This window comes from Paenibacillus sp. PK3_47 (assembly GCF_023520895.1).
Taxonomy (GTDB): Bacteria; Bacillota; Bacilli; order Paenibacillales; family Paenibacillaceae; genus Paenibacillus_AQ.
Genome location: NZ_CP026029.1, coordinates 173,015 through 288,357 on the forward strand (window position 1 = coordinate 173,015; position 115,343 = coordinate 288,357).

At 47.1% G+C, this 115,343-nt stretch carries 96 protein-coding genes and 1 pseudogene (2 of these 97 running past the window's edge); 19 read left to right on the top strand and 78 right to left on the bottom strand.

All coding sequences use genetic code 11. The features are described 5' to 3' along the window. The 4 genes from C2I18_RS00875 to C2I18_RS00890 form a co-directional block, all read right to left on the bottom strand. A protein-coding gene (locus C2I18_RS00875; RefSeq protein WP_342760325.1) for an RNA polymerase sigma factor crosses the window boundary here: on the bottom strand, positions 1–84 show its beginning. The gene continues 468 nt to the left of window position 1, outside the view; 84 of the gene's 552 nt are visible here — the first part of the coding sequence; it begins with the start codon at positions 82–84; its stop codon lies beyond the left edge, outside the window. Between the two features lie 158 nt (positions 85–242). Next, on the bottom strand, positions 243–911 hold the full coding sequence (locus C2I18_RS00880; RefSeq protein ID WP_342760326.1) for a phosphotransferase: 669 nt from the start codon (positions 909–911) through the stop codon (positions 243–245). Between the two features lie 749 nt (positions 912–1,660). Beyond that, a complete protein-coding gene (locus C2I18_RS00885; RefSeq protein WP_249899415.1) occupies positions 1,661–2,122 on the bottom strand; it encodes a hypothetical protein in 462 nt (153 codons plus the stop codon). Positions 2,123–2,138: 16 nt separating this feature from the next. After that, positions 2,139–3,038, bottom strand: a complete 900-nt coding sequence (locus C2I18_RS00890; RefSeq protein ID WP_249899416.1) for a LysR family transcriptional regulator — start codon at positions 3,036–3,038, stop codon at positions 2,139–2,141. Between the two features lie 82 nt (positions 3,039–3,120). Between C2I18_RS00890 and C2I18_RS00895 the strand changes: the two genes are divergently transcribed. After that, entirely contained in the window at positions 3,121–4,026 is a 906-nt protein-coding gene (locus C2I18_RS00895; protein WP_249899417.1) for a PhzF family phenazine biosynthesis protein, read from the top strand. A gap of 67 nt (positions 4,027–4,093) precedes the next feature. Here C2I18_RS00895 and C2I18_RS00900 read toward each other — a convergent pair whose 3' ends face one another. The 7 genes from C2I18_RS00900 to C2I18_RS00930 form a co-directional block, all read right to left on the bottom strand. Further along, positions 4,094–5,095, bottom strand: a complete 1,002-nt coding sequence (locus C2I18_RS00900) for an anti sigma factor C-terminal domain-containing protein (protein ID WP_249899418.1) — start codon at positions 5,093–5,095, stop codon at positions 4,094–4,096. Then, positions 5,092–5,583 (bottom strand): RNA polymerase sigma factor, encoded by a 492-nt coding sequence (locus tag C2I18_RS00905; protein ID WP_249899419.1) that lies wholly within the window; start codon positions 5,581–5,583, stop codon positions 5,092–5,094. Before C2I18_RS00905 ends, C2I18_RS00900 begins: the two co-directional genes overlap by 4 nt. Before the next feature lie 133 nt (positions 5,584–5,716). Further along, positions 5,717–6,730, bottom strand: a complete 1,014-nt coding sequence (locus C2I18_RS00910; protein WP_249902309.1) for an alpha/beta hydrolase family protein — start codon at positions 6,728–6,730, stop codon at positions 5,717–5,719. 5 nt (positions 6,731–6,735) lie between these two features. Continuing rightward, positions 6,736–7,368, bottom strand: coding sequence for a GNAT family N-acetyltransferase (locus tag C2I18_RS00915; protein WP_249899420.1), 633 nt, complete (start codon positions 7,366–7,368; stop codon positions 6,736–6,738). Further along, positions 7,338–8,171, bottom strand: a complete 834-nt coding sequence (locus tag C2I18_RS00920) for a MerR family transcriptional regulator (RefSeq protein WP_249899421.1) — start codon at positions 8,169–8,171, stop codon at positions 7,338–7,340. The genes C2I18_RS00915 and C2I18_RS00920 overlap by 31 nt, the downstream gene beginning before the upstream one ends. A 121-nt stretch (positions 8,172–8,292) precedes the next feature. Further along, positions 8,293–10,233 carry an FtsX-like permease family protein gene (locus tag C2I18_RS00925; RefSeq protein ID WP_249899422.1) on the bottom strand — a complete coding sequence of 647 codons (1,941 nt, stop codon included), beginning with the start codon at positions 10,231–10,233 and terminating at the stop codon, positions 8,293–8,295. Next, on the bottom strand, positions 10,230–10,985 hold the full coding sequence (locus tag C2I18_RS00930; protein ID WP_249899423.1) for an ABC transporter ATP-binding protein: 756 nt from the start codon (positions 10,983–10,985) through the stop codon (positions 10,230–10,232). Before C2I18_RS00930 ends, C2I18_RS00925 begins: the two co-directional genes overlap by 4 nt. Positions 10,986–11,168: 183 nt before the next feature. Here C2I18_RS00930 and C2I18_RS00935 point away from each other — a divergent pair, with 183 nt between their 5' ends. Further along, positions 11,169–12,107, top strand: coding sequence for an amidohydrolase family protein (locus C2I18_RS00935; RefSeq protein WP_249899424.1), 939 nt, complete (start codon positions 11,169–11,171; stop codon positions 12,105–12,107). Between the two features lie 31 nt (positions 12,108–12,138). On the opposite strand, the gene C2I18_RS00940 is transcribed toward C2I18_RS00935, so the two are convergent. The 5 genes from C2I18_RS00940 to C2I18_RS00960 form a co-directional block, all read right to left on the bottom strand. Next, positions 12,139–13,143: a sensor histidine kinase gene (locus C2I18_RS00940; protein WP_249899425.1), complete on the bottom strand. Its 1,005-nt coding sequence runs from the start codon at positions 13,141–13,143 to the stop codon at positions 12,139–12,141. Beyond that, positions 13,140–13,829 carry a response regulator transcription factor gene (locus C2I18_RS00945; RefSeq protein WP_249899426.1) on the bottom strand — a complete coding sequence of 230 codons (690 nt, stop codon included), beginning with the start codon at positions 13,827–13,829 and terminating at the stop codon, positions 13,140–13,142. Before C2I18_RS00945 ends, C2I18_RS00940 begins: the two co-directional genes overlap by 4 nt. 211 nt (positions 13,830–14,040) lie before the next feature. Continuing rightward, positions 14,041–15,006 (bottom strand): phospholipase D-like domain-containing protein, encoded by a 966-nt coding sequence (locus tag C2I18_RS00950; protein ID WP_249899427.1) that lies wholly within the window; start codon positions 15,004–15,006, stop codon positions 14,041–14,043. Beyond that, positions 14,982–15,641: a phospholipase D-like domain-containing protein gene (locus tag C2I18_RS00955; RefSeq protein ID WP_249899428.1), complete on the bottom strand. Its 660-nt coding sequence runs from the start codon at positions 15,639–15,641 to the stop codon at positions 14,982–14,984. Before C2I18_RS00955 ends, C2I18_RS00950 begins: the two co-directional genes overlap by 25 nt. 108 nt (positions 15,642–15,749) lie before the next feature. Beyond that, a complete protein-coding gene (locus C2I18_RS00960; protein WP_249899429.1) occupies positions 15,750–16,337 on the bottom strand; it encodes a hypothetical protein in 588 nt (195 codons plus the stop codon). Positions 16,338–16,414: 77 nt separating this feature from the next. On the opposite strand from C2I18_RS00960, the gene C2I18_RS00965 reads away from it, so the two are divergent. Further along, the gene (locus C2I18_RS00965; RefSeq protein ID WP_249899430.1) at positions 16,415–17,266 is read left to right on the top strand and encodes an AraC family ligand binding domain-containing protein; all 852 of its coding nucleotides are present in this window, start codon (positions 16,415–16,417) and stop codon (positions 17,264–17,266) included. Next, positions 17,263–18,147, top strand: coding sequence for a DMT family transporter (locus C2I18_RS00970; RefSeq protein ID WP_249899431.1), 885 nt, complete (start codon positions 17,263–17,265; stop codon positions 18,145–18,147). Before C2I18_RS00965 ends, C2I18_RS00970 begins: the two co-directional genes overlap by 4 nt. On the opposite strand, the gene C2I18_RS00975 is transcribed toward C2I18_RS00970, so the two are convergent. From C2I18_RS00975 to C2I18_RS00995, 5 genes are all read right to left on the bottom strand, one after another. After that, positions 18,144–19,067, bottom strand: coding sequence for an alpha/beta hydrolase fold domain-containing protein (locus C2I18_RS00975; RefSeq protein WP_249899432.1), 924 nt, complete (start codon positions 19,065–19,067; stop codon positions 18,144–18,146). The genes C2I18_RS00970 and C2I18_RS00975 overlap by 4 nt on opposite strands. A 168-nt stretch (positions 19,068–19,235) precedes the next feature. Then, on the bottom strand, positions 19,236–19,793 hold the full coding sequence (locus C2I18_RS00980) for a hypothetical protein (protein WP_249899433.1): 558 nt from the start codon (positions 19,791–19,793) through the stop codon (positions 19,236–19,238). A gap of 5 nt (positions 19,794–19,798) precedes the next feature. Next, the gene (locus tag C2I18_RS00985) at positions 19,799–20,431 is read right to left on the bottom strand and encodes a polymorphic toxin-type HINT domain-containing protein (protein ID WP_249899434.1); all 633 of its coding nucleotides are present in this window, start codon (positions 20,429–20,431) and stop codon (positions 19,799–19,801) included. Between the two features lie 107 nt (positions 20,432–20,538). Then, a complete protein-coding gene (locus C2I18_RS00990) occupies positions 20,539–21,777 on the bottom strand; it encodes an IS110 family RNA-guided transposase (protein WP_249899435.1) in 1,239 nt (412 codons plus the stop codon). Between the two features lie 122 nt (positions 21,778–21,899). Further along, the gene (locus tag C2I18_RS00995; protein ID WP_249899436.1) at positions 21,900–22,676 is read right to left on the bottom strand and encodes a recombinase family protein; all 777 of its coding nucleotides are present in this window, start codon (positions 22,674–22,676) and stop codon (positions 21,900–21,902) included. 172 nt (positions 22,677–22,848) lie between these two features. Here C2I18_RS00995 and C2I18_RS01000 point away from each other — a divergent pair, with 172 nt between their 5' ends. Then, positions 22,849–23,049 (top strand): helix-turn-helix domain-containing protein, encoded by a 201-nt coding sequence (locus C2I18_RS01000; protein WP_249899437.1) that lies wholly within the window; start codon positions 22,849–22,851, stop codon positions 23,047–23,049. A gap of 371 nt (positions 23,050–23,420) precedes the next feature. Here C2I18_RS01000 and C2I18_RS01005 read toward each other — a convergent pair whose 3' ends face one another. From C2I18_RS01005 to C2I18_RS01090, 19 genes are all read right to left on the bottom strand, one after another. Then, positions 23,421–24,044, bottom strand: a complete 624-nt coding sequence (locus tag C2I18_RS01005; protein WP_249899438.1) for a helix-turn-helix domain-containing protein — start codon at positions 24,042–24,044, stop codon at positions 23,421–23,423. A gap of 551 nt (positions 24,045–24,595) precedes the next feature. Then, entirely contained in the window at positions 24,596–24,940 is a 345-nt protein-coding gene (locus C2I18_RS01010) for a DUF3969 family protein (protein ID WP_249899439.1), read from the bottom strand. 15 nt (positions 24,941–24,955) lie between these two features. Continuing rightward, positions 24,956–30,880 carry a polymorphic toxin-type HINT domain-containing protein gene (locus C2I18_RS01015; protein WP_249899440.1) on the bottom strand — a complete coding sequence of 1,975 codons (5,925 nt, stop codon included), beginning with the start codon at positions 30,878–30,880 and terminating at the stop codon, positions 24,956–24,958. 114 nt (positions 30,881–30,994) lie between these two features. Next, positions 30,995–32,959, bottom strand: a complete 1,965-nt coding sequence (locus C2I18_RS01020; protein ID WP_249899441.1) for a PA14 domain-containing protein — start codon at positions 32,957–32,959, stop codon at positions 30,995–30,997. A 29-nt stretch (positions 32,960–32,988) separates the two neighbouring features. Continuing rightward, entirely contained in the window at positions 32,989–34,521 is a 1,533-nt protein-coding gene (locus C2I18_RS01025; RefSeq protein WP_249899442.1) for a hypothetical protein, read from the bottom strand. Between the two features lie 35 nt (positions 34,522–34,556). Further along, positions 34,557–34,787 (bottom strand): GBS Bsp-like repeat-containing protein, encoded by a 231-nt coding sequence (locus tag C2I18_RS29765; RefSeq protein ID WP_481857863.1) that lies wholly within the window; start codon positions 34,785–34,787, stop codon positions 34,557–34,559. After that, complete coding sequence (locus tag C2I18_RS01030) at positions 34,750–35,439, bottom strand: GBS Bsp-like repeat-containing protein (protein WP_249899443.1); 690 nt, start codon at positions 35,437–35,439, stop codon at positions 34,750–34,752. The genes C2I18_RS29765 and C2I18_RS01030 overlap by 38 nt, the downstream gene beginning before the upstream one ends. A 98-nt stretch (positions 35,440–35,537) precedes the next feature. Then, positions 35,538–35,789 (bottom strand): GBS Bsp-like repeat-containing protein, encoded by a 252-nt coding sequence (locus C2I18_RS01035; RefSeq protein ID WP_249899444.1) that lies wholly within the window; start codon positions 35,787–35,789, stop codon positions 35,538–35,540. Between the two features lie 623 nt (positions 35,790–36,412). After that, the gene (locus C2I18_RS01040; protein ID WP_249899445.1) at positions 36,413–36,952 is read right to left on the bottom strand and encodes a hypothetical protein; all 540 of its coding nucleotides are present in this window, start codon (positions 36,950–36,952) and stop codon (positions 36,413–36,415) included. Between the two features lie 597 nt (positions 36,953–37,549). Then, positions 37,550–38,020 carry a contact-dependent growth inhibition system immunity protein gene (locus tag C2I18_RS01045; RefSeq protein WP_249899446.1) on the bottom strand — a complete coding sequence of 157 codons (471 nt, stop codon included), beginning with the start codon at positions 38,018–38,020 and terminating at the stop codon, positions 37,550–37,552. A 12-nt stretch (positions 38,021–38,032) separates the two neighbouring features. Beyond that, positions 38,033–42,298: an RHS repeat-associated core domain-containing protein gene (locus tag C2I18_RS01050; RefSeq protein ID WP_249899447.1), complete on the bottom strand. Its 4,266-nt coding sequence runs from the start codon at positions 42,296–42,298 to the stop codon at positions 38,033–38,035. Positions 42,299–42,403: 105 nt separating this feature from the next. Then, positions 42,404–43,504 carry a hypothetical protein gene (locus C2I18_RS01055; protein ID WP_249899448.1) on the bottom strand — a complete coding sequence of 367 codons (1,101 nt, stop codon included), beginning with the start codon at positions 43,502–43,504 and terminating at the stop codon, positions 42,404–42,406. Positions 43,505–43,615: 111 nt separating this feature from the next. Then, complete coding sequence (locus C2I18_RS01060; protein WP_249899449.1) at positions 43,616–45,028, bottom strand: GBS Bsp-like repeat-containing protein; 1,413 nt, start codon at positions 45,026–45,028, stop codon at positions 43,616–43,618. A gap of 120 nt (positions 45,029–45,148) precedes the next feature. Further along, a complete protein-coding gene (locus C2I18_RS01065; protein WP_249899450.1) occupies positions 45,149–46,207 on the bottom strand; it encodes an RICIN domain-containing protein in 1,059 nt (352 codons plus the stop codon). Between the two features lie 13 nt (positions 46,208–46,220). Continuing rightward, positions 46,221–46,808: an RHS repeat domain-containing protein gene (locus tag C2I18_RS01070; protein ID WP_249899451.1), complete on the bottom strand. Its 588-nt coding sequence runs from the start codon at positions 46,806–46,808 to the stop codon at positions 46,221–46,223. 37 nt (positions 46,809–46,845) lie between these two features. Continuing rightward, positions 46,846–48,060: a hypothetical protein gene (locus tag C2I18_RS01075; RefSeq protein ID WP_249899452.1), complete on the bottom strand. Its 1,215-nt coding sequence runs from the start codon at positions 48,058–48,060 to the stop codon at positions 46,846–46,848. Between the two features lie 60 nt (positions 48,061–48,120). After that, positions 48,121–49,554 (bottom strand): discoidin domain-containing protein, encoded by a 1,434-nt coding sequence (locus C2I18_RS01080; protein WP_249899453.1) that lies wholly within the window; start codon positions 49,552–49,554, stop codon positions 48,121–48,123. A gap of 55 nt (positions 49,555–49,609) precedes the next feature. Further along, positions 49,610–51,802 (bottom strand): carbohydrate binding domain-containing protein, encoded by a 2,193-nt coding sequence (locus C2I18_RS01085; RefSeq protein WP_249899454.1) that lies wholly within the window; start codon positions 51,800–51,802, stop codon positions 49,610–49,612. A 308-nt stretch (positions 51,803–52,110) separates the two neighbouring features. Further along, positions 52,111–53,859: a hypothetical protein gene (locus C2I18_RS01090; RefSeq protein WP_249899455.1), complete on the bottom strand. Its 1,749-nt coding sequence runs from the start codon at positions 53,857–53,859 to the stop codon at positions 52,111–52,113. A 554-nt stretch (positions 53,860–54,413) separates the two neighbouring features. Between C2I18_RS01090 and C2I18_RS01095 the strand changes: the two genes are divergently transcribed. Then, the gene (locus tag C2I18_RS01095; RefSeq protein ID WP_249899456.1) at positions 54,414–54,554 is read left to right on the top strand and encodes a hypothetical protein; all 141 of its coding nucleotides are present in this window, start codon (positions 54,414–54,416) and stop codon (positions 54,552–54,554) included. A gap of 213 nt (positions 54,555–54,767) precedes the next feature. Here C2I18_RS01095 and C2I18_RS01100 read toward each other — a convergent pair whose 3' ends face one another. Then, complete coding sequence (locus C2I18_RS01100) at positions 54,768–55,328, bottom strand: hypothetical protein (RefSeq protein ID WP_249899457.1); 561 nt, start codon at positions 55,326–55,328, stop codon at positions 54,768–54,770. A gap of 644 nt (positions 55,329–55,972) precedes the next feature. Continuing rightward, a complete protein-coding gene (locus tag C2I18_RS01105; RefSeq protein ID WP_249899458.1) occupies positions 55,973–56,443 on the bottom strand; it encodes a DinB family protein in 471 nt (156 codons plus the stop codon). Positions 56,444–56,679: 236 nt separating this feature from the next. Between C2I18_RS01105 and C2I18_RS01110 the strand changes: the two genes are divergently transcribed. From C2I18_RS01110 to C2I18_RS01120, 3 genes are read left to right on the top strand one after another with little or no spacing between them, the layout of a single operon-like run. Next, on the top strand, positions 56,680–57,795 hold the full coding sequence (locus C2I18_RS01110; protein ID WP_249899459.1) for an ArsR/SmtB family transcription factor: 1,116 nt from the start codon (positions 56,680–56,682) through the stop codon (positions 57,793–57,795). Positions 57,796–57,840: 45 nt separating this feature from the next. After that, entirely contained in the window at positions 57,841–59,667 is a 1,827-nt protein-coding gene (locus C2I18_RS01115) for an ABC transporter ATP-binding protein (protein ID WP_249899460.1), read from the top strand. After that, positions 59,664–61,490, top strand: coding sequence for an ABC transporter ATP-binding protein (locus C2I18_RS01120; RefSeq protein ID WP_249899461.1), 1,827 nt, complete (start codon positions 59,664–59,666; stop codon positions 61,488–61,490). The genes C2I18_RS01115 and C2I18_RS01120 overlap by 4 nt, the downstream gene beginning before the upstream one ends. A 957-nt stretch (positions 61,491–62,447) precedes the next feature. Here C2I18_RS01120 and C2I18_RS01125 read toward each other — a convergent pair. From C2I18_RS01125 to C2I18_RS01170, 10 genes are all read right to left on the bottom strand, one after another. Next, complete coding sequence (locus tag C2I18_RS01125) at positions 62,448–63,320, bottom strand: DMT family transporter (protein ID WP_249899462.1); 873 nt, start codon at positions 63,318–63,320, stop codon at positions 62,448–62,450. A 166-nt stretch (positions 63,321–63,486) separates the two neighbouring features. Further along, the gene (locus tag C2I18_RS01130) at positions 63,487–63,966 is read right to left on the bottom strand and encodes a hypothetical protein (RefSeq protein ID WP_249899463.1); all 480 of its coding nucleotides are present in this window, start codon (positions 63,964–63,966) and stop codon (positions 63,487–63,489) included. 162 nt (positions 63,967–64,128) lie between these two features. Beyond that, on the bottom strand, positions 64,129–65,007 hold the full coding sequence (locus C2I18_RS01135) for an AraC family transcriptional regulator (RefSeq protein WP_249899465.1): 879 nt from the start codon (positions 65,005–65,007) through the stop codon (positions 64,129–64,131). Between the two features lie 93 nt (positions 65,008–65,100). Further along, positions 65,101–65,556, bottom strand: a complete 456-nt coding sequence (locus C2I18_RS01140) for a DMT family transporter (RefSeq protein ID WP_249899466.1) — start codon at positions 65,554–65,556, stop codon at positions 65,101–65,103. A 10-nt stretch (positions 65,557–65,566) separates the two neighbouring features. Beyond that, on the bottom strand, positions 65,567–65,995 hold the full coding sequence (locus tag C2I18_RS01145; protein ID WP_249902310.1) for a DMT family transporter: 429 nt from the start codon (positions 65,993–65,995) through the stop codon (positions 65,567–65,569). A gap of 86 nt (positions 65,996–66,081) precedes the next feature. Next, positions 66,082–66,396, bottom strand: a complete 315-nt coding sequence (locus C2I18_RS01150; RefSeq protein WP_249899467.1) for an ArsR/SmtB family transcription factor — start codon at positions 66,394–66,396, stop codon at positions 66,082–66,084. Between the two features lie 50 nt (positions 66,397–66,446). Then, positions 66,447–67,286 (bottom strand): hypothetical protein, encoded by an 840-nt coding sequence (locus tag C2I18_RS01155; protein WP_249899469.1) that lies wholly within the window; start codon positions 67,284–67,286, stop codon positions 66,447–66,449. Positions 67,287–67,328: 42 nt separating this feature from the next. Beyond that, on the bottom strand, positions 67,329–67,868 hold the full coding sequence (locus C2I18_RS01160; protein ID WP_249899470.1) for a GNAT family N-acetyltransferase: 540 nt from the start codon (positions 67,866–67,868) through the stop codon (positions 67,329–67,331). Positions 67,869–68,058: 190 nt separating this feature from the next. Then, entirely contained in the window at positions 68,059–68,613 is a 555-nt protein-coding gene (locus C2I18_RS01165; RefSeq protein ID WP_249899471.1) for a polymer-forming cytoskeletal protein, read from the bottom strand. An 864-nt stretch (positions 68,614–69,477) separates the two neighbouring features. Beyond that, positions 69,478–69,840, bottom strand: coding sequence for a hypothetical protein (locus C2I18_RS01170; RefSeq protein WP_249899472.1), 363 nt, complete (start codon positions 69,838–69,840; stop codon positions 69,478–69,480). A gap of 274 nt (positions 69,841–70,114) precedes the next feature. On the opposite strand from C2I18_RS01170, the gene C2I18_RS01175 reads away from it, so the two are divergent. Beyond that, positions 70,115–71,065 (top strand): serine hydrolase domain-containing protein, encoded by a 951-nt coding sequence (locus tag C2I18_RS01175; RefSeq protein WP_249899473.1) that lies wholly within the window; start codon positions 70,115–70,117, stop codon positions 71,063–71,065. Positions 71,066–71,388: 323 nt separating this feature from the next. On the opposite strand, the gene C2I18_RS01180 is transcribed toward C2I18_RS01175, so the two are convergent. From C2I18_RS01180 to C2I18_RS01195, 4 genes are read right to left on the bottom strand one after another with little or no spacing between them, the layout of a single operon-like run. After that, complete coding sequence (locus C2I18_RS01180) at positions 71,389–72,408, bottom strand: zinc-binding alcohol dehydrogenase family protein (protein WP_249899474.1); 1,020 nt, start codon at positions 72,406–72,408, stop codon at positions 71,389–71,391. Further along, positions 72,405–73,373 carry an aldo/keto reductase gene (locus C2I18_RS01185; protein WP_249899475.1) on the bottom strand — a complete coding sequence of 323 codons (969 nt, stop codon included), beginning with the start codon at positions 73,371–73,373 and terminating at the stop codon, positions 72,405–72,407. The genes C2I18_RS01180 and C2I18_RS01185 overlap by 4 nt, the downstream gene beginning before the upstream one ends. A 19-nt stretch (positions 73,374–73,392) precedes the next feature. Beyond that, positions 73,393–74,895, bottom strand: a complete 1,503-nt coding sequence (locus C2I18_RS01190) for a tagaturonate reductase (protein ID WP_249899476.1) — start codon at positions 74,893–74,895, stop codon at positions 73,393–73,395. Continuing rightward, a complete protein-coding gene (locus C2I18_RS01195; protein WP_249902311.1) occupies positions 74,892–75,722 on the bottom strand; it encodes an amidohydrolase family protein in 831 nt (276 codons plus the stop codon). Before C2I18_RS01195 ends, C2I18_RS01190 begins: the two co-directional genes overlap by 4 nt. A gap of 114 nt (positions 75,723–75,836) precedes the next feature. Between C2I18_RS01195 and C2I18_RS01200 the strand changes: the two genes are divergently transcribed. Next, a complete protein-coding gene (locus tag C2I18_RS01200) occupies positions 75,837–76,712 on the top strand; it encodes an AraC family transcriptional regulator (RefSeq protein WP_249899477.1) in 876 nt (291 codons plus the stop codon). A gap of 4 nt (positions 76,713–76,716) precedes the next feature. On the opposite strand, the gene C2I18_RS01205 is transcribed toward C2I18_RS01200, so the two are convergent. From C2I18_RS01205 to C2I18_RS01215, 3 genes are all read right to left on the bottom strand, one after another. Then, on the bottom strand, positions 76,717–79,089 hold the full coding sequence (locus C2I18_RS01205) for a glycoside hydrolase family 95 protein (RefSeq protein WP_249902312.1): 2,373 nt from the start codon (positions 79,087–79,089) through the stop codon (positions 76,717–76,719). Between the two features lie 255 nt (positions 79,090–79,344). Continuing rightward, positions 79,345–79,734, bottom strand: a complete 390-nt coding sequence (locus C2I18_RS01210; RefSeq protein ID WP_249899478.1) for a hypothetical protein — start codon at positions 79,732–79,734, stop codon at positions 79,345–79,347. 59 nt (positions 79,735–79,793) lie between these two features. Next, positions 79,794–80,915 carry a copper amine oxidase N-terminal domain-containing protein gene (locus C2I18_RS01215; RefSeq protein ID WP_249899479.1) on the bottom strand — a complete coding sequence of 374 codons (1,122 nt, stop codon included), beginning with the start codon at positions 80,913–80,915 and terminating at the stop codon, positions 79,794–79,796. Positions 80,916–81,157: 242 nt separating this feature from the next. Between C2I18_RS01215 and C2I18_RS01220 the strand changes: the two genes are divergently transcribed. Beyond that, the gene (locus C2I18_RS01220) at positions 81,158–81,532 is read left to right on the top strand and encodes a hypothetical protein (protein ID WP_249899480.1); all 375 of its coding nucleotides are present in this window, start codon (positions 81,158–81,160) and stop codon (positions 81,530–81,532) included. Positions 81,533–81,612: 80 nt separating this feature from the next. Here C2I18_RS01220 and C2I18_RS01225 read toward each other — a convergent pair whose 3' ends face one another. From C2I18_RS01225 to C2I18_RS01270, 10 genes are all read right to left on the bottom strand, one after another. Continuing rightward, a complete protein-coding gene (locus tag C2I18_RS01225) occupies positions 81,613–83,598 on the bottom strand; it encodes a chemotaxis protein CheA (protein ID WP_249899481.1) in 1,986 nt (661 codons plus the stop codon). A gap of 18 nt (positions 83,599–83,616) precedes the next feature. Further along, entirely contained in the window at positions 83,617–84,051 is a 435-nt protein-coding gene (locus C2I18_RS01230; protein WP_249899482.1) for a chemotaxis protein CheW, read from the bottom strand. Positions 84,052–84,066: 15 nt separating this feature from the next. Continuing rightward, complete coding sequence (locus tag C2I18_RS01235) at positions 84,067–85,692, bottom strand: methyl-accepting chemotaxis protein (RefSeq protein WP_249899483.1); 1,626 nt, start codon at positions 85,690–85,692, stop codon at positions 84,067–84,069. Positions 85,693–86,022: 330 nt separating this feature from the next. After that, on the bottom strand, positions 86,023–86,181 hold the full coding sequence (locus tag C2I18_RS01240) for a hypothetical protein (RefSeq protein WP_249899484.1): 159 nt from the start codon (positions 86,179–86,181) through the stop codon (positions 86,023–86,025). Positions 86,182–86,223: 42 nt separating this feature from the next. Next, entirely contained in the window at positions 86,224–87,096 is an 873-nt protein-coding gene (locus C2I18_RS01245; RefSeq protein WP_249899485.1) for a tetratricopeptide repeat protein, read from the bottom strand. A 28-nt stretch (positions 87,097–87,124) separates the two neighbouring features. Then, a complete protein-coding gene (locus tag C2I18_RS01250; RefSeq protein ID WP_249899486.1) occupies positions 87,125–88,084 on the bottom strand; it encodes an ATP-binding protein in 960 nt (319 codons plus the stop codon). 1,492 nt (positions 88,085–89,576) lie between these two features. Next, positions 89,577–90,386 (bottom strand): alpha/beta hydrolase, encoded by an 810-nt coding sequence (locus tag C2I18_RS01255; RefSeq protein ID WP_249899487.1) that lies wholly within the window; start codon positions 90,384–90,386, stop codon positions 89,577–89,579. Continuing rightward, positions 90,383–91,444: an ABC transporter substrate-binding protein gene (locus C2I18_RS01260; protein WP_249899488.1), complete on the bottom strand. Its 1,062-nt coding sequence runs from the start codon at positions 91,442–91,444 to the stop codon at positions 90,383–90,385. Before C2I18_RS01260 ends, C2I18_RS01255 begins: the two co-directional genes overlap by 4 nt. Before the next feature lie 61 nt (positions 91,445–91,505). Beyond that, the gene (locus C2I18_RS01265; RefSeq protein ID WP_249899489.1) at positions 91,506–92,693 is read right to left on the bottom strand and encodes a helix-turn-helix domain-containing protein; all 1,188 of its coding nucleotides are present in this window, start codon (positions 92,691–92,693) and stop codon (positions 91,506–91,508) included. Positions 92,694–93,265: 572 nt separating this feature from the next. Further along, positions 93,266–94,063: a GNAT family N-acetyltransferase gene (locus C2I18_RS01270; protein WP_249899490.1), complete on the bottom strand. Its 798-nt coding sequence runs from the start codon at positions 94,061–94,063 to the stop codon at positions 93,266–93,268. Between the two features lie 138 nt (positions 94,064–94,201). Here C2I18_RS01270 and C2I18_RS01275 point away from each other — a divergent pair, with 138 nt between their 5' ends. Next, complete coding sequence (locus C2I18_RS01275) at positions 94,202–95,239, top strand: asparaginase (RefSeq protein ID WP_249899491.1); 1,038 nt, start codon at positions 94,202–94,204, stop codon at positions 95,237–95,239. Between the two features lie 71 nt (positions 95,240–95,310). On the opposite strand, the pseudogene C2I18_RS01280 reads toward C2I18_RS01275, so the two are convergent. The 4 genes and pseudogenes from C2I18_RS01280 to C2I18_RS01295 form a co-directional block, all read right to left on the bottom strand. Continuing rightward, positions 95,311–96,084, bottom strand: a pseudogene (locus C2I18_RS01280) (amino acid permease). Positions 96,085–96,099: 15 nt separating this feature from the next. After that, positions 96,100–101,529, bottom strand: coding sequence for a diguanylate cyclase (locus C2I18_RS01285; RefSeq protein WP_249899492.1), 5,430 nt, complete (start codon positions 101,527–101,529; stop codon positions 96,100–96,102). A gap of 13 nt (positions 101,530–101,542) precedes the next feature. Then, entirely contained in the window at positions 101,543–102,712 is a 1,170-nt protein-coding gene (locus C2I18_RS01290; protein WP_249899493.1) for a small-conductance mechanosensitive channel, read from the bottom strand. A gap of 209 nt (positions 102,713–102,921) precedes the next feature. Beyond that, on the bottom strand, positions 102,922–103,404 hold the full coding sequence (locus C2I18_RS01295; RefSeq protein ID WP_249899494.1) for a heme-degrading domain-containing protein: 483 nt from the start codon (positions 103,402–103,404) through the stop codon (positions 102,922–102,924). A gap of 121 nt (positions 103,405–103,525) precedes the next feature. Between C2I18_RS01295 and C2I18_RS01300 the strand changes: the two genes are divergently transcribed. The 3 genes from C2I18_RS01300 (at position 103,526) to C2I18_RS01310 (ending at position 105,594) form a co-directional block, all read left to right on the top strand. Next, positions 103,526–104,437 carry a sugar phosphate isomerase/epimerase gene (locus tag C2I18_RS01300; RefSeq protein ID WP_249899495.1) on the top strand — a complete coding sequence of 304 codons (912 nt, stop codon included), beginning with the start codon at positions 103,526–103,528 and terminating at the stop codon, positions 104,435–104,437. 114 nt (positions 104,438–104,551) lie between these two features. Continuing rightward, complete coding sequence (locus tag C2I18_RS01305; RefSeq protein ID WP_249899496.1) at positions 104,552–104,980, top strand: VOC family protein; 429 nt, start codon at positions 104,552–104,554, stop codon at positions 104,978–104,980. A gap of 209 nt (positions 104,981–105,189) precedes the next feature. Then, positions 105,190–105,594, top strand: coding sequence for a CBS domain-containing protein (locus C2I18_RS01310; RefSeq protein WP_249899497.1), 405 nt, complete (start codon positions 105,190–105,192; stop codon positions 105,592–105,594). A 79-nt stretch (positions 105,595–105,673) separates the two neighbouring features. Here C2I18_RS01310 and map read toward each other — a convergent pair whose 3' ends face one another. Next, positions 105,674–106,420, bottom strand: coding sequence for a type I methionyl aminopeptidase (gene map, locus C2I18_RS01315; protein ID WP_249899498.1), 747 nt, complete (start codon positions 106,418–106,420; stop codon positions 105,674–105,676). 189 nt (positions 106,421–106,609) lie between these two features. Here map and C2I18_RS01320 point away from each other — a divergent pair, with 189 nt between their 5' ends. Beyond that, positions 106,610–107,668 carry a glycosyltransferase family protein gene (locus tag C2I18_RS01320; protein ID WP_249899499.1) on the top strand — a complete coding sequence of 353 codons (1,059 nt, stop codon included), beginning with the start codon at positions 106,610–106,612 and terminating at the stop codon, positions 107,666–107,668. A 60-nt stretch (positions 107,669–107,728) separates the two neighbouring features. Next, on the top strand, positions 107,729–108,778 hold the full coding sequence (locus tag C2I18_RS01325; RefSeq protein WP_249899500.1) for a glycosyltransferase WbsX family protein: 1,050 nt from the start codon (positions 107,729–107,731) through the stop codon (positions 108,776–108,778). A 13-nt stretch (positions 108,779–108,791) separates the two neighbouring features. Here C2I18_RS01325 and C2I18_RS01330 read toward each other — a convergent pair whose 3' ends face one another. From C2I18_RS01330 to C2I18_RS01345, 4 genes are all read right to left on the bottom strand, one after another. Next, positions 108,792–109,199 carry a hypothetical protein gene (locus tag C2I18_RS01330; protein ID WP_249902313.1) on the bottom strand — a complete coding sequence of 136 codons (408 nt, stop codon included), beginning with the start codon at positions 109,197–109,199 and terminating at the stop codon, positions 108,792–108,794. Positions 109,200–109,342: 143 nt separating this feature from the next. Beyond that, positions 109,343–111,067 (bottom strand): assimilatory sulfite reductase (NADPH) hemoprotein subunit, encoded by a 1,725-nt coding sequence (gene cysI / locus C2I18_RS01335; RefSeq protein ID WP_249899501.1) that lies wholly within the window; start codon positions 111,065–111,067, stop codon positions 109,343–109,345. 36 nt (positions 111,068–111,103) lie between these two features. Beyond that, the gene (locus tag C2I18_RS01340; RefSeq protein ID WP_249902314.1) at positions 111,104–112,951 is read right to left on the bottom strand and encodes an assimilatory sulfite reductase (NADPH) flavoprotein subunit; all 1,848 of its coding nucleotides are present in this window, start codon (positions 112,949–112,951) and stop codon (positions 111,104–111,106) included. A 233-nt stretch (positions 112,952–113,184) separates the two neighbouring features. Then, positions 113,185–114,672 carry an MDR family MFS transporter gene (locus C2I18_RS01345; RefSeq protein ID WP_249899502.1) on the bottom strand — a complete coding sequence of 496 codons (1,488 nt, stop codon included), beginning with the start codon at positions 114,670–114,672 and terminating at the stop codon, positions 113,185–113,187. Positions 114,673–114,805: 133 nt separating this feature from the next. Here C2I18_RS01345 and C2I18_RS01350 point away from each other — a divergent pair, with 133 nt between their 5' ends. Further along, positions 114,806–115,343, top strand: partial view of a PadR family transcriptional regulator gene (locus C2I18_RS01350; protein WP_249899503.1) — the 5' portion only. Its footprint extends 41 nt past the window's final position; only the first 538 of its 579 coding nucleotides appear in the window; its start codon is at positions 114,806–114,808; the stop codon falls past the right edge of the window.

Consider the following 115,343-nt stretch of genomic DNA (forward strand, 5'->3'; position numbering starts at 1 on the left):
CTTCTCGGACATAATCAGCTGAAGCAGCGCTTCTTTGTTTCCTTTTTTCGCTTGTTTCACCAGCCGGGCATCCGTCAACACCATCACCTCTCTCCCCTCTAAGAGTCACGGGTACCGCTAAAAGTTCATTGTCTCGGAAATTAGTTTCTTGTGCAATGCCGGAGAATAGGCGTTCATAAAAAAAGCCTGCCATCGGCAGACTGAGTTAAAACGGAAGAAATGTATTTATGAACTGCATTTATTCACTGGATAAACTGCAATACACGCTGACAGTGATATTCCGCTAAGCCCTTTGCAAATTGCTGATCCGGAAAGCCGCGGTGAAGCAGCTTCAAACCGGCCGAGATTAAAGAAATATGCTGGTGCAGCCGGTAAAATTGCATTCTGTCCGGATCAAGCGCTTCACTCTTGAGGTACCGGTAGTATTCCCCGAACCGGAGATCGAGAAAACAGTGCTCGTACTCCATATCGAAGAACATTGCACCCTCAATATCAATTAAATAGGGCTCCAGCTTCTCATTAAACAGGATATGGTCCGGACCCAGCTCGCCGTGGATGAATCTGTACTGTCTTCTAGGCTTTATTTTCTCTGCAAATTTGTATAAGGTATTCAGCAATTTCGGCCGGTTAGCCCGGATTTCATCGATATATTGCACGCTATAGGCCAGCTGTACTTCAGCATTCTTCACATGTAACAGATGGCATTCCGGTGACTGGATTAATGGAGCATTTAGTTTCCCGTAAGCTTCCCGCACATCACCATGCATTTTGGCCAATAGTTCCCCAATCCGTTCCAGTAAAAGAGCTTTACCGGGATCATCCTCGCTTTGCAAGTACTCTTCCGCGTTTTGTCCAGGCACACATTCAACGAATGCATAATCAAATGAATAATGGTCTCTCTTCGAATTCAATTCGTAGAGTGCCGGTGTCCGAATTCCTTGCCCAGTAAGGTATCTGTTATTCGCCTGAAACAAATCACTTCCGTAGGACCGCTCCTCATTCCTCTGCCCTGCCAGCTCTTCCTGAAAATAGCTTTTAGAGGGATCTCAAACATACAGCACGCAAGAAAAGCCATTGCTGCAGTCCACCTTATAGACTACTTTTTGTGCACCGCCATGCAGGTTAGATACATTTACTACACTATAGCCGGAACCAAAAATACTCCTGATATTCTCCTGTAAATCTGCGGGAGTAAGGTGGCTAGTCATTGACATTTGAGCAGCACTCCATTGTCTATATATTCGCCGGCCGGCAATCCAACTGTATAAAAAATCCAGCCAAAAGTATAGACTATTCTTTTACGCTCTGCTATGATGTTGAATAAGGTCTTGATAAAAATACGTATACATAATCCTTCGGAACCCGCTTCCGGAGGATTTTTTTATCCGTTAAGGTATATCCCCAACACTTTGTCTGCGAGTGATAAAACACGCTAAATGGAATTTCTCCACCTAATTCTGCGGATAGCTCCTTAAAGACGATGCTAGTGGGAATAACTCCTGCTAATTATCCTAATTTCGCTGTCCGGGTAGCGTATCGCCTGAAGTAAGCGGCATCATTCCAACTAATTGCTGTTTTTGATCAGAATTAATAAAATTAGCGGGAGTAAATCCAATTAATCACTCTGATCACAAGTTCATAGTTAACCTCACGAACCTTACTAATCCCAATAGTTAAATATAACCTCACCAATCGTAGCAGGCTTCCAGTAACGGAGCATTCTCTGCTCATAATCCCGTAACGAAACGGTATCCGCTGAAGTCAGGGGTGTATCAAGTAACATTTGCGGCAGTATTTTATAGGAAAAAAAAGTATGATCTGCTGTCCCCAAATTTATATCTATAAACTCGATTCCGGCGTAGTCCGCCACAGCTGCAAATGCCACGAATGGGTACACCGAATGGAGCAATACACTAAACGGGCCGCCTAAGCTGCTGCTGACTTGATAGGTATAAAAGCTTTTTCTTACCAACGAAAGCTCTTTATGAACAATTTCCGCTCCTAACGTGCTAACCAGAGGGTAAACCCATGCCTCGAACGGCTTGATATCCTGCTGTCCAAAATCATCGCGGGAGGCACTAAAACCGGTTATGCCCGGCTTCATAATCTCGTTAATATTCATAAGAATTTCTCCATAATTAGTTTAAAAAATCTACAGCCTCCAGAGCAAAAGCCGCAGCTGCGGGTGTAATCTTTTCCCGGGAACGGACAGCCAGCGCCACCTCACGGCTAAGAGGCTCAGTAAGCTGCCTTACGGTAACTTTTGCCGGAGAAGCCGGCAGGATCATGGAAGGAACGATAGTCACGCCCATCCCTGCCTCGACCATTGAGATGACCGTGGAGTTCTCCGCCACCTGATAACGTGCATCCAGGTTAAGCCCCTTCTGCTGAAAAGCATCCAGTACCGTCTTCTCACAGCCCGAACTTAAGAGGATAAACGGTTCATTTTCAAGCTGCTCTATAGAAATTATTTCCTGCTGTCCTAGTGCATGATCTGGAGGAAGGACAATTACGTAGGGGTCTTTTACCATCTGCAAAATATCCAAATCCGGGCCTGAATGAACCAGAAACCCGAGATCGACCGCGCCATCCCTGATCCAGGCTTCAACTTCCGCATAATTCCCTTCAAACAAAACCAGCTCAATGCCCGGAAAGCGGGCACGAAACGTCTGGAACAGCTCAGGAATCCTGCTCGCCGCGAAGCTCGGAAAAGCCCCGACCCGTACCGTACCGCTCTGCAGGCTTTTTCCTGATGCCGCCACCTGGCTGATCAGCCCGGTCTGGCGGATAATTTCACGGGCATGAAGCAGAATTTGCTCTCCTGCCTCCGTTAATGTCACCCCGGTGCGGCTGCGCGTAAAGAGAAGGACACCCAGCTCTTTCTCCAAATCCGCAATCGTATGGCTGACGCCGGATTGGCTCGACAGCAGCTTTTCCCCTGCTTTTGTGAAGCTGCCTGTCTCGGCAACAGCAAGCAAAATCTCCAATTGCAGCAGCGTCATCTCTCTTGCTCCCTTCCGGCATGAACTTTTGTTCATGAATGGTATGGTAAAACATCATTTTACTTGCGGCACGGACTCTTATACGATGAGATCAATAATATTAAGGAGGCACATTATATTGAAACAGATCTCTGTATATCACGTGGATGCTTTTACTGAGCGTCCGTTCGCGGGAAACCCCGCCGGTGTCATTCCGGATGCCGGCAGTTTAACTGTAACCCAAATGCAGCAAGTCGCCAATGAGCTAAATCTGCCGGAGTCCGCTTTCCTGCTGCCTCCTGTTGACCCGCAAGCAGATTACCGGATCCGCTACTTCACACCGCAGGAGGAGATCAATTTCTGCGGACACGCGACAGTCGGTTCCTCCTGGCTGCTTGCGGCTAAGTACGGCTGGACTGAAAAAGCCAAACCAATCGTCTTTGAAACCAACGTCGGGCTGATTCCGGTCACAATCGGCAGCAGCGGCGACAGCTTCGGCGGAGTAACCATGACGCAGGTTTCGCCGAAGGTCTCGGAGATCCATGTTGAACATGCGGAAATTGCTGAACTGCTGGGCATTCCCGCCGGTCAGCTGGATACCCGGTTCCCCGTGAAGCTGGCGAGTACCGGCAACTGGCATTTGATTGTTCCGGTGAAGACGCACGCAGCTATTGATGCCGCCCGGCCAGATCTGGCGCAGCTTGCTGCTCACAACAAGAAGCATGGCATCAGCACCACCCATCTCTTTACTTTTGACGGAAAGCCGGGCTTTGACCTCTACACCCGGGATTTTGCCCCTGCCATAGGTATAGCGGAAGATCCGGTAACAGGAGCAGCAAACGGGGCGCTGGCCGGTTATCTTATTTTAGAAAATATACTAGGCAGACAAGAGACGCATAACCTTATTATTGGTCAGGGAGATGCCATCGGCCGTCCGGGAACGCTGTATGTAACGATTGAGCCAACAGATTCGGATGCAGTGATTAAAGTTGGAGGATTTGCCCATGTGACGCTGGAAGGGGTTCTGCGGTTAGGTGACAGTTAAATTCTGAAGAGGTTCCAAAGAAGAGCGGTCCGCTCTTCTTTGGCTTTTTTTTCAAACAGTATGTGATCTAATATTTATCCACAACCGCTCCGAGCACGGCTGCATTTACATAGGACTTCCCGCTCAGGCTCTGCAGCTCCTTTGCCGTCCCGGTTACAACGACGCCCAACAGCTGTACGTCACTGGCCTCCGGTGCTGCTTTATCTTGTTTCAAATAATTTGAGATCCGCTCAAATTCTCTGTAATGCTTGCCTTTCATCTGAAGCCCGTATTCCAATGTCTGCAAAAAATCCTCCGGTTTCGGTGCAAACAACTCTTCCCATCTCCAGCCGTAACCGTATACCCGCCGAGCTGATTCCGGTAACGCATATTTCTCCGTGCTGCTGTCATTCGTAATAAATTCAAGCTTCTTTTTGTTGTCATACGTATCTACCCAATACCACCGCTGGGACAGCCCTTCCGGAAGCATGGCTTCAACCTCAGCCTGGGTATAGCTTTTATCAAACGAAACTGCCATCTCCACGAGCTTGCCGGGTTCCATTTGTCCCAGCAGGGGCAGGTCATTCAGCACTTTCCCGTTATAATTCACCCCGGGTACGTAGAACAGCATTTCCCGCTGTCCGCTTTGACTGTTATACGTCCGGTAGTATTCATAATTTTGGCTTTTCATTATTGGATCGGGAACATGGATACTGGAATAACCGCTGCCCAGCAGAGCGAACCGGCTGCTCATACTAAAACCCAGCTGCTTGGTATCCCATACGACAGGGACTCCTTCCACAACCTTGTAAGTTTCAATCTCGACCTTGCCGGACAGAAATCCCAGATCAAGCTCTGTTCTTAATTCATAAAGGTTAGGACTGCTGAGCTCCATCATCATTTTCTCCTCATCCAGTCCCCGCATGGCGAGCCAGCTTGTCAGATGAGCATTCCCCAGTATCCCGCCAAACCATACGATAACCGCTGCAGCGAGAGAAATAAGGGTATTACGGATCAGTGTTTTCCGTTTGGCCTTCTTTATGACTTTTGAAAGATTCATATCATCCTTTTCTTCCCATGGAGCTGTCATTCCTCTTCACCTCTATATTTTTTTTGAAATTGCTTGCGGGCGCGGAACAATGCCGATTTGACCGTATCTGTCGTAATGCCAAGTAGCCCGGAAATCTCCTGGTAGGACAAGTCCAGCTCATATTTCATTATGATCAGCTGTTTGTGAAGGGGAAGCATCCTATTAAGAACGCGCTCAATATCTTCCCGCTTCTCTTTTAACAGCAAATGATCCTCCGGCAGTTCCGTATCCGGCACTTCTATATCATCAATCGGAATGACGAACCGCTTATTGCGGCGGCACAGATCATAGTAGCGGTTAATCGCGACTTTATATAACCATGCACTGAATTTGTTCTCATCAATGGAATCGATATACAAAAGTGCCTTATATACCGTATCCTGTACGATATCCTCAGCGTCGGCTGCAGATGCCCCGAGACGGATCAAGTATTTCCGGATTTCCAGCATTTTGGGTTGAAGTATCTGATGTAGCTGCCCGGGCTTCATCCTGCACCTCCTTTCGTATGTATAACGGTGAAGTTCCTTGAATGTTAGCTGCCCCGGATAAATTTCCGCAAAAAAATCCCCTTACCGCTAACAGTATACAGATACTGTGTGGTGTAAGGGGGCCCATTAAATATTAATGACTCAAAAAGTTTACGATCTCCTCCATATATCCTTTTACCGTTATATCCCTTGGAGCGAACAGGCTGATCAGCAGCGCACGCACCGGTGATTCCGCCGTAGCTGTGGCGAGCATGGAATGCTCTGTGTCCGGGAAAATTTTAACCCGCAGCAGTTCCGGGGGACGTACTCCTTCACGGTATACCTTCTCTGTCTCATTGACATCCACATTCACATCATGATCGCCGAGCAGCAGAAGTACCGGGGAATTGAAGTTCTTCAGGTCACCCGCTGCGTCTGAGGCAAAATTTTTACTGACAAAAAGCCAGCGGTCCTTATCCATAACCTTACCGCTACCGCCTGCAGCCTGTACATATTCCTCATAAGAGGCCCCTGCTTTCAGCAGGTCCTTGATCCCATCCTCGTAAGCTGCTTGCTTCGCGATCTCTTCCTGTGTATGGCCGTCCTGCTCCATCTGCTTCCGTGTATGATATTCTCCCTGGGATAACCAGTTAATAGCGGGAGACACGAGAATACTGAACGCCAGCGGCTCCACACCAGCCAGCTTCGGGATCACCCATCCGGCTTGGCTGGCTCCCCATACCCCTATGTTGTCTCTGTCGATCATCGGCTGTTTTCCCGCCCATGCCAAGGCCTGCCGCGCCTCCGTCACCCGGTCGTCCATGCTCTGGTGGAGCCAGTTCCCCTCCGAGCCGCCGATTCCGCGTTTGTTGAGGGACAGAGAGGCGTAACCAGCAGACGCAAGCTTCTCCCACAAAGGCTTATATCCGTCATTATGAGTAGAGTCAACGGGTCCGTCCCCATGTATGAACAGCACCAGTCCCAGTTTTCCGCTATAGCTGTCCGGCAGCGCCAATGTGCCTGCCAGTTTGCCTTGCGGCGACTCGATGACGACGGGGCGGAGGCTCATGTCAAAATCATTTTGCCACAGGATGTATCCTCCGGCCCCGCCAAGAAGCAGCACAATGCTGAGAATCACCAGTCCCCACTTCTTGAACTTCTTTTTCATCTGCTTCATTTTCCTTTCATGTAAATCATGTATCTCCACTCCTGCTCACCGAAAAGAACACTCATCAGGACGCTGCGCTTCGCCTCCGATGTCCGGAAGCCAAACCGTTCATACAGCCGCCGCGCCCCGTCGTTACTGCCTGAGACATGCAAGCTTAAATACCGGATGTCCGGCTTCTTTGCCGCTTCACATCGCGCCCACTCCAGCATGTAACCGCCGACTCCTCTTCCCCGGTACCGGGAATCGACCGATATGTCCGCAATATAGCCCTCATGCTTTGCAGGCATGTGACTGAGCAGAAGCAGCCGTACCGCTATCTCCAGCCTTGTCCCCAGCCCGATGCCGTGCAGCTCCTGCCAGACTTTTAATAATCGCTGCGTTTCCTGTTCAGCGGCGGGGGACAGCTGCCACTGCACAGCCATGCTGCCTGCGATGCTCCCGTTTATCGTAACGACAACCCGCTCAATGTTACCGGCTTCTGAATCCAATCGAAGAAGCTTGTGCATTATGGAAGCAGCTTGGCTTTCGTCCATCCGGGGCCCAGGCATCAGCTTGCCTGCGAAACCTTGGGTCAGCAGCCTGCTGACTGGAACCTCATAAGCCGGCTTCATCGCTTCGATAACCATTGGGTCTCCCACTGCTCAACCTCCTCTGCTGTCCGGTGTTGTACGTGAGTCATGCCGCTGATTGGAGCGGACAGCTCATAATGCAGGAGCTCGCGGGTAAACAGGGACAGGTAAGACTTTTCCGCCAAAACAAGCGGCCCACCGAGCGGAATAGAATGTTCATCTGCATATGACAGAAACCGCTCTAAATGCCGGTCAAGCTCTTCTTCGTTCCCAATAGTAAACCGGCATGTTAAATACTCACCCTGCGGCAGCACCAAATCCGGAAGTGTATCGCCAGACTGGACGCAGATCTGCAAGCTTCCCGTGTCTGTATACACATAGTGCAGATCACTTTCATGAAGGCGGGCCAGTGTACTGTCCTGTTGAACCAGCATGCGTGCACTCAGCGCTGTATCGGGACCGGTTTCAATCCAGCAGCTAAGCGGAAGGGCTTCTCTGTTGGTGACCATGTACTCGTTCGTTCTCCGTCCAAAATTGTCGTATTCTTCAAGCACCTTCGTCATAAAACCGCTGAGCTGCTGCAGCCGCTCAATCTCCTGCTCCACAGTGGACACCGATTGCTGCAGCAGGTGCTGCATCCCTTCTTCCGTCCCCTTCTCCATCCACTCGCGGATGGCTTGGACAGACAACCCCAGCTTGCGCAGCAGCAGAATGTGGGAGAGCTGGTAGACTTCATCGATGCCGTACATGCGGTAGCCGTTGTCATCCGCATAAGCCGGAGGCAGCACACCCTTTTCCTCAAAATACCGGATCTGGTGCGTGGACACCTGCATGAGCGCGGCCAGCTCGCTGATGGTAATTTCTTGTTTCACTTTGTCTCACTCCTTACAGCTTAAGATACACCTTAGGTCAGACCTAATGTCAACTCTCTATTCAAAGATCAAAAAAAGAACCTCTTATCGAGATTCTTTTAATAACATCTGTAATCCATCCCTACAACGACTCCCGGATCACCCTCTTATAATACAGCACAGACAGGAAGCCGAAGATCGAGTACAGCACGGTATACAGCAGCATGACGATGATCATCGGGGTCAGCATCTCCGTACCGAAGAAGAACCAGCCCGATTTGACGGCAAAATAGCTGTGGCACAAGCCGACGACCAGCGGAATGCCGAAGTTGAACAGCTGCTTGAACTGGATGCCGCGCAGCAGGTCACCTTGCGTGAAGCCCAGCTTCCGCAAAATTGTGTACCCTGCTTTCTCCTCTTCCCCTTCATCCATCTGCTTAAAGTACAGAATACAGCCGGAGGTAATGAGGAAGGTCAATCCCAGGAACCCGACGATGAACATAATCAATCCCATGTTGTTGCGCTGGTTCAATTCATATTGATACTGGGAAAAGCTTGGCGATCTCGGTTCATTATCGTTGTAAATTTGATTGGCTTCTTGTATTTGTGAACGGTCAGCCAGGTCGATGCCGTAATACGCGGCCAATTTTTCGCTCTTTTGCAGGGCCGGATCAATCAGCTGGAGGAATTCCTGGAATACAGTATCATCTACGACAAAAATTCCTGCGCCCCCGCTGTAATAATAGGGCAATACGGATTCATCTGAAACACCTGTAAGCTGCAGTTTAGTTACGCCTTCCGTAGTCTTGAAACCTAGTTCACCGGTCTCCTTCAGAGACACAAAGTTTTTTAGTGCACTGCTGTAGCCTATGATCCGGGTTTCGCCCGGTTTGAGATCCATGCCTTCTACATCTCTCTCACTGATCACCGAGGTGGACAGCAATTGGTCCTCAGGATCCTTGAAGATTGCAGTGTCCATAATTTGCGCTGCATCCACTTCCATCTTTACAGGCTGAATTTTAATCTCCTTATAGCGGATTCCCTTGGCATCCAGCGCCTGGACAAACTTCTCTTTGGCTTCCAGCTCGGCATACCCGAAGTCATTCGGGGAGCTTTCTTTAGCCGTCGCTTCTGCCGAATAATAGGAGATATAGCTCAGGGACAGCAGGCCGATCGCCAGCGCCGACACTGTAGTAATAATCGTCAGCAGCAGCGCGTTCGATTTCATCCGGAACATGATTGACGAAAGGGACAGCACCTCATTGATCGACAGATATCCCTTTTTACTCTTGCGGACCGCATTGAACACAAAGCTGACAGAGCCTTTATAAAAAAGATACGTCCCCACAATAACCAGACCCAGAATAAGCACCATCGCAATCATCAGCTCATTCATCGCCGTAAATTTGCCGCTGAACAGCTGGGTAGAAGTGTAATAACCTGCCCCGACAAACCCTAGCCCCAGAAGACCGAGAATGATTTCCCAGACGGACATTTTTTTGATCCGCTCCTGGGCAGTTGAATTCACTTTGAATAAGGAAAGAATGCTTTGGCCTTTTATAAAAGTGTAGTTCATCAGCATGATCAGCACATAGATCGCGGCAAACACCACAACCGTACGCACCAGGGCATCCGTGGAGAAGCGCAGCTTGGCCATTTCCTCGACCTGCAGGATTTTGAACAGGATCATCAGAATGAGACGCGATACCGCGAACCCGGCGCCGATGCCTAGAGCCATGGACCCGAAATACAGGATCAGATTCTCCGCGCTCAGCAGCCTGAAAATTTTGCCCTTGGTCAGCCCGATCAGCTGGAACAATCCAATCTCCCGGCTGCGCCGCTTGATGAAGATCGTGTTGGCATACAGCAGGAAGATAGCCACAATCGCTACCAGCAGAATAGAAGATGTACCTATGGCCGCTCCGCCTTTGACAGAACCCGCAACCTCATCCATCGCCGGGTCAAACTGCAGGGTCACAAAGGAGAAATACAGTGCCACACTGAAGATCAGTGCAAATACATACAGATAGTAGTTTTTAATGTTCTTTTTGAGATTGCGCAGAATGATGTAATTCAGGCTCATTGCTGAACACCGCCCAATACGCCCTGGGTTTTGATGATGTCATTAAAGAACGACTGGCGCGATTCGTCACCTTTGTTCAGCTGGGTATAAATTTGTCCGTCACGGATGAACACTACCCGGCTGCAGTAGCTGGCTGCCACAGGATCGTGGGTAACCATAACAATGGTCGCCTGACGCTTGCTGTTCATGTCAGACAGTTTGTTCAGCAGATCAGATGCGGACTTGGAATCCAGCGCCCCTGTAGGCTCATCGGCAAAAATAATACTCGGATCATGCACAAACGCCCGCGCCGCCGAGGTCCGCTGCTTCTGACCGCCCGATATTTCCGCCGGGTACTTATCCTTCAGCTCATGGATACCCAGCTCCTTCGATACCTGATCGAACTTCTGGTGGGCATCTTTCTTGGAAATGCCGGTGATGGACAGCGGCAGCAGCACATTCTCTTTGACAGTCAGCGTGTCGAGCAGATTGTATTCCTGAAAAATAAAGCCCAAGTGATGCTTGCGGAATTCAGCCAGCTGCTTCTCCTTCATCCCGGTAAATTCTTTGCCTTCAATTTCAATCGTGCCCTGGCTGACCCGGTCGATGGAGGACAGCACATTCAAGAGCGTTGTTTTGCCTGATCCCGACGCGCCCATGATGCCGACGAACTCGCCTTTGTTCACCTGCAGGTCAATCCCCTTCAGAACCTCCTGCTTATTGAATTTGTTGCCATATGTCTTGTAAATTTTATTTGCCTGTAAAATCACCATGTATACCCCACTCCTTTTCTATAGCTCTATCTTAAGCGGGATTGCACTTGTTTTCCTGCGATTCACCGAACAATATGAAGGGGCATGTGACATTATCGTCACATGCCTGTTATTCCCGGTGATATATTTAACAGGGGAGCCATTCCTCAGAATTCTTTGTCACTGTTTAAAAAGGAGGCTGTCATGACACATCCCTTTGTCACCGCACTCACCAACCACTCGCTTTCGGAATTGCAGATGATACCCAAAAGTGATCTTCACAATCATGCGGGACGCGGAGGAAACCGCAGATATATCGAAGCCTGGGCCAACACCCCCATCCGGCCGCCTGCTGCCAAATTCGCCTCCTTGGCGGAAATGCAGGAGTGGTTCACCAGCCATGTAAAATGCCACTGCCCGGGGTTCGGAGGATACCTGAAACGCATAGAGGCTTCCTTTGTTCAGGCTGCTTGCGATCGTATTGAGCTGCTGTCCATGAGCTTTGGACCGGACGAAATCGGCCTGCTGGGCGGCATGGAGGCTTTTATACATACGATGGATACTCTACGCCGGCAATATTCCCCGCAGACCCGGTTCCTGCCGGAATTATCTTTACTTAGCAGTACTAATGTTGATCTTATAAGTGACCAGCTGGAAGAGATTTTCTCGTACCGCTGGTTCCATTCCATCGATATCAGCGGTCAGGAGCTGGCTCAGCCGATCCGCAATTTCCAGGCTATTTACCGTCAAGCGAAGACTGCCGGGCTTGTGCTGAAGGCTCATTCCGGTGAATTCGGCACCGCCGATGAGGTGATGGAAGCGGTAGAAACGCTGGAGCTGCAGGAGATTCATCACGGTATTGCCGCAGCACAGTCGCCTCAGATTATGAAATGGCTCGCATCCCACAGCATCCGGTTAAATGTCTGTCCTACCAGCAATGTGATGCTGGGCCGGGTTAACGGTTATTCCAGTCATCCCATCAGGACACTGTATGATTACGGAGTGCCGGTAACGGTCAACACGGATGATCTCCTGATTTTTGACCAGAGTGTCTCTGAGGAATATCTGAATTTGTACACTGCCGGACTTTTGTCAGCAGCCGAGCTTGATGTTATACGGGAAGCAGGACTGGCAGCATATTAACAAACCCGATAATCCCTTATAATATCCGGCATTATGTGCCTGAAATACTCACAAAATCATTCTCTTTCGGAAAAACGAGAATAAATTTCGCACCAGCTCCCGGAGCCGAGTCCACCTCAATCCGGATCAACAGCGGCTCTGCCACCTGCTTGGTCAAATATAGTCCCATGCCGGTAGCGGCCCCTTCCTGGCGCCCGAGGACAGACGTGAACCCTTTATCAAAAATCCGCGGCAAATCCTTGGGCTCAATGCCCTTTCCCTGGTCTTCAATAACGAGCACAGCATGTCCGTCCGCTTCATGGCTCATCACCGTGATATCCGATGCCTCACTGTATTTCACGGCATTCGTGAGCAGCTGGCGGAGCATAAACCCGAGCCACTTGCCGTCAGTCAGCACTTCCTCTACCTCCAGCGATACGTCAAACCCGATGCCTTTGGAAATACACCAGGATTTAAGTGCCCGGATCTCCCGGTTCAGAACCGGCTCCAGCGCGGTGTTCTCGATGAACAGGTCATTGCGCATGAACGGAATCCGTTTCTGGTGCAGCTGCTGGTCCAGCAGATGATGAATCCGCAGCCACTCGAACATCAACTGGCTTTGCAGCGTTTCATCCGGGAGCCGTTCGATCATCAGCTGCATGGCGGTGAGCGGTGTTTTGACCTCATGGATCCAGGCCAGCAGATCATCCTTCTCCTGCTCCAGCAGATGGTAATTCACCGAAGATTCCTTCCGGTAACGTTCCGTCTGTGAAGTTACAGCCTCCTGTACAATGTTCTCAAATGGACTGCCCGCCTCCCTGAACATTTCCAGATCATACACCTCATCCCAGGATTCTATTGTCCTGTAGAACCGGGTCTCTCTTTGGTATCTCAAAAAAACAAACAGTGTGCAGACCAGCACGTTCAGCAGCACGATGTACAGAATCGGCAGAAACGGAATGGAGGCATCTACGTACGCCACGAACAGAATAACCAGCTGAATCCCGGCCAGCAGGAGCAGCCAGCTGCCTCTTTCCTGTATGTATTTCTTGATCATAGTACTGCCTCTTCGGTCGCCATATAACCCTGTCCCACGCGGGTTTCGATATAGGTGTCCAGCCCCAGCGGTTCCAGCTTTTTGCGCAGCCGGTTCACGTTTACCGTCAGTGTATTGTCGCTCACAAAATGCTCATTGTCCCATAAGCTTTTTATAATATCCTCCCGGTCTACGATCTGATCCTTGCGCTCGACCAGAATTTTCAGGATATACATCTCATTTTTGGTCAGCAGTGCAGAGCCATGGCTGTTCGTTACCGTATTCTTGACGTATTCAATCGTTGCGCCGCGCCACGTCTTCAGCTCTGTCCGCTCACTGCTGTAATTGTACACCCGGCGGAGCGTGGCCTGGATTTTGGCGATTAACACTTCAAAATGGAACGGCTTCTGCATGAAGTCATCCGCCCCCAGCTGCATCGACATGACCATATCGCTCGGATGATCACGGGAAGAGAGAAAAATAATCGGCACATTGGAGTGCGCCCGGATCATCCGGCACCAGTGGAACCCGTCGAACAGCGGCAGCTGAATGTCGATGATCACCAGCTCCGGCTTCACTGACGTAAACTCCTGCAGCACTTTGGAGAAATCGGTAACCCCGTGGACATCGTAGGACCATTGGGATAACCGTTCCTTGATCTCATTAAATAAAGTAACATCGTCTTCAACCAGCATAATTTTGAACAAAAGAGGGCCCCCCGTTAGATTGAGCTATGTAATACGGACATTGTAATTCCAGGGATATAACTTTATAGCTAAACCGTCAAAATTCAGTAAACAAAAAAAGCACCAGAAACAGGCCTCACGGACTGATCCTGGTGTTTCCAAGAATCCCTTATGATAGGTTTATTATACTTTGACGTTTATAATGTTTTCAAGTATGTGCACAAAAATCCCCTCAGCTGAAGTACTGCGTCGCCTTGTTCACATACGTGCTGGGATGAAGCCAAGGGTGCTTGAAGAACTCTTTTTCATCCGTAATTTTGCGTGATACGCTGAGGTCGTAATCGATCATGGACTTAACTTTTTCGGCAAAAGCTTTCCCCTTCACCAGCAGACCCAGCTCAAAATCATGGCACGCGCTTCGTTCATTAATATTGTAAGAGCCGTGGAACACCGCGTGCGATCTGTGGTCATAGGTGATTTTCCAGTGGGAGAACCGTTCCGTAAAGCTGTAATCATAAAAAGAAACCCCGTTTCTGAACGGCGTGTACATATTGCTTCGTACGGAAGCGCGGTTCGTAGGGTGGTCATTGACCTCCAGCGGGTTGCATATCGTCAGATGGCCTGAGCACTCCGGTCCCAGCTCACACAGCCGGTCCCAGAAGGCCTGATCGATCAGGTACGGATTCACAATCACCGTCTCATCAGCCGCATAGGTAATCAGATCAAGATAATACTGCTGGATGAGATTCACCGGATTGCCCGGAAAGCTGGCGAACAGCGTACACTCTTCCTCCCCGAATTTATAATCCACCTCCGGACGGTAAAAAGAGTTCTCCACATCAAACAAATCGCCGCCAAGCAGAACCCATCTGGTATGAAAAACAGCATTCAGCGGCTGGGCTGCTTCACCACGGATCCGGAAGCACCCGTCATGCCACTGCTCCTCCAAGTTAGGAATGCCGAGCGGCCGGCCGTCCACCTGTTCCGTTACTGATGCCCTGATCGTGCCTGCGAACGTATACTGGTCACCAAAATTAATACTGCCAATCACCGCGGTGGTCCCGTCAATAATAATAAACTTCCGGTGATCAATAATATTCAGTCCGGTGAGCTCCATCTCCTCCTGCACCTTATCCTGAACCATCAGGATATACTCCGGCACCCCTTGCTGCTTCAGCTCCTCACGCCTTGCCCCCATTCCCCGGGCGGACAACAGGAATTGAAGGTATTCAGCACCTTAGCTCCAGCCTGCTCCAGACGTTCGGCAATCTTCGAGAAATTCCCTACTTCGAGGTTAAGCCCATAGCCCACAGCCGTTGTAACCTTGTCAACCATCATCCGCACCTCAACTCCACGCTCCAATGCATGAAGCAGTTCATCTGCGATCATGTTCCCGGACTTGTCATTAAAAAACAGCATCACCGACAAATGGATATACCGCTCCGCCTGCCTGATCTCACCTAAAATCATTTCCAGGCACTGCGGTCCGTTCACATAAGGATCTACCCGGTTATGGCGTGTCGTCTGCGGAGCCAGCGCCCTCAGCTTGCTTGAATCCATAGCGTTAACGGCAAAAGCAAGCTGTTCCAGCTGCCCCGCACGAAGCCCTGGAATTCCTGCCAGCTGTTCCGCCTCTGTAAGCACGCCGCCAAGACTCTGCCGGTATGCACGGCCTGTATCACCTTCAAGGACATCTTTTAAATAAACCTCGGCTTCTTCCGCCCCTTCGATAACCTTATGAAGCGAGCCGCCGGATAAAGTATAGTTCACAAAATCAAGGATATTCTGCTGTAATCTCCCGTCCCATTCAGACCTTGGCAGCGTCTTGTTCATATGTAATGACCTCCTACAGTTCGGGTTAGCATGCAAAAACACCTGCCGCATAGGCGGTAAGCTTACATACCCGGGGAGATCGTTTTTTAAACGGCCCTGTGGTGTTCTTTAAAACATTTCATTGATGCTATGAAGCTCGATCCGGTCGCTTTCTGCTCTGTAGTCAATATACTCATGTTCTTCTTCAATGATTAGCTGCTTTTTATAGAAAAATCCAAGCAACCTCTCTGCTTCGGCTTTTAAGGGAGTCATGTACCTGAGGTATTCCGCGTATTCCAGCTTGAGCCGCTCCTTAAATTCATCAGAGGTTGTTATAGACCTAAGCGCGATGTATCTGAGAAACGAATAGCCGTTACAATACTCCTCGTAAAGTACCGCCAGATTCTGCAGTTGCCTGGACGCATCTTCTTCATTTAACAGTTCATATAGCAGCATGACAATCCGTTCTTGCTCAAACTTTCCTGCATGGACCAATCTGCGAATCTGTTGTTCTGTCTCATGAAAGGCATATTTGCCCTTGTAATCTCTTGAAATGAGTTCGAGGTACTCTTGTGTGCCAAAAATCTCTTCCAGCTCATCGTGCTCATACAGCCATTGCTCAAACTCCGGCAGAGCGTACTTGCCTCTTAGTACATAGTATAAATAGCGTTCTGCTGTGGTGGGATTGATGGGATCACCTTCTTTTCCAAAATACAAGCCGCAATATCATCCAAGAACTTCTCCATAATCCATATTATAATATCACTACATCACAGAAAAAGAAGGTGCAGACATTGACGCAAGAAGTGCGGACAGTCGTTTATGATACGGATCTGAATCTGGAGGCTTACCGGTTTGAGGGCATCATGCAGAAATTCCCCAACCATTTTCATGAATATTATGTCATCGGGTTTATAGAGGAAGGCAAAAGACATCTGGTATGCAGCAACGAAGAATATATTTTGAACAGCGGCGATGTGATTATTTTTAACCCGCTTGACCCCCATGCCTGCCAGCAGGTTGACGGGAGGACGCTTGATTATCGCTGTCTTAACATCAATCCCGAGGTTATGCACAAATATGTGCTGGAAATCACGGGTAAAGACTATTTGCCCCGGTTCACACCTGCCGTTCTCTATCAAAGCGATCTGGCGTCGCCCCTCCACGAGCTGCACGGGATGATCCTGGAAGGCCATACGGATTTTCAAAAAGAAGAATTGCTGCTCTTTCTGCTGGAACAATTGCTGAGAGATCATGCAGATACCGGCCCGCTGGCCCCTTCCCGGGAGCTGTCTACAGAAATTAAAACCATCTGCCAATACATAGAGTCAAACTATACGCAGAACATTACTCTGAACCAGTTAACGGAACTGACAAGCCTGAGCAAATACCACCTGCTGCGTTTATTTACCCGGCAAAAAGGAATTTCCCCCTACTGCTATCTGGAGACGATCCGGATCAGCCATGCCAAACGTCTGCTGGAACAGGGAGTTCTTCCTGTGGAGGTGGCTTTTCAGACCGGGTTCAGCGACCAGAGCCATTTCACGAATTTTTTCAAAAAACTCATCGGCTTAACGCCCAAGCAGTATATGCGCATTTTTACCCAACCTTCAGTGGAGCATATAGCGGAGAATACCGCAGGATGAGCGGGCACCAAAGGACGAACGGACATCTGCTGGCGTTCATAACCATCCTGATCTGGGGAACAACCTTTATCTCTACGAAAATACTGTTAACGGACTTCGGGCCGATCGACATTCTGTTCTACCGCTTTATTCTGGGTTATGCCGTATTGGCCGTTATCGCTTGGCGACCCATACGGACCGCGTCGTTCCGTGAAGAACTCTTATTTATGGCGGCAGGACTTTGCGGGGTGACCATCTATTTTCTGGTTGAAAACATTGCGTTAATCTACACAACGGCGTCCAATGCAGGCGTAATCGTGTCGGTTGCCCCTTTTTTCACGGCAGTGTTCGCGCACTTCCTGCTGCAAGGAGAAGCTCTGCATTCCCGGTTTATTACCGGCTTTGCCATTGCATTGACCGGCATTGTCCTTATCGGACTGAACGGCAGCCTGGTCCTGGATCTGAACCCTGCAGGAGATCTGCTTGCTTTTATCGCCCCGGTTGTCTGGGCCTTATATTCTGTCCTGATGCGCAAAATCAGCGGGCTGCACCATTCGTCTGTCGCGGCTACCCGCCGGGTGTTTTTTTACGGACTGCTGTTCATGCTGCCTGTTCTCTTCCTGTCGGATTTCCGCCCGGGATTACATAGATTCGCTGATGTTCCTAGTTTGCTGAACCTGCTCTATTTAGGCCTTGGTGCATCGGCACTGTGCTTTGTTACCTGGAACCGGGCGGTAGGCATCCTGGGGGCAGTAACCACCAGCCTTTACATCTACATCGTGCCTGTTATTACTGTGGCAGCTTCAGCCCTGCTTTTAGGAGAAAAGCTGACCTGGCTAACTATTCTTGGCACCCTGCTCACTCTGTTCGGCTCCTTTATTTCAGAACGTAAGACTCCCTAATTGTTGATAATCGTCACTATTTTCTGCCGGGCGTCCTTGGCTTCAGGGATGGGCAGGATCACAAATACATGGTTCATTTTGGGATAGACAAAAGTATCAATTTCAACGCCTTGGGCTGACAGCTTGTCATCGAGCCTTACCGCGTCAGGATACAGCCCTTCATGGGTTCCAACAAAATGGGCCATTCTCGGGAAGCCTGTAAAATCACTGTGAATCGGACTGATGATGGGATCATCTACTGTTTTATCGTCCGCCCAGAGCTCTGTAATGACTTCGACTCCTTCGGCTGCGAGCATGGGGTCTTTTTTTTCATACTCCGGCATTTCCGGATTGTCCAGCGCCATATCAACACACGCAGAAAAGAGTATGATATCTTTCGGCTGCGGCAGCACGTTCATTTTCAAAAGATGGGCCAGTCCCAGCGCTATATTTCCGCCCGAAGAATCCCCCATGATGGTCAATTGCGACGGACGTTCCACGCTCTCCAGTATTTCTTTATACAGGTCCAGGAGCTTCGGATACGTATCTTTATAGCTGTAATGAGGAACTTTGGGATAGATCGGTGCAATGATTTTGGCATTCAGCGTCTGAGCCAGCCTGTCCATGAACCTCCAATGCGGCGTTAAAGGCTGAAAAGTCCAGGCACCCCCGTGGATGTATAGAATCACCTTCTGTGCCCGGGACTGCTGGTCATTTAAAGTGAATACCTGCATGCCTTCAAAGCTTCGTTCCTGTACCTCGCTGGAGAGCGGAGCCTTCTTAATCGTATAGCGCTTTATATTCACAGCACCCTCAGCCTTGACCAGCTTTGCCGTATTTTCTACACTGGAGAATCCCTTTTTGATGCTGCTTAAACGGATAACCTTTTCAAAAATAAAACTTGGAATAGAGCGTTTTTGGTTATAGATGTGGATAGCCATTGTGTGATCACCTCTATGTATATATAAACCAATGGGGGGGTGGATATCGGGGGGAGGTGGGGAAATAGAAGCTTAAGTGCAGCCAGGTTTATTGGACAGTGGGTGGAGTAAGAAAAGACCCTGAGAAAGTAGCCCTCAAGGTCAGAAGAAAATTACTAATTAGTGTGATTACTGAATTCTCAGCTCATCAAACAGTGCCTTACCACAATGCATAGGTTTTACCCAAGTGCTTATTGGCAAGTTATACATCGTATAAAATCTTGCTCGTTTTTCTTCAAATCCTTTCTTGCTCTTAGCTAATACCAAATTATTTGTCAAATCAACAATTGCCTTTAATCTCATATCAATAATTTGCATATTTAGTTTAATAGCGATATTTTCGCATATTTGTAATGCTTTTTGGAAAGTATCTAATGGATTGGTGACAGCGAATCGAACTGATATTTCTTCAACACCCCCACTTTCTTCCACTAACCCTGCATTAATTTCTATCTCAATTATGCAAGAGTTATCGGTGTAAAAATAATAACATTTTGAATTGCTACCTTGTGACATATCTTTTGGAGTATAAGGCTTAACAAGTGGCAAAGAAGAAATGACATTGCTAACCTCTCTGAACTTTAATTTGTTCGTACCGTTGACTTCCAAAAGATCTTCGTCAAACTCAATTTCATTGCCTTTTGGAACTAAAAGAAGATTAAAGCATTCCATTCCCAAATCATTCACCTTCCCTAGTTTCCATAGTAATAACCCTCCAAAAGTTGCTCCTTTGTAATTCCACGTGCTTTTAACTCCTGTTCTGTTAAAGTTCTTGTTGGAATGTTTTCTATCCCTGCTTGTTTGGCAGCACGCACCCTATGATGGCCGTCCACGATGAGTTTTTTACCATTTACCTCAAATATTTCAACCGCACCACCAGTCCATCCATTTTTCTTCATGTCTTCAGTTAATTTTTTTAGTTGGGATTTAGTGATTGCATCCCCTGTACCTTCTAAATCCCAAACTCTTGTTAGATTACATTCCGTATTATGCACCCAAATGCCCAAATCCGTTACATAATACGTATGAAAATCAGCGACGGTAAAGTTATAAACCGTAATTGGCTTTTCTAATTTAACAAACTCAACCTTATCAATCGTCAGATTGCTTCCGTCAGCCTTTTGAAGTTTATCGCCCACCCGAAGTTCATCTGCAAAGACCCACCCTTTGCCTTCGACCCAGAATGGATGGTTATCTGTCGTCTCGACGACTTGCTCTCCAACGTGCAATTTAATAATATCATCACGTTGGTTGCGATATAAAGCCGTTACTTCTTTGTAAGCCAACTCTCCATTTGAATCATACTCCGACTTTGCGAGAACCATATCTCCGACTTCGATGTCTTCGATATTCTTCTCCCCTTCGTTAGTTATAAACTTAATTCAGGGAATAAAGAAGGTGGCAACTGTTTTCAGCTACCACCATTGTATCATTAGCTTGCCGCCCGTTCAGGTAGAGCGGTAAGACGGTATTCGGTTTTGTTCTTTATCATGCTGTAAAGGATGTTTACTAACTTTCTCATGATACAGATGATTGCTTGCTTCTTCTTTTTACCTTCGTTGAGCCGCTTTTCATAGTAAGCATGGAATAAAGGATTGAGCGGCTTCTTAGACGTTCTAGCGGTCTGAACTTGTCTGACTGCTAATCCCCATAGAATCTTGTTTAACGCTCGATTCCCTTGCCTTTGGTTACGGTCTTTGCCCCTGCCGCCGCTACTCATTTGGCTTGGCGTAAGCCCTGCATACTTGGCTAGCTTGTCAGCATTAGTAAATCGGGTAATGTCTCCGACTTCCGCCACGATTGCCGAAGCAGTTACGTCATCAATGCCCGTAAACGTGTTCAGCTTGAAGTCTAGCTTCTGCATGATGTCTCGGATGTGATTCTCTACATCGCTCATTTCACGATGAACGTCACGAATTTGGTTCACATGACTTCGGACTAGGAAATCCCGATGCTCCTGACCGTTCCGTTTCGTATTCCCGTCTGCTTGAACATTTTCGAGAATGTGGGCTGCTTTCTTGGTCGAGCAGACGTTATTACTGTTCTTCCGAAGGAATAGCGTTAAGTCTTCTAGCATCACTCCCTCAAGTAAATACGGGGAAGGATACTCATGCCAAAAGGCCAGAGCCGTTCTCCCGTCCACTTCGGAGAAGAACTTGCTGTAACTTGGATAGTTATAGCTTAACTGCGTATGAAGCTGATTCTTGAGCATAACGAGGGTATCTCGCAAACCGTACCGCCGCATGACTAGCTGTTTCAGAATCCAGTAATCGTCTTGTGGGTGGGCGTTCGGCAACCTGTCTAGTTCATCCAGTAACAGCTTGGCGATGTTCTCCGCATCCCAACTATCATGCTTCTCCGTCATGGCATAGCTTTTACGTTTCCAGTTCGACAAAGCGGCATTTACTTCTTTGACTATGAAATGATTCTCCACAAGGTAAACGGCTAATGACCTTCCATAGCCGCCCACATCCTCAAGTCCGAATACAACTGTCATGCCTTCCTGCACATGCTTCTTGACCTTACTTACCACCGCCGGAAAAGCGGAGGGCTTGTTCTCAAATTCAATAACCTCTAGCTTCTCATTCCAACAATTGATGACAACAGCGGTATGTGTCCGCTTATGTAAATCAACGCCAACATAAATAAACTGTTCCTTGCGATGTCTCATGGTGAGTATCCCCCTTGGCCGCTTATAGCGATTAGGGAAAAAGAATAGCCGCATCGTCTGTTTAGTATTCTCCCGAAGGGATACATTGAAGGGTAAGCGTGTCCATTCTTCCTCTTTAATCGCTATAAGATGGCTTGATGTAATCCTGTTGCGGTAATTCCGCCATAATGATACTGACCTTCGTAAAGTGCTTTACGGTCAAGTATCCGTTTGACCTGTACTTTCGTGAACTGCTTGCCTTGTTGTGTCGTAAAGCCTTCTTGATTCAGTTGAAATGCGATTTCAGATAAAGACCAATTCGGGTTCTGTTCCCGTATGTCAAAGAGCAGCTTTACTGCTTGGGCTTGCTTGTCATTCACTTCAATTGCTTTCAGTCCTTTACGGGCTTTGTAGCCAAATGCCGCCCGTCCTCCTGCATAGCCGCCCTGTTGGGCTTTCTTGTTACGTCCTCTGCCTAGCTTGAGGGCGATTTCTAACCGCTGATACTGGTCAAGCAATTCCATAAGTCCATTGATAAGGAAATCACTTGGGTCTTTCTTGTGGATGGAATAAGTCGGTTGCTCAATGCTTTTCACATCCACGCCGTACTTCTTGAACTCCCGATGCACCAACACTTTCACGATGTCAGACCGCCATAAACGGCTTGTATTAAGGACAACAACAGCATCATAGGTTCGGGTGGCTAGGGCTACTAACATGCTCTGAAAGCCAATTCTGTCCACCTCAAGAGCATCCTCATCCACCTTCGCTCCACTGATACCTTCATCCGTAAAGATGTCCTGCAAGTTCCATCCCTGCTCCTTACAATAGGAGCGGATTTCGTCTTGTTGGTACGATAAACTGTAACCGTCTTTGGCTTGTCCGCTTGTTGAAACTCTGATGTAACCGATGACATTCATGCTGTTTCCTCCCCCTCCGTTACGATAATTGAGATTATTGTAACGCTTAACCGAATCAATGATTTTATTATATACCGCTTAACCGAAACACACAATGACTTTCTACATATGCGGTGATATAATTGCTTCATAAATTCAGTACGGTTAAGCGTTACTCGTTAGGAGGATAAGCATGGCAGTTCGAGTGATGTTGCGCCAGTTGTTAGAACAGAAAGGAATATCTCAACGGGAACTGGCACGATTAACAGGATTACGAGCAAGCACAATCAACCATCTTTGTTCTGACAATGTTGACAGGGTTTACTTAGAGACATTGGAACTCGTTTGTAAAACACTCAACGTCAGAATTGAAGAACTGATAGAGATTGATTGAGCAAGCATACCGCCCGCGGCGACAGTAGAATCTCTCCATTCATGTAAAGAGTTATTCGCCATCTTACCAATCCTCTCTAAGAACCAAGAATCCCCCGAAATCGCAGACCGCCAACGGCGTGTCTGCTGTTTCTTTTTCAAGTGATTCTTAGCTTGATTCTTCTTTATTGAGTATTGTTAATGATTATTATTAGTGAGACTCTCTGACGGTTGGTAACAGACTTTATGTCTGCCTTTCAGACTCTCAGTCTTGCATAACCGACTCTGAGCCCAAACCATGGACACATTGTCTACATCCCCTGTTTTCTATCCATCAACAGACTGTATGACGGTTGTCATGACAGAGAGTCTGATGAGAGAACAGACTCGTCATTATTGTCCGTTCTCATCGGGCGGAAATCGCTTGCCAAACTCGATTCTCAGGAATTGAGCATAGCTGTCCAGTATTTCCTTTTCGGCAAACTTCTCAAATGGCAGTCGTCGTACATTGAGTTTTTGAAGTTGAGCGATAAACGCCTTGTACTCCTCGCTCTTGATGACTTCCTGAACCCACAAAGTCAGTTCCCTTTCATTAACCTGCTTTCGAACACTGCCAATAAACTCATGCGTTTTCTCGCTTAGCAGCACTAACGGATGGCAGTGAAGATAGTTCGGCAAGTAGTAGGTATTGTTCTTCCCCTGACTGACGAGAATCAGCTTCTTATCAGCCAACTCCTTAATGTGGCGTTCTATCGTCTTGGAACTACTCCCGACATTTCGGGCAATCATCTCATGGGTTGGGTAACACTGCGCCTTGTCGCTCATATAAGCGATAAGGTCAACCAGTATCAACTTCTCGTACTGGCTTAAGCCGTAACAACGATGGATTTTATGTGGTACTTTGGTAAATCCCTTGTGAAGAGACGTGAACTCGCTCTCTTGACTTACCTTGTCCATGTACTCGTTAGCGGCTTGGCGGTTTTGAATCAAAACGAAATCATTCGTCCTTGTTGTCATGTAAATCCCTACCTTCTTCGTATTTGATTACACTGCCGCACGGCGGCTATTAAGTCAGGAAGGCGGCTAGCCTGAAACGCATCCTTACCTGTATATGTCAACTGCTCGTCAGCAGATTTCTTTTTACGATGTAAGTATCGCTCTAAAGGTCAGTTCAGTTGCAAACAGAATCAAATTACTTTATGTTTACCGCCCTCACTATTAATTGTCGTGTTATCCTTCCTAGAAGATGCGACACTTGACCTTTCACCCTCCCTATCGAGACAAGATATTGTACAGTTGCGGCTCAAATTAGAAAAACCGCAAGAAAACGAAGATAACAAAAAACAGGTCAATCATGGTGGTATCTGACCATAATGACCTGTTTGACGTATCGCCAAAGCGTTACATAGGTTATAAATTTCAAGCATTTATGTGCGTACAGACATATTAGAGGAATATTATACGGGGATGATGAGGGTTAAGTTCTTTCGGGACTTGCCGCCCGATTCATTCGGCACTGGGTGGGGGTAAAAGAAAGACCTTGAGGATTGCCCCCCAAGGTCTTTGAATCATTCGTCAAATTTGTTGAGCCAATACATCGACTTTTCTGTACCAGGTAAGGATTTAAGTAAATCTAATGTTTCTTTCTTTTTCAGTTTAAGTGCATTTTGTAGCTTTTCGGGAGCTATATCTCGTATATCTTCCAACATACAGCATTCTTCAAACAATTCGATTATTTCCTTGTTCGCATTATTTTGTTCCAGAAGTTGAGCTACAAAAGGACGGTAAAGATACGCATATGCATCTTCAAATGTTAATGCCCCTTCAAGCAAGGAATCAAGCATGCCAAGATTTAATATACATAAAAACCTTTGAATTTCGTCTAAATGCTTCAATTCAATTTGTAAATTCAACGTACCACCCCTTTATTATGGCATTTGACTTGATGAGTTGCTCCACCCATTTTTCACCTTGACATTAAACACTTGACCAGATTGGCTTTGGAAGTAGTGGATTGAGATTTTTTTACCGTTTGCATCCACACCATCCTTGTAAATCTTGTTCCAAGTACCGGACTCAATAGCTCGTAGTTCCTCAAGAAGTTCTGTATTGTTGACCTTGTTCTTCACAGTTCCGTTTTTAGCCGCTGAAAAACCTTGTGGGTAAAGCGGAGCATCTTTAATTGATTTGAATACATTTTGCAACGCACAGTTATGAACCCAAATACCAAGGTTAGAAACAAAGTAAGAATGGAATTCAGCTACCTCAAAGTTATAGACCGTTGCTTCTCGTGGCTCTTTTTCAATCTTATCTATTGCCAGTTTAGTACCGTCACTCGAAACAAGCAAGTCGCCAACTTTCAAGTCTTTAACAAACGTCCATCCCTTATCATCCAACCAAAACGGATGCTCACCCGTAACCTCGATGATTTCATCACCGATATGGACATAGTAGATTTCGTCAGCCTGCTTTTGGAACAGACCAACGACCTCTTTATATGCTACCTCCCCAGTTTCGTCAGACTTGGCGAGTACCTTATCCCCTACCTCTATTTCCTCGATAGGTTTCTCCCCTTCGTCTGTTTGAACCTTTGTTCCGGCGGTGAAACAATTACACGATTTTTTAGCCGCCTTTAATGCGTCTCCAGCTAGCTCAAATTCTTTTTCAATTAATTTCCCTTCTTTGTTGAGCAGCTGTAACGTTATCTTTCCGCCTTTTATGATCTTTCCTACTGGAACCAAACCTGCTAAAGATAGACTTTTGGCTAATGCCGAAGAATCTTTGTCTCGGAGCGTATTTACGTCATCTAAAATCAAGAAATTAGCGAGACTACCTACCGGCCCACCCCACCCTTTCCAAGGATCTGTTGCAGAATATCTATTTCCGGCAAAGCCACCCCATCCAGGTCCCATCTCGTGACGATGACCTGTTGGATCAGAGTATATTAGAGGATTATTCACAACATACGTATACAAGTTCTGACTCAGCGGATTATCAATCTGCCCTTCATACGTATCCTCATTTAAAAACCGCCCCATACTTGGGTCATAGTATCGTGCCCGCAGATAATAAAGCCCCGTTTCGGCATCATATACTTCACCGGTGTACTTGAAGGAATTCGAGGTTCCCTCCACCTGGCTGGTGATGTTCCCCCATTCATCATACGTGTAGTTATTAACGACTGCTCCACTCGTATTTACAATCTGTACCACGTCTCCGTGGCCATTGTAGAGGTAGTAGTAGTCCTTGGCCGCCTTCTTGTCTTTCTTGACAAGTATCCGGTCCCCACGCACAAAGTTCGCTTGCTCCACGAACACACCATTGACAATTTTCTCTTCGGAGATCACTTGGCCCTGGAAGTTATAATTCACTTGGGTCTGCGTATTGCCGTTCGTCTTCATAAACCGCATGCCGTCTGCATAGTACTTGAAGCTCGTTGCCGAACCGCCTTTGGTCATGCTGGTCAGGGTGTTCTGCAAGTCATACGTATAACTCGTATCCATCGAATCAAAATTCAAGCTGCTTGTATCGGATACGGTCTGCCGGTTGCCACGCATATCGTAGGTATATTTCGTTTGACTGCCATCCGGACGGGTGATGGTTTCCAGCCGATTTAATTTATCATATAGATAATGGGTTGTCTGTGCTGCGGATTCATTGCGCGACTCACTAACCGAGGTCCGGTTACCGTTGTTGTCATAGCCGTAACTGAAACTGGAGAGAGCCACACCGCCCTTCGTATTCGTCAGCGTCTCTGTCCAGCCTAACGCCTTATTATACGTATATTTGCTGACAAGCTTACTTCCGTCTGTCAGGGTCGGATATTCGATTGTGTCTACCAGGTTATTAGCATAATAGCTATACTGCGCATTGACGGACGGATCACCGTTAAGCGTAGAGCTTCCATTCGTCTGCACTTTTCCCAATCGTTCCTTGTTGTATTGGTACTTCGTGTAGAAGTTCATGTACGTATCATTGATCTCCGTCATACGACCCAGAGTGTCCAGCTTATTCCCAATGACCGCGGAGTGATTTCCTGCTTGTAAGGTTGTAGATCGCACTTGACCCAAATTATCCAGCGTTTGCGTTTGGGTAGCGGTAATTACTCCATTCTTAAGTGCCTGGATCGTCTTTTTCTGCGGGTCGCCTGCAGACAGTATCATCTTTATTTCTTCAGTTTGCACTACATCGTTGATATTCCCGCTAATGGTACTGTGTTTCAGTTGACCACTTTCGTCATACGCATATCCGAATGTGCTGCCGTTGCGGTCTGTTTTGGCTTCCAGTTGGCCCAGACTGTTGTACGTATAACCTTCGTTCTGTGAGGCCCCATCCTGCTTCACACTAAGCAGACCTAATTCATTATATGTTTTCGTATTCAGCGTTTGCGGTGTTCCATTCTTGGCTTGGATGGTTACTGTGGACAGTTGGCTGGTACCGTTGTACGTATATTTAGTCGTTTGATTCAAGGCATCCTTCAAAGTAATCAATCGGCCAAGAGCATCATACGTATAAGAAGTTGTAACACCGTCTTCATTCAAGTTCTTATTCGGATCGGTATAGCCGGTGACGTTACCCAAAATGTCGTACCGGTAGGTCTCACTGATCCTTTGTTGGTTTGTAGGCCAATCTTTAAAGGTTGAAGCTGAGCTTAGGTTGCCCCATTCATCAAAGTACTGCTCGGAATAATTCAGAGTTTCGCCAGTGACCTTATCAAGGATAAAGTTGGTGCTGATACGCATTTTGGTATTATAATCACTGACCACAAGATCACCGTTGGCAGTGGTAGCTCGGTTTTGTCTCCCCCAGGCATCATACCCTACTGTAATCTCATTACCCTCTGTATCCTTCTCAAAAATCGGTCGTCCCTGGTCATCGTAATGATAGTGGGCGAAGACCCATTTTCCTGCATTATCGTTCCAGTGCTCTTCCATGAGAGCAAGTCCCAATCCGTTATAGTACACAGCTGAATTAGTTGACACAGATTTGTTCGTGGCCAAGTGAGTCACGGTTTTAATGGTATTCACTTTTAAACTAAATGTTCCCGCATTTATCGAGTCAAAGTTGTCCGACGATTGGTTATAATAATTGTAATCGATAACTTCCCTGAAGGTCTCACCGTTGCTATTGGTTCGAATAGGATAAGTTTCTTTTTTCGGACGACCAGCCGCATCATATTCATACTCTATAGTTTGATTATTGCCGTCTCTTTGGCTCTTTAAATTACCCGTACCTATATCATAACTCATATAGGTCTTTACAATTTTCTGATCCGTTTTGCCGATATTAAAATACTGTTGTTGTTCAGTGGGATAAGCATAACGGCTTTCCGGTCCGTATATGGTTATACTTTTAGCTACTAGTTGACCCTTAGACGTCTTTTCAGCTGTTACTTGGGAGATTCCACCCGACGTATTGCGGCTGTCATAACTGTATGTGGTTTGCTCTCCCAATGCATTTGTTAACGTAGCCGGCCGTCCCTTGTCCGTATAGGTGTATCGTTCACTCAAAGGAGCGGGATCAGATTCATTCTGATACCAGGATTTAGTTTCCAGGAATCGATACTTAGGTTCATAAAGATAAGTTGTGGTATATCGCTGCTTGATTGACGGATTATTGAACTTGTCACTACTTAACGGCTGCGTTTGGCTTTGTACTAGTCCCCATTCATTAAGCTCAGTTTCCGTATACCGACGATCAGCTGTAGCATCATTATCTTGAGCGGCATATTCCAAGATTGTCGACCGTATGGGTGTTTGAGTAAACAACCCATGAAATGCTGTGTTTTCAGTCACGTTTCGTTCTCCGCCAGCTTCACGGGTCTCTGTACGCAGAACTCTACCATCTTTATCAAACGTGTTTGTTGTTTGAAATCCGTTACTGGGGGTATTACTTACTATTTTGGAAGTTGTACTGAAACGGAAGTTATTAGGTAAATGACCTGGATATTCGTTAACTGTATTTCCAGTATAATTTCCATCATATGAATAATCTGTTTGATAGTACGCTTTACTCCCTGTATAGTCTCCTCTTGATTTCACACGATACTCCAAGATAGTATCATATTCTCCTATTTTCCTTGAAACACCATCCATCTCATATTTTGTCGTAGAGTGTGGATATCGAACTTCTTTTAGAAGTGCACTGAAATTGTACCCATAATAAGCGTAAGTATTCATCTCATATCGGTAGTTAAAATAGGTTTTCTCTTCATTTTGATCCGTGAAGGAGGAAAGCACGGGTATAGCCCGACTAAGAGGTTCAACTAAAGAACCGTTAGGAACCTTAGCAATAACTCTATCTTTTGTTAAAACTACCTTCTGCACTTCATTGAGTCCATCAAACACTTTGATTTCAATATTATCCCCGTCAAAGTCTGCTGAGAGGAGGGTGTCTTCATAACTTAACTTGACCACTCGTCCAAGGGTATCCGTGATTGAAGACAGATTTCCACCATAATAGTTAAATGTGATGGTATTCCCGAATCGATCAACAATACCAAGGAGAATACCACCAGTTGAATAATACTCACGCGTTAAGTCAGAGTATTCAATGTATCCCGCGGATCTGGTTTCACCATTACTGAACTGGCCATTGTTCCATGGTTCGCCAACAAATCTTTTATCCTTACCTTTATAATTAATTAAATTAGTATAATTGGAAAGTTCATCTGTTCTCCCAATTTTATAAGCATTCCCTTGACCATCATGATAATACATTTCATATGCTTCACCGAAATTTTGTATATAGGGAAACTGGAACGACCATCCGTTTCCAAGCGTTGGAACAGAATAGTTGTAGCTATGATCCATCATTCCAAAATTTGGATTCCAATGATAACTATGTGTAAAAGGAACGCTTCGATTAGAATTATACATAAGACCTATATCAAGATCTAAACCATCAATACCTGGCAAATGAATAAGATTTTTTTTATAATTCAAGCTCCCCGACACCGGATCAACTACTTCACTACTTTTATTACGGTCATTATACTGGGGTTTATGAATCTGATTAATCTGAGCTTGAACAACTAATTCATCTATGACACCAGAAACTGTTGCATCAAAAGCAGTAATTGAATTAGGTGCTAAAACTTTTTGCAGCACTTCCTCTGATTCGTAGACGGCAGAGGTCACGAAAGAGTGAGCATCTAAAATAGGAACACTTGTAATTTCATCATATACTTCCTTTACAACAGATGAGGTAGAAAAATTGATTTCAGATTCCAGTTCCATCGTTGTTTGGACATCTTCCCAACTTAGTTGCTTTTCTTGCTTCAACTTCAGAATTTCAAGCGCTGTCCATTTCGTTTCCCCCATAGCCAGGAAATTCAGCCAGTATACATCTATTTTGGATGCACCTGACTCAACAAGAATTTGAATATCAGCTTCACTCAAATCGGCAACATCTTGATGAGCTATCCGAGATAAGGCTTGATTAGAATTTTGTTTATTAGATCTGGTTTGTATAAGATTTTTTTTCTGAAGAATTTTAGCGCGTAATGTCTGCAGAATCTGTTGGCTCGTGTCATCATAAACTTCATTCGATACAGTTACCACTTCATCCGTAAAAGGCTGTACAGAGCGTAATGAATTCAGTTCTCCGTCTGGTTCAGGAGTTGAGGAAGGCATAGGAATTATTGAATCGGAAAAAAGTGTGTCGGGTGATTGTGGCGTCGGAGACGGCGAAGAACTTGGTACACTTTTAGTGCTTGGAACAGTTTTAGCCGAGCGTTCCTGACTGTTTTCCTGAGCGGCAGTGGCTTGATTCATAGGTGGAATACCGGATAGGAGCAAGACGATCGTTAAAAAGATCAATAAAAGCTGCTTTGTCTTTTTGATAGATTTCAAAATAAACTCTCCTGTCTTATTAAAAATATGTATTATAATTACACTGAATCGTGGTTTGGCGCATATAAAAAAGTTTAAATTGCTCTACATAGCCACATGATAATACTAGATTTCTTACTCAGTTACATTGACTAAATTCCCGTTCTTATCATAATGATAACGAATAATATTTGACTCTGATTCCTTCACATAGTCCAAGCGCCCATTTATATCATAATGATACTCTAATGGAATATACGATCTATATGGCATATACAGCTGAGACTGAGGGATCACCTCCTTTACCTGCGCTGCACTTGACCATGATATTCGGCAAGATGCAGCACCTCCACTTTCAAAATATTCAACCTGTATATCATAGTTTTGTCCTTCATTAAGATAGATAGGAATACTAGTTAATTCACTAGCCTGAGGAACCCATTTATCTATTAGCAGTTGCCCATTTACCCACAAACGCAAGCCATCATCTGAATCTGCATAAAAGGTATAGCTCCCACTATATTTCGGCCTAAGAGTTCCCATCCACCTTGCAGAGAACGAATCGGCTTCTATTGGGACATCCGGTGACCCAATTCCCCAGTTAAAATTAATATTTGCGTCCGTACGTGAAAGCTTTAGCTCGGTTAAATCTTCATTGTTAAAATATTCCGCCTTAAGTCCAGTCCCCTGCAGTCCGGTAGCTGATGAATAAAGCTGGCTTTGAGGTACGAATTCTTTTTTTTGAGTTTTGCTTTCCCACCAAAGGCCAATAGCTGCTCCTCCTACATTTTCAAAATAATCAATTTGAATATCGTATTGATTACCAGCAATAAGTTGAATTGTCCTACTAGGATACTGACCCGCTTGATTTACCCAACGGTTAAGGATTAGTTTGCCATCGATCCAAAGGCGTACCCCATCATCTGCAGTTAAATAAAAGGTATATTTCTCGTTATACTTTGGTTTTATTTTCCCTGTCCACCTGACAGAAAATGTATCTGATTCTATAGAACTATGCGGAGAAGTATCCCCCCAATTAAAGTTCACATTTTTATCTGTTCTAGTTAAGACTAGACCATCTAAATCCAGATTGTTATAATACTCCGCCTTCAAACCAACACCATCGACCTCAACTGGTATGTATAACTGACTTTTAGGAACTACCTGCTTTGCCTGACTTGCACTCGACCAAGCCAAGATAGCTGTAGCACCACCACTGTTTTCAAAATATTCAATGCGGATATCATAGTTATGTCCGGCATTTAGTGTAATTGTCTGACTTGTTAATTCGCTTGCCTGTGTTAACCATTTATCCAAAATCAAACGGCCATCGATCCATAGCCTCACCCCATCGTCTGCATTCAGAAAAAATGTATAACTTTCACTGTATTTTGGTTTTATTGTCCCCGTCCATCTCACCGAGAACGTATCCCCTTGCATTGAAGAATGGGGAGCACTTGCACCCCAGTTAAAGTTCACCTCTGAATCAGTTCGAGTCAGTTTGAGCTTGCTAAGGTCTGAGTTGTCGTAATATTCGCCTTTCAGACCAACTCCTGCTGTTTCGGCAGGAGGGTTCAATTGACTTTGAGGAACAACTTGTTTTGTTTGACTAGCGCTCGACCACTGCAAGATTGCAGTAGCTCCGCCATCATTTTCGAAATATTCTATCCGAATATCATGATTCTTCCCACTTGTTAATAATATTGGGAGACTCTTTAATTCACTTGCCTGCGGTTCCCATACATCTATTAATAAACGGCCATCAACCCACAATCTTACACCGTCATCAGCAACGATATAAAACGTAAAGAGCTCACTATATCTAGGTTTAATGGTTCCAGTCCATCTTACTGAAAATCCATCTGCTTCTAATACAGGGTTAGGTGAACCCACTCCCCAGTTAAAATTAATATCTGCATCTTTTCGGACTAATTTAAGTCCAGTAAAATCTGCATTGTCATAATACTCACCCTTTAGGCCATTAACATCTGCCGCTAAAGCTAAATGATTCTTTGTAAACAGAATCATTTTTATTTCTAAACCATTAAATACAGGAACAAGAATTATCAAAAATAACAGAATTCTTTTTATTAATCTCAAGTTCTATTCTCCTTTATAATTCGATTCTGCTACGGCACATTTATAAATTTGATATTATCCACATAAGCTGTTCCTGTTGCCCCCGAGTCGCATACAATTCTCAATACTACACTTGAAGTTTGTGATTTAGTGGTAAATTCTATTTCGCTATCACCCCATTGTTTTTTGGTTACATTAAATAATGTGCCTCCATCGTAAATTAATTCGCCTTTCGCATTAAATTCAAGCCAATCCACGTATAGCACACCAGTATTTAATGAATTGTACAGCGAAGCGCTTAACTTATACTTTGTATTTGGAGTAACAATAATTTGCCCATAATCTGCTGTAGCTGTAACAGGTTTATTTGAAAAGAATTTCATACTCGTTAACCCATCTTTCGCAAATCCTCTGTATAATGATATTTCTGGAGAAGATGCATACCATATCAGGTCATTTTCTTCAAAATCTGTCTCTAATAAAGGAAGCTTTTCACCTTTACTGAATTGTATTGCATCAAAATATACTGTGCCGGTAGCACCTTCATCTGCAACTGCCCGAATAACAATTTTGGTAGTTGTAGGCTTTGTAGTAAATTCCACAGCACTATGTTGCCATGTTTTATTTTTGCCCGTTGCATATACGAATCCTCCATCAAACACCAGCTCACCCGCATTATTGTATTCCAACCAGTCAACGTATGTATTACCTGTACTTAAGGAGTTATTTATCCATCCGCTTAGTACATACTTGGTGTTAGGTGTTACAATGTAGTCACCACACTCCGCCGTAGCCGTAAGCGGATAATTGGAATAAAAGCGTAAACTTTGCTTACCATCTTTAGCACCATCAGTGGAGTATGTAAAAACACTGCTAGGTAAATCGGTGTACCATGAATTTTGATACAACTCAAAAGAATTAAAAGATATGGGAAGGGTATTCCCTTTCTCGAATTTAATATCATCGAAATAAGCTTCACCTGCTGCTCCACCATCAAGCACAACCCTTAAGATAATTTTGGCAGTCTGTGGCTTTGTAATAAATTCTTCCCGATCATATTGCCATTTGTTCTTATTTACAGTAACAATTGTCCCCCCATCGTAGATGAGTTGATGGGACGAGTTATATTCCAACCAATCAATGCTCGCATTACCACTTGTTAGTTTGTTATTGATCCAGCCGCTTAATGTGTACAATGTGTTAGGTGCAACGTCTATCATTATAGATTCAACTGTCGCCACTGTGGGCTGTGGTGAATGAAAATAGAGACTTTGTGCCCCTTCTTTAAAGATATTATTAGACAAAGAAAAGAACGAATTTTGAATCTTAAAATTTGTTGATTCTGTGCGTGCATCAAATGAAGACTCCAGAATTAAAAAGTCTTTCGAGGTGCTATATTTCCCTAGAATATTACCGTTGTTATCGTAAGTGAAGATTCTCTGATACTGTATATTTTCTTTGATATATGTCTCCGATTTTAATCTTGAATTTTGATCATAATTATAATTAGAAGCTATCAATAATTTAGGAAAAGTAGTCAAAATGATAACTGCAAATACCATTGACGCTATCCGTTTCTTCATCAGAACTCTCCTATAAAGTTTTAGTAAAAATAATCTTAGTTCCTTACATCTACCGAGAGTATACCGATAATACGGCTATTACCGTAAGCGTCGTAGGAATAGACATGGGTAGAATATGCACCTAATTCATTATTGTGCTTGTAATAAGGGATGCGAATTCTCCAGCTTGTACTGCTTAAACGCTCTTCCTCAATCCATGGTTCTTCAATATCATCATGACCATTTTTTTCAGTCCAGGTTGGAAAACGCACTGGAAGGAATCCCATTTACGGTAATATCATAAAAACCACTGCCAAGGTATGCCACATTTGAATACGTATACTTAATTGTATCTACCACATTAAACTCCCACGCTCCACTGTACTTCCCATCTGCGTACACATGGGTTATGTATCTGCCAAGTTCAGAATTATGCTTTGAGTAAACAACGGTTCCCTTCCAGACACCATCGGCTACCTTCCCCCCTTCAATCCATTCAAGAGCATCCTGATCTTTATTTGCAGTCCATGTTGGAAATTGAACTTTTTGCGCTTGAGGGTCTAGACCATATATGTATACATCATAGGAAACTCCCGAAATATCAGTCTCATTGGATCCTCCTGTCCCACCTCGAACTATAACTGTAAGACCATTCATGGCACTTGAATTGTTATACTTATCATAAAAGTAAATATCAGTGAAGTAATTTCCGGTTTCAAAGTTATGCTTGCTAAATGGTATACGAATTCTCCATGTTGTATCATTTAACTTCTCACCCATAATCCAGGGATTTTCCAAGTCATCTTGCCCCTTGTATTCGGTCCATGTAGGAAATCTGACCTCTCTCACTGTTTTGGCTACTCCGCCTACACTAATCTCATAAAACCCATTAGCTAATGATGCCGACTGAGGAGAAGTAACTTTTGTAGTAGTCTGCACTTGTGCGGTTAACATTTCAGTAATTTACCATCACCATAAATATGTGTATTATATATTCCAGTAATCTCTCCGTGTCTGGACAGCACTACCGTAGCTTTTCAGACACCAGGTGCAACCTTTTCACCGTTTATCCACTCAATATCGTCTTGTCCGTTTAATTCTGTCCAAGTAGGAAAACTTACTTGCTCTAAGCATTCTGAAACTCCCTTTAAATAGATATCATAAGAGGACGCAGAAGTGCTAACGGTGTAGGATTCCGTTGAATATTCCATACTTTTCTTCAATATGTTTCCATTACTATCGTAGCTGTATGACATCATGGAATTATTCGGAAGAATCTCTGTTTCCAATCTGCCTTTATTATAAATATATCTTTTGCTTCTGTTTCACTTCGCCTCGATCCACCAGGATATAGTTGGACATTGTTGCGTCAGCAGCCTTTGCATCTTGAGCCTGTACGTTTAATAATAAGCAGAGTAGAGAACAAATAAAAAGTCTACTCAGCTCCTTTATTCTGGCCATGACATCTACGCTCCATCTCTTAACTTTTTCAATATAATATGTATTTCTCAGCTTTCTGCGTGTGACCGCTCCTTCCTTAAATCTCAACAAATCAAAGCATACGAAAAAGCCCATACTGCTGTTCCATAATGGGCATTCGTAAGACAGACCAACGAACTAATTTACATTTCCTTCTTATGTATCCCCATTTTCAATCATATGATAACAATACAAATTTGGAAATGGTGGGAAACTGTCGAATTATAGGAAGTTATGTATAATGCCATCGAAATCAATGCAAAATACATGAAAATATCGAAAAATGCAGCATGCAGGTTCCCTTAGGATGATTGACCACATTCAATTTACAACAAAAAGAATGATAAAAGACGACTGAAATCACATCTGCGATTCAGTCGTCTTTTGCTAAACTCCTAGAAACTAATACTGTGCAAATGATCACAATCGCAGCTTAAAAATGATCAATCGTAACCGAACTTAGCTGAGGTGACCATTTATTTTCCTTAGTCCCACTCCATTTAATCTTAACAAAATTAGCATCAGACAGATCATGTAATGAGACGGTATATTTAATCCAATTCGCTGTCTTTCCAAGCATAATAACTCTAGGGTTCTTCCTCTTCCATTGAATACCATCGGCTGAGATATAGTACTCTAACTTCCCACCTTCGCTATCATCCGCGTAAATAACAGAATGGAAATTCCTTATGTCATCCTGTTTCCAAATGATTTCTTCATCAGTGAAATTCTTTCTCATAATCCTAGCTTTATCATTATCAAAATAAGCAAGATTCCTATTATCCATAACCAAATTACTGGTATGCGACAAGGATTTGCTCCAATCGCTTAAATTATCTGTTAATGACTTCATACCGGTTTGATAATTGATAGTGACTTTACTAACTTGGGGAGTCCAGAAATATCCCTCCGAACCAGTCCACTTTATTTTCACAAAATTCGTGTCATAAAGATGATCTAAGGCATAGGACAATTAGAGGCCAATCCCTGTATAGTTCGCCTTCTATAATTTTCGGTATACGCATCCTCCAGTTCACACCATCAAACGACGTATAAATTTTAAAATGTGGCATATGTTCAGGGAAGAAGAATGTCTTAACTTTAAAACTAACTATTCCTTCTTTCTTCCGTACTAATTCCTCTGAAGTAAGTGATGTTCGCATGACGCGTGATAAATCATTATTAAACGTTAAAGGGTTACTATTGTCAAAATATAAATTATTACTTCAAGAGAAGACTTTGCTAAAGTCATTCAATTCGTCCGTAAAAGTCGAGACATTCTTTTCATAATGCATAGTTACACTGCTTATTTGAGGCGACCATATTTCTCCCTGTATGTTATTCCAACGTACCTTCACATAATTTCCCCCACTCATTGATGTAAGGATATTTGTGTATTTAGACCAGCCTCTAGAAGCTTGAGCCGAATTAATTAATGGCTTAGCCTTATCCCAAGCTCATGTTTTCTTCAGCCAGATATTTACGACATTAAGATAATGTACAACAAGAAAGACCACATGGAGTATTCAACTCACATATGGTCAAATGATAAAGAAAAATTATAAAATTATTAATTGACCTTTTGTAATGTATTTTTTATTTTTAGCAATAATTGATAATATTCTTCTCTTTCTTGATCGGAGTACACCTCTCTATCTTCCGGCAAGTTCAATTCATTATTTTTAATTAATCTTATGAACTCATCAATAAATGAACTAATTGTACTTGTAACGATAGAATTTTCTTCCCATTCATTCTCGTTAACTTGAGCAATTGCTTCCATAATTTCTCCATCCCCTAAATAACCAGCAAGGGGGTTTAATCTTAACCTATTCAATGCTTCTGGAATAACGTATTTAAGATGCATCGTTTGTCTAATCAACTTCGCTATGTCTCCATGATTTAAGTTTTTTATTTTTTTCTTCTGGATACTGTTGTACCACACTGAAAGTGGCACATCTTCGTCAACCTCAACTTCCTCAGTAAAACCCTCTAATTTTGATATTTCACCAATTGTAAGTTCATTTATGTTTTCATTCATAATATCATCCTCCTATGGTTTAACCGAATTTCTGATCTTCTTTACTTCATTTAGAAATTTTTGTCCTTTATTAATGGCATCCTGAACTGCTTTTTTTGTAACTTCTGAAGTATTCTCGATAAACGGCTTGCTTTTTTGAGCATTTTTAAGTTTATCTATCATTTTTTCAATTTTGGCTTCTGATTGCTCAACTTCCTTAATATGATTCCAAGGTTTACCTGTTTTAGGGTTCAACTTCACATTACCATTTTTATCGTATAAGAAACCATCCTTTAACTCTTTTTCATATGCTTCAAGATGCTTTTTGTTATTTACCGCCTTTAAGTTTTTTTCAATATTGTCGATTTGATCTTTTTGTGTTTTTGATAATTCGTTATTAATAATTTCTTTATCACTAAGCGGCTTATCACTTGTAGCCCATCGATATAGCTTATAGATACCATATCCTGTAGCTGCAACTCCCGTAACTACTAATGCCACTTCCCCAACTCCTGGAACTAAATAAATACCAGCAGCCATTGCAGCATGTCCCGTAGGATCACTATAAATCAACGGATTATTGTGCACATACGTATACAAATTCAAGCTCAGTGGATTATCAATCTGCCCTTCATACGTATCCTCATTTAAAAACCGCCCCATACTCGGGTCATAGTATCGTGCCCGCAGATAGTAAAGGCCCGTTTCAGCATCATATACTTCACCCGTGTACTTGAAGGAGTTCGAGGTTCCCTCCACCTGGCTGGTGATGTTCCCCCATTCATCGTACGTGTAGTTATTAACAACTGCTCCACTCGTATTCACAATCTGCACCACGTCTCCGTGGCCATTGTATAGGTAGTAATAGTCCTTGGAAGCCTTCTTGTCTTTCTTGACAAGTACCCGGTCCCCACGCACAAAGTTTGCTTGTTCTACGAACACACCGTTCACAATTTTCTCTTCGGAAATCACTTGGCCCTGGAAGTTATAATTCACTTGGGTTTGCGTATTGCCGTTCGTCTTCATGAACCGCATGCCGTCTGCATAGTACTTGAAGCTCGTTGCTGAACCACCCTTGGTCACGCTGGTCAGGGTGTTCTGCAAATCATACGTATAGCTCGTATCCATCGAATCAAAATTCAAACTGCTTGTATCGGATACGGTTTGCCGGTTACCACGCACATCGTAGGTATACTTAGTCTGACTGCCATCCGGACGGGTGATGGTTTCCAATCGATTCAATCCATCATATAGATAATGAGTTGTCTGTGCTGCGGATCCATTGCGCGACTCACTAACCGAGGTCCGGTTACCATTGTTGTCATAGCCGTAACTGTAACTGGAGAGAGCCACACCGCCTTTTGTATTCGTCAGCGTCTCCGTCCAGCCTAGCGCCTTATTATACGTATATTTGCTGATTAGCTTACTTCCGTCTGTTAGCGTCGGATATTCAATGGTGTTTACCAGGTTATTCGCAGTATAGCTATACAGTGCATTGACGGACGGATCACCATTCAGTATCGAGCTTCCATCCGTCTGCACCTTTTCCAGTCGTTCCTTTTTATATTGATACTGTGTAAAGAAGCCCATGTAGGTATCGCTAATTTCTGTTATACGCCCAAGAGAATCCAATTCATTTCCAATCCGCGCGTGGTGACTGCCTGACACCGAATACGTTTCACGCACTTGACCCAGTTCATTCAGGGTTTGCGTTTGAGTAGCCGTCAACACACCATTCGTCAGCGTTTGGATCGTCTGTTTCGACGGGTCCATGTCACCAAAAATCATTCTCGTTTCCTGTGACTGCGCCACATTATTGACTACGCCTTGGATTGTACTGGTTTTCAGCTGACCCATTTCGTCATACGTATACGCTAACGAGCTTCCGTTACGGTCAGTTTTTCTTTCCAATTGGCCCAAGTTATTGTACGTATAGCTCTCACTTTGTGAGGCAGCATCCTGTTTCACGCTGAGCAGACCCAATTCGTTATAAGTTTTGGTGTTCAGTGTCTGTGGTGTGCCGCCTTTGGCCTGAATCGTAATCTGGCTTAGTTGTCCGTTACCATCATAAAGGTAGTTTGTCGTTTGGTTCAAGGCATCCTTTACTGCGTTCAAACGTCCTAAGGCATCATAAGCATAAGAAGTCGTAATCCCGTTTTCATTTACATTACCGTTCGGGTCGGTATAACCCGTCACCTGTCCTATAATATTGTACCGGTAGGACTCTGTGATTCGCTGCTGATTCGCCGGCCAATCTTTATAGGTGGACGCTGATAGCTTATTCCCCCAGGGGTCAAAACTTTCCTGAACATAGTTCAGTGCCTCACCCGTATTCTTGTCTTGGAGATAGCTGGTGCTGGTCCGCGATTTGAGATCATAGTCACTAATGATTATATCGTTATTGGCAGTGGTCCCCCGGTTTTGCCGGCCCCAAGCATCGTAGCTGGCGGTGATCTCATTTCCCAGTGCATCTTTCTGATAGATCGGTCGGCCCAGATCATCATAATGATATTGGGTAAATTCCCATTTCCCGCTATTCGGATCATAGTGCTCTTCCAGCAGCGCAAGTCCCAGACCGTTATAGAGCACATTGGCATAGGTCTTGGTTGTTTTATTGTTAGCGAGATTGGTAAGCGTACGGATGGAATCCACTTTTAAAACATAAGTCCCCGCGTTAACTGCATCGAAATTTGAAGACGTTTGATGATAGTAATGGTAGTCGACAACCTCACTGTAACGTTCACCATTAGCATTCGTCTTTTCTGGATAGGTTTCTTTTTCCAAACGGCCAAACGCATCATATTTATAGCTAACCGTATGGTTGTCTCCAATAGTTTTACTCAACAATTGACCATTTCCTTTATCATAGGCCATCGTTACTTTAACATTTTTTTCAGTATCTTTACCGATATTGAAATATTGCTTTTCTTCTGTAGGATATGCATATCCATTTTCACTACCATAGCGGATAACCGATTTAGCTACAAGACCATTGTTTGCCCGGGTTTCGGCAGTAATCCGTTCAATTTTTCCAAGTCCATCAATGTAACCATAGGTATAGGAGGTCAGCTCGTTTTTGGCATTAATTACTGTAGCCGGACGCCCCTGTTCGGTATAGGTATAGTGTTCAGTGAGCGGGACAGGATCATTTTCATTTTGGTACCAGGATTTGGATTGCAAAAACTGAAATTCAGGTTCATAAGTGTATGTTGTGGTGAAATGTTGCCGCAAACTCAAGTTATTGAATTGTTCTAGGGGCATTGGTTTTGTTTGTGAAGCCACCCTCCCCCAGTCATCATAACTCGTCTCTGTAATCTGTTGATTTGCCGTAGCTTCGCTATCTCCTGCCGCATACTCGTAAGAAATTGTTCGGGTTGGAGAATAAATGAATACCGGGTGAAATTCAGAGTACTTGTTTACGATTCGTTCTCCGTTAGCAGCCAGTACATCAGTGGATAATAATCGCCCCTTACCGTCAAACGAATTGATTATTTGTTTCCCGTTATCCTTCGTGGTACTTTTTATAGTAATAGTAGAGCTATACCGGTTACTTTCGGGTATTACTCCTGGGTAATCCTCAAGTCTGGTACCGGTGTAATTACCAATATACGAATACGTTGCTTGATTATAAAAGGTACTGGCTGTCTGATCACTTCGCGCAGATACTTGGTATTCTTCCATGGTCTCGTAATAACCAATATGTCGAGTCACTAGGTTGAACTGATAGTTCGTTGTAGAATGCGGATACCTTATCTGTTTGATCAATCCAAACAAGTTATAATCTTGTTCTCCATAGTAGGCAGAGTGTGGATTGTATTTTCCAAATCGGAAGTCATATTCCAGAAAAATAGATTCATCCTGAGCTGACGTCTCTCCGTGATGCGTTATAGATGATAGAAAAGGAGAATATGTTTTAAGTTCATTGACTGTAGTTTTAACCCGATCTTTCTTCAAAGTAACCTTTTCGAGCAGCCGTTCGCCGTCGAATGCCTGAATATAGACATTTTCGCCATTAAAATTGGTTGACCCAGTCAGATTGTCTTCTTCATATGAAACCCTTATTTCTCTTCCTAATGAGTCGGTAATAGACTCGATTTGAGAATAATAACTTGAAGATTTATATTTATAGGTAATAGTATTACCAAAACGGTCTACAATTCCTATCAATTTATTGTCATTAAAATATTCTCTTTTGCCATCTGAATACTCCAGATAATATCGGGATTTTTCATCCCCATTAATAAAAATCCCGTCTGGATCGAATCGAAAACGTTTATCCTTACCTTTATAGTTTAACAAGTTTGTATAAGTAAGCAAATCGTCTCCCTGACTTGCAATCTGATATGCACTACCTTTACCATCGTGATAAAATAAAGTGTCTCCATATCTGCTTACATAGGGCAGTTAAAAGGACCAACCCATCCCTAAAGGTGAGGGCTCTCTCACCTGAGTGCTGTATCCCCAATAATCATCATATATCCGTTTGAAAGCATATGGGGATGATGAGTTATACATTAACCCTAATTCCAGATCCAATCCGTCTCGCCCAGGCAAGTGAATCAAATTCTTTTTCCATGTTAGATTTCCTGAAACTGGGTCTACCGTCTCATTAGTGCTACTGCGATCCTCGAATTGAGGTTTATTCGTCTGATTAATTTGTGCCATTTTTACGCCTTCAATAACACCGGAGACCGTCATATCAAAAGCTGTCATCATTGAATCAGCTTTAGCAAGGTTTTCTTGCTGGATGGCAGGCTCTCCGTATACGTCAAATGCCACAGTAGAATATTGTTTCATAGCTAATGGAGCTTCTATTTGATAAACAGAATCTGCCACTCGTTGACTGACATTCAGATTCAGATGATCCCGTTCCAATTCTCGCTGAATGTCTTCCCAAGCTACTCCGCCCTGCTGATACCATTTTAATAGTTCTAACGGAGTCTTCTCAGGAGCATCCTGAATCAACAGATTAATCCAGTAAATATCAGTTTGTGAAGCTCCTGTCTGTGCTAATTGTTTAATTTCTTCAGTGCTCAAATCCGGAGATATGGATTCAATCTTAGCATCCGCTTTTGGTCCTTGTTCTGCTTGCCGGGACAATTCAGCGTTCAATCGCCCCTGCTTCTCCAACGTCAGTGTTTTCAGGATAAGGATAAGTGGAGGTTGTTCCTGTTCTTCTCCGACTCCATACACAACATCATCAACCGTAGCTTTCACCTCGAGAGGAAAAGCTTCTGTTTTTGAAGCGATCTGGGATGTGCGCTTTGAAGAAAGCGGTCCAGGAGTTGGGGTAGGCGTAGGTGAAATGACAGAATCTAAATAGAGCTTGTCCAATAACCCGGGCATCGGAGACGGGCTAGGACTCGGATGATTTTTTGAGATTGTTTTGGCATTATCAGCAGATTGAGCGACTGCCACTCCACCCAAGCTCTGAAAACTAGATAAAAACAAAACGATCGTTAAAAGGATCGATAAAAGCTGCTTTGCCTTCTTATTAGATTTCAATATAAACTCTCCTGTCATTTTAAATATATGCATTTTAATAATTGGACTAACATTGACTGATTTCTAATATAACCAGCTCCTGTGCATAGGTTTACTCCTTTGGTTTCATTTCTACTGATTAGTTACATTCACTGTAACGCCTCCTACCGCTCGAATATTTCCATAACCATCGTGAGCATACAAATGAGTTATATATGTACCAGTCTCATTACCATGGTGGGCAAAAGGAATTCTTATTCTCCATTTGTTATTGATCTCCCGTTCACCTTGGTACCAGTAGATATCATCTTGACCATTACTATTGGTCCATGTAGGGAATTCCAGCCGAGTCACATTTCCCGGCACTCCTTCAATAGTAACTTCATAATATTTGTCACTTATCTTCGCTGTATTCGGTGCTTTTAAATTCTGTGAATTTGTCACATTAAACTCCCATGCTCCAAGAAACTTTCCACTCGAATAGACATGTGTAATATATCTGCCTGTTTCTGAATTATGTTTGGAGTATACGACCGTGCCTTTCCATACTCCATTTCCAACTTTTACACCTTCAATCCACTCGATGTCATCTTGGTTTTGATTAGCTGTCCATGTCGGAAATTGTACACTTTGTATTAACGGATCGACACCGTATATAAAAACGTCATACGATACTCCAGACAGATCTGTTTCCTTTGATCCTCCTGTTCCTCCTATTACATTGACAACTTTTCCTCCCAGCGCTGCCTTGTTACCATATCGATCAAACAAATACATGTGAGTGATATAATTTCCGGTTTCATAGTTATGGTTGCTGAACGGAACTTTGATTCTCCAAGAACCATCTGCAAGTTTCTCGCCTGTAATCCAGGGATTCACCAAGTCGTCCTGTCCTTTATTCTCAGTCCATGTCGGGAAGCGCACCTCTTTGATACTGTCTGCAATCCCGCTAACTTGAATATTATAAAAACCACTAGCCAGCGAGGTCTCTGAAGGCGCAGTAACCGTCACTTCATCGGTCCGAACTTCAGCTGCTGTTGACCCAACCATTGTTCCATCAGCATAAATATGTGTAATATATGTACCTAATTCTCCACCATGTTTGTTGAAGACAACGGTTCCTTTCCATACACCGTTAGCAAGTTTCTCTCCCACGCTCCACTCGATATCATCTTGTCCATTTCGATCTGTCCATGTTGGAAAATGTACTTGCTGGACATTTTGTTGCACTCCGTTTATGTATATATCATAGGAGACTGAGGTAATCCCGAAAATATAAGGTTCCGATGAAGATCCTTTGCTACGCTTCAACATATTCCCATTAGTGTCATAAGCGTATTGGATAATAGAATTATCTGGTAAAATTTCTGAATCCAGACGTCCCTGTTCATAGATGTAAATACGTTGCCGCTGTGATCCTTCGGTATTGATTACGATATAGTTAGAATTTGTTGATTGTGCAGTCACTATGGAAGCGAAGCTTCCCACACTGAGAATAAATATGAGGCAAAGATTTATCACAAGATATACTAACTTTTTAGTCACTTTTTGCATTCTCCAATCTGCAATATTTATTCGCAATATTAGATATCCTCTATGCAATCCCCCCCTCTTTGTTAGGGACATATGCAACAATCACAGCTGGTATTTAAATGTTTTTCATCTTCACCATATTCTCACTAATGTCCAACTTTGAGCACTGGTTCCGTTGTCTGTATGGATCTGCAATGGAGTACCTTCTGTACTGTTTCCTCCAGGAATATCTAACAATTTATTACTATTTACATTAACTAGGCTAGTTGTGCCATCTGCATGGTTTCTGAATATCCATTGTTGAGAGGTTGTCCCATTATCGGTCCAAATTTGAACAACTGATCCGTCTAATGTCTTACCACCAGATACTTCTAGAGCCTTGTTACTGTTTTTATTAATCAACTTATACTTATCACCACCCAAATCATATACCTGCCATATCTGTGAGTCCGTACCGTTGTCCTTCCAAATTTGTACAGGCGTTCCGTCTAAAGTTTTTCCTCCTGTAACATCTACGGCTTTACCGTTACCAGCATTTAATATTTTATATTCTTCTCCGTTTGTGATCGCCTTGACAAGTTTCCATTGTTGGGCTGTTGTCCCGTTCCTTGCCCAGATTTGCACAGGCGTTCCATTCTTAGTCTCTCCATTTGAGACATCAAGAACTTTATTGCTTAAAATATTTAAAAACTCATAAGAACTGTCCTTCTGTTCAACAACTCGCCATGCCTGTGAGTCTGTACCATTATCGTTGTATATTTGAACTTTGGTACCATCCGTAGAAGAGCCCCCGGATACATCTAATGCCTTTCCACTATTTACATTAATTAATTTGAAATAGTCATTTCCTGCTTTACACAGCAACCACCGTTGTGCATCTGTGCCATTATCAGTTTCAATCTGTACTCTTGTTCCATTAATAGTGTCTCCAGCATATACATCAAGAACCTTTTGGCTATTCACATTAACGATTTTATACTGTGAAGGCTTACAGTTTAAACTTTTATTACCAATCCTATTACCATTACTATCATATTGAAAATTTATATATTTACCTTCTGAAATATTCACAAGACTCAGTGCCCCTGTCTTAGTATAGATATACTTGATAGCGCTGGCTGTAGGGGTATTCACTAAAACTATAATGAACAAAATAGATAAAATTGTTACATGCTTTTTAATGCTTAACATCCCCTTCTCCCCTCTAACCTTCAATAGTTTTAGTCAAATTCCCGTTAAGATCATATGAATAGCGGACAACTCGATTATCTGGATACCTTACTAGCACCAACCTTCCATTACTATCGTATTGATAAGTGGTTAATTGCTGAATTATGATATCATCCACTGAGAGGGCACCTCCATTTCGGATTCCCCACAATAAATAATAATTCTCCTGATTCCCTGTTGTAAAAGTCACTGTCTTCTTTCCTTTTGTTCCTGTGGCATCATTCCATGTCGTCCAGCCTAATACTTCAACATTATCCATCCCTCGAACAAAGAAATAAAAGTGCCGATTTAAATCTTCTGGCATCATCTCAATAGCCTTATAAGAAAAACTAACTGAATAGGTTGTATTACTAAAGAACTTCACTTTACTAGTATCTGTAACTGCTAAATTTGACCATTCCATCTTTTTTGCTGATTTTATATAAGCAGAGTACTCTCCACTTACTACTTTAGTTGGTTCATTAGAAATTATTCCAGAGTCAGGTATCAATCCCGTCCCGCTAAAAGAGCCCTTTTCAAAGGATTCACTAACTTTCTTAATAAGGATATCATCCAGAGACAAGGCGCCCCCTTTATGAATCCCCCAGATCAAGTAATAATTATCTTATTACCGTATCTTCTTGATTGTCGGTACTTCTAGCTAAGAAATAAAAGTACGGACCGCTATTCAAATAATCCATGGCTAAAGATTTGTATGAAAAGGTGATACTGTAAGTCGTGTTTTTTTCGAAACTATATGTATCAGGGTCACTATAGGCGAATTCTTTCCAGTCTTCATTTAATTGTGAAGAGAGATAAGCAGAATACTGTCCGCTAATCACCTTTTCCGGTTCTTTAGTTAGAACACCAGAGCCTGCTTTAAAATATGTATCTGTAAAAGAACCTTTTTCAAAGGATTCACTGATCTTAACAATTTCAATATCATCAATAGACAGGGCTCCCCCGTTACTAATGCCCCATATTAAGTAATAATTCGGCTTGTTACCGGTTGTAAAAGTGATTATTTTATTTCCTGTACTGCCGCTATCATCATTCCAAGTCGTCCAGCCCTTATCTTCTACATCATCTTGGCTTCTTGCCAGAAAATAAAAATATCGATTACTTCCAGAGACCATATTAATTGATTTATATTTAAAGGTGACCTGGTATGTAGTATTTCTTTCAAACTTCATTTTGTTAGGGTCAGTATAGGAGAACCCTTTCCACGTTTCGTAAGGTAAGGAGCTTAGAAAAGCAGAATATTGTCCGCTTATTATTTTTGCAGACTCATTGGTAATACTGCCCGAGATCGCCTGAAAGTTTGTTGAAGTAAAGGAACCTCCTTCAAAAGATTCAGTATCAGATGAAGTATCTTTGGCGATCACTATATCATCTAGAGACAGGCTCCCTCCCGCATGAATACCCCAGATTAAGTAATAGTTTTCTTTATTTCCAGTAGTAAATGTCATCGTTCGAATACCTGTGCTCCCACTTACGTCGTTCCAGGTAGTATACCCTTTATCCTCCTTACCGTCCGTACTGCGAGCAAGAAAATAAAAAAATCGGTTAGGGTCCTGCGGCTGCATATCGATGGACTTATAAGAAAAAGTTACCGTGTAAGTTGTATTTTTCTCAAATCTAACTTTTTCAGGATTTGTATTGTTAAATTCTTTCCATACTTCTGATGACTGAGAGTTTAATAATGCTGAATACTTCCCGTTTACAACTTTTAGCGGATCATCGGTAATGATCCCATTAACCGGGATATAATTAGTCCCCGCATAACTCCCTTTTTCAAAGTTTTCTTTTGCCCCAAAAATGAGATCTGCAGCCATTGCTTTACTCTGACTTAATACAATGGCAGTGAAAACAAAAACGAAGAATAGCTTATTTAGTTATTTAATAATTTGGAACTCACTGAGCTGAAAATAATAACCTCCATTGTCATCTGTACCGAGCTTACTAGCATAAACTCGTATATAACGGGCGGTTACAGGTTCTTCAAAGATAAATCTCTTAATTAAACCGTTATTTACATAACCTGTATAGGATTGCCCTTGCACATCCTTCCAAAAAATAGCATCAGTACTGCTTTGTATTTTAAAATCAACAGGAAATCCGAGACTACTTCTTGGTGTCAATTGAATACCATTAATTTTTTGAATAGTTCCTGAATCAACTGCTACCCATTCCGTACTTGTTGATGGATAGCGCGCTACACTTGACCAGGTTGTTGAAACATTTTGATCCACTAATCTAGATGCTGGCCATCCACTGGTTGTCGAAGAAGTAGCTACAGTAGATAATTGAGTCTTAACATCAGCAAGTTGAAAATAATAACCACCATTATCGTCTGTACCAAGTTTGGTAACATAGACACGTATATACTGAGCAATTACAGGAGATTCAAAAGTAAAGGTTTGAATAGAACCGTTGTTAACATACCCCGTGTAAGCCTGTCCTTGCACATCCGTCCAAGATTTAGCATCAGCACTGCTCTGTATTTTAAAATCAACAGGAAAACCCAGTTTAGCTCTTGGAGTTAATTGAATCCCACCAATCATTTGGATATCTCCTGAATCTACTATTATCCATTCTGTACTTGTCGATGGATAGCGTGCTATACTTGACCAACTTGTAGAAGCATTTTGATCAACTAATCTAGATGCTGGCCAATCACTTAGTGCAGAAGAAGTGGCAACAGTAGAGAATTGAACGTTAATATCAGCTAGTTGAAAGTAATAGCCTCCATTATCGTCTCTTCCCAACTTCGTGGCATAAATTCTTATGTATTTTGCAACTACCGAAGACCCAAATTCAAAAGTACGGATCGAACCATCATTAATATAATTGCTATAAGAATGGCCTGGAATATCGGTCCATGTTTCCGCATCTTCACTAGATTGTATTTTAAAATTAACCGGGAAAGACAGCTTACTCCGTGGGGTTACTTGAACTCCACTTACTATCCTACTTTTACCAAGATCAACAGCTACCCATTCCACATCGCTTTCATTCCCTCTATTCTTACTAGACCATACTGTATGAGCATTATTATCACTCAGTTTATATGGTTCCCACCCCTCTATACTGGATGATGTGAAAATAGGATTACCTGAAACAGGAAACTTGCGTTTAAGATTTCCATTTTTGTCATATAAATAATATATAACACTATTTTTTGAGCTCACAGTATAATCCAATCTATTGTTGCTTGGATCATAATGGTAAACCATACTAGTAGTATTACTAAAAGTTTCAGCATATATAGAGGTCGGTCCCAAAATAATAAACAATAATATGAAACAAACAATTTTATAATCCCTCATTCATATCCTCCTTTAAAAAATGCATGACTCTCCTATATCCCCCGTCCTAAACGATCTAGTTGTAACTGAAAGAGACTGAGTCTAGAAAAAACATTCCCGCCCCGTCTTCACCGGTCGATCTTATAAGAAAATATACAGTAGCAGATACAGCACTCGGCGGTATAGTACCTTGATTGGTGAGTAACTTAAATCCATTAGTAACTTCATTTAACTCTTTTATACTATTTGCTATATAAGAGCCATTAGCCGAATAAAAATCAATGTACATTTGTACTTTTGCTTGATAGAGCATACTGGCATTAATATTTCCAGCGATAGTATATGTTTTGTTTGGGAGAACGCGAAGAGATTGTGAAACTCCCACATACTCATTATTAGGAATCCATTGAGCAGCTACCTTCTGTGACTTCTTTCCATTCAAGACTTGCTGATTGTTTAATGCAGACTTAATATTAATTTTTTTAATCTGATTCCCATTTAAATCGTACTTGAATAAAGTGTTAAAAGGCTGTCCATTATGCATGAACTTCATACTGGTCAATCGTCCAGCTTGGGAATATTGACTCACTGTGTTGTACGTGACAGGAATATCTTCAACTAGTTGAATCTCACTCTCCGATCCCTGCTGCTGAATGACAGTCCAATTTTTGGGCTCTTCTGTCCCAATATTACTTACTTCAAAATCCGAATTACTGAGCAGGTTAGAGTTATAGCTAAAAATCATATCATCAATATAAATTACTGCAGCCCCATTGTTATTTGTTGCTCGAATAAGCGCATATAGACGAACGGTTTCAGCGTTGCGGGGAACCGTACCAGTGTTTGAAACCGTCGTATATCCGCCGTATGTTGTACTTGGTAATTCAACAATATTGGCACCCAGATAGGAGCCCTGTGACATAAAATCAGCGTATAGTTGAACCTTGGCATTACTTAAATTATCTATTTTAATCCTTCCGCTTATTGTGTATTTTTGGTTAGGTATAACTTTCAAAATTTGACTGACTCCCACTGCAGCATCTGCAGAAATATTGGATGCTTCTATTTTTTGCACATGATTTTTCTTTTCATCTCTAAATAATTGAGTTTTATAAGACCCATTACCGAAGCTTGGAATCCAGCCTTTAGCTAAGACTGAGGATCCTTGAGACTCGAAATTCCCGTTATTTATGTTATTCGCTTCTTCACTATATTTAAAATCAAGTGAGTCAACGAATACAGTTCCAGATCCATTGTTGCTTGTACTTCGAATTAAAACATAAACTACTGCATATGTTGTATCATTTGGAATAAGACCCGTACTCGAAAGAGTAATATATTCTCCGTTAGTTACAGTATGGTGTTCAATGATACTTGCCCCCGAATAACCGGTCGGAGTCATAAAATCGATATATAACTGAGCTTTCGCATTAATTAAAGAGTTAATTGATATTGCACCGTTCACTTGAAAGTGCTCTCCTGGTTCTACTTTTATTTTTTGAAGGATTCCTACGTATTGGTTATTTGGTAAAGATGACCCGGTAATCTTTTGGGCTCTATTTCCGCTCATTGTCGGTGAAGTAATCGAATCAAAAACAGGATTATAAGAAGTTGTATAATCCCAGTCATCTGATTTTGATAGAGGAGTGGTGGAAGTTTCAAAATCAGCATTGGCAATTAAATTTGTATCATTTGTATAGATGAATCTCACACTATCAGCAATAAAAGATCCTGATCCATTTGTTGAGGTTGAACGAATTAAACAGTGAATAGCTACCGATGTTGCATCATTAGGCACCTGTGCATTTCCGCCCAAGGTTATGTATTGCCCGGTTGAATGACTGGGTAATTCGAAGATAGTAGAGCTTAGATAAGCGTCCTCTTTATAAAAGTCGGCATATAACTGAACTTTGGCATTCGAAATACTCTCAATATAAAATCTTCCGCTTAATGAAAATGGTTCTCCAGGTGTTACAGTAAAATTTTGTTTGACCGCAGCTATTTGTCCTTCAGGTAGGTTACTAACAGTAATTTTTTGTGCTCGCAGACCTTCCGAAACAGGAGTCTGTATAACCTCAAATATCCCTGATCCCTGTCGCTCCCAATCAACAGCTACTTTCTCATTGCCCGCTTGATTTTCAAATCCGGGATTTGAGATCAAATTATTAGAGTTTGAGCTTGCCTGGATTTCATTTGGATACATGATAATTACTAATATACAGAGGGAAAATAATTGAACACCAAATCCAATGAATTTATTACGGTACATGCTCATTTCTCCTTCATTTGAAGTTCTGTTCACTTAAAATGGTGCCTGTGTGCCTTACTGAAATCAGAAAATCAAAACACACAAAAAGCCCATACATGCTTTAACATGATGGGCATTCGTAAGACTGACTACAGAACTAATTTATATTTCCTTCTTATGTATCCCCATTCACAATCATATGCTAACAATTCAAGTTTGAAAATGGTGGGAAATTGTCGAATTATAGGAAGTTTTGTATAACTCCGTCGAAATCAATGCAAAATATATAAAACTCTTGAAAAGCGCATAGTTGGATTGTAGAAAACTTGCTACCAATTATTATTTATTATTCTCACATCGTCTATATCCAAGTAAGCTCCGGGTGCTTCTCCTCCAACAGCAAAACGTATGATAATATCAGTTGTGTTCGGTAAGGTTACAAAATCCATATAATGATTATGCCACTGCCATTCTCCTTTACTTACCGAGGAATGATTTTCGTTAATATTATTGCCATGGCTGTCAATTTGGATCACGCTCATCTCGGCATGTCCACTTTGGTTTAACGTATAACGCATCGCTGCACTTAAAGAATATCTCACATTAGCAGCCACAGGTATGAGAGACGAATGGGCAAATTGATATGAGTTTGCATCCCCAGTCCCGCTAAATAACCTAAATATAGTTATGCCATCTGTATATCCGAGAGTGTCTGTAAGTTCTCTTTGTGCACTTGGATGAATACTAGTTCCATTCCTCCATGCCGTGGTCCAAAGGTCCGGTAGATTATCAATACTATTCTTCGTTTCAAAGCTGGCATTATCATTAACCTCTGCGGCACCGGCTAATTCCATATTCACTTCATCTAAATCCAGATAAGCCGATTCTTCACCGCCAACAGCAAATCTTATTGCAATTTGAATTGTATTAGGTTGAGTGGTAAACACCTTTGAATTTGTATTCCATGTCCAACCGCCATCCTTGTAAGTATTATGTATCTCATTAGTTGTTGTTCCATTTGCAGAAAACTCCAAAATGCTAAGATTGGTACTGCCTTTGGTCAAGTTATAGCGCATACTCGCTGAAAGCCTATAAGTGGCACCACCGGTAACCGGAACTTTATCAGACAAGACATACATATATGAAGATACATCGCCTACTCCACTATATAAACGATACTGATAGTTCCCTTTAACCCCTGGAGCATTGGAATCTCTTCTTGCATATGATCCTGAACTTGCTCCGTTTCTCCAGGCCGTCTCCCAAAGATCTGGCATACCATTGCTGTTCTGATCCTTCTCAAATCCACCGTTTCCGTTAAAGGAGATATTAGCACGTGTAGTTGAATTAGCTTGGAGCACATTCACGAAATTAACTTTATCCAGATCCAGTACTGCATTCTCTTCACCGCCCACTGCAAACCGTATTCGAATAGAGGTCGCTTTATCCAACGTAGTAAAGGTAATTGAATTCTTATTCCAATTGCCATCCCCAGATCTGAAGGTACGAGCCGATTCTAAAATCGCATTGTTACTGGCGTCTACTTGAATGACTGTTATCTCTGTAGCTCCTGTCAGAAGCAAGTATCTCATATAAGCTTGGATACGATAAGTAGCCTTACCACTTACCGGTATTGCATCTGATAAGACATACTGATAAGAACTTGGATCCTTTTTACCATTGGTCAAACGGTAAAACTTTAATCCATCAACCGAATAATCCGTTGATGTCGCATTCATTATGGCGGCACTTGGTGAGGAACTAGAACCGTTTCTCCACGCGGTCTCCCAAACATCCGGCAGGTTATTACCATTATCATCTTTTTCAAAACTATAGTTATCATTGACCGGGAAGGTACTTACTGCAAAGTTACGCCAAGCTTCCATGGTCGTTTTTCGACTTTTCAAATTACCGTTATTATCATAGGCATACGTAGTTCTAATTGCAGTGTCATGTTCAGTCTTAGTACTGAGGACTATTCGACCATTTGTATCGTATGTGTAAGTAAGCCATTCTGCAAAAACCTGATAAGGAAGCATAGTAAAAATCACTGCGGAAATCAATAATAATCTGAACAACCTATAATATCTTCTCATAATCACATGCACCTTTCATTTTCGAAAATAAACATAATTTGGAGTCAGAAGAAATACTTAATTCCTAAATGATCTTCCCTCTGCATATCCAAGTAGGAAAAAATTGAATTTAGATAACAGTCGGATTCATCATGCTACAGAAATACATCCGTTTTCCCACATCGTTGTAGTGCTGTTGCATTGGCTCAAAGCTAAGATCTCATATGGGTCACTCATGGATTATCAGATATAAATTCAATTGAGGTTTATATGGCTACTGAAATATCGTCTACATATACTATACCTTGCGCATTATTGCCAGTCCCATGCAAATGAAGATGAATTCGTGCAGAAACTGCATTAACTGGAGATGTGAGATTTCCCGAGAATGTTATCGATTCATTGGAAATATAAGAACCATTTTGTGCATAAAAGTCAATATACAACTGAATTTGGATCGGTATAACATGTTAACATTGACATAGCTTTCGATACTAAATGGTTTATTGGGTATAACAAGGATATTCTGAGAAATTCCTATGTAATTATTGTTAGGTATGTCCGTACTGAAATTATTTGATATCGGTAAAGATACTGAAAAAAATGTTCAAGTAACGATGGCCTATGATAGAGGAAATGGTCAATATTTCTCATCCTTGCAAATACAAAACATTCGCTGTCGTGGTGCAAAGGGATGACATTTAATTGAACTTTTACGACCACAATGAAGCTTCGGGTTATCGCCTATGCCAAATGCACGATGAAAAAGAGCTGCCGGAGCCTCTCTTTAACACTTGGTTATGAAAACAATCTTCAAAGAATAAGCAAAATTATAATGAGTGTAGCGAACGAACGACACCATTTGATTTCATTACCTAATCAGATTCCACTATAATAAGTATTGACTGTCTTTACTGCTTCAATATTTTAATATCATCTATTGAAATAGCCCCACCGTAATGCATCCCAAAGTTTAGAAAATAATCGCTATACGTTCCTGTTACAAACTCTACTTGTTTACTTCCTCTACTTCCAATCGCCTCATTCCATGTAGTCCAACCAACATCATTGTTTCCATCACCTGATAGTGTCCTTACAAAAAAGTCAAAATACCCTTTACTTGCAGGTGCATCTATTATTTTGTAATTGAAAGTCACGCTATAAGATGTATTTGGTTCTAGGTTGATTTTATTTGTATCCGAAATCATAAATACTGTCCAATCCACACTTTTTGCCCCAACTCCATATGCCGAATATGCCCCATTTACGACTTTGCTTGACTCTTTAGTTATGGATAATTCACCTATTAATGGAACATAACTGGTTGCCGTAATGTCTCCTTTTTCAAATCCTTCAAACTCTCTATGTATTTTCTTCACCAGATTTCCATTCCTATCATAATAGAAATCCACATATGAATTATCTTTAGAATAAATATAGTCTATTCGATTCTGGTCATAACTATATTTCAACTCCTGACTCTTGGTACTTTCTGCAAAAGCTAAATTCTCATTTGAGTCACAATTAGTAAAAAAAAATAACAAAATAACAATTGACCCCAGAAAAAAATCTTCCTAAGCTCCATGATCCTCACCCATCTCTCCTTTGTATTCAATATAATTTATTTGTCTTTATTGATTCAATCTAGTTGGACGTTTGCATAAACCAGCAACATAAATATACGGCAATAAGAACTGAACTGAGTGATGCAAAAAACCTATGTCCTACAAGAAATAAAACCAAGAAAAAGAATTGACTCATAACAGATTAACAACGCAATATAACATTATGGATCTGCTTTCACAAGCATATGCTATTAATTCGAATTTGAAAATGGATGTAATTTGTCGTAATTAAGGGATTTTTGTATAATCATACTGGCATTTGTCATTGAGAAAATTATTAAAATCCTCTACTATAAAATTATTACAGGCGTTAAAACAGGTTATAATAAAAGGAGCTATTAAGCAAAACACAAGCAATGCAAAATCTTCTTTCTCCATACTCTGCATAGTTGTGTCATGAAAGTATCGCTCTTTTTTTGTTATTTAGCAAATTCCTGCAACACATCTTACTTAATCATCTGATCCATTATTTCCAATCAACGACTACTTTTTCATATGTAACTCCCCCGCAGCTTCCGGATGAACACAATCTGCCCGATATGATACGCATTATGTGTCGTTACATTCCCCACGGCCTCCCACCACCGGCTGCCTTCAAGCCTTGGAATGCTATTCTGCAGTTTCTCTTCCGTAAGCACATCCTGCCACGTTAACAACACCTCCAGCAGCAGCTGCTGCAGTTCATGGAACGGCTTCGCCGAAGCTGCCCGGAACGTGCTGTCATTACTCTCCACCTTGGGAACAGCATCTATACTGCCCTGCAAAAACCGTGTCTGCCAAGTCTTATTCCAGTAGAGCAGATGATTCACAATCTCAGCGATGGAGTTACTCTCCCCATCCGCCTTCCAATTCGCTTCTTCCTCACTCAAGCCCTGCACAGCTTCAGTAAAGGGAACATACCAGCTGGCATCATTCGCATTTGCTAACAGTTGGTTAGCCAAAACATCTTTTGTGTGGAACAATGTTATACCACTCCATCCTATATTTTTTCCTAAATAAACCCTCTCATTAAAGCTTAGGTTATCACATTTCCGGAACAAATAAGCCGGATACTATAATTACATCCGATTTTTACCGCCACACAATATCCCCTTTACAAATTTTAACTTATGGTTTATTTTAACATTAAGTCATCATTAAACATTACACATTTCCCCTTAACTTTTAATATTCGCAAAACTACACACGGGAGGCTTCCATGGCACCACACTTAAACGATACCCTGCGAAAAAACATTACTTTTGCCTACAATGAAGCTCTGGAATTTGTCGTGTCCCTCGGCATGATTGCCTGTGAAGGGCAGCTGCTGGCGGTAGCGGAGGATTACAAGCTGGAGATGGACCCTATGGCTCTGGCCTACCATGAAGAAGCACGCACACGCCTGTCGCCGCATGCCTACCGTGAGCTTCAGTTCTTTTTTGGCTATAACTTTTTCCACAAAGCGCTGGATTTCGCCTTTTATGAATCGGTCTGTTCTTATGCTGAACCGCTGAGCGTGGAGATGTGGCTGGCCCGGCTGGAGGAAAGTCCTGCAGAAAAGACCGTGTCCGAAATGGTGTACGGGGTGTATCACGATCATCTGGATGAGCTGCTGCAGGGGCATGACTGGGAGGTTGCCAAACATGATATCCCGCTCCTCGCCGGGCTTGTAAGAAATACCGAGCCTCTGCAGGAGGTCGCTGCCGCGCAAGAGCCGCTGCTGGAATGCCTGAATTACCCGGAAGAATGCAAGCTGCGGTATATGCAGTTTCTGCGGCAGTTCCACAAGGATATATTCTCCCACTGGAGCGACGCGCTGCGTAACGAATCTGAGCAAGGCAGAGTCTACTATGAGCCGCTGTTCCAGGACAACCCGGAACGGTTCATCCGTGAGATCAACACCAATGATCCTGCCCAGTATGATATCCCCACCACTTTTCACATCAGCTTCATGTCACAGGTCGGCAATTACTTTCTTCATCTGTACAAAGATACCGGGGAGCTCGGCTGGGTTGTGTTTGGGATACATAATGAGCAGGCTTTTGGGCCTCCGGCTGCCCGGGAGAAGGTAGAACTGTTTTTGAAAGCCTTTTCCGATAAAAGAAGACTGGACTTTCTCCTCCTGCTCAAAAAACGTCCGCATTACGGACAGGAGATTGCAGCCGCACTTGGCATTACCCCGGCAGCAGTTAATTACCATGCCAACTTCCTGTTCTTCCTGGGCCTGATTGAGCTCAAACGGGAGGATCACCGGCTGTATTACCATCTTCACACAGACAAACTGGAGGAGCTGCTCTCCCTGACGTCCAAAGTGATGCTGGATGAGGGATATTAGCCCGGAGCATAATCCAACGTTATTTTAAATTAGGGAGGATCTCATGTGAAAAGATCAGCACAGCAGGAAGACGCGGCAACAGCCAGCGTTATTCCGTCTTCCGGCACGTTCATGCGTTTACTGAAGCTTGGCAAGCCTTATATCGACTGGTATGTGATGCTCTGTCTGCTCGCTGCAGTCATTTCACTGACTACGGTAGGTATGGCGGAATGTCTGCGGCGGATCATTAATGCGGCAACCAATCAGGATATGACCGGCCTTGCAGCGGCAGCTGTACTTGCCATAACGATCGCAGTGGCCGATGTAGCGGCCAGCTTTGTGAAGAACTATTTAACGGGTGTTCTGGAGTACAAATCGACTTCGAGATTGCAGATTGCACTGCTGGATAAGCTGCTGCATTCGCAGATTAAAGAGCTGGACCGCTATCACTCCGCCGATCTGATCAGCCGGATCAATGACTCCGCGCCTGCCGCCCAGCAGGGCATCAACAACAAAACAATCGAGCTCTTCAGCAATGTGATGCAAATATTGTTCCTGCTCACCTATCTCCTGTCGCTTCAATATGTCTTAACCATCGGTACGATTCTAATCTGCGCCCTCGTCCCTCTCGTCATGATTCCCTTCACTGCCCGCATGCGCGCGCTCCATCAGCAAAGACAGGAGGTTGAAACCGCCCAGCAGATGTTTATTCAGGATACGGTGCAGGGAGCCGAGGTCGTCCGCGCTTTCTCGCTGGCCCCTCAGCTGAACCGGAAATTCACTGAACGGGTGAACCAATTCTTCAAAATCCATCTTCCGGTCTCCCGGCTTGAAGCCGTGGGCTATAATCTGCCGTTCGCTGTCGTGCTCGGAGGATTGCTGTATCTGCTCTCCTACGGCGGGTATCTCGTTATTGATGGCCGGCTGGATGTGGGAGCTGTAGCAGCCTTTCTGATCTGTTTTGAACAGTTAACGAATCCGGTCTCGAAGCTGGCTAATCTTTGGACAGAACTCCAGTCCTCCCTGGCCCAGGGGAACCGGCTGTTCGAAATGCTCGACCTGAAGACGGAAGATGAAAGACAGGCTGGGGACACCCAGGACCTGAGACATGTTGAGCAGAGCGGGCTATCAGTGTTGACTATTACTTTTAACAACGTAAGTTTTAACTACAATAGGGATCCTGTCTTACAAAATATCTGCCTCACTATCGCCCCCGGCAAAGTCACGGCACTCGCCGGCCCCAGCGGCAGCGGCAAAAGCACGCTCCTGCATCTCCTGCTTGGAGAATATGAACCGGCGGAAGGCAGCATTGAATGCGGCGGCGTTCCGTTAAGCAGCATCCCTCCCCGGCTGTGGCGGGGCAGCTTGGCTTATGTATCCCAGGAGCCCTATCTCTTCTCGGGAACGCTATATGAGAATATCGCCTGGGGCAGATCCGGGGCCACCCATGAAGAAGTGATCAAGGCAGCACAAAAAGCCGGTATCCACGAATTCATCATGAGCACACCGCTGCAGTATGAGACCGCTATCGGTGAACGGGGCCTTACCTTGTCCGGAGGAGAGCGGCAGCGGTTGTCCATCGCCAGAGCTTTTATCCGGGAACCAAGGCTCCTGCTGCTGGACGAACCAACGGCCGCACTCGACAGCCACAACGAGCAGATTGTGCAGCATGCGCTGCAGGAGCTGATGCGCGACCGCACAACGATGGTCATTGCCCACAGATTATCGACGATCCGGGAGGCGGATCAGATATATTTTATGGAAGCGGGAACGGTTATGGAAGAAGGCACACATGAGAAACTCATGGCCATGGAGGGCAAATATTACACAATGGTTGAAGCCTCTGCCAAAAGTGAAGTTATACCAGCAGCAGCCGGGGAGGTAAGTCTATGAACGCCAAAAGTCAAAGCCGTCTGACACTGCTGGCTGCCCTGCGCCGGCTAATGACTTATTCCCGGGGTTACCGGTTCATGTTCATTGCGGCCATCCTTCTACTCTCTGCCAGGCTGGTGTTGGATGTCGGTTTTGCAGCGGTTCAGCAGATGTTCATCGATACCATTAACAGCGCCAATATGGCATCACTTACACGTTTGACGGTTATTTGTGCTACTGCCTGTACGCTGATTATCCTCTGTCTCATGCTGCAGCATTATTTCCGCTTTGTGGTGCAGAGCAGGATATCCTGGGATCTGCGCGCGGCAATGTTTGACAAGACTCACCGCATGCCCTTCCGCCAGCTGCAGTCCATGCATTCCGGAGATTTGACCTCACGCAACAACAAGGATGCGGGCGCAGCCTCCGGCATGATTAACAGCATTGTATATGATTTGAATTACAATCTGATTCTGTGTTTCGTTTCATTTCTCTATCTGGCCAAAATGGATGTCTGGATCGCACTGCTCGCCCTTGGCTCAGGTCCTCTCGTGTTTCTCTCCGGCCGGTTCTTTGACCGCAGATTGCGTAAATTATCTTCTGAAATCTATGCCAAAGAGTCGGAGCTCCGGGGCCTTCTCCAGGAGACGCTTCAGGGCCTGAAGATTGTGCGGGCCTTCTCTCTGGAAGAGACACTTCTCCGGAAATACACGGTGGAACGCGGGAAGCTTAATGTCATGCAGCACCGTAGAACACTCTTGAATACGCTGCTGTGGCACACCTCTGCGCTTGTGAACAATCTGGTAATGGTATCTTGTGCCGCTCTGATTGCCTTGTCTGCGCTAAAAGGCGGCACAACCGCCGGAGAAGTGCTTGCTTTTATCATTCTGATGGGGCGTGTCCAGTGGCCCTTTGTGCATATGTCCCAGACTTGGGGCGGGGTCCAGGAGGCGCTGGGGGCAGCAGACCGTGTATTTGAGGTATTGGATGGTCCTGCCGAGGGCTCGTATCCGACCCCGGTCATACCGCTCCATGCTTCTGACAGCTCAGACGAATCTGCCGCACTAACGGTACAGGACCTTCATTACAGCTATTCTTCTGCACAAAATAACGGCAGCCCGCTGTTCACCGGCGTGAACCTCCGGGTCCGTCATGGCGAAACTGTCGCTGTGGTCGGTCCAAGCGGCTCCGGCAAAACAACACTTGCCCGCTTATGCTGCGGATTATATCCGCCTGATGACGGCAGTATTGCCATTTACGGTAACCATGTTCAGAACAATCTCGAAAAAGCCCGGAGGCTGATCACCTATGTCCCCCAGAATCCCTATCTGTTCTCAGGAACAGTCAGAGACAATATTGCCTTCAGCGCAAGTGAAGCAAGCGACGAAGAAATTCAGGAAGCTGCCCGTCTGGCCGGCGCCGATGAATTTATTGCGCGAATGCCGGACGGTTATGACACGGTCATAGGTGAACATGGTTCAACCTTATCCGGCGGGCAGCGGCAGCGGATCGCGATTGCCCGGGCTTTTCTAAGGAATGCACCACTCCTGCTGCTGGATGAAGCCACGTCTGCACTCGATAATGAATCGGAGCGGATGATCCAGCAGTCGCTTGATTTGCTGATGCAGAACCGGACCACGCTGGTCATCGCCCACCGGTTGTCCACGGTGCGTGAAGCTTCCAGAATTATTGTGCTGGATCAGGGAAGGATTGTGGAGGAAGGCACTCATGAGGAATTATTGGCGCAGAAAGGGCTTTACTCTGAACTGTATCATATACAATTCAAGGCATCTGATGCGGAAAGCGGTGAACGGAAAGAGTGCTCGGCTACACAGCCTGCTTGACCTACCATTAACAGCTGATAAGTAGCCCATTGTATGCGAAAAACCAAGTATATTGGCCCACTGAGAAGAGAAGTGAACCCCTTGTATGCGAAAAACCGAGTACAAGGGGCCACTGCGATGGGAACCGAGTTCAATGTACTCGAAAAACCGAGTACATTGGGCCACCGAGAAGGGAAACAAGCCCTTGTACACGAAAAACCGAGTACATTAAGCCACTGCGACGGGAACCGAGCCTATTGTACACGAAAAAACGAGTACATTGGGCTACTGCGATGGGAAACGAACCTATTGTACACGAAAAAACGAGTACATTGGGCTACTGCGATGGGAAACGAACCTATTGTACGCGAAAAAACGTGTACATTGGGTTACTGCGACGGGAGCCGAGCCCATTGTACGCGAAAAACCGAGTACATTGGGCCACTTCAATGAGAACCGAGCCTATTGTACGCGAAAAAGCGAGTACATTGGGCCACTGCGATGAGAACCGAGCCCAGTGTACACGAAAAACCGAGTACATTGGGCCGCTGCGATGAGAACCGAGCCCATTGTACACGAAAAACCGAGTACATAGGGCCACTTCGACGGGAACCGAGCCCATTGTACACGAAAAACCGAGTACATTGGGCCGCTGCGACGGGAACCGAGCCCATTGTACGCGAAAAACCGAGTACATTGGGCCACTTCGATGGGAATCGAGCCCATTGTACGCGAAAAACTGAGTACATTGGGCCACTTCGATGGGAACCGAGCCCATTGTACACGAAAAACCGAGTACATCGGGCCACTTCGATGGGAAACAAGCGCATTGCTAACTAACGGGGTTTAGGGACCCTCCCCCATTTCCTCCACAGGCAAAACGGGTGTGTTTAGTTCGCGCGTTTACGCACTATATCTCGCTAATACCCAATCAAAAAGCTGACCGGCACCGAAATGCCAGCCAGCTTGTTCTGCCCATTATTCTTCGCGGATCACTAACAATACGCCTGCAAAAATCAATATTGTACCTCCCCAGAACGGCAAGCCAATGCTTTCACCAAGCAGCACCCAACCCAAGAAAGTTCCTACGACCGGCTGGAAGAAGAAAAACAATCCCCCGCTCGTAGCATTAAGCATCTGCAGACCGCGGTTCCAGAGCAGAAATCCGCAGGCTGTCGAGATCACTCCGAGGTATAGTAGACCGCCCCAGATGGAAGGATGCATCATCGCTTCAAAGTCCAGCGCCGGCAGCCGATTCCAGGCAAACGGCGTTAACAGGATAACAGCGACAAGAACCGCATAAGTTGTGACAACGATCTGCGAGTAATGACCAGGAACTCGCTTGACGAGGATAGACATCAGTGACCAGGTCAAGGCGGCCACCAGCAGCGAGATGCCGCCAAGCTGAAAATCTTCACCGAAATGGGCCTTGCCTACGATGATATAGACACCTGCAGTGGCCAGCAGAATCGAGAAGGCTTTTTTCTTCGTGATCTTCTCTTTCAGAATCAGGCGGGCGAACAGCACCATAAAAGCCGGTGTCGTTGAAGTAATGACCGCCCCCATCGCGGCTGAAGAGAGCATGGTGCCGACTTCCTGGGTGACAATAGAGATGGTATTGCCAATAAGTCCGATTAATAAAATAAGCAGCAGATCACGTTTGGCAATCCGCCAAGACTGCCTGGTGACCAGGCCGATAATAAGCAGCGCGGCAAGCGCAATGATATAGCGTATCCACACTAATTCAAGCGGCGGAACAGTGTCCACTACGACTTTTACAACGACATACATCCCGCCCCAGATACTGGCTGCGAGCGATAGATACAAAGAACCGATGAATTTGCTTTTCATGAGTTTCCCTCCGTTTTTTTAGACAGATGCTGTCCTTAACGGAGAAGTAGTTATTCTCCTGTTAAGGTAGAGTAACTACAGGCACATCATTTTCATGCCGTGGTGAATACATCATTCTGTTCATCTCCCTTACGTGACAAGTTCTTTATCATACAACAATTTTGTCCTAAAGCCATCTTGCAAACCGTTTATGAACCACCTGGATCTCTCTATCATTAGCCCACTGCGTCAGCTCTTTGATCCCCTGATCCTCTTGTTCCGCAAAGCTGAAGCAGTATTTGTAAGGCACTAATAGAGATCCGCGCGGTTTAATCCCGATAACAGGCCTGAAATAACTCTTGATATAGATCCCTTTGATCTCGGCGGCCTCAATCCTCTGATTCTTGAATGTAATAACTTCCGGCAATATATGTATCTCAAAACGTCTCCTAAACGTGCACACTCTATATAACATGACGCCTATAATGACTATACTTATTGCAATAGGAATACTGCTCACATAAATGTCTCTGGTCCGCTCACTGTTCAGAATAAACCACCGGAAATACAAGATCCAGCCGCTGGACAGCAGCATAAGATAGATCTGTGATACCAGTTCCGCAGGCGGCCTCCCCTTATATCCGGCAATTACACAACTCTCATTCATGCAACCCCTCGTTCCCACATTTTATCTATTTTGTATTAACTATTCACGCTTTCCTGTATGTTTTCCTCTTTTTTAACAAGTCCCCTTCTCCTAGGCACAAAAAAAGAGATGCCCTAAGGCACCTCTTCACTGCAAGTTTGATCATCCGCTCCCGCGTCTCCATTACTCCGCTTTTTTCATAACCGGCATCCAAATTTCGCTCCGGTAGTCCGGCAAGCTGGTATCCTTGCTCTCGTTCCACAGGATCTCCGGGCCTTCGGCCAGCTCATAATTGGAGGAGGGGAACCACTCGGAGTATATACGTCCCCATACATTCTGCAGCGTCTCCGGAAAAGGGCCAACGGCTTCAAATACAGCCCAGGTTCCCGCAGGAACCTCCAGCGCAGACAGATGCTCCGGGCATTCCAGCGTGGTGGCGACACCGATATAATGGTCCAGTCCGCCCTTCTCCTCCATCCGTTCTTCGGAAAAATTCACGGATGCGCTAAGCATTCCTTTGGGCTCGGTATTGGACAGCTGCTTAAGCTCAGTAATGGTTTCCATGTTCAGACTCTGCCACATTTCCGCAATCTCCGGGTTCACACCGCTGAACTGGATCGCTACCCTTTTGTGAAGGCCAATGATGCGAAAAGCTTCTTTTTCCTCAATCCGGTAATTCATTTCATTTCCTCCCCTTATCGTCAGCTGAAAAGTCATGCGGGGGAAGGCTTTCAATGACTGGCCCTTGTTCCGGGCTTCTGAAGGTGCAATCCCATGGAAGAGCTGAAAAGCCCTGGTGAACGCATCGGCTGAGCCGTATCCGTATTTAACAGCAATATCGATGATCCTCAGCGGACTGCTCTGGAGCTCAAATGCGGCGAGTGTCAGCCTTCTGCGGCGGATATACTCGGACAGCGGAATCCCGGCAAGAAAGGAGAACATCCGCTTAAAATGATACTCCGAGCACAGCGCCCTTTTGGCCGCTTCCTGATAATCGATATCCTCAGTCAGATGATTCTCGATGTAGGTTAATGCACCGTTCATATGTTCCAGCAGGTTCATGCCGTCAGCTCCTTTCCCCACCCTCAGAATAACCCCACCGCCGGATGCGGGTCCGACTTTTCATGCACCGGATTGACGGATACGGGTTCCCGTTTAAGCCGCAGCAGGCTGCGTGTTCCCTTTATAGATAAAATAGAGCGCAAGAATCATAAACAATACCGCCACTGTGCGTTTGAGATCGATCTCAATGACAAGGCTGTTGAACCAGCCAAAGTGGTCAATCACCATCCCGATGATCAGCTGGCCGATAATCCCGCTAATATTGGCGGCAATAACCCCGATTCGCGGCACAGCCATAACCGTAAGCAGCAAATACATCGTACCTAAGAAAGCAGCACTTAACTGCCATTTTGGCGCTTCGAATATAGCCAGCAGATTTCCTTGACCAAAGAAAAGAATTACAATAGCCAGAAACATCGTTCCGGTCACAAATGTTAACAGTGTTGTTTCGATTGTACCCGTTTTTTGACTGAGTGTCCCGTTAATAGAGGACTGTGCGCTCAGCGTTATACCGCCAAACAGGGTGAACAGAATCATAAGTATAGCCATGTTAAGCCTCCTAGTTAATTAATACAAGTGCAGCTACCATTGACAGCAGGGCAAGAATTTTATATTTGTTAATCTTGATTTTTCTGCTGCCCAGCCAACCGTAATGTTCAATAATCATGCTCATCACCATCTGTCCGATAATTACAGCCGCCATGGTGATTCCCACCCCGACAAACGGGACACTGATCACAATGGATGTTAAATAGACAACCCCGAGAATACCGCCCAGCAGTGTCCACTTAGGTGCCTCCATTACGTGTGACAGCTTTCCTTTTCCGAAAAAGATCCATAATAAACCCATGATAATAGACCCTGCCAGGAAATTATAAAAGCTGGTCTCCAGTTCACCTATCGATTTCCCCAGCTCTCCGTAGATAGCTCCTTCGAAGCTAAGGGCCGCCCCTGCCAGCAGTGCCAGTACATATGAGATGTAACGCAGCATAAAGTATGTCTCCCCTTATATCCTTGTATTTATATATCTAGAAACTTCGATATTGTATTCAAAAAAAACAGAAACATTCTGACTCATATTTCTGTTTTTAGATACTCCGCCAGCTGACGGATCACTTCTTCGTTCCGCCTGTAGTAGGTCCATTGTCCATGGCGCTCCGATTCGAGCAATCCGGCCTTCTGCATCATGTTCAGGTAGTGTGATACCGTAGACTGGGAGACCGCTGCTTTCTCTTGGATATCCCCGACACATACCCCGCCTTTATAGCTGACCTCCTTGGGCAGATGTGCCCCCTGTTTGGGAAAATGCTTTTCCGGTTCCCTTAACCACCGCAAAATATTAAGCCTGGTTTCATTCGACAGCGCCTTAAATACATCGATTGGTTTCATGAACGTATTGTATATCGAATATTTTCGATATGTCAACCTCCGGGTTCCAGTTACATTCCCGCCGCCGCTTTGATCCGGCTTCGTTCGGACATGATCAGCTCTTTCAGAGTTTCTGTTCCAAAGGCTCCTGCCGTGAATGCATTACCGTTAGGATAGTATACCATTCGTAAGGACGTGCCATCCTGGAGATGCACCCGCAGGAATACTCCGGATTCAGACTGGATTTTTTTATATACACCTTCAAAGCCGACATTCTGCAGGGGCAAAAGCTCCCCGATGAACTGCGCTGAAGCTTCTGCGCTGAAATCGCCGATATGGCTTCCGTCCTGGCCGCTGTCCAGACTTACTTTGAGCACTTTCCCTTCGATGTCCAGCAGATCCCCCATCGTGGCAGCCTTGGCATTCTCATTTACTTCATAGATCTTGCTGCCGGCAGCAACACGGAATTCCTGCCTGTACCCCTTAACAGCATACACTGGCGTCCCAACCGGAAGAAAAGCCGCGTCACCATTTCTCGTTACATGGTCCGTACAGGCATTATTTTCGAGCATATAAGAGATCTCCCCGACCTGTTCCCCCAGCAGATCAGCAGACACCGGGAGCGTCCCTTCGAAATTCTGATAGTATTTGATATCATTAATCATCAGAAAATCCACCCACTCTATAATTGCATTACAGGGTTCGGGGGTGGCTGCCGGCACATCTTCCCGGGTAATCCCCGAAACAGGCTCCGCTGCGGTGGTTGCGGGTACATCTTCCATTGCTGTTACTGCTGGCTGTAGCGGCACTTCCTGCCGGGTTTGATTCTGCTTCTCATTTGCGCATCCGGCAGTAAGCAGCGCCAGCATTAGCAGGCACGCGGCCTTTGCCAGCCATCTCATGAATTTCATGGACATTCACCTCATCCTATAGACGCACGTTTGGATGGGATGTTACAGCTTGGGTTTGCTTTTTACCAGAAAAAGGTTCAAATCATCGTCCACAGGAATCTCTCTCCCAGGTTCAACCGCCCGGTAATTATACATGACGCCTTTTCCGTCAGGGACAAAGCCCCTTTTGATGTACAATCGCTGAGCTGTCCCGTAATCTGCATAGAGCCCAAAGCCGATACCGATAGTTTCAGATACTGCAAACGCCTTTTCTTCCAGCGCCGCGAATAACAAGCCTCCAATTCCCCGTCTTCTAAGCGGGGGGATGATGTCAAAGTTCTGAATTTCCGGTATGCCGGATTCAGCAAAATAGGGATACTCCGGCCTTAACACAACATGTCCCCAGCCTGCGAATTCACCCTCGTATAATGCCAGAAGGGTAACTCTTTCTTCTTTTAGGTTCTGTTCATAGCAATCATGAATATATTCCAGCGGTTTGCTAACATCATGTCCGTATAACCCTTTGTGGATGAACGCAATGTCTGCTTCTGTCATTTTCCTGATCTGTATGGAGTAACTCATTATTTGTTTCCTCCTGATCACTCAACATAATTAACTTTGGTGACACTCTGCCCCTTACTTTCCCTTAGTTTATTCAGATTCTCCACATTGTATCATATCCCCGGCTGTATTCCTCCAGCAAAAAACCTGCAGGTTATTCCCTTGCGGGAACCGCCTGCAGGCTGTAATCACTGTTATAAACAGCAGATTGTATGATAGCATCTTGTATATATTATTGAACTTCAGTTGCTCCGGTTACTTTACCTTCAATAACAGCCGATGCTTGCACATCCGCATTTGCAAAGTACAGATTTCCGTCAATGGTTGCATTCTCAGTCAGGTTGAAGCCGTTAGCCTCGACATATACATCACCTTTAATAGTACCGCCTTGAACTCTGAAGTTTTCGCTTTGTACAGTTACTTTAGGTGCTGTCAGTGTATAAGAAGCTGTAACATTGTGATCCGCATCCTGTGCGTACAGGGCAAGCTTGCGGTAGACATCATTCTCTGCAGCGCCTTTATCATGGAATTCACCTGCAACGACAACATCCTGGTCTACGGTCAGATCATTAAGAATGGCAACGATCCATGTTCCTTCAGCACTCACTGCTTTTGTAAACGCGGCAGCCTCATTAACGATTGAAGCGGCCGAAGTGGCATCTGTCTGTTCAGCAGCCGGAGCAGTTGTTGCAGCCGCCTGGTTAGCCGCTTCCTCATTGTTGTTACCGCAACCTGCGAGCAATGCTGCCGATACACCTGCTACTACCAATGCTTTAAATAGTTTCATTTTAAATCCCCCTATTTCTTATTTATAATCACATTATATATTAAAATTTGATCATAATCACGTGATAAATTTCACAATATTGTGTCTTTTTTCACAAAGTTTCTGTAATTCTATTGAAAACGCGTAAAACCCCATTTACCTACTACCTAGGTAAACGGGGTTTTACGTATTCAATCCTGTGTTCAACTTAATCATTTCCTCCAGCAACAATCAATCCATATCCTTGACATGGTGTTTGTTATTCATTTTTCAGCCTTACCCGTGCGCTCCTGTACGGAGTATTAATCCATGTCCCGCATATGGGATGAGTTCCCGCGTACTCGATATCACGAAAAACGTTTTCACGGACGCTTTTCCTGCTGTGATAATCGTTTGCTAGTACGCTTCGCTAACCTTTTTCATTGGAATCACGTTCTTTCTGTGCAAGTTAGGACTTGCTCGAATGTTGTTTTTCCTTTGTTTCAGGTCTGCTTCAGTTTGGGTTCCCGCATACCCACGGTCTGTGAAAAGATGTTGTCACTTACATCTTCTCCCGCTACAGCCGATTCCGGCATGCTTCGCTAACATAGTACATCGGGGGCCTCTCCTTTCCTTCATTCATTTCTAAATTTAGGAATGAGTCGATCACCTTCGGCAACCAGTTGCTTGTATTGGGTTCCTTTGGTGATGTCTACATTATAGCAAAGGATTATTAAATATTAAAATTCCATAATATTGTATATTCCGCCCATATTCCTGATATTTTACGGGTTCATGAAATCATCCGAACGAGCCTTTAAATTGCTCAGGATTTTGGACTTTTTTACAATATTCCTCATTAAGCGCTTTCAAATCTCACATTATGGTGTCATTGTTATCGCATTGTTAATCCTTGATCAGCACTATGTATTCGAACAGCAGGATAAAACATGCGGTAAATATACCGCACGCCGTTATGACCGGCAGCAGGGGCGGATAGGTCTCTCTCTGAAGATGTGAGCACATCGCTACTATCCACAGCACAGCAAAGGACAAAGGAACCGTCCCCGATATACTCCCTCTTGCTGTACGCCTGCCACGGTAGATAAAGACAGCAATTTCCACCAGTGAATAAGTAATAAATACAGTGAGCTCCAGTATGGTAATCGTATCTGCCATGTCCTGTGACATCAGGTGCATCAACGCATACTGCAGTGCCAAAACCATCAATACCGAGTTGTTAAACGAAAGTCTTTTTAAAAATAGCACAAGCTCCACTCCCTTGATTTGGGTGTTCGGGCTGCTGCCTGTATGTCCATAGTCTCCGGCGAGTCAGGCCGAATATAAATGTTTACGCTTTCATTATAGAGATAAAATTTTTGTTTTACTGTGGAGAACCTATGACATTTTACATGAAGGGTCAGGTTTATCCTTAAAATTTCTGCCATTTGTCCAAGATCAGTCTATTGCTGTATGCTGGAGGGTAAGAATGAAATCTAATCGCTGACAATCATTATATTCTGCTTCTGAGAGGTTAATGCTTATGAATCTTACATCTTTAACAGCAAGTCTCGCACCGCTTCATCTGCGAAGCTGTCTGATCAGCCGGCAGGGCCGGCTGGTCTATGAACACTACAGAAATGAACATACGCCGGATGAACTGGCCAAAATCAATTCGTGCACCAAAAGCGTCCTGTCCTCCCTCATCTGTATCGCCATGGATCAGGGTGTGCTTCCCGGACCGGACACCTGTATCACTGAATTTTTTCCGCAGCTGCGTAATGATCCGGATCCCCGTAAGTCTGAAATTACGCTGCACCATCTGCTGACGCTGACAGCAGGCTTTAACTGGACAGAGTTCGGCGGGCAGAAGTCTTTTCCCCGGATGACCCGGACGGAGAACTGGATACAGTTTGTGCTGGAACAGCCTTTGTCCGAGCCTCCCGGAACACGTATGGAATACAACTCCGGCGCCTCCCAGCTTCTGTCTGCTATTCTGGTCCAGGCCTCCGGGATACGTACTGCAAGGTTCGCTGAGCAATATTTGTTCGGACCGCTTGGCATTCAGGAATATGAGTGGGAAGCTGATCCCAGGGGAATTCATACAGGCGGGTTCGGGCTCAAGCTGCGTCCGGCTGACCTGATGAAGCTGGGACAGCTATATTTGCAGCAGGGGGAATGGAACGGACATCAGCTGATCTCCCGGGAATTAGTCAAAGCTTCAACGGAAACCGCCATTCAGGTGGAAGCGCCCCGCCGCGGCGGATATGCCTGGCACTGGTGGACTGACACTTTCCAGGAGTCTGGAGATAAATCGCCTGCTCCGGTTCTGGAGTATTTTAATGCACGGGGCTATGGCGGGCAATTTGTATATGTGCTGCCTGCACTGGAGACGGTTGTGGTCCTCACCCAGGACAAGTTTGGCAAAAGCAAACCTTCTACGGATGTCTTCCGGGAGCATATTGCACCTGTGCTGGCAGGACAAGTGCGGTAGCCTCACCTGCAGCCGGGCTTTAAATGTATTTCATACAGCTAAAACGGTCTATTGAGGAGCCGAAAAAGATATAGCTGCATTCTCTACATCTAAAAAACGCTATTCTGCTTTAAATCAGGCTTTATGCCAATTTTAGCTGCACAGAGTACACTTAAACCTCCAATTCCTGTTTTTTCCGGCTTTTTAATTGCAGTAAATACACTTAATCGTCAGGTACCTCCCAGTTATGACTACCTTGACAGACAAACAGCCCCGTCCTTGCAGTTAAGGGACGAGGCTGTTTAGTTATGCGCCAGTTTACGTATCCCGGCCATGCTTGATTGTCAGTCAATCTCAACCACTGCCTTGATCACCTTGGACTCCGGCTTCAGCCAGCTGTCGAACTGACTGATCATATCCCCGAAGGCTGCACGGTGCGTAATATAGCGTTCGATATCGATATAGCCTGCAGAGATCGCCTGCAGCACAAAGTCAAAATCTTCACGGGTAGCGTTGCGGCTGCCCATCAGTGTCATCTCGCGGCTGTGAAATTGCGGATCATGAAACGTGATGTCACTTTTCACCAGTCCGACGTAGACCAGCGTACCTCCATGACCGACCAGATCGAACGCGCCTGTCATCGAGGCCGCATTGCCGGTGGCATCGATGACGATACCTGCGGATTCGCCCCCGGTAATAACAGCCAGCTGCTCTTTAGGCTGCTGCAGTGCATGTAAGGTATGCTCCACCCGGGCCCAGGTGCGGCAGAAGGTCAGCCGTTCCTCATTGACATCCATCGCGATTACCTTTGCACCGGCATATCTGGCCAGCGCCATCACACCGAGTCCGATCGGACCGGCTCCAATCACCAGCACTGTACCGCCTGCAGTAAGCCCGGAGCGCCGGATGGCATGCGCACCGATGGCCAGCGGCTCCAGCATTGCAGACTGGTCCAGTGTCAGTCCGTCAGTTTTGATCAAATGACCCACGGGAACAGATACGGTTTCCCGCATCCCCCCGTCGATGTGAACGCCGAACACCTTCATGTTCCTGCAGCAGTTCGTCTTCCCGCTGATGCAGGCTGAACACTGTCCGCAGTGCATATACGGCACAATGCTGACCTGATCTCCCTGACGGAGTCCGGCCTCATTGTCCCCAACCGCTTCAATGACACCGGCCAGCTCGTGACCGAGCACGCGCGGATAGCTGAAGAATGGCTGATTGCCTTGATAGGCATGCAGGTCTGTGCCGCAAATGCCGATCCGGCGGATTCGTACAAGCGCCGCTCCGGCCTCAAGTACAGGCTCCTCTAAATCCTCACGCCAGGCCAGCTTCCCGGCTTCCTCGCAGACAATGGCTCTCATCCGTTCAGGCCGCTCCCTTCGCGCTGTATCTGACGCTCATTGTACTCCGGACGTCCGCTTACCCAGGATTGGTTATGAACCGGCTCCAGAATCTCCAGCACCTCCCGGAGCAGCTCCCCGTCCAGGGGCTCACTGGTCCAGGCGGCATTTTTGGCAATGTTATCAGGATTCGCTGTGCTGACCAGCGTTGTTGGAATCCCTTCATGCGCTGTGGAATACTGTACGGCCAGCTTGGCAATATCGCTCCCTCTGGAGGCACAGTGCTCGGCCGCCTGTCTGCACGCCGCCTTCAGTCTGCTGCCCGCAGGATGCCAGTCCGCCGTTTCGCGGGTGCTGAGCAGGCCCATGGATAAAGGCGAGGCGTTCACGAGGCCGGTTCCTTGTTGCTGCAGCAGAGGCAGTAAATCCAGCAATGAAGTATCATTAAGCGAATAATGGCAGTAGGAGAGAATGGCATCGACTTTAATTTGCGGCAGCAGGGTTTCGAACAGCTGCAGAGGCAGGCCGCTGATTCCGCTGAAGCGGATTTTGCCCTGTTCCTGTAGCGCATGCATTGCCGGAACTGCATCTTCCACGATAATGGCTGCCGGTACGAATTCAATATCATGTAAAAATAAGATATCAAGATAGTCCGTATGCAGCCGGTTCAGGCTTTCTTCCACACTGCTGATGATGCGTTTGGCAGAGAAATCGAAGGTATTCTCCCCGTAGCGGCCGGCTTTGGATGACAGCAGAAACTTGTCGCGCGGCAGCTGCTTCACAGCTTGGCCCAGCACGGTCTCCGCTTTGGTCAGACCATAATAAGGGGAGACGTCGATGTAGTTAATGCCTGCGTCGACGGCTGCATGTACAGTCCGGATGCTCTCCTGGTCATCCGTTTCACGGAACACAGAGCCGAGGGAAGAGGCCCCGAAGCTTAGTACAGATACATCAAGTCCTGTGCTGCCTAATTTGCGGTATTTCATTTTCAAAACCACCCCGTTCTTAAATAGTGTAGTGCTGCGTCTCCCGCTCCCAGCGGTTTAGCCAGACGGTCACCCCTCCCGCAAGCCCGTTCCAGCCAGCGAGTGATTCCCCCCACAGCATCTCTTCCGCCAACAGCTTGCTGACGATCTGTTCTGCGGATTCCCCGGCGGCGGTTCCCGCTGTCCATATCCCGGCAACGATGCCCAATAACTCCGGATTATCCTTTACTGTATAACTCTCCCCCGAGAGCTTGTTCCCGGTAAAAGAACCGTTATCCGCCTGCTTAATGCGGTAATAGCGCAGCAGTCCCGCCAAAGCGAGAACCATCAGCTCCGGCGCCGGCTTGCCCTGCCCGCAGTAATAGGCCAGGGTAGGCAGCAGCCGGACACGGAATTTGCTCAGGGAATTCATTGCAATATCTTCAAGCCGGTGGCGGATATACGGATTCATGAATCTTTCGAACACATCATCAGCATAAGCGGATAATTCATCCTCTGAATAAGGCAGCGCAGGCAGAATCTCATCCACTACGGCCTGACGGACCTGCGTTCCAAGCGCCGGATGTTCCAGCAGCTCCCGGACATGGCTGATCCCGTGTATAATTCCGAGCGGTGCCATCCACGTATGTGCTCCATTGAGAATTCTTACTTTGCGTTCCTGGAACGGCTTCAAATGATCTGTAAAGTGCACATTCAGGCCGGCCTTGCGGAAAGGCAGGAGCTCTTCCAGCTCAGGCCCTCCTTCAATCGCCCACAGATGATAAGGCTCTGCCGTACAGAGCATGTTGTCCCTGACTCCCCATTCCTCAAACCAGGCCTCTGCTTCTTCCTGATCCGGATAACCTGTCACGATCCGGTCTACCAGGCTATTTAAAAACCGGTTATGCCCCTTCACCCAATCCCTGAATTCCAGCGGCAAGTCCCAGTCTTCGGCGTACTTCAGCACATTCTCCCGCAGTACATCGCCGTTGCGCTCCAGCAGCTCACAGGGAAGGAAGACCAGACCGCTGTCAGCAGTTCCTCCGAAAGCCTGGTAGCGCAAAAACAGCAGATATGCTATTTTCCCCGGATAAGAGAGAATTGGACCGTCTCCAAGCGCCTCCGGCTGGTAAGCCAGACCGGCCTCCGTAGTATTGGACACCACTACAGCCAGCTCCGGACTGACAGCAAGCGCAGTTAACCACTCCCACTCAGCATATGGATCAAAAATCCCGGAGAATACCGAAATGATTTCTTTTGTGCTGACAGGTACCCCCTTTTCCATTCCGCGGATTATTAGTGTATACAGACCGTCCTGTGCTGCCAGCTGTCTTATATGTCCGCTTCCCGAGGGCCGGGGCTGTACCACAGCAATACTTCCTGCAAAAAGCCCCTGCTTGCGGCATTCACTGATCATCCAGTCAAAGAAACCGCGCAGAAAATTGCCTTCCCCGATTTGCAGCACCGTGACCGGCGCTTTCTGTAATTCCTCATAGCGGCGTTTGGCATCATCATTCAAAAAAGAGCTGTTCAGCAGATTCATAGTTTGTAGAACTCCTTTGCGTTGCCGCCAAATAATTGTCCGCGCTCCTGTTCGCCCCAAGTACCGGGAAGTGAATCCCGGAGGATTTCGGTCACTTCATTATATTCAGCTGCAAGCAGGCATACCGGCCAGTCGCTGCCGAACATCACTCTTTCAGGCCCGAATGCATCCATTGCCGCCCGGATATAGGGGATGAACTCTTCTTTGTTCCACCCGGTGTGATCCGCTTCTGTAACCATTCCGGATATTTTGCAATAGATTCCGGGATATTGCGCGAACTTCTTCAGATATGTTTTCCATGGCTCAAGACCTTTGTCCTTAATGGGGGGCTTGCCCAAGTGATCGATAACACCCCGAAGATTCGGAACTCTCCGCACCAGCTCCAGCACGGTCTCCATTTGTCCGGCCACGAGCAGCAAATCTACAGGCACATCTTCAGCCGCATATCCGCGGAGTGCCTCAACAAACGCCGGCTCCAGAATGACAGAGGCATCCGGCATATCCTGAATCATAATCCGGAACCCCTTGAACTTGGGACTGCGCCGGAACTCGTCATAGTACTTCCGGTGTTCCGGGCCGGACAGATCCAGCCACCCCACAACGCCAAGAACAGATGATGATTGTTCGGCAAGGGAAAGAATGAAACGGGTCTCCTCGATTGTCGGAGCGGCCTGCACAAGGATGCTTCCATCCAGCCCCTGCCTGTTCAGCAGCGGCTCAAGATCCGGCGGCAAATAATCACGGTATAATACCGGCAGCTCCGGTGTGATCCAGCCATAGTCTTTGCGGTCCATTTTCCAGTAATGCTGATGAGCGTCAATACGCATCCGGCTGCACACCCCTTGCGATTCATAGTAAATAATCATGAAAACTTGCTTTTTTATAACTTTTTTTGATATCTTGAGCCTATAATCCAATTCACTTTAAAAGGAACGATACCAGTGAAGCCCATCCGCAAACCCTTTTTCGGCGATCCCCTGTTCCCCTTTGAACTCGGTTACAAAAATGTAAAAAAACAGATTAATGAGCTCCCTGACCATCTGCATGACCAGTATGAGCTTGTGTACATACATCAGGGAAAAGGCGTTTTTTTTATCGATAATACATGGTATGAGAAAAAACAGGGCGATCTTTTTATTATTCCGGGCAATACCATCCATCACTCCCTGCCCCATAACGAGGACCCCATTGTGTCTTCAGCGTTGTTCTTTGCCCCTACCCTGCTCGCTATGGAGCGAATCGACGATTCCTACCACAGCCTGCTGTGCTTTGATTTTGCCCGTAAAAAAAGAATGTACCGGATCGAGCAGCCTGCAGCTCTTGTATCTGTTACCGAAACGGCGCTGGGACAAATCCACCAGGAGCTGGCTGACCGCAAGCCGGGTTACCATGAGGCAGTCAAGCTGATTACCTGCCAGCTGCTGCTGCAGATTAACCGGTATATCCAGTCGGTAAGCGGGCATCGTCCGGCGGGAGAACCCCGTGTCGGACCCTCCTGGATAAAGGAGGTACTGCACGATATCGATGAGCATCCTGAACGGGAAGCCTCCCTCGCCCGGCTTGCAGAAAGGGCAAATGTGTCGGCGCCGCATTTCTCACGTGTGTTCAAACAGCTGACCACCATGAATGTCACCCAGTACGTCAATGCCAAACGGGTTATCCGTGCCAAGGAACTGTTAAGCCGCACGGACAACAATATCCATGACATTTCCGAGCAGTGCGGATACGAGACGCCGACCCATTTTTACCGGATATTCAAAGCCTTCACGGGCATGACTCCCAACAAATACAGACAGAATCAATCCGGAATGTATTGAGCGGTCAGACAGCAGTGATTGTATAGCGCTTGCCTTCTTCCGCTGTGAATTCTAAAGTGCCGTCTCCTACGGCTGCATACTCCACTGCTCTGCCGTCACCGGAAATCCTGATGCCCTGAACAGCAGCCAGTCTGCAAATCTGTGTGCGCGACGGTGTAATCACAGCCTGTGTCAAGGTCCCGCTGCTCCAGTCGATATCGACTTCATAGCCCCCTCTGGCCCGCAGTCCCTTCACAAATCCTTCAGGCCAGGCATCCGGCAGTGCCGGCAGCAGTTCAAGGTATCCCTGGTGGGATTGCAGCAGCATTTCCGCAATCCCTGCAGCCGCCGCAAAGTTACCGTCAATCTGGAACGGCGGATGCGCGTCGAACAAATTCGGATACACTCCGCCCCGCTGATGATTGCCCGGTTCATCCGGCTTAATCAGTGTCAGAAGATTGGTAATCAGCTGTTCTGCGCGGGTGCCGTCCTTGAACCGGGCCCATAAGCTGATTTTCCAGCCCAGGCTCCAGCCGGTGCCTCCGTCTCCGCGGATTTCAAGCGATTGTCTGGCTGCCTGAAATAATTCAGGCTCAGTCGCTCCGGTAATCAGCCTTCCGGGATACACCCCTACCAGATGCGAGACATGCCGGTGATGCACATCCTGGTCTTCCGCTTCAAAGGACCATTCCCGCAGCCGGCCCTGCGACCCGGTGCCAAGCGGCAGCAGCCGCTCCCTGGCAGTACGCAAGGTGCCGGCGAACTCCTCATCTTCTCCAAGGATTTCCGCTGCCTGCAGGCAGTTATCGAAGCATTCCGCAATCAGCGACAGGTCCATGGTAGAAGCTTCGCTGACAGCGTACTCCCGCCCGTCAATGACAAACTTGTGCTCCGGCGAGGTGGAAGGGGAAGTGATCAGATATCCTTCCTTGTTCTCAATCAGCCAGTCCAGACAGAATAAGGCGGATTCCTTCATAAGGGGATAGGCTGTGTCCTTCAGATAACCTTTGTCCCCGCCGAATAAGTAATGCTCCCATAGATGCTGGGTCAGCCATACCCCGCCCATCGGCCAGAATGCCCACACCGGATCACCGGCGCCGTAATCGCCTACGGGAGCACTTTGTGCCCATAAATCAGAGTTATGGTGGGCTGCCCATCCCCGTGCGCCGTAATTAACCTCTGCAGTCTTCCTGCCGTTAACCGCAAGCCGGCCAATATAATGAAGCAGGGGCTGATGCAGCTCGGCAAGGTTACAGATCTCTGCCGGCCAATAATTCATTTGTGCATTGATATTAAGGGTATAGTTGCTGCTCCATGGTGCACGCGTAGCCTCATTCCAGATGCCCTGCAGATTCGCCGGCTGCGTTCCAGGGCGTGAGCTTGCGATGAGCAGATAACGTCCGTAATGGAACAGAAGTTCGACCAGGCCGGGATCACGGCTTCCGTATTCAGCAATCCGCTGATCTGTCGGCATATCTGCAGGCGCAAGGGCTTTGCCCAAATGCAGCTCCATTCTGCCGAATAATTGCCCGTGGTCAGCCAGATGGCTTTCCCGGATTCCGGCGTAATGCTTTCCTGCCAATGCTTCAATGAAACCGGCTGTCAGCCGGCCCGGGTGTACTGCAGCATGAATACCGCCTGTCAAAACATCGAAGTTGGTTGCCGCACTGAAGTAGAGAACCGCTTCCGTCGCACCGTGAATCTGAAGTCCGCTGGACGAAGCCGTGATCCGGCCCCCTTCGGTTACTGCAGCCAATCGGCCGTGAAACTGCAGGGCCTCCAGCGATCCCGGCGCACCATAACGGACAGGCTCATCTACATGATGATAGTTAGGAGCGACATATTCAGGCGCTGTACCGGAAATGGTAAGCTGCTGCCCGTCAAAAGCTGCCTCATATTGCAGCGGGCTGTCCAGCGTTGCCCGGAAATGCAATGCCCCTTCTTTACTGGCTGCAAGCCGCACAACGATTACCTGATCAGGGTATGAGGCGAAAATTTCACGCGTATACTTCACACTGCCAATCCTGTAGGATACGCTTACAATTCCAGTTGCCAAATTCAGCTTCCGGGTATAGTCCTGTGCGGACTGGCCATGCTCCATGTTCAGATGAAGATCTCCGAAGGGCAGATAAGATTGGGTGTAGGGTCCCATCATTTTCCTGCACAGCTGATCCGCTTCCTCATAGCGCTGCTCCGCTAGAAGCTCCCTGACTTTGGGAAGCAGCTCTTTGGCCGCGGGATTGTTCCAGTCACCTGGTGCTCCGGACCATAGCGTGTCCTCGTTCAATGCCAGCCGTTCCTTCTCAATCCCGCCGAAGACCATTGCACCGAGACGGCCATTGCCCACCGGCAGTGCCTCCACCCAGTGTGATGCAGGGATACGAAACTGAATATTCATTGTCATGTAGAGCTGCCCTCCCGGCAAATTCAATGTAACAAATTTTAAATAGTAAGGATATAAATTATTGCTGCTTTCATTGATCATTGTATACCAAGTACAGCAGGCAGTTAAGGCCGGGAACTTGCATGTTTATAACATATTTTGATATTTTGCCGCACATTCGGGGCGGCAGTGCTCCCCGGATTGCAGCAAAAAACCGGACAGATAACGGAATCCTTTCCCGCACCTGTCCGGCTACTTTTCCCAAGCTTCTTATTCGTAGATCAGCTCATTTAACTCGTCATGATATTTTGCCGGAATAGAATATGCTTTGCTATACTGTCCTACATCCGCTACCAGCAGGCCTTCGTAGCCTTTTCCCCGTTCACGGTCAATATTTAATACATACTCCTTTTGAGTGCCATCCTTATACGTAAGGTGCATTGTAAAATACACGCCATAATCAACCTCTCCCAGCATTTCCTCAGCATTGTCCATCGCCTTTTTGAACACTGCGGTTTCAGCTTCGGCTTCATAAAGTCTCTCATCAAACGGTTTCGGAGCAGCAGGATTGCTCTGCTGGCAAAGATCGGTACAGATAAGCCTGACCGAAGTAATCTGGCTGCTGCCGGATGCACTGTAGGCAAAGATTAATCCAATCATTATCAGCAGGATTACGCTCCCGGCAAAAACCCTATGCCTCTTTCCTTTTACCATCCGGCTCATGACATGCCTTTAAGGACATACGGGTATTCCCGGCCGTCCCTGACCGCCCCGTTCTCAAAGTACAGCGTATTGCCCTCCCGCCGCAGGTACTGCAGCTGATCCCCGAAGAACGGAACATCATTCATTTCCGCATATTCCTGCTGATCCGGATCAAGCAGTTCCTTATACAGCAGCGTTTTCTCTCCGGTGTGCCGGTCAATAAGCATCAGCAGCCCTTTATCATTCGGGCGGATCAGGAGAAAATCATCATCCATGCCCTCTACCAGATAGCTGTCCTCCTCACCGCCGAGCTTTACCAGATCAAGGGTTGCTGTTACTTTACCCGTACCGTCTTCAATCACGCGCAGTGTTCTGCCGTCAGTCAGCAGCAGGCTGCTGCCGTACATTTTCACATTATCCCCATAACGTTTCCAGTAGTGGACACTGGCCTGGCGGATAACCATTCCGTCTTTGATGATCAGGGTGTACCACTTGTTGTTGATATGCGGCTCCCCGTACACATCGGTGATGGTCAGGTAGATCAGACCTTTTCCCGTCTTTTTAAAATCAAAATTCACCATATCATACAGCTGTGACCCCAGGTCCGCCATTAGACGCATTCCGCCTGCAGGAGTTGCCGTATATAACTTTCCGTTCTTTTTATCAACGGTGTAGGTTACCCCTCCGTATGTTGCAGACGTGCTTTCATAGGAATGAATTCCACTGGCTGTATATACGCGCTGCTGTGCATCCCAGCTTACAGACTGCCCGTCCAAAGCCTGTACCAGAAAACGCGCCGGAACATACAGCTCATCCCTGTAACGGAAGGGGACTCCTCCTAAAGATACGGCTTTGCCGTCAATGGCTGCAGTTCTGCCCCCCACAGTGACCTTAACGGATTTCTGCCAGCCCCGGAACATGGCCTGCTTCTGAGCCTTATCCCAGGTGACCCGGAGACCGGCGCTTTCCATAATACCTGCGCTTACATAAACCGTCCCGTCCTTTAACAATGCGTTAGTTGTGACTTGTCCGCCTCCATCATAAGTGTATTTAAAATAAGCTGTCCCAGCCGCAGACGCCATTGCCGGTAACATGCACACCATAAGCAGCACCGGTACCAGTAACCATAGCCTTTTCATTGAATAACCTGCCTTTCCGGAATTTGTTGTCTCTAATCGGTTCACTTATCAGACTCCTTATTTTCCAAAAAGTTGCAGGTTAAGAAAATATCATAATATCACGTGTTTAGACTTAGTCTTTTTAAACTTTTGTAATATATATTCCAGTAGGAAACAGCCCGTCCGCATGCTATAATCTCAAAGTCCATAAAGGAGAATTTCAAGCCCGTCCGGAGGATGGGATGCAGGAGGAACACTGTACCATGAGCAGTCAGATAAGAATAGTCAAAGTGTCAGCAGAAATAGAAAAAGATGAATTTGATATCAAGGTAAGTCACTGGAAGCTTTTGCTGGAGACCAACCGTTATTACGAGATTAAGCCGGAGAGCGGACCTGTAAAAAGAATCTATAAGGAGAAGCTCAATACGGTTGTGGATGAAACGAAGTCTTATACGGACGGGTTTCTGTCCTGTTCAGCGTTCTGTGCCGAAGAGCGTGTGAACGAAATGCAGCTTGAGATGCTGCGCAAGCTTCAGCTGAAGATCAACAGCTACAGGGATGAGCTGCAATTGAACCAGAAGGCTCTGGAGGAGCAGCAGCTGCAGCTTAAAACCGGGAAATTGCCGGAGCCGGAATAAGACTGGCTTAATATAATCTCTCTGATTAAAAAAAGATGTTTCAGCAGCTGCAACATCCAGCTGATGAAACATCCTTGTTGTTAATGACTGACGAGATACGAAGCATCCAGAATGAGCGCAACCTTGCCGTTGCCCAGAATCGTTGCACCGGATAAATGCTGCATCGTCCCCAAATGAGAGCCCAGGTTTTTGATCACAACCTCCTGGTTGCCGATAATTTCATCCACCGCATAAGCGGCAATTTTATCAACCGATCTGACGATGACGACCGGAATCGTCCTGGAGCTCCGCTGCGCATGCGGATAATGCAGCTTGTCATGCAGCCAGGAGAGCGGCACAATCCGGCCATGATTGAGGATCGCTTGTGCTCCTTGTACCGTCTGAATCTCGTCCGGGACTATCCGCACGATCTCCGCAATATTATACATCGGGAGAATCAGCACCCGGCCGGATACCTTTACAAGCAGTCCCTTGATAATCGCCAGGGTCAGCGGCAGCCTGATCGTGAAGCAGGTCCCCTGTCCCGGCTCTGTTTCTATATCGATGATACCATTGAGCCGCCCGATCTGGCTCCGGACGATGTCCATCCCGACACCGCGGCCGGATACATCACTCACTTCGGACGCTGTCGAGAAGCCCGGCTCAAAAATAAGATGAACAGCTTCCAGCGCTGTCAAATGGGTTGCCTGGTCCTCTGTAATGATCCCTTTGCCCAAAGCAGAGGCCTTGATCTTCTCCGCATCGATCCCCTTCCCGTCATCCTGCAGACGGATGACAACATGGTTCTCCTCATGGTAGGAAGTAAGCGTGATCCTGCCCTTGGCCGGTTTGCCCAGTGAAGTCCTCAGCTCCGGCTGCTCAATACCGTGATCCGCACTGTTACGGATGAGATGGATCAGCGGATCGCTCAGCTCCTCAATAATCATCCGGTCCAGCTCTGTCTCGCCGCCTTCGACAAGAAGCTCAATATCCTTGCCCAGCTTTTGCGACAGGTCTCTGACCATACGCGGGAAGCGGCTGAACAGCTGGTCGATCGGCAGCATCCGTGTTTTCATTACACCTTCCTGCAGTTCTTTAATGACGCTGCCCATGTGGTCAGACACGCTGCCGATGCTTTGCAGCACCTTGGCCGGGTCATTCCTCAGGCCGGAGGCGTTCAGGTCTGCCAGCGAGGTCTGGTCAATCAGCAGTTCCCCGACGAGATTCATCAGATGGTCCAGCCTCTCTACGCTGACCCGGACTGTAGCCTGGCTGCCTTTGGCGCGTTCTTCAGCCGGCTGTGGTGACTGCAGCGGAACAGCAGACTGCCGTGCAGAAACCTCTGCACCGCCTGGTTTCTCCAGCTTGTAAGGAGCCGCCGTAAGCGACAGGACATCGGAATCTCCCCCCAGGAGAGCCGGGATCTGATTCAATTCCTTCTCCGAAGCAATGATAACCATAAATCTTCCGTAACGGTCATCCTCATCGCCTGCGGCGGGAACCTCAGTCGGAAGGGAAACAGCAATGACCTCGCCGCAGACATCTCCGATCCGCTGCAGCATGATGAAGTGCCGTGCCGCCTTCATCTGGCATTCGGCTGTAAGCGTAACGTTAACCGCCAGCAGCTGCTTGCCGCCGGCAGCCGCTTCCTCAGCCTTCCGTATTTCTTCAGCACTCATTACTGGCGCAGGCACGGGCGTGGGCGCTGCAGGCTTATTGATCAGCGCCTTGATCTCTGTCACTACTGCACTGCAATCCGCATAGTCCTGTCCGCTGATGTATTGGCTCCGCAGCGTCTTCATCGCATCCAGCGCTTTGAACAGCGTATCAATCAGCTCTCCGCTGATTACAGGCTTTTTCTCCCTCACCCATTCCAGGGCATATTCCACTTCATGGGTCAAATCGCTCATTTCACGGAAAGCCATAGTCGAGGACGAACCCTTAATCGTATGCGCCGCCCGGAACAGGGTCTGAATGAGCCCGGGAGAAGGAGCTTGCTCCAGTTCAAGCAAGGACTGATCCATCCGCTCCAGCTGATCATTCAGCTCTTCAATAAAAATATCACGATAGGCAGACAGCTCCATCATTATTCCTTGTTCTCCTTCCTATCCGCCCAATATTTCCTCGAGCTTCAGTATTCCTACCAGCTGATCCCCTTGCTGTCCGATTCCGAGGAACACACCTTCCCGGCTACGGCTGTTCCCCCCTGAAGGCGGGTGAATTTCTTCATAAGTCGTTACTTTATTTACTTTATCAACGATCAGGCCTACAAATTCTTCCCGGCTGCGGACGACGATAATCCGCGTCTCCCGAGTGTAAGGCTCATCGGACATGCCCAGCAGATTGCGCAGGCTCATGACACAGACGACCTTTCCCCGGAGGTTCACGACACCTTTTACTTCGTGCCTACTGAACGGGATATCTGTAATGCTTAGCATTTTGATAATTTCATGAATCTCTTCGATGCGGATTGCGCAGGTCTCGGCACCTACAGCAAGCTCAATATATTGTTCTTTTTGAACGGAGGACACGGGCTTCACCTTCAGTCTGTAGGATTAATGTGTTTTGAAAGCAGCCGCGGAATTGGCCAGTTCTTCCGAGAGCTGAGCCAAGGACTGGCAGGTAGCAGCGGTCTCTTCCGATGCGGCAGCAGACTCTTCACTGGAGGCCGAGATGGCTTCGACCGAGCTCATGACTTCGGCTGCCTGTGCGGATTCCTCTTCACATGCTGCGGCAATTTCATTTACCTTCAGGGATGAATTGTTAACCATGGCAATAATTTGTTCAAAAGCCTGGCTGGTCATCGAGGATTGTTCCACACTTTCCGCTACTGCCCGGACACTTTGCTTTGTATTTTCCTGCATCGCCTTGATAATCTTCGTAATCTCTTTGGTCGCTTCGCTGCTTCGTTCTGCAAGCTTGCGTACTTCATCAGCCACTACGGCAAAGCCGCGTCCCTGTTCACCCGCACGGGCAGCCTCAATGGCCGCATTCAGCGCCAGCAGGTTCGTCTGCTCCGCGATATCGTCAATAACTTCGATAATATCGCCGATTTGACGGGAATCGTCTTCAAGCTGGGACATTTTCACATTCACAGCCTGCATCCCCTGCAGCGACGTCTCCACTACATATCCGCCTTCACGGGCGGTCCTTACCGTCTCGTTCGACAGCTCCGCTGCTTCCTCCGCACTGATGGCTACAGAATTAATAGCTGCAGACAGCTCTCTGAAGAGCTCCGTAATATTGGCAGCAGCCGCAGACTGGCTCGTGCTGGAGCCGGCAATTTCTTCTGTGCTGGCTGATATTTGCTCGGAAGAGGCAGCTACGCTTTGCGAGTTCATTACAATCCCGTTGATCAGCTCTCTTAAGTTGTCTACCATCCGGTTCAGCGCAGCGGCCAGCTGGCCTACTTCGTCCTTGGACGTAACATCCGATTTCAGCGTCAGATTGCCGCCAGCCACCTCAGTCGCCAGTCCCAGCATCTGCGTGAGCGGACGTGCAATCGAACGGGCGATGAGATAACCGACCAGAATGCTGAAAAGAATCGCTATGATAACAATGGAGACGGTGATGGCAAGCGATGTGGTATACGTTTCTTTTGCCCCATCGTTTGTTTTATCCGCCAGGCTGGTATTGACGTCGATCAGTTCGCCTAAAAGGCCGCTGCTTTGATCCGCCTGCTGCTTAAGAGCCGTTTTATAGAAGTCATTAAAAGCTATAAGATCATCCGTCTCGGCCAGAGTCAGGCTCTGATCAAAAACCTCCAGATAGGCAGCGAATTCCGTATCGAAGGCTTTCAGCAGCTCCTGCTCCTCTGTTGTTGAAGCGAGCGGACGGTAGTTATTTACCTTTTGGCCGATGTTCTCGCGGACTTTGCCGATGTTTTCTTTAATCTTTGCCACTTCTGCAGGAACGTTCTCTGCGCTCATGTCACGCACCAGAACGCTCATGGTCTGAAAATTAATCTGTGCTGCCGACAATTCTTTTACCGAAGTAAGATTGTTGTCGTACATTTCATCCATGTTGTCATTCATACCCCGCAGCGTGAATATGGAATAAACTCCAAGGCCCGCCAGTACTGCTGCCACAACTAAAAACGCGGAGATTATCTTAGTTGCTGTTTTCAAATTGCCATACCATTTCATGACATACTCCCCCTGGGATGCTATGATGTGCGTCACGCCAGACTCCCCCTGCTACAACACTCCCTTGCAGATCCGGCAGACAGCTTAGATATATTTCGACATTATTCGATCATTTTTGAATAGCTTATTTTTGGAATTTTAAAACATTTTATATTCTTCTTTTAACACAGAAAATCCCCGCTGCCTATGGATTAAATCCACTGGTAACGGGGACAAAAGATCTTTATATCCGCTTACGGCCTAGGTACAGGCCATGATTGCTGAGTCCGAGCGCCGAAGGCTCGCTGCAGGTCCGCAGATGATACGACTTCCACAATTCAAATTGCTCAGTTGTCAGGTTGTTGATGGTACCGGCCATAAGTCTGCCTATACGTCAGCAGAAGCGTGCTCCAGCTTGTCGGCATCAAAGCGTCCAAACAATGCCTCAATCTCATCCGGAGTATGAAAATAAGCATCTGTCCAGAAGCAGTCCGGGTCACTTCTGGCGATCGGTCGTAAGCCGGGCAGCCTCATCATATTCCTCATAGTATTGAATGATTCCTTGCACATGAAGCAGCTCCTTTATCGTCAGGAACCCCTGCGACGCCAGCCGAATACCTGAACATGCACGATTCCTTTAGTGATCCAGTGCATTAAGACATAGAGCACAATAAATACAATAACTAACGGCCTGAACAGCAGCCATACAGCAAACCAGCCCACCAGGATCTGCCAGCGTTTCATCCTGCGGAACATCCGGCCCGGCCATAAAAAGATACGGAACAGCCTGTTCCGCTCCTGCAGCGCCTCCAGGAACTCATCCTGCATCTGCTTGTCGTCAGGACTGAGCCTGACCGCATTTTTCATATAAGTTTCTTTAAGCTCATAATCTCCGCGCTGTCCCGCCGCCCATGCCAGATACAGCAGCACATACGGCATTTCAGCATCATATCGGATCGCAATGCGGTCCAGTCTTGCCGACTCTTCAAGGTTGCCCAGCAGCGCCTCCGTGTAGCTCAGTGTCGCCAAATACAGCGGGTTTTCCGGCCTGAGCTCCAGCGCCTGCAGCAGCTGTTCCCGGGACTCCTTATATTTCCCTTTCTTGTTCAGCACGTTTGCTTTGAGATAATAGTAATGAGGTTCATAGGGATCAATCCGCATCGCTTCCTGCAGCGCTTCATTCAGCGCCTTCTGATTCTCGGTCTCATAGTAGATGTTGACACGGACAAACCAGGCTACCTCCTGCTCCGGCTCCCGGCTCAGCGCTTCCTGCGCCCAGTATAAGGCCTTCTCATGGTCGTCCAGCAGACTATAAATATGAGCAATCAGCGCAAAAATATCCGGATCCTCCGGCGACTCCCGCAGCACCTGCTCGGCTTCAGCCAGCGCCTCCTTATACCGCTTCATATTCATCAGCTGCTGCACTGCAGTCAGCGTCCGCTCCCTGAATTCATTTTCCACTGGCCTAGACCTCCTGCTCCTGTAGCCGCTACTTTATTCCATGCTTCTTGATATAATCCAGTACAATCTGATAATCCTTGTTGACATCACTGAAAGTCGCATAATTTCTCGCTGTCGAGAACCAGTCCAGTGTAGTCGCTTTCCGTGATTTGGCAGCCTTCTTCAGATCTTCGTTCGTAATCGGCTGAATTTCGCCTGTTTCAAAGGTGCGTTCCATGGCAGCCTCGACTGCATCGCTGACGACCTGCTCCAGATCTGCACCGGAGAACAGCTTGGTGTCTGCAGCGATTTTGGCCAGATTGAGGCCTGCGGCAGGCTTGCCTGCCAGCTTCAGTCCAAGAATACTCTGGCGTTCAGCCTCTTCCGGCGGCGGTACAAACACAAGATGATTGAAACGCCCCGGCCGGCGCAGCGCAGAGTCCAGATACCATGGCGTGTTGGTCGCACCGATGACGAATACATTATCGTTCTGCGCCTGCAGGCCGTCGAGCTCCAGCAGCAGCTGGTTGACCAGCATCCGGTCATGATGCTGGCGCATCTGATGGCGGCTGCCGCCCATGGCATCCAGCTCATCAATGAAGATGACACACGGCTTGTTCTCTCTCGCTTTTTCAAAGATATTATGCAGGTTGTTCTCACTCTGCCCGACATACATGGCCAGAATGGCCTGCAGTTCAATATGCAGGAAATTGGCCTCAATCTCCCCGGCAACCGCACGGGCCAGAAAGGTTTTGCCGCAGTCCGGAGGACCAAACAGCAGGAGACTGCCTCCTGCTTCCCTGCCGTACGCAGCGAACAGCTCCGGCTGCTGCAGGGGCAGAATAAAATTCATTCTGATTTTTTTCTTCACATCTTCGAGGCCGCCTACATCCGCAAAAGTCTCCTTGGGTTTATCCGACTCGATAAGGGCCTCATCTTCTTTGCTGAATTGAATGAGTTTTAGTTTATTGCGTCTTTTTGCTGACAGCTCGTCTAGATCATCGGACATTGTTTGTTCACCCCTAAAGTTAATAAGATAATTTTACCATATAGTCTAACAGACAATCATGCTCTTTAACTCTTTAATTAACCATATGGGAAGCGCCTGTACGTCTATTTACACAGAAAAATCCGCTGCCGGGCTGCGGCAGCGGATGTAGCTTTTAGTATAATAGGCGGGAATAATGGCCTTATACCGCCACAGTGGCGCATTGTACCCGGTTTTTCGTGTACATTTGGCCCTTCACCCGCCACAGTGGCGCATTGTACCCGGTTTTTCGTGTACATTTGGCCCTTCACCCGCCACAGTGGCGCATAGTACTCGGTTTTTCGTGTACATTTGGCAGATCACCGACCACGGTGGCGCATTGTACTCGGTTTTTCGTGTACATTTGGCACATTACCGGCCACAGTGGCGCATTGTACTCGGTTTTTCGTATACATTTCACATCACCGGCCACAGTGGCGCATTGTACCCAGTTTTTCATGTACATTTGGCCCTTCACCCGACCAGGGGCGCATTGTACTCAGTTTTTCGTGTACATTTGGCACATCAGCCGCCACTGTGGCGCATTGTACTCAGTTTTTCGTGTACATTTGGCACATCACCGGGCACAGTGGCGCATTGTACTCAGTTTTTCGTGTACATTTGGCCCATCAGTCGCACGTGGCGCATTGTACCCGGTTTTTCGTGTACATTTGGCCCTTCACCCGCCACAGTGGCGCATTGTACCCGGTTTTTCGTGTACATTTGGCCCTTCACCCGCCACAGTGGCGCATTGTACCCGGTTTTTCGTGTACATTTGGCCCTTCACCCGCCACAGTGGCGCATAGTACCCGGTTTTTCGTGTACATTTGGCAGATCACCGGCCACGGTGGCGCATTGTACTCGGTTTTTCGTGTACATTTGGCACATCAGCAGCCACGGTGGCGCATTGTACCCAGTTTTTCGTGTACATTTCACATCACCGGCCACAGTGGCGCATTGTACCCAGTTTTTCATGTACATTTGGCCCTTCACCCGACCAGGGGCGCATTGTACCCAGTTTTTCGTGTACATTTGGCACATCAGCCGCCACTGTGGCGCATTGTACTCAGTTTTTCGTGTACATTTGGCACATCACCGGGCACAGTGGCGCATTGTACTCAGTTTTTCGTGTACATTTGGCCCATCAGTCGCACGTGGCGCATTGTACCCGGTTTTTCGTGTACATTTGGCCCTTCACCCGCCACAGTGGCGCATTGTACCCGGTTTTTCGTGTACATTTGGCAGATCACCGGCCACGGTGGCGCATTGTACTCGGTTTTTCGTGTACATTTGGCACATCAGCAGCCACGGTGGCGCATTGTACCCAGTTTTTCGTGTACATTTCACATCACCGGCCACAGTGGCGCATTGTACTCAGTTTTTCATGTACATTTGGCACATTACCGGCCACAGTGGCGCATTGTACCCGGTTTTTCGTCTACATTTGGCCCTCCGTAAAGTTTAAACTTCCTGACTACACCTGCAGCGCAAACTTCAGCAGCCGGCTCAAAGCCGCGGGCAGCACACTGACATGCCCCTCCTCCGGAAATTTGGCCAGATGGACTTCCAGTCCCGAGCCTGCCAGCTGCGCCAGCTGAGCCGGGAGCTTATCCGCATCTTCGACCATGTGATCCAGCTCCTCGGCACCGATGGTAATCAACAGACGGCGCTGCAGGTTCAACTCCGGATAAGCGGCAGTGAATTGCTCCAGCTCCGCAAGCACGGCATAGTCCCCCCACCAGACGGATGGGCTGCCGGCGGCAAAATGGGTAACCAGGTCCGGCCGGGTGAACAGCGCATGCAGCACAAGGAGGCCGCCGAGTGAATGGCCGAACAGCGCCTGGCGCTTTTTGTCCACCGGGAACAAGGCGGAGATCATCGGCATAATCTCGTTCTGCAGGATGTCCAGGAAGCTGTCGGCACCGCCATGCTCCGGCCATCCGCTGTCATCCGGGCGCTTGGGCAGCGTCTCCACATCGGCAGGTATCGTGAAGTCATAACAGCGGCGGGTCATATCAAAAGGTTCTCCGGAAGGATAGCCTATCGCTACTATGACCACAGGATCGAAGCCGTGCGGCTTGCGGGTCTGCAGGCGTGCAGTTTCCGCCAGGGTATGAAATACAGCGTGTCCGTCCAGTGCGTATACTACGGGATATCCTTCCGGCGGGGCTTCACCATAGGGATGAGAAATAAGAATCCGGTATTCCAGCCGGCGTTCACCGGCATAAATAGTGTATTCTTCGCAGCCCAGATGCGGATAACTTAGTTCCAGCAGCTTATTCATGGCGTTATGATCTCCAACACGTCGTCTATGACTTTGCTATAGGCTACCAGCCCTCCACCGAGCCAGTAATGATCGTTCACATCATATACATGGCCTGCCTGGACGGCCGGGATACTCTTCCAGATTACACTGTCCGTGAGTTCTTTATAAAAGGTCTCTCCGCTGTTCGCGGAATCATTAGTCAGGAAGATATAATCCGCATCAATCTGCGGCAGCAGCTCCAGCGACAGATCCACACTGTTCTCGCCGGCAACCAGACTGCTCTGGACAATGCCAAGCTCCTCCGCCAGCACAAATCCGCTATAAACGCTGCCCATCAGGAACATGCCTCTGGAGTTAAAACGGATGACCAGCGCCTTTTTATCTTTAACATGCGGAGCAAGCTCCGCCTTGGCCGAATCAACCTTGCTGCGGTATTCCTCCAGTCCTTTGGCAGCTGCCTTCTGTTCGCCCAGCAATTCTCCGAGCACGGTTACCGAATGATCGAGATCACCCGCAGCCTGCTTGAACACATAGGTAGGGGCAATTTTGGAGTATTGCTCGTAGACGCCATTCTCGGCGTAAAAGGCATTGTGCAGAATGATCAGGTCAGGCTTCATATCCATGACTACCTCCGGTGAAGGCAGTCCGCTGGTGAAATCCACGAGCGGAACATCTCCAAGCTCATCCTGCAGATATTCCTGGCCTTTTCCTTTGTTCGACCATTGGCCCACCGGCTTCACGCCGAGTACCACCAGCGAATCTTCCATGAATGGTGCAAAAATCCGCTCCGGCGCAGCCGGAATTGTAACTTCATGACCCAGCTCGTCCTTAACCGTCAGCGGATATACAGCTTGGTCAGCAGGCACCGCTTCCGGTTCTGCAGAAGCTTCAGACGATACTTCAGCTTCCGCTGCGGGAGCTGCCTGTGCGCCAGATTGCACTGCCGCAGCACTGTCACCGTCCCCGGCAGTGTCTGAACCGCACCCGGCAAGCAGTGTCACAACAAGCAGCAGGCATAAAATTACCGGAAGCCACGGCTTCCGTATTTTTGAAGATGGTAATTGATGTGGCATCATGTAAATCCCCCTTATTGATAATCGTTCTCAATATTGGAGATTATAAAGGATCTCTTCCCCTCTAACCATGGACTTCATCCTGCTGCGGACCTGGACATTTTCCTGTAAACATCAGCAGGATCTCTTCCAGCATCCGGTCGATCGCGGTGGCGGAATACTCGAACCAGGGATCTGAAGGCAGCTGATACATCTCGTTGTTCATGACAGCATCAAGAGAACGCCAGCTTCCGCTATGCTGCAGTGACAGCCAGTGCATCCGGGTTACTGAATCGGGGCAGATGATCATCATCAGCCTTTGCGGGTTCATACGCTGAATTTCATCTAAAGTCACAGGCTCATTGTACAGCATGCCATTCTGCGCATAAGCGGGTTGCAGTCCCAGCTCACCAAACAGTGTATCCCTGATCCCCCTGTTGGAGTACAGATACAGCTGATTGCGGCTAAAGCGCAGCACCAGGCAGGTGTCATCCCCCACTTCTGCTGCCAATTCCCGTTTTACCATCTCCGCTTTCCGTTTATGTTTCTGCATCCATTCGTTATATTGCCGTTTCCGGCCAAAAAACACAGCAATTTCGTACAGCTGTATATCCCAGCGGTCCTGCTCCTCCGGAATGAACAGAGTCTGCACGTTCCTGCACAAGGACTCACGCCATTCTGCAGACAAGGCTTCATGACCGATAATGGCATCTGGCCGGGAACGGATCAGCTTGTCCATCTCCGTCGCCTGGTCCATCAGATCCACCCTCAGATGAGTCCCGATCTCAGCATAATATTGATTATAGTAAAAGAACGTCCATTTGGAGTCCAGCGGTGCTGCTGCCGGTATGATATCCAGTGCCAGCAGTTGCCCGGTTCCGGCTGCAGAGGTAACGGCAATCCGCCGTTTCTGTTGTCTAACGAAAGCGGTGGGCGGCATTCCGAACTCTTTTTTGAACTTGCGGCTGAAGTAGAATTCATCGCTGTATCCAACCCTCTCGGCGATTTCCCGCAGCAGATAATCCGACTCCTGAAGATACTGCTTGGCTCTGCTCATCCGCAAATCCGTCAGGTAATCCATCGCACTTTGACCATACGTTTTTTTGAACAGATCACCAAAATACTTGGGCTTAAGCCCCGCCATTCCGGCCAGCTGCCCGATGGTTAGCGGTTCATGATAATGCCGGGCCATGTAAGCGCGGATTTCTGCCAGATCTGCCCGTTCGGGCCGGCAGGACGGTATTTCCTTTTCCAGCTTTAGACTGTCTAGCACTTGTAAGCGCACCACCGGATAGCTCCTCCCTTTGATTCCGGCGAACATTAAGGCATATTATCCTTTAGCTGCCGATTAATTACGCACCCGTTTTATGATAATGATAATCATTATCTTTCGTTTAAGCAACAAAAAAGGAATACCCGGAGGTATCCCTGATATATACAATTGGATTGAACTTAAAATTCAGTGTTTCTTTTCGGCCAACCAGGAGGATTAAAACTGATGATTTCATATTCCAGAAAATGAAGCAGATCAAGCTAAATAGAAATTCTCCATCTAATTTTACGGTAACTGCCTATCTTACGAAACATACTGGAAAAACTCCGCTTAAATATACTGAACCAACCTAAAATTGCATGCCTCTGCCGAAGTAACCGGATTATTTCCAACTAAAGCTCACAAATTCTAAAAAATGACCATATATGGTGGAGGAAATCCAATAAAACCAAAATCCATCTCCCTTACAAATAACCGGCAGCATCCGTTCTAATTACAAATGACTGCTCCCCCGCAGGGATCTCCCCGTTAACTCCCAACAGCATCAATCTGCCCAAAAGCAGCCTCCATCGTCATTCAGCCAGCCGGTAATAGGGCAGCGTCAGCACAGGTTCAAACCCCAGCTTCTGTGCCAGCCGGTAAGATCCCTGGTTCTCCAGACGGCAGGCCCAGACCGGTTCCAAGCCCTGATCCAGACAGTAACCGATTAGCCGGGAAGCTGCGAGCAGCGCATAACCTCTGCCGCGGTAGCCTTCAAAGGTCTCAATACCTATCTCCAGCTGATGTTTTGTAATATAAGCCGCAAATGCCGTGGCAGCATCAGTCCCATCCTGCAGTAAAGTAAATCCGACCCCCTTTTCCGCAAAATGGCCGGCGTCTCTCCAGAAATAACGGGGAACTACAGTACCTGCCTGAGTCAAAAACTGCTCCTTGGAAGTACGGACAATGCTCCCGCTAAAGCGGGGATAATGAGCCTTCGCTGCCAGGTAAGCATCACGGTTGAAGCTGAAGTTGACTCTTGTATCTTTACGGATATCCCCCTTGTGATCCGCTAGGATGCCATCGATTATGCCGCTCCATCCAGACGCCGGGTCAGCCTGCAGCCATTCGGCACCGGACCTGGCGCCATTTGTGTTCATGATGTAAGCGCGCAGTTCCTCAATAAACGTTTCGTTATCTGTGTTCCCGTACAGCAAGGACATTCCGTAGGGATGTGCTACATAAAAAGCCCGGGGATTCACCACACTATCTGTATACAACTTACCGGAAATACTCCCTGCAAGCACGGCTTCTGCAAACAGTGTGTTTATTTTCACTTGTCTTAGCAGCCTTAACGCGACGCTATAATCTTTACTTTCCAGCTCCAGCATTTTTCATCCCCCTCTTTTCGTAATGAAAATGGATATTTATTCTACTTCGCCGCAGCCGCAAATTTCCCTTTTGCAGAAACCTGCCTTCGTACTATATGATACACTATGTACACAGATAAGACCGAAAGGAACAACGACATGATGAATCCAGCTCCGGAAGTGAATTTTAAAGCTTCTTCTTTCTATAACCCCAGCCTGAAAAATGTGGTCATACTCGCCACTGGCGGTACCATCGCAGGCAGCGGGGAAGCACATAAAACCTTGAATTACGAGCCCGGCGCCCTGCCGATCCAGGAGCTGCTGGACAGCGTGCCCCACCTCGAGCGGATTGCCAACTGTACCGGAATACAGGTAAGCAACCTGTGCAGCGCCGACATCACCAGTGAACACTGGCTTACGCTGGCGTCGTTAATTAATACCCTGGCCCTGCGCGAGGATGTCCACGGCTTTGTGATTACTCACGGAACCGACACGCTGGATGAAACCTCCTATTTCCTGAATCTCGTCGTCAAAACGGACAAGCCCGTAATTATTACCGGCTCGATGCGGCCTGCGACAGCAATCAGTCCTGACGGCCCGCTGAACCTGTACCAGTCGGTTGCCCTGGCTGCTAACCCGGAAGCTGTGGGACAAGGGGTTATGGTTGTCTTTGCGGAAGGGATCTACAGCGGACGGGATGTCCAGAAGGTGAATACGTTCAAAGCCAATGCTTTTGACGAACGGGATTTTGGATGTCTCGGCTACATGCGGGACAGCCAGGCTTTCTTCTACACCCGTTCCCTGAAAAAGCATACCACTGCTGCCCAGTTCGACGTTTCCGCCCTAAAAGAGCTCCCCGAGGTGTCTGTGGCCTATTTCCATGTCGATGCCGATCCCGGCATTCTGGAGTATCTCGCTACCATCTCCAAAGGCATCGTCATTGCCGGAGCCGGCGGCGGGATTTACAGCAAACCCTGGATCGACAAGGTCGGTGAGCTGAAGAACAACAATATCCCGGTCGTCCGCTGCTCGCGCATTTCAAGCGGAATCACGCTCAAGGATTCGTATATTGACCTCTCGGCCAATTCGATCCCGTGCAACAGCCTGGTACCGCAGAAGGCAAGAATCCTGCTGTCACTGGCTCTGACGCAGACTACCGGATACGAAGAAATTGCCGCGATGTTCAACGAATACTGATCAACCTGAACAAACCGCCCGTGAAGGATCACGGGCGGTTTTTGCTTATGCTAAGGAAAATTCAGGGTTGTTTAATCCTTAAACTCACTCTTGTCGCGGTTCTGCCCCAGCTCTTCTCCAGCCTCCATCTGTGCTCTGCCTGCCGGAATCAACCGGGGGTTGCCTGTCACCTTCACCCTTTGCCGCAGCCGGCCGGCTGCATAGACTGCCGCGAAAAATACGACAAACATCACCCCGGCAGCCAGTCCTCCTCCCTGTCCGGGAATCAGCGGCATACTGGCAAGTATGGCCACTAGGGCAATGATCGCGGTCCATGAGGTATAGGGATAACCTTTTAATCCGTGTTCTGCGGTCAGCGGGCCTTTATTACGTCTCCGCAACCGGTAGTGGCTGGCCATAATCATTAAATAAGAGAACAGCAGGGAAAAACCTCCGGAGCTGACCAGGAACAGATAGACTCCCTGCGGCAGCAGCATCCCCAGCTACAGTCCGGCAAGCATCGCTCCGCCTGAGACAAGAATTCCGCGGTATGGAATATCCGTACGGTCCCGCATCCAGGCAGGGGTATGGCCTTCCTCCGCCAGTGAGCGGAGCATCCGTCCCAGCCCGAACACCGACGCCAGCATGGTCGACAGTATTGCCGATACCAGAACAATGTTCATCACTGTGCCGGTCCAGCCAAGGCCATACAGACTTAAAGCCGATACAAACGGGCTGACACTCTCGGAAACACTTGCTGCCGGCATCAGCAGGAACAGGGCGGCCATTGCAGCGATGTACAGGCCTACCAGGAGCAGGATCGTCAGCCGAATCGCCCGGGGAATCGTTACGGAGGGATTGGGGATGTTACCCGTTAACCTCTACGTTTTTTCAAATACAGTCACACTGTTTCTGCCCTTGGCCTTCGACTCGTACAGCGCATCGTCAGCAAGGTTGTAAATATCCTCTTCACCGAGGTTATCCATCTTGGCCACAGCCACACCTATGGAGACGGTAATCATCTCATGGTTCGGGCTCATCTCGTGCCTGATCCGCAAATCCGTAACGCTTCTTCTGATGCTCTCGGCAAACTCGCGGGACTGCCCCGGGGTGAAGCCGGGAACAATAATTCCGAACTCTTCGCCGCCAAGCCGGAAGGCATAACCGTCTGCCCGCCCGGCCTGCTGCTGGAGCACATAGCCCACTTGCCTCAGTACATTATCGCCTTCGTAATGTCCGTAATTATCATTGTATTTTTTGAAATAGTCGATATCGAGCATGAGATAGGTCAAATATTTGTGCTCCTGCTTGGCCTTCTCCACCTCTTCCATAATAAGCTTGTTGAAGTGTCTGCGGTTATAGAGACCCGTCAGCTCGTCCGTGATGGAGATCTGCTCAATCAGCGCTATATATTTGTTCAGCTCTTCGTTATTGAATTCCAGCTCTCTTGTCCGCTCGGCAACCAGCTCCTCCAGGTGCTCCTTATGACGGAGCAGCTCTTCTTCGGCCTGCTTCCGGACCGTGATGTCTTTGATATTTCCCTGGACCGCCGGCTTGTTCATGAAGTTCATGATCGTGACCTTATGGATCACGTTAAGCTCGCGGAGCTGGTCTTTATGAATCAGCCTGGTCTCATATTCATTCGGCGCCGCTTTGCCGTCCAGCCGTCTGAGGTAATAGTGCCTGACCTTTTCCCTCTCTGCTGGGCTGATAAAATTCTCAAAAGGCTGGTCCATCATCTCTTCCACTTCATAACCGAGCATCCGGGCCAGCGCTTCATTTACATATACACATAAGCCTTCCTGTGCAATAAAGATTCCGTCCTGCATATTATTGACCAGCTCGCGGTATTTCTCCTCAGACCGTTCCAGCTCGGAATACAGGCTGGCATTTTCCAGCGAGAATACCATCTCCCGGGAGAGGAGATTGATAATTTTCATCCGTTCTTTGGTGAATACGCCAGTCACCAGATTATTTTCCAGATAGATAATAGCAATCGTCTTGTTCTGGTTGATCAGCGGCATGCAGACCAGTGATTTGGGGCGGTATTTCACGATATAAGGATCGTTTACAAAAGGGGTTTCGGAGAACGCATCGTTGTAAATGATACTTTCCTTGCTCTCCTCCACCTGCTTCAATATGGACTCCGGCAGCTTCTCATACCGCTTGTGGTCATGCACTTCCACGGAAATTTTGTCCTCGTCCGGCTTGTATTCACCTTCCACCAGCAGACCGGCCTTGGAGGTCATCACAATACAGCCCCTTTGCGCGCCTGCGTTCTTGATCACGATTTCCATCAGCGCTTCCAGCAGGTTGTTCAGCTCAATTTCCTTTGAAATGGCCTGGGAAGCTAGAATCATCGAGTTCAGATCAATACTCTCGGTGTAATCGGTAATAGTGCGGCCGTGAAGAAATTCCTTGGTGCTGATTTTTTGGACAAGCTCGGGGTAACGTTCGTTCAGGAATTTGATTTTCCCTTTAGCGCCCCAGACTGAATAATAGTATACCGACTGTCTCAGCAAATACGCCGCAAATTCCTTGAAATCCTTCCCATAATAGAACCGGGCTGCCAGCTCGTTAGCCAAAGCCTTATATCTGACAAAATTGCCCTGTTCACTGGTATCGATCGCCAGGTCGTAATAGTGTCCCGCTTTATCATCCTGCCCGGAAATCCGCGCCCACTCCGCTTTCATCAAGTATTCATGCAGCCGGAAGGTGTGCGGGGCATGCCTCGCCCATTTGCGGACCCGCCCGTACTCCTTGCGCATTCTCCGCCGGGCTTTGATCTTATCCGGAAGACTGAGCTCATTGTAGCTGTACGCCAGATTCAGAAAGGTATACAGGGCGAACTCTTCAATAAAAGCAGAACCGGCCAGCGTGCCTATAATGGGGTAGGCTTTGTCTATATACTCCAGTGCCTCTTTGCTGCGTCCGTAGGTAAACAACAGCTTCATTTTGTAAATATAATAAATCACTATACCGGAATAATATTTGGCTTCTCCAAGCTCCCGCAGATAGACTTTCTCACTGAAGTCCCCGCTGTCAAAAGAGGTACAGTCTTCAAGATCACCGGCCAGATTCAGCAGGTATTGACGGGCAAGCTTTGCCGTAGCCAGTGACTCTTTGTATTTGGTATTCTCAATCATTGCAATGGTCCGGCTGCTCTCCTGCAGGTTGGAAGGGATATCCATGGAGGGATTCCACAGATTCAGATAAAAAGCCGAATGCGCCAGATACAGCAGGTCTCCGGAACGCAGGCTGGCTTCCATGGACGTGCCGAACCAGTCATGCAGAGTATCCCAAGGCTCGGTCCAGGCATGGGCAAACAACGTATAGAGTACATACACACCAGGTTTCCACTGCAGATCGTTGAACTTGTCGTTAATCCGGATGCCGAGCCTTCCATAGTTAAAAGCGCCCTTCGTGTCTCCGAAGCCGGACAGCAGCATGGCATAACCAATGTAGGCAAGCGCTGACTCGGGAGAATTGCCGTGAGTCAGTGTAAGCCCGATCTTCTTGAGCACGACAAATCCGAACAGCGAGGTTTCACCCGAAATAAAAGCCGGCGGAATAAAGTTGATCAGCAGCCGCATAATCAGACGCATCTCAGGGTCCGTCATCTCAGGTGCTGCAAAAAGACTATCCATATCCTTGCCGCGGAGTGCTGCCTTGATCTTCACCAGTTCCTTCAGAACGGACGGCATTCCTACCTTCCCCGGAATAACAATGCCCATTGCTGCAAGCCCCTGTCTTCCGGCGGATATGGACTCCTTCATCATGCCCAGGTACATATAGTGGTTAGCCTGCAGTTCATATACTCCGGCAACGGTAACCTTATTACTGGTATGCCTGATCAGAATTTCGCAAGCACGGTCAGCCTCCTGAATATGATGCGTTAAATAACCGCACATGGCGTATAGTTCATAGATTTCCACCGTATGCTGAGGATCTTCTGTCCATGCGTCTTCAGCAAGCAGCGATATGGCCGCATCAAGCAGCGCAAAAGCAGCATCATAACCAAATCCGGCCTTGGCCTTGCGTGCAGCCTTGAGATTCAGGAGAATCACCCTGTTTTTCTCCTCTTTGCCGCTGATAAGCATAAGCCCTTTGTTCATGTGTGCTGCAATATCGACAATGCTGTCGTCCGCCTCCTCAGGCGGCAGATTGCTGAGCATCAGACGCCCTATTCTCAGATGCAGCTCTTTGCTTCTGGCCTCATCAAGCATCTGGTAGAAGGCCTGCTGGATCCGGTCATGGACAAACCCGAACCTGATGTCCAGCTGCTGCAGCGCTTCAGCATCCAAGTCTTCAAGGACTCCGGAAACGCCTCCGTACCGGTGATCCAGCGGATAGACGAATTCTTCCTCCACCGCAGCAGCGATGGAGCGGGCAAGCCCCTCCTGCGGCTCTTCTGCAATGAGCATCAGCATGCCATAATGGAATTCATTGCCGATAGCCGCGCACAGCATGAGAATTCTGCGGAACTCCTCAGGCAGGCTGTATATTTTTCTCATCAGGAAATCCACAACACTGTCATTGGCCGGCAGGCTCATAATCTGCTGAAGCTGCCAGCCCCATTTGCCCTGCATGTCATCGAAGTACAAATATCCGCTCCGGTACAGGTCCTTCAGAATCTCACCCACAAAAAATGAATTGCCTTTGGTCCGTCTGTAGACGGCTTCCGCAAGCGGCTCCACCTGGTCTCCGGTTGTATACAGGGTATCAGCGATCATATCCAGCACATCACCGGAAGACAGTGCATTCAGGTTAATCTCTCCGACAGTCCTGTTTTTTCTCATTTTGGCGACAGACGAGAACAGCGGATGCCCCGCCGGGATCTCGTTCAACCGGTAAGAGCAGACCAGAAAGATCCCCCGCAGCTGGTTGTCCAGCATCAGCCTCTCCATCAGCTGCAGACTGGAGTAATCCGCCCACTGGAGGTCGTCAAGAAACAGCACCAGCGGCTGCTCATTGCGGGTAATCCCTTCTATGAATTTGGAAAAGGTAATATAAAACCGGTTCGTCTCCTCCGCCGGGTTCAGGCGCTCAACCTCCGGCTGGCTGCCGATAAAATGCGTCACCTCCGGGATCAGGCCGGCGATCAGACCGCCGTTTCCGCCCAGCGCCTTGCCCAGTGAAAGAGCGACAGATTCCTTGTATTCTTCGTCCGTGCTCTCCAGTAATTGGCCCACCAGCCTGCGGAAAGCCTGAAGTATGGCGCTGTAAGGTATATTTTTGTTATATTGATCGAATTTCCCTTCAGCAAAAATACCCTTTTCCCGGCTTATGTATGGATGCAGCTCATGTACAAGGGCGGTTTTGCCTACACCGGCATCGCCGGTGACGAACATAATATGCGGATTGCCGCGGACACTCCTGCGAAAGGCCTCTGCAAGCCTGCCAATCTCCGCATCTCTTCCGTACAGCTTTTGCGGAATACGGAATATATTCAGCCGGTCCTCTGTCCCGGTTTCAAAATGATCCTCTCCGGAGAGGCATCTCTTCAAATCTGCCTTGATGCCGTAAGCGCTGCGGTATCTGTCTTCCGGAGACTTCTCCATCAGCTTCATAATGACATTCGAAAGGGCAACCGAAACTTTGCCTCCGGTAACGTTATAGGGAGATGCCGCTTCTTTGGCGATGATCGAATAGATCTGTTCCAGCATTTCCTGCGAGTTATAAGGCTTAATCCCGGTCATCATCTCATACATTACTACGCCGAAAGAGTAATAGTCACTTCGGTAATCAATATTGCGGCTCATCCGGCCGGTCTGTTCGGGAGAGATATAGAGCAGGCTTCCTTCCAGCACGCCGCTGTTCTGAAATTCTGTTTTCTCCTTGGACAGCTTAACAGCCAAGTCGAAGTCAATGACCTGGACGGTATCCAGCTCCCTGTTCCAGATAATATTGGACGGCTTGATATCCTTGTGGATCACTTTCTGCTCGTGGATGGCGCCAAGGATATCGATAACCCGTACCGCCAGCTGCAAAAGGGTATTCTGATCCGGTGAATCTTCAGCCATAATCACTTTAAGTGATCGCCCGCCGATATCCTCCAGCTCCATAATATAGAACCCGTTCTGCTCCTCCAGCTTGTGCGGCTTAATCACGCCGGGAATACTGTGGCTGAGCTCCTCCAGCAGCCTGTATTCCTGTTTGAACCGCATGACTGCTTCAGCACCTGCGAAATCTGATTTAAGTACTTTTAAAATCACCGTCTTGCCGGATGTAAGCTCTCTGCATCTGTGGACGGATTTGATTACATGATCTGAAATGGTCTCCAGTATCTGATAATTGCCGAATCCAAGCATGCCCACTCCACCTTTAGCGTTTGTCTCCCTTTATTTCAAAATCGGCGTCAAATTTAAACACATACGCGGCAATCAGCCACATAATCCAGCAGTTCAGGCCAAAAAAGAGGTAACCGTAATACCCCAGAATCGGCATCTCCGAAAAAATATGAATTTTGTCCAGGTAAGGAACGGAGTATTTCCAGTAATTCGGATTGGTAGGGATCGAATCATGGAACCATTCACTGCCGAAATTCCAGAACTCCCAGAAGAAGCCGTTCAATACTGTTGCCAGCGCGATCAGGATAACTTTAGACCAGTCCCCGTTCTTCACGGGGGTAAACGGCGTCCAATAACCGACAAGCGCCATGGCTGCAGACAGCATCGGCACAAGCGCAACCCACAGCACCCAGAACAGCAGGTATGGATAATACCCCATTCCGAAAGCCAGAATCAGACCCAGGATGTAATAGATGATCAGAAAAGTTCGGGATACATTGAATTTGGGACCGTATTTATAGCGTTCCCGCATTACCGTAAACGTCTTTAGAAGCAGATACCATTCGACAATGGCCGGCAGCACGGTGGTGTAGGATAGTGAAAACCAGAAAACGTTGCCGAAATTGGAGAAGACATCCTTATTGGGATAATACCAGTTCTCGATTACGAAAAAATTAAGGTATTCAAAAGCAAACCAGCTGAAACACGAGACGACAGCCAAAAGCTGCATCAGCTGAGGCTTACGGGATATGATCGAGACTCCATTATTTCTTTTATAAACCAAACCGTCCAAAATTAAAATAAATGACCACCACAAGGGCACAAAAGTATAGTTTTCGACAGGTTCGAACCAGTCGATCCGGGCCCACATCAGGAACCAGCTGACGGCAAGCACCGGCAGGCTCCACCAGAACCAGACGGGAAAAGAAGCTGAAGATGTCTGCCGCTGCGCTTCAGGCTGCGGCCCCTTCTTAAAACCGAACATGCGCGGAAAGGCAAGTACTGCCGTAATCGCCACTGCCACTACACAGGCCAATGAAAAGTATAAAAGATTAAACCCGGGATCACCTTCCACTTTTTGCGCGGGGAACTCCCCGTATCCGGCCGGCAGGCCCTGCCACCTGGTCAGGCTGCCGAGCAAGGGCAGCAAGAAGATCAAACCGAAGGTAATAATCAAAAATAATGTTTTTTGCCCCTTTTTCATCTTTTAGTCTAACTCCTTATCAGGTATAAATTTCAATATCAACGGTCATCGCCGCTAATTATTCGGTGATTCACCAGGTTATTCCTGCTTGATTCTTACTATGTCCGAGTATTGCATAACACTCACAGAATATCCCCCGCAAATATGTACTTCCTAAGTGGTCAAAAAAACAGGCAGCGCCTGCCTTCCGGCTGGCTGCTGCCCGTCAATTACCGGAGCTGCCCGGACTGCACAAGCTGCTCCAGCACACTGACAATCATCTCATGGTCCTCCTCACCGGACAGGCCTGAGACCGAAATGGTTCCGATCGGACCGACATCCCGGATCAGCAGCGGAAAACAGCCGCCTTCAGCTGCATACTCCATAGGGTCCACAAATGCATTATCCTGAATCGTTGTATTCCATGATTGGTATAAAACATTCATATAATAAGAGCTGTGTCCAAAGTGATTCACGACATTGATCTTGCGCTGGATCCAGCGGTCATGCCCCAGGCCTGTATCATCCATTTTGGCATGGAAGAGCAGCGTCCCGTTTTTACGGATGTCGACTACAATCTGCTTGCCGAGTCCGGAGGCCCTTTCCAATATTGCACTGCCAATCTGCACCGCGGTCCCGTTAGTGAACTTAGTGAACTGCAAATCCTGCTCCTGCTGCAGGAGCCTTTCCAGCAAAGCCGTATAATCTGCCAACTCAGCACTTCCTTTTCGTATTCAAAATTGTCGGTAAAAATTGCCTTTAGGACTTTAGTTCAGTATATTGAACTCGTGGTCCGGTTGTCTATCAAAAATCTTAAAATTGGGGTGTTTTATAATGCAGCAGTTTATGATAGGGCAATATGGCGGCTTTGATCATGAAAAATATCACAAAGATTTCAAAGATGGATTTTACGGAATGGAGGCCTGCCTGTTCCCTGCGCATGAAGATTGTCTGATTTTAATGAAGGAAGCAAAAGATCGGGGGTTTCGGATTGGCGTGCATTTTCCGTTCCGGGCTGATGCTTCGAGAATGCGTGATCCGCTTGTCTTGTCTACAGATCAGGCCGTACGCAGCGGTGCTTTTCAGCATATCCGGGAAGAATTAGAGTACTTAACAGCCGTAAGGCCTGAATATATCCTGTTCCATTATCCAAAGCCTGTGATCTTGGATGAACGGGTCAACTGGCAGACATGGAAATTTGGCGACTCCCGTGAATTCATTGCTGAAAATGAGATTACCGCAGAGGAGCTGCTGGAACGCAGTGAAGAGTGGTTCGATTGGCTGAGCCGGCAGAGCAGCAAATACGGGTTCATACCTGTCCTTGAGTTTGACGCTTTAAGCCAACTGATCTATGAACATGATTTTCTGGAACAATTACTGCTCCGGTATCCCCGGATCAAGCTGTGTCTGGACACCGCCAGGCTCTATTTGCAGGATCAGCTTGACCCGCATTTTGATGCCGCAGCAATACTGAGAAGGTATACCCAATATGCCTATCTGATTCATCTGTCGAATGTCCAGATTAACGGAGGTGTGAAGCACAGGCACTATCCTGTACTGCCGGAACTGTGTCCTAATGAGGGCTGGGCACCCGTTGAGGAGTATTTGCGGATTATCCGGGCAGAGAACAGCAGCGTCAAGATTTTGTTTGAGCACCGTTCCGATCTCATTTCGGAAGAGGACTTACAACGCTGTTATTCATGGGTTGACGGAATTCTTAACGGCGCAGCAGGTCAAAATACATAATCGGCACAGGCGGTCAGCGGCATTGACGCAAGAATATTTATTCATGGACAGGGCTATGCTACAATGTGGAAGTAAAACGCTTGCCTTAATTTCATATTCCGAGGAGTGAAGCATGTGGCAGTTGAGGTGTACCTGAATTTTAACGGGAATTGCCGGGAAGCGGTAGAGTTTTATGCAAAAGTGTTCGGAACAGAGGCTCCGCAGATTATGACTTTTGGCGATTCACCGCAAACCCCGGACTATCCGCTTCCGGAAGAAGCCAAAGCGCTGGTCATGCATGCCAAGCTGAATATTGACGGAAGCATTGTCATGTTCTCGGACGTATTTCCGGGTATGCAGTTCGTGCAGGGGAACAATATCAGCTTAACCCTCGTGAACGGGGATGAAGAGAAGCTGAAGAACTGGTTCCACCAGCTCAAAGAAGGCGGCAGCGTCGGCATGGAACTGCAGGAGACCTTCTGGAGCAAATGCTACGGCAGCCTGAGGGACAAATTCGGTATTGAATGGCAGCTCAGCCACGAGAGCAACGAAACAGGGAATTAAGAACGTCAGCTGCTCATTGTAACCACTATCATACAGGACATGGATGCTTCCAGCCGAAGCTTCCATGTCCTTTTTTTGTGCAAAATTTCAGGTTTGATTGATCAGGAGTATGCTGTGCCGGGAAATATTTTTAATGCGCTTACATAATAACCTGTGTTTTAATTAGTAGGAGCCCTGTGCACCTATTCCATTGTAAAGGAGACTACCCTATGGAAATATCCTCGTTTTTGCTGCCTAAGGATCAGGTATCCTATATTACTACCTCCATATCCATGCTGGAAGCGATGGAGCAGCTGGAGCAGCACTATTACTCGGCTATCCCTATTATTGATGAAGCGGGCAAATATGTTGGAACTTTATCTGAGGGGGACCTCCTCTGGAAGCTGAAGAATACCGACGGACTCAGCTTTGAGAACATGCGGCAGGTTACCATCAGTGAGATTCAGCGGCATGTGCATAACGAGAGTGTGGAAATACATGCACAAATGGAGGATATGCTGACACTTGCTGCTGACCAGAACTTCGTCCCCGTTGTAGACGGCAGCGGCGTCTTTCTCGGCATTATCCGCCGCAAGGATATTATTGAATATTACACGCGAAATATAACGGATTAATCCGCCTGAACCGCAAGAAAGCCTCCCTTCCGCTAATGCGATAGAGAGGCTTTCTTCTGTATGTCTGCTGCTTCAGAAATTACAGCTCCGTCAAAATAATTGTACCGTTAGGGGTAACCGCAAGGGTGTGCTCATACTGTGCCGAAAGTCCGCCGTCAATCGTCCGGGCTGTCCACCCGTCAGCATCCACCTTGGTCCGGTAGCTTCCGGTGTTCAGCATAGGCTCAATGGTAAAGACCATGCCTTCCTTGATGCGGGGACCTTTGCCTGCAGGGCCGTAATGCGGCACCTCCGGTGCTTCATGCATTTCGGAGCCGATGCCGTGCCCGATGAAATCGCGGACGACCGAGTAGCCGTTAGACTCCGCATATACCTGGACAGCATGGGCTACATCGCCGATCCGGTTGCCGGCTACCGCCTGTTCAATACCTTTGAACAAAGCCTCTTTGGTCGTATCCAGCAGCTTCGAAGCCTGTTCGCTGATCGTTCCGATTCCGTAGGACCAGGCCGAGTCTGCCAGCCAGCCGTTCAGATTTACTACCATATCAATCGTAACGATATCCCCGTCTTTAAGCGGCTCATGCTTCGGGAAGCCGTGACAGATCACATCATTCACTGATGCGCAGGTCGCATACGGATAACCGTGGTAACCTTTTTGTTCCGGGGTCGCCCCATGGTCCAAAATGAATTTCTCGGCGAACTGGTCAATCTCCCAGGTGGTAACGCCCGGCTTCAGCATGCCGGCAATCTCACGGTGGCATGCGGCAAGAATTTTGCCGGCTGCCCGCATTTTTTCAATCTCTTCCATCGTTTTGATGATAATCATAATCTTCGCCTCTTCTGTACCGAACACATTACTTATGATAATGGCTCTAGGGTTTGTATTTATCGTGCTCTTATATATTATGTAAGAAAACCGCCGGAAATCCAAATTTTTATCTGCACAGTAGCAATCCTTCCACTTTCTCATAAAATAAAACAGTGCAGCAGGGATGTAAGGAGGGAATACAACTGGATGATAAAGAAGAACAAGCTGCGGACCCGGGCCACCGGCACTACAATTCGTCTGCATCCCAAATCAAGAAAGCTGATAGCCAATACTGTAATCCGCGCAATCAACAGGATGAATACCGAGCAGCTTGAAGTCCGCACCATCCCGCAGATCAAAACACAAATTGAACATAAAAAAATGCGGATACTTATGGTATCCTCACTGAACGGCGAAACGCTGTGGCCGATTGAACAGCATATTGCCGAACAGCTGCGGCTGCTTGCCAAGGAGCTTGTGTCAATCAAAGCTTTTTCGGGTTTTTCCACAACACTTGCCCAGCTGAATCCTGATCTGCTGCTGGTGGTTGGCAGCGAGGAGCCTTTCTCAGAGGCTGACCTGGCTGTCATCCGCAGCTCTCCGGTCAAAAAAGCAATCTGGCTGTCCGACAGCGTTATTACAAATGATTCCGTTGGACATCTCGCGGCATTGTTTGATTATGTGTTTACACAGAATGCCCAACATCTCCCCTTTTATCTGCATTCCGGCTGCCGTCAGGTGATGTATCTTCCCTTTGCTGCTGACCGCAGCCTGTTTTCCCCTCATTATGTAGAAGAAGAATGCCGCTCAGACATTCTGCTCATTGGTGATGTGCTGCCTGGTCAAATATATATCTTGCAGATCAGACCGTTACTTGAAGGAAAAAAAGTATATGCAGCCGGAAATGGCTGGGAGATCTTCCCCAATATTCTTCCTATTCCGCCTCAAACCGGAATCCAGGATATTTATAATGGTGCTGAAATCATAATTCACTGGGGGCAGCCGACGGACACGGTGTTCAATATTGCTGCCTGCGGAGGATTTCAGCTCGTAGAGGCTCACCCCAACTATTATGAATATATGAACCCCGGTGAAGATATCGCTGTCTTTCATTCGGTTACAGAGCTGAGTGAAAAGCTGCAGTATTATCTCACGCATCCGGAAGCTAAAAGAGCCGCAGCCAGCCGTGCACTCTGGAAAAGCACTTATGACTATTCTTTTCTGCAAATGGCAGCCAAGCTTCTGCATACCGTGTTTAGCGGATGAATAACCCGCTGCTGAATATAGTCACGCTTCATGTCAACCGCGTTCTTGGGAGGTAACGAGTTGAAGCTCATTGCTTTTTTACTGCCGCAATTTCACCGCATCCCCGAAAATGACCAGTGGTGGGGAGAAGGATTTACGGAATGGACGAACACCCGTAAAGCCGTTCCTCTCTACAACCGTCACCAGCAGCCAAAAGAGCCGCTCGAGCAGTATTACTATGATCTCAGCGAAGCATCGGCGAGAAACTGGCAGGCAGAGGTTGCCAAGACTTATGGAATATACGGTTTTTGCTATTATCATTACTGGTTCAACGGAAAGCAGCTGCTGGAGCGGCCCCTGCAAGAAATGCTGAAATCCGGAAAACCCGATTTTCCTTTCTGCCTGTCATGGGCCAATGAATCCTGGACCCGTAAATGGGACGGAGGAGACAACGAGCTGCTCATTAAGCAGGAGTACGGGGACGAGCAGGATTGGGAGTTACACTTCTACGAGCTGCTGAAGGCCTTTAAGGACGAGCGGTATATCCGCATTCACAATAAGCCGGTCTTTATCATTTACCGGCCGGGTAACATTCCCCGCTGTGAAGAAATGCTCCGGCTGTGGAACCGGCTGGCCCGGAAGAACGGGCTCGACGGACTCTATCTGGTCAGAACATTAGGCGGATTCCCCATTCCGAGCCAGCACGGTTTTGATGCAAGCGTTGAATTTGAGCCGCATTACACCTTTGCTCACAGTAAGTCAGAACGGCTGTGGAGCTATATGAACCTCAACGGACAAGAGCATCTCGTCTTTGATTATGATGAGGCATGGCTGTCCATCCTCAGCAGGTCCCATCACCGGAACGGCGAACAGATTATCCCGGGTGCCTATGTCAACTGGGATAATACCCCGCGCCTCTCCTACCGGGGCCAAAGCTGCATCGGCGCCTCTCCGCGCAAGTTCGGCTGGTATTTAAGCAGACAGATCGAACGGGCCAGAACCTTGTACAAAAGCGACTTCCTGTTCATCAATGCCTGGAATGAATGGGCTGAAGGCGCTTATCTGGAGCCTGATGAGAGGCACAAGTTCGGCTATCTGGAGGAGGTCCTCAAAGCCTTAAAACAAACTTGAGAGATTCCCGCTGTCAGGCGGGCTGGATCGCGAGGCTGGGCGTGCCGCTGCTGACATCAATAAACAGGATATAGTCAAGGCCGTCTGTACCTTTGAGCATCAGGCCGGGTTGCGAAGCTGCACCGGCAGCATAGAATCTCACCTGCTGCAGACTTGCACCACCGCCAGGCAGCAGCGGCTGATTGCTCGAACCGACTCTGTACGTGGACCAGAGACTGCCCCCGGCGTCTACGTCACTGCCAAGTGACAGACTGTTACCGATAGTCTGGTTGCCATTCACCTGCAGATCCCCCTGTATCGTTTCGCTGCCATTCACATTCAAATGCTGCTGTACTGTCTCGTTTCCGTTCACATGCAGGTCCTGCTGGATGGTCTGGTTACCGGTAACCAATACGCTGTCGAAGGTTGGCACGGCTATCATTCCTTTCAATGGTGATACTATATAATATGTGATTGCAAGAGTTGTGCTATAGTACAACCATCCAAATTATACAAGCATTTTAACGTTCCAAAAAAAAGAACCTGCCCTCCGCAGAACGACGGAGAACAGGTTCTTTGTATTAATTAATCATGAAAGTTAAGACCTGAAGTAACAGCTCTGACATAACCGCTGCGGATGACGAAGTCTCCGAAATGCTCCCCGGTGCTGCGCTCTCTGGCGTAGCGGTGCAGGATCGGTCCCAGCGTCTCCAGAATTTCCTTCTCGCCGATATTTTCCTTGTAAAGCTTGTTCAGCCTGTCGCCGGCAAATCCTGCTCCCAGATACATATTGTATTTGCCCGGAGATTTCCCGATAAAGGAGATTTCCCCCAGCGCCGGTCTGGCACAGCCGTTAGGGCAGCCGGTCATGCGGATGACGATCTCATCATCGCGGAGGCCGGCTTCATCAATGATGACCTCCAGCTTATCCAGCAGAGCAGGCAGATAGCGTTCCGCCTCAGCCATGGCCAGACCGCAGGTAGGCAGCGCCACACAGGACATTGCGCTCCGGCGCAGGGCACTGAGATGGGCGCCTTCAGTTAACCCGTACTGTCTGGCAAGCTCGGTTACCTTGCGTTTCTTGGCACTGCTCACCCCGGCAATGATCAGGTTCTGATTGGGAGTCAGACGGAAATCGCCAGTATGAATCTTGGCAATCTCCCGCAGCCCTGTCATCAGCGGATATCCCTCCTGATCCTGAATCCGGCCGCTCTGAATATAAAGCGTCAGATTCCATTTGCCGTCAAAACCCTTCACCCACCCGTACCGGTCACCATTGTGGTCAAAATGATAGGATCTTGCAGCTTCAAGCTCCCAGCCCAGTCTGTGGTGCAGCTCGCTGACGAACCATTCGAGACCGTGACGGTCGATCGTATATTTGAAGCGGGCGTTCTTACGTACGGACCGGTTGCCGTAATCGCGCTGGATGGTAACGGTCTTCTCGGCAACATCAATCACCTGATCCGGTGTGCAGAAGCCGATTACGCGGCCAAGCTGCGGATAAGTGTTGGTATCCCCGTGCGTCATCCCCATGCCGCCGCCCACAGTTACATTAAAGCCGGCCAGCCTGCCGTTCTCCAGAATAGCAATGAAGCCAAGATCCTGGGAGAATACATCAACATCATTGGATGGCGGTACCGCCAGGCCGATCTTGAATTTACGCGGCAGGTAGACAGGACCGTAGATCGGCTCTACTACTGCCCCTTCCGAGCTGTCCACAACCTTCTCCCCGTCGAGCCATATTTCATGATAGGCATTCGTACGCGGGGCCAAGTGGTCGCTGAGCTTGCGGGCCCATTCATGGACCTCGGCATGAACCTCCGACTGGTACGGGTTAGGTCCGCTCATCACGTTGCGGTTGACGTCTCCGCAGGCCGCCAGTGTAGTCATCAGTGTATCGTTAATGGTCTTGATCGTCTTCTTAAGGTTCCATTTCAGCACGCCGTGCATCTGGAACGCCTGTCTTGTCGTCAGACGCAGCGTGCCGTTGCCGTATTTATGGGCCAGTTCATCCATTACCAGCCATTGAGCCGCTGTAGCTACGCCTCCAGGTGCAACTACGCGGAGCATGAATTGATAAGCAGGCTCCAGCTTGGAGCGTTCACGTTCGCTGCGCAGATCTCTGTCATCCTGCATATAGCTGCCATGGAATTTCAGCAGCCGGTTATCGTCCTCAGGCAGACCGCCCGTAATCGGATTGCGCAGGGTATCTGTAAGCGCGCCCCGCAGGTAATTGCTCTCCAGCTTGATATGTTCCACATCGCTTGGCGGTCCGCCGATCGGCTTCACCGCTGATTCATTATTCGCCATTGCTGTTAGTCTCCTCCCGCATCGGGCCCCTGCCCTTTAATATACATCGCGCTGATAGCGCTGTTCCTGCTGCAGCTGATCCAGATAGGCTGCCGCCGCTTCCGGACTCATGCCGCCTTCCTCCTGAATCACGGTGATCAGGGCGGAGTGGACATCATGAGCCATATGCTTCTCGTCCCCGCATACATAGACATGAGCGCCTTCCTGCAGCCAGGCATACAGTTCACGGCTCTTCTCCAGAATCCGGTGCTGCACATATACCTTCTCTTCCGTATCCCGGGAGAAGGCAACATCCAGCTTGGTCAGCACCCCGTCCTTAAGCATTCTCTGCCAGTCCGTCTGGTAAAGGAAGTCGGTCACGAAATGACGGTCACCGTAGAACAGCCATGTCTTGCCTTCAGCCCCCTGCTCTTCCCGCTCTTCCAGGAAGGACCTGAATGGCGCAACGCCAGTCCCCGGTCCAATCATAATGACCGGCACATCCGGGTTCACCGGAAGCTTGAAGTTCGGGTTGTTCTGAATATATATCGGCAGGGTATCTCCAGGCTGTACACGTTCAGCGCAGTGAACCGAGCATACTCCATACCGTTCACGTCCATGGGACTGGTAACGCACCGCCCGGACGGTAAAATGAACTTCTTCGGGATTGGCCCTGCAGCTGCTCGAAATCGAATACAGTCTTGCAGGCAGCTTGCGGAGAATACTTACAAAGCTGCCGGCCGGCACTTCCCATGGCGCGAAATCCCGTATCAGATCCAGCAAGTCCCGGCCCTGAATGTAATCCTTCAGCTCCTGCTGGCGTTCCGGCAGCAGCAGTCCCTGCAGTACGGCAGAGGAAGACAGCTTCGCCGCCTGCTCAATCAGCGGCTTGGTCAGTACGGTAATCTCATAATGGCGCAGCAGTGCTTCCTGCAGCGTTCCCTCTTCGCCCTTTTTGTTCAGCGGAACGGTTTCTTCCGGATTCCAGCCCATAGCGGCTATGATATCTGCTACAAGCTGCGGATGGTTCTCGGGATATACACCCAGAGAGTCCCCCGGCTCAAAGGTCAGATTGGAACCGGCAAGCGACAGCTCCAAGTGGCGGGTCTCACGGTCAGAGCCGCGTCCGTTCAAGTTCAGATTCTCTAATACTTCAGCCATGAACGGATGATTCCGCGAGTATTCCGATTGCGGTGAATCCGCTTGTTCTGCCGCCTGTACGGCTGCAGCGGCAACCGCCGGAGCATTCAGGCGGCCGTTAAGACTGCTGATTACCTGCTGGAACCACTCAGCTACCGGCTCATCATAATCAAGATCACAATCCACACGCGGACTCAGCCGCTGGCCGCCCAGCTCTTCCAGCCGCTTGTCAAAATCCTTGCCCGTCTGGCAGAAGAATTCATAGGAGGTGTCTCCAAGACCCAGTACGGAGAATTGCAGCGATTCAAGCTGCGGTGCCCGTTTGCTGTACAGGAATTCATAGAAGGCGCGTGCATTATCCGGCGGTTCGCCTTCTCCGTGTGTGCTGACGAGCAGCAGCAGGTTTTCCACCTTCTTCAGAGCGTTAGGCTTGAAGTTGTTCATCGCCGACACTGTGACCTGGAAGCCCTGCTCCTCCAGCTTGCGCGCCAGGCTGGCAGCCAGACGCTGGCAGTTGCCGGTCTGGGAGCCGAACAGCACCGTCACTTCACGGGATACCGGCGGCGATACAGCTTCCGGCTGGAGCTGGGACGCCGGAGCAGCCGGCTGCGGTGCCGTTGCCGTACTTTCGTTGCCCTGCAGTGCAAGTGCGGACAGATATCCGCCGAGCCAGTTCACTTGATTCCCGGTGAGTGTAGGCAGAAGCCGGTTCAGAAGCTCCACCTGACTCTCGTTAAAAGGACTGTTTGTAACTTGTAGTTGCACCAATATCGACCTCTCCTTAATCATGAAATCTTCTTCCCTAGTAACATCATGAAATCAGGCTAACACAATAATTAGAATCGGGCAATGAAGCTGCAACAGCCTAAATATTACTAAATAACCTATTAATATCTAAATTACGGCAAAAAGCCGCTTAATTCAGAGTAAAAGACCCCGATTTAAGCAGCTTCATTATAAATAATGATAACTTGCATTAGATAATGTGATACTTAAATTCAGCTTTTTGCAGCCGAACCTGCCATAGAAGTGCCTTCTTTTCCCATCCCGCGCGTCCCATTTCCTGCTTTCCGGCGCAGGAGCAGCATCAGCGGGAGTCCGAGCAGCACAATTACAGCCGCTACAACAAAAACATCGTTAACCCCCATAGTAAATGATAACTGGCTGATGGTGCCGGGGCTTTCCGCTGAGCCGGAGGCAATCAGTTCGCCGGAGTGGACTGCAGACCGGCTGGACAGCAGGGAAGTAAACACAGCAATCGCCAAGGAGCTTAATACGTTGCGCACCCAATTGTTGATGGAGGTCGCATGTCCCGACCATTCGGCCGGGATCTGCTCCATCGACGCCGTGCTGCTGGGAACATTGGCCAGGCCTAGCCCCAGGTTCCGTACCACCATTGCCCACAGGATAAAGTTATGCGAAACATCCACATGAAGTTTGCTGAGCATGAATAAACCGATTCCGATGAAGACAATACCCGCAGTAATGAGCTTCACCGGTCCGAACCTCGGATAAAGCTTGCCTACAACCGGACTCAGCAGCGCCAGCAGCACTGATGAGGGCAGCAGGATCAGGCCTGTCTTAAGTGTAGACGTGCCTTGCACGGTCTGCAGGAACAGCGGTGCCAGATAAGTGCCGGCATACATGGCCACAGTTACAATGCTGTAGATACTCATCATGACCGTAAACTGCCTGTTGCGGAATACCCGCAGATTGAGCAGCGGAACCTCCGCCTTCAGCTCCCGCAGTACGAACAGGAATAACAGTATTATCCCTGCCGCCATCAGCGTAACAGTTTTCCAGGAGCCCCATCCCCAGCTGTTCCCCTGGCTGAACGCCGTGAGCAGTGACAGGCTGCCGAGGACAACCGTAACCAGTCCGGGAACATCAAAAGATTTCGGCACATTGATCCGGTAGTAAGGAATCAGCCATTGGGTAAGAATAATGGCTGTTATGCCGATGGGTATATTGATCAGGAACAGCCACTGCCAGCCGGCATATTGCAGCATCCAGCCGCTGAAGGTAGGTCCGATCGCCGGAGCGACCATAGCGGACAGCGACCAGAGGCTGACAGCAAACGGCCGGCGCTCAGCCGGCATGACCTGGAAAATAATCGTCATGGTACAAGCCATAATCAGCCCGCTGCAGGAGCCCTGCAGCATGCGGAATACAATCAGCATGGCCGGACTCCAGGACACGGCACACAGCAGCGAGAACAGCGTAAAGCCGCTTAAGGCGAATAAATAGAGTCTTTTATAGCTGAACCTTCCCCCAAGATATCCGGCCAGCGGTGCAGTTACACCTGTCGCCAGCATAAAACCCGTTACCATCCACTGCATCGTATGCAGCTCTGTATCAAAATGATGCATGAGCAGAGGAACAGCAATGTTGATCGTGGTTGTAGCCAGGACAGATACAAAATTCCCGAAGAATATAGCAATCATAATCGGCCAAAAGTGAATTTTGCCGCCCTGCTTCTCTTCCATAGAAGCTCCTCCTCAATATTTATATGTCTACTTTTACATATGTGAGATGACTTTAATAATGTTATAATCGGAGAAGCATTATGTCAAACATGACATATCGGCAGAAATCCTGATGAAAACGGATTAACAATGATTGGAGGGCATCAGAGTAGTGAATACACTGTCTTATGGGCTTCTTACCCTGCTGAGCGCAAGCTCCCTGTCAGGTTATGAATTAACGCAGAATATCAAACCGCTGTGGCGTGCCGGGCATAGTCAAATCTATCCGCTGCTGGTAACTATGGAGCAGTTGGGTTATATCACTCACGAACGGGTAGAGCAGGCCGATAAACCGGATAAAAAAATCTATACGATTACCGGACAGGGACTGGATCAGCTGCGGCAGTGGGTGGAGATTCCGGCGGAACCGCCGGCAGTGCGGGATGAGCTGCATTTCAAGCTGTACAGCCTGTGGCTGTCCAAGCCCGCCGAAGCCAAAGCCCTGCTGCTTAAGCGGAAAGAATTCTGCCAGAGCGAGCTGGAAAGATATCACCTGCTGCTGGCAAACAATGAGGCTTTATGCGCCGAACGCGGCGAAGCCCGCGAGCTGGAAGCTACAACCTTCGGGCGCTATCTGCTGCTCAGCAAACGGATTATGGAAACAGAGACCTCGATCCGGTTCTGCACGTGGG

Bases quoted from the DNA above. Each gene is read 5' to 3' on its own strand.
- C2I18_RS01110 (WP_249899459.1), top strand. From the start codon at position 56,680: ATGGCACCACACTTAAACGATACCCTGCGAAAAAACATTACTTTTGCC.
- C2I18_RS01205 (WP_249902312.1), bottom strand. From the start codon at position 79,089: ATGAATATTCAGTTTCGTATCCCTGCATCACACTGGGTGGAGGCACTG.
- C2I18_RS01275 (WP_249899491.1), top strand. From the start codon at position 94,202: ATGATGAATCCAGCTCCGGAAGTGAATTTTAAAGCTTCTTCTTTCTAT.
- C2I18_RS00990 (WP_249899435.1), bottom strand. From the start codon at position 21,777: ATGAGACATCGCAAGGAACAGTTTATTTATGTTGGCGTTGATTTACAT.
- C2I18_RS01045 (WP_249899446.1), bottom strand. From the start codon at position 38,020: ATGAATGAAAACATAAATGAACTTACAATTGGTGAAATATCAAAATTA.
- C2I18_RS01175 (WP_249899473.1), top strand. From the start codon at position 70,115: ATGAATCTTACATCTTTAACAGCAAGTCTCGCACCGCTTCATCTGCGA.
- C2I18_RS01135 (WP_249899465.1), bottom strand. From the start codon at position 65,007: ATGAACCTGCTGGAACATATGAACGGTGCATTAACCTACATCGAGAAT.
- C2I18_RS01290 (WP_249899493.1), bottom strand. From the start codon at position 102,712: ATGAAAAAGGGGCAAAAAACATTATTTTTGATTATTACCTTCGGTTTG.
- C2I18_RS00890 (WP_249899416.1), bottom strand. From the start codon at position 3,038: ATGAACAAAAGTTCATGCCGGAAGGGAGCAAGAGAGATGACGCTGCTG.
- C2I18_RS01310 (WP_249899497.1), top strand. From the start codon at position 105,190: ATGGAAATATCCTCGTTTTTGCTGCCTAAGGATCAGGTATCCTATATT.
- C2I18_RS01190 (WP_249899476.1), bottom strand. From the start codon at position 74,895: ATGAATCTGCTGAACAGCTCTTTTTTGAATGATGATGCCAAACGCCGC.
- C2I18_RS01225 (WP_249899481.1), bottom strand. From the start codon at position 83,598: ATGATGGAGCTGTCTGCCTATCGTGATATTTTTATTGAAGAGCTGAAT.
- C2I18_RS01165 (WP_249899471.1), bottom strand. From the start codon at position 68,613: ATGAAACTATTTAAAGCATTGGTAGTAGCAGGTGTATCGGCAGCATTG.
- C2I18_RS01220 (WP_249899480.1), top strand. From the start codon at position 81,158: ATGAGCAGTCAGATAAGAATAGTCAAAGTGTCAGCAGAAATAGAAAAA.
- C2I18_RS01195 (WP_249902311.1), bottom strand. From the start codon at position 75,722: ATGCGTATTGACGCTCATCAGCATTACTGGAAAATGGACCGCAAAGAC.
- C2I18_RS00955 (WP_249899428.1), bottom strand. From the start codon at position 15,641: ATGAACAAGACGCTGCCAAGGTCTGAATGGGACGGGAGATTACAGCAG.
- C2I18_RS00905 (WP_249899419.1), bottom strand. From the start codon at position 5,583: ATGAAGCCCGGGCAGCTACATCAGATACTTCAACCCAAAATGCTGGAA.
- C2I18_RS01285 (WP_249899492.1), bottom strand. From the start codon at position 101,529: ATGCTTGGATTCGGCAATTATCAGATACTGGAGACCATTTCAGATCAT.
- C2I18_RS01140 (WP_249899466.1), bottom strand. From the start codon at position 65,556: ATGGCTATACTTATGATTCTGTTCACCCTGTTTGGCGGTATAACGCTG.
- C2I18_RS01095 (WP_249899456.1), top strand. From the start codon at position 54,414: ATGTCCGTACTGAAATTATTTGATATCGGTAAAGATACTGAAAAAAAT.
- C2I18_RS00985 (WP_249899434.1), bottom strand. From the start codon at position 20,431: ATGGTTCTCGCAAAGTCGGAGTATGATTCAAATGGAGAGTTGGCTTAC.
- C2I18_RS00930 (WP_249899423.1), bottom strand. From the start codon at position 10,985: ATGGTGATTTTACAGGCAAATAAAATTTACAAGACATATGGCAACAAA.
- C2I18_RS01000 (WP_249899437.1), top strand. From the start codon at position 22,849: ATGGCAGTTCGAGTGATGTTGCGCCAGTTGTTAGAACAGAAAGGAATA.
- C2I18_RS01065 (WP_249899450.1), bottom strand. From the start codon at position 46,207: ATGTTAAGCATTAAAAAGCATGTAACAATTTTATCTATTTTGTTCATT.
- C2I18_RS01025 (WP_249899442.1), bottom strand. From the start codon at position 34,521: ATGAAGAAACGGATAGCGTCAATGGTATTTGCAGTTATCATTTTGACT.
- C2I18_RS01215 (WP_249899479.1), bottom strand. From the start codon at position 80,915: ATGAAAAGGCTATGGTTACTGGTACCGGTGCTGCTTATGGTGTGCATG.
- C2I18_RS01130 (WP_249899463.1), bottom strand. From the start codon at position 63,966: ATGAATGAGAGTTGTGTAATTGCCGGATATAAGGGGAGGCCGCCTGCG.
- C2I18_RS01185 (WP_249899475.1), bottom strand. From the start codon at position 73,373: ATGAAATACCGCAAATTAGGCAGCACAGGACTTGATGTATCTGTACTA.
- C2I18_RS00975 (WP_249899432.1), bottom strand. From the start codon at position 19,067: ATGGCTATCCACATCTATAACCAAAAACGCTCTATTCCAAGTTTTATT.
- C2I18_RS01005 (WP_249899438.1), bottom strand. From the start codon at position 24,044: ATGACAACAAGGACGAATGATTTCGTTTTGATTCAAAACCGCCAAGCC.
- C2I18_RS01155 (WP_249899469.1), bottom strand. From the start codon at position 67,286: ATGAAATTCATGAGATGGCTGGCAAAGGCCGCGTGCCTGCTAATGCTG.
- C2I18_RS00885 (WP_249899415.1), bottom strand. From the start codon at position 2,122: ATGAATATTAACGAGATTATGAAGCCGGGCATAACCGGTTTTAGTGCC.
- C2I18_RS01125 (WP_249899462.1), bottom strand. From the start codon at position 63,320: ATGAAAAGCAAATTCATCGGTTCTTTGTATCTATCGCTCGCAGCCAGT.
- C2I18_RS00940 (WP_249899425.1), bottom strand. From the start codon at position 13,143: ATGATCAAGAAATACATACAGGAAAGAGGCAGCTGGCTGCTCCTGCTG.
- C2I18_RS00925 (WP_249899422.1), bottom strand. From the start codon at position 10,233: ATGAGCCTGAATTACATCATTCTGCGCAATCTCAAAAAGAACATTAAA.
- C2I18_RS00995 (WP_249899436.1), bottom strand. From the start codon at position 22,676: ATGAATGTCATCGGTTACATCAGAGTTTCAACAAGCGGACAAGCCAAA.
- C2I18_RS01120 (WP_249899461.1), top strand. From the start codon at position 59,664: ATGAACGCCAAAAGTCAAAGCCGTCTGACACTGCTGGCTGCCCTGCGC.
- C2I18_RS01180 (WP_249899474.1), bottom strand. From the start codon at position 72,408: ATGAGAGCCATTGTCTGCGAGGAAGCCGGGAAGCTGGCCTGGCGTGAG.
- C2I18_RS01150 (WP_249899467.1), bottom strand. From the start codon at position 66,396: ATGAAACCAATCGATGTATTTAAGGCGCTGTCGAATGAAACCAGGCTT.
- C2I18_RS01260 (WP_249899488.1), bottom strand. From the start codon at position 91,444: ATGATGCCACATCAATTACCATCTTCAAAAATACGGAAGCCGTGGCTT.
- cysI (WP_249899501.1), bottom strand. From the start codon at position 111,067: ATGGCGAATAATGAATCAGCGGTGAAGCCGATCGGCGGACCGCCAAGC.
- C2I18_RS01075 (WP_249899452.1), bottom strand. From the start codon at position 48,060: ATGGCTGCAGATCTCATTTTTGGGGCAAAAGAAAACTTTGAAAAAGGG.
- C2I18_RS01240 (WP_249899484.1), bottom strand. From the start codon at position 86,181: ATGAGGAATATGATGAGGCTGCCCGGCTTACGACCGATCGCCAGAAGT.
- C2I18_RS01330 (WP_249902313.1), bottom strand. From the start codon at position 109,199: ATGATAGCCGTGCCAACCTTCGACAGCGTATTGGTTACCGGTAACCAG.
- C2I18_RS00935 (WP_249899424.1), top strand. From the start codon at position 11,169: ATGACACATCCCTTTGTCACCGCACTCACCAACCACTCGCTTTCGGAA.
- C2I18_RS00970 (WP_249899431.1), top strand. From the start codon at position 17,263: ATGAGCGGGCACCAAAGGACGAACGGACATCTGCTGGCGTTCATAACC.
- map (WP_249899498.1), bottom strand. From the start codon at position 106,420: ATGATTATCATCAAAACGATGGAAGAGATTGAAAAAATGCGGGCAGCC.
- C2I18_RS00910 (WP_249902309.1), bottom strand. From the start codon at position 6,730: ATGAAAAAGAAGTTCAAGAAGTGGGGACTGGTGATTCTCAGCATTGTG.
- C2I18_RS01250 (WP_249899486.1), bottom strand. From the start codon at position 88,084: ATGTCCGATGATCTAGACGAGCTGTCAGCAAAAAGACGCAATAAACTA.
- C2I18_RS01345 (WP_249899502.1), bottom strand. From the start codon at position 114,672: ATGGAAGAGAAGCAGGGCGGCAAAATTCACTTTTGGCCGATTATGATT.
- C2I18_RS01080 (WP_249899453.1), bottom strand. From the start codon at position 49,554: ATGAGGGATTATAAAATTGTTTGTTTCATATTATTGTTTATTATTTTG.
- C2I18_RS01300 (WP_249899495.1), top strand. From the start codon at position 103,526: ATGCAGCAGTTTATGATAGGGCAATATGGCGGCTTTGATCATGAAAAA.
- C2I18_RS01320 (WP_249899499.1), top strand. From the start codon at position 106,610: ATGATAAAGAAGAACAAGCTGCGGACCCGGGCCACCGGCACTACAATT.
- C2I18_RS29765 (WP_481857863.1), bottom strand. From the start codon at position 34,787: ATGGGATTCCTTCCAGTGCGTTTTCCAACCTGGACTGAAAAAAATGGT.
- C2I18_RS00900 (WP_249899418.1), bottom strand. From the start codon at position 5,095: ATGACAGCTCCATGGGAAGAAAAGGATGATATGAATCTTTCAAAAGTC.
- C2I18_RS00950 (WP_249899427.1), bottom strand. From the start codon at position 15,006: ATGGGGGCAAGGCGTGAGGAGCTGAAGCAGCAAGGGGTGCCGGAGTAT.
- C2I18_RS01210 (WP_249899478.1), bottom strand. From the start codon at position 79,734: ATGATTGGATTAATCTTTGCCTACAGTGCATCCGGCAGCAGCCAGATT.
- C2I18_RS01270 (WP_249899490.1), bottom strand. From the start codon at position 94,063: ATGCTGGAGCTGGAAAGTAAAGATTATAGCGTCGCGTTAAGGCTGCTA.
- C2I18_RS01085 (WP_249899454.1), bottom strand. From the start codon at position 51,802: ATGTACCGTAATAAATTCATTGGATTTGGTGTTCAATTATTTTCCCTC.
- C2I18_RS01255 (WP_249899487.1), bottom strand. From the start codon at position 90,386: ATGAATAAGCTGCTGGAACTAAGTTATCCGCATCTGGGCTGCGAAGAA.